Annotated in this window: 109 protein-coding genes and 2 pseudogenes (2 of these 111 running past the window's edge); 56 read left to right on the top strand and 55 right to left on the bottom strand. The window is 73.0% G+C overall.

Annotated elements, in window-relative coordinates; genetic code table 11:
• The 15 genes from egtD to ACQEVZ_RS57470 all read right to left on the bottom strand — a co-directional run.
• Nucleotides 1-86 carry the beginning of an L-histidine N(alpha)-methyltransferase gene (gene egtD, locus ACQEVZ_RS57540; RefSeq protein WP_433386206.1) on the bottom strand. 886 nt of this gene lie to the left of the window's left edge, so 86 of the gene's 972 nt are visible here — the first part of the coding sequence; the start codon lies at nt 84-86; the stop codon falls past the left edge of the window.
• A gap of 2 nt (nt 87-88) precedes the next feature.
• On the bottom strand, nt 89-829 hold the full coding sequence (gene egtC, locus ACQEVZ_RS57535; RefSeq protein ID WP_433384948.1) for an ergothioneine biosynthesis protein EgtC: 741 nt from the start codon (nt 827-829) through the stop codon (nt 89-91).
• Nucleotides 829-2,124, bottom strand: coding sequence for an ergothioneine biosynthesis protein EgtB (egtB, locus tag ACQEVZ_RS57530; RefSeq protein ID WP_433384945.1), 1,296 nt, complete (start codon nt 2,122-2,124; stop codon nt 829-831). The genes egtC and egtB overlap by 1 nt, the downstream gene beginning before the upstream one ends.
• Before the next feature lie 72 nt (nt 2,125-2,196).
• The gene (gene egtA / locus ACQEVZ_RS57525; RefSeq protein ID WP_354890971.1) at nt 2,197-3,399 is read right to left on the bottom strand and encodes an ergothioneine biosynthesis glutamate--cysteine ligase EgtA; all 1,203 of its coding nucleotides are present in this window, start codon (nt 3,397-3,399) and stop codon (nt 2,197-2,199) included.
• A 149-nt stretch (nt 3,400-3,548) separates the two neighbouring features.
• Nucleotides 3,549-4,232, bottom strand: a complete 684-nt coding sequence (locus ACQEVZ_RS57520) for a TetR/AcrR family transcriptional regulator (protein ID WP_354890972.1) — start codon at nt 4,230-4,232, stop codon at nt 3,549-3,551.
• Nucleotides 4,210-4,599: a thiol-disulfide oxidoreductase DCC family protein gene (locus ACQEVZ_RS57515; RefSeq protein WP_344504682.1), complete on the bottom strand. Its 390-nt coding sequence runs from the start codon at nt 4,597-4,599 to the stop codon at nt 4,210-4,212. Before ACQEVZ_RS57515 ends, ACQEVZ_RS57520 begins: the two co-directional genes overlap by 23 nt.
• Nucleotides 4,596-5,150: a hypothetical protein gene (locus ACQEVZ_RS57510; RefSeq protein WP_433384940.1), complete on the bottom strand. Its 555-nt coding sequence runs from the start codon at nt 5,148-5,150 to the stop codon at nt 4,596-4,598. The genes ACQEVZ_RS57515 and ACQEVZ_RS57510 overlap by 4 nt, the downstream gene beginning before the upstream one ends.
• A gap of 117 nt (nt 5,151-5,267) precedes the next feature.
• Nucleotides 5,268-6,428 (bottom strand): hypothetical protein, encoded by a 1,161-nt coding sequence (locus ACQEVZ_RS57505; protein ID WP_433384938.1) that lies wholly within the window; start codon nt 6,426-6,428, stop codon nt 5,268-5,270.
• Nucleotides 6,421-6,912, bottom strand: a complete 492-nt coding sequence (locus tag ACQEVZ_RS57500) for an RNA polymerase sigma factor (RefSeq protein ID WP_433384935.1) — start codon at nt 6,910-6,912, stop codon at nt 6,421-6,423. Before ACQEVZ_RS57500 ends, ACQEVZ_RS57505 begins: the two co-directional genes overlap by 8 nt.
• A gap of 42 nt (nt 6,913-6,954) precedes the next feature.
• Complete coding sequence (locus tag ACQEVZ_RS57495) at nt 6,955-7,392, bottom strand: DUF3307 domain-containing protein (RefSeq protein ID WP_433384932.1); 438 nt, start codon at nt 7,390-7,392, stop codon at nt 6,955-6,957.
• Between the two features lie 518 nt (nt 7,393-7,910).
• Complete coding sequence (locus ACQEVZ_RS57490; RefSeq protein WP_433386204.1) at nt 7,911-9,137, bottom strand: IS110 family transposase; 1,227 nt, start codon at nt 9,135-9,137, stop codon at nt 7,911-7,913.
• Between the two features lie 342 nt (nt 9,138-9,479).
• Complete coding sequence (locus ACQEVZ_RS57485) at nt 9,480-11,891, bottom strand: glycoside hydrolase family 3 N-terminal domain-containing protein (RefSeq protein ID WP_433384929.1); 2,412 nt, start codon at nt 11,889-11,891, stop codon at nt 9,480-9,482.
• Between the two features lie 192 nt (nt 11,892-12,083).
• A complete protein-coding gene (locus ACQEVZ_RS57480) occupies nt 12,084-13,409 on the bottom strand; it encodes a pectate lyase family protein (protein WP_433384926.1) in 1,326 nt (441 codons plus the stop codon).
• 98 nt (nt 13,410-13,507) lie between these two features.
• Nucleotides 13,508-14,614, bottom strand: coding sequence for an LCP family protein (locus tag ACQEVZ_RS57475; protein WP_433384923.1), 1,107 nt, complete (start codon nt 14,612-14,614; stop codon nt 13,508-13,510).
• A 31-nt stretch (nt 14,615-14,645) separates the two neighbouring features.
• Entirely contained in the window at nt 14,646-15,614 is a 969-nt protein-coding gene (locus ACQEVZ_RS57470) for a sulfotransferase (protein WP_433384920.1), read from the bottom strand.
• A 73-nt stretch (nt 15,615-15,687) separates the two neighbouring features.
• Here ACQEVZ_RS57470 and ACQEVZ_RS57465 point away from each other — a divergent pair, with 73 nt between their 5' ends.
• The 4 genes from ACQEVZ_RS57465 (at nt 15,688) to ACQEVZ_RS57450 (ending at nt 19,040) form a co-directional block, all read left to right on the top strand.
• Nucleotides 15,688-16,113 carry a hypothetical protein gene (locus tag ACQEVZ_RS57465; protein ID WP_433384917.1) on the top strand — a complete coding sequence of 142 codons (426 nt, stop codon included), beginning with the start codon at nt 15,688-15,690 and terminating at the stop codon, nt 16,111-16,113.
• Nucleotides 16,114-16,290: 177 nt separating this feature from the next.
• Entirely contained in the window at nt 16,291-17,727 is a 1,437-nt protein-coding gene (gene gndA / locus ACQEVZ_RS57460) for an NADP-dependent phosphogluconate dehydrogenase (RefSeq protein WP_433384914.1), read from the top strand.
• Between the two features lie 114 nt (nt 17,728-17,841).
• Complete coding sequence (locus ACQEVZ_RS57455) at nt 17,842-18,336, top strand: hypothetical protein (RefSeq protein ID WP_433384911.1); 495 nt, start codon at nt 17,842-17,844, stop codon at nt 18,334-18,336.
• A 35-nt stretch (nt 18,337-18,371) separates the two neighbouring features.
• The gene (locus ACQEVZ_RS57450; RefSeq protein ID WP_433384908.1) at nt 18,372-19,040 is read left to right on the top strand and encodes a hypothetical protein; all 669 of its coding nucleotides are present in this window, start codon (nt 18,372-18,374) and stop codon (nt 19,038-19,040) included.
• Nucleotides 19,041-19,046: 6 nt separating this feature from the next.
• Here ACQEVZ_RS57450 and ACQEVZ_RS57445 read toward each other — a convergent pair whose 3' ends face one another.
• Entirely contained in the window at nt 19,047-20,291 is a 1,245-nt protein-coding gene (locus ACQEVZ_RS57445) for a PQQ-binding-like beta-propeller repeat protein (protein ID WP_433384905.1), read from the bottom strand.
• 10 nt (nt 20,292-20,301) lie between these two features.
• Nucleotides 20,302-21,615 (bottom strand): MFS transporter, encoded by a 1,314-nt coding sequence (locus ACQEVZ_RS57440; RefSeq protein ID WP_433384902.1) that lies wholly within the window; start codon nt 21,613-21,615, stop codon nt 20,302-20,304.
• Between the two features lie 62 nt (nt 21,616-21,677).
• Here ACQEVZ_RS57440 and ACQEVZ_RS57435 point away from each other — a divergent pair, with 62 nt between their 5' ends.
• The 7 genes from ACQEVZ_RS57435 to ACQEVZ_RS57405 all read left to right on the top strand — a co-directional run bounded on the left by ACQEVZ_RS57435 (nt 21,678) and on the right by ACQEVZ_RS57405 (nt 28,824).
• Nucleotides 21,678-22,058 carry a MerR family transcriptional regulator gene (locus ACQEVZ_RS57435; RefSeq protein WP_354890983.1) on the top strand — a complete coding sequence of 127 codons (381 nt, stop codon included), beginning with the start codon at nt 21,678-21,680 and terminating at the stop codon, nt 22,056-22,058.
• Nucleotides 22,059-22,089: 31 nt separating this feature from the next.
• Nucleotides 22,090-22,590 (top strand): SigE family RNA polymerase sigma factor, encoded by a 501-nt coding sequence (locus ACQEVZ_RS57430; RefSeq protein WP_433384899.1) that lies wholly within the window; start codon nt 22,090-22,092, stop codon nt 22,588-22,590.
• The gene (locus ACQEVZ_RS57425) at nt 22,587-23,432 is read left to right on the top strand and encodes a hypothetical protein (protein ID WP_433384896.1); all 846 of its coding nucleotides are present in this window, start codon (nt 22,587-22,589) and stop codon (nt 23,430-23,432) included. Before ACQEVZ_RS57430 ends, ACQEVZ_RS57425 begins: the two co-directional genes overlap by 4 nt.
• Nucleotides 23,429-23,989 (top strand): GNAT family N-acetyltransferase, encoded by a 561-nt coding sequence (locus ACQEVZ_RS57420; RefSeq protein WP_433384893.1) that lies wholly within the window; start codon nt 23,429-23,431, stop codon nt 23,987-23,989. Before ACQEVZ_RS57425 ends, ACQEVZ_RS57420 begins: the two co-directional genes overlap by 4 nt.
• A gap of 291 nt (nt 23,990-24,280) precedes the next feature.
• Nucleotides 24,281-26,389 carry a discoidin domain-containing protein gene (locus tag ACQEVZ_RS57415; RefSeq protein WP_433384890.1) on the top strand — a complete coding sequence of 703 codons (2,109 nt, stop codon included), beginning with the start codon at nt 24,281-24,283 and terminating at the stop codon, nt 26,387-26,389.
• The gene (locus tag ACQEVZ_RS57410) at nt 26,386-27,687 is read left to right on the top strand and encodes a DUF1996 domain-containing protein (RefSeq protein WP_344504704.1); all 1,302 of its coding nucleotides are present in this window, start codon (nt 26,386-26,388) and stop codon (nt 27,685-27,687) included. The genes ACQEVZ_RS57415 and ACQEVZ_RS57410 overlap by 4 nt, the downstream gene beginning before the upstream one ends.
• A gap of 96 nt (nt 27,688-27,783) precedes the next feature.
• On the top strand, nt 27,784-28,824 hold the full coding sequence (locus tag ACQEVZ_RS57405; RefSeq protein WP_344504705.1) for a LacI family DNA-binding transcriptional regulator: 1,041 nt from the start codon (nt 27,784-27,786) through the stop codon (nt 28,822-28,824).
• Between the two features lie 13 nt (nt 28,825-28,837).
• On the opposite strand, the gene ACQEVZ_RS57400 is transcribed toward ACQEVZ_RS57405, so the two are convergent.
• The gene (locus ACQEVZ_RS57400; RefSeq protein ID WP_433384886.1) at nt 28,838-30,223 is read right to left on the bottom strand and encodes a PLP-dependent aminotransferase family protein; all 1,386 of its coding nucleotides are present in this window, start codon (nt 30,221-30,223) and stop codon (nt 28,838-28,840) included.
• Between the two features lie 46 nt (nt 30,224-30,269).
• Here ACQEVZ_RS57400 and ACQEVZ_RS57395 point away from each other — a divergent pair, with 46 nt between their 5' ends.
• Both ACQEVZ_RS57395 and ACQEVZ_RS57390 read left to right on the top strand, forming a co-directional pair.
• Nucleotides 30,270-31,562: an FAD-binding oxidoreductase gene (locus ACQEVZ_RS57395; RefSeq protein ID WP_433384883.1), complete on the top strand. Its 1,293-nt coding sequence runs from the start codon at nt 30,270-30,272 to the stop codon at nt 31,560-31,562.
• Nucleotides 31,563-31,570: 8 nt separating this feature from the next.
• Complete coding sequence (locus ACQEVZ_RS57390) at nt 31,571-33,850, top strand: HEAT repeat domain-containing protein (protein ID WP_433384880.1); 2,280 nt, start codon at nt 31,571-31,573, stop codon at nt 33,848-33,850.
• A gap of 172 nt (nt 33,851-34,022) precedes the next feature.
• On the opposite strand, the gene ACQEVZ_RS57385 is transcribed toward ACQEVZ_RS57390, so the two are convergent.
• Nucleotides 34,023-34,511, bottom strand: a complete 489-nt coding sequence (locus tag ACQEVZ_RS57385) for a GNAT family N-acetyltransferase (RefSeq protein ID WP_344504709.1) — start codon at nt 34,509-34,511, stop codon at nt 34,023-34,025.
• A 170-nt stretch (nt 34,512-34,681) separates the two neighbouring features.
• Here ACQEVZ_RS57385 and ACQEVZ_RS57380 point away from each other — a divergent pair, with 170 nt between their 5' ends.
• The 10 genes from ACQEVZ_RS57380 (at nt 34,682) to ACQEVZ_RS57335 (ending at nt 43,665) form a co-directional block, all read left to right on the top strand.
• The gene (locus tag ACQEVZ_RS57380) at nt 34,682-36,049 is read left to right on the top strand and encodes a TrpB-like pyridoxal phosphate-dependent enzyme (protein ID WP_433384876.1); all 1,368 of its coding nucleotides are present in this window, start codon (nt 34,682-34,684) and stop codon (nt 36,047-36,049) included.
• Nucleotides 36,046-37,047 carry a DMT family transporter gene (locus ACQEVZ_RS57375; protein ID WP_433384873.1) on the top strand — a complete coding sequence of 334 codons (1,002 nt, stop codon included), beginning with the start codon at nt 36,046-36,048 and terminating at the stop codon, nt 37,045-37,047. Before ACQEVZ_RS57380 ends, ACQEVZ_RS57375 begins: the two co-directional genes overlap by 4 nt.
• Nucleotides 37,044-38,513, top strand: coding sequence for an AMP-binding protein (locus tag ACQEVZ_RS57370; RefSeq protein WP_433384870.1), 1,470 nt, complete (start codon nt 37,044-37,046; stop codon nt 38,511-38,513). Before ACQEVZ_RS57375 ends, ACQEVZ_RS57370 begins: the two co-directional genes overlap by 4 nt.
• Nucleotides 38,510-38,791: a hypothetical protein gene (locus ACQEVZ_RS57365; protein ID WP_433384867.1), complete on the top strand. Its 282-nt coding sequence runs from the start codon at nt 38,510-38,512 to the stop codon at nt 38,789-38,791. The genes ACQEVZ_RS57370 and ACQEVZ_RS57365 overlap by 4 nt, the downstream gene beginning before the upstream one ends.
• 4 nt (nt 38,792-38,795) lie before the next feature.
• A complete protein-coding gene (locus ACQEVZ_RS57360) occupies nt 38,796-39,170 on the top strand; it encodes an ectoine synthase (protein WP_433384864.1) in 375 nt (124 codons plus the stop codon).
• Between the two features lies 1 nt (nt 39,171).
• Nucleotides 39,172-40,329, top strand: coding sequence for an acyl-CoA dehydrogenase family protein (locus ACQEVZ_RS57355; RefSeq protein WP_433384861.1), 1,158 nt, complete (start codon nt 39,172-39,174; stop codon nt 40,327-40,329).
• Complete coding sequence (locus ACQEVZ_RS57350) at nt 40,326-40,988, top strand: transglutaminase-like domain-containing protein (protein WP_433384857.1); 663 nt, start codon at nt 40,326-40,328, stop codon at nt 40,986-40,988. The genes ACQEVZ_RS57355 and ACQEVZ_RS57350 overlap by 4 nt, the downstream gene beginning before the upstream one ends.
• A 103-nt stretch (nt 40,989-41,091) precedes the next feature.
• Entirely contained in the window at nt 41,092-42,096 is a 1,005-nt protein-coding gene (locus ACQEVZ_RS57345; RefSeq protein WP_433384854.1) for an ABC transporter ATP-binding protein, read from the top strand.
• Nucleotides 42,093-42,878: an ABC transporter permease gene (locus ACQEVZ_RS57340; protein ID WP_433384851.1), complete on the top strand. Its 786-nt coding sequence runs from the start codon at nt 42,093-42,095 to the stop codon at nt 42,876-42,878. Before ACQEVZ_RS57345 ends, ACQEVZ_RS57340 begins: the two co-directional genes overlap by 4 nt.
• Before the next feature lies 1 nt (nt 42,879).
• Nucleotides 42,880-43,665 carry an ABC transporter permease gene (locus tag ACQEVZ_RS57335; RefSeq protein WP_344504720.1) on the top strand — a complete coding sequence of 262 codons (786 nt, stop codon included), beginning with the start codon at nt 42,880-42,882 and terminating at the stop codon, nt 43,663-43,665.
• On the opposite strand, the gene ACQEVZ_RS57330 is transcribed toward ACQEVZ_RS57335, so the two are convergent.
• Complete coding sequence (locus ACQEVZ_RS57330) at nt 43,644-44,324, bottom strand: NUDIX hydrolase (RefSeq protein WP_433384848.1); 681 nt, start codon at nt 44,322-44,324, stop codon at nt 43,644-43,646. The genes ACQEVZ_RS57335 and ACQEVZ_RS57330 overlap by 22 nt on opposite strands.
• A 79-nt stretch (nt 44,325-44,403) precedes the next feature.
• On the opposite strand from ACQEVZ_RS57330, the gene ACQEVZ_RS57325 reads away from it, so the two are divergent.
• From ACQEVZ_RS57325 to ACQEVZ_RS57315, 3 genes are all read left to right on the top strand, one after another.
• A complete protein-coding gene (locus ACQEVZ_RS57325) occupies nt 44,404-45,519 on the top strand; it encodes an SPFH domain-containing protein (RefSeq protein ID WP_344504722.1) in 1,116 nt (371 codons plus the stop codon).
• 169 nt (nt 45,520-45,688) lie between these two features.
• Nucleotides 45,689-46,594 (top strand): hypothetical protein, encoded by a 906-nt coding sequence (locus ACQEVZ_RS57320; RefSeq protein WP_433384844.1) that lies wholly within the window; start codon nt 45,689-45,691, stop codon nt 46,592-46,594.
• 26 nt (nt 46,595-46,620) lie between these two features.
• Nucleotides 46,621-47,682: a hypothetical protein gene (locus ACQEVZ_RS57315; RefSeq protein ID WP_433384841.1), complete on the top strand. Its 1,062-nt coding sequence runs from the start codon at nt 46,621-46,623 to the stop codon at nt 47,680-47,682.
• Between the two features lie 107 nt (nt 47,683-47,789).
• Here the strand turns inward: ACQEVZ_RS57315 and ACQEVZ_RS57310 are convergent, their stop codons facing one another.
• The 4 genes from ACQEVZ_RS57310 to ACQEVZ_RS57295 form a co-directional block, all read right to left on the bottom strand.
• Nucleotides 47,790-48,416: an FMN reductase gene (locus ACQEVZ_RS57310; RefSeq protein WP_344504725.1), complete on the bottom strand. Its 627-nt coding sequence runs from the start codon at nt 48,414-48,416 to the stop codon at nt 47,790-47,792.
• Nucleotides 48,413-49,501 (bottom strand): LLM class flavin-dependent oxidoreductase, encoded by a 1,089-nt coding sequence (locus ACQEVZ_RS57305; protein WP_344504726.1) that lies wholly within the window; start codon nt 49,499-49,501, stop codon nt 48,413-48,415. Before ACQEVZ_RS57305 ends, ACQEVZ_RS57310 begins: the two co-directional genes overlap by 4 nt.
• A gap of 375 nt (nt 49,502-49,876) precedes the next feature.
• Nucleotides 49,877-50,374, bottom strand: coding sequence for a shikimate kinase (locus ACQEVZ_RS57300; protein WP_433384836.1), 498 nt, complete (start codon nt 50,372-50,374; stop codon nt 49,877-49,879).
• 43 nt (nt 50,375-50,417) lie between these two features.
• Nucleotides 50,418-50,786: an Mth938-like domain-containing protein gene (locus ACQEVZ_RS57295; RefSeq protein ID WP_433384834.1), complete on the bottom strand. Its 369-nt coding sequence runs from the start codon at nt 50,784-50,786 to the stop codon at nt 50,418-50,420.
• 125 nt (nt 50,787-50,911) lie between these two features.
• Here ACQEVZ_RS57295 and ACQEVZ_RS57290 point away from each other — a divergent pair, with 125 nt between their 5' ends.
• From ACQEVZ_RS57290 to ACQEVZ_RS57280, 3 genes are all read left to right on the top strand, one after another.
• Entirely contained in the window at nt 50,912-54,643 is a 3,732-nt protein-coding gene (locus ACQEVZ_RS57290; RefSeq protein ID WP_433384831.1) for a BTAD domain-containing putative transcriptional regulator, read from the top strand.
• Between the two features lie 58 nt (nt 54,644-54,701).
• Nucleotides 54,702-56,048: an FAD-binding oxidoreductase gene (locus ACQEVZ_RS57285; RefSeq protein WP_433384828.1), complete on the top strand. Its 1,347-nt coding sequence runs from the start codon at nt 54,702-54,704 to the stop codon at nt 56,046-56,048.
• A 97-nt stretch (nt 56,049-56,145) separates the two neighbouring features.
• Nucleotides 56,146-57,042 carry an acyl-CoA desaturase gene (locus tag ACQEVZ_RS57280; protein ID WP_433386202.1) on the top strand — a complete coding sequence of 299 codons (897 nt, stop codon included), beginning with the start codon at nt 56,146-56,148 and terminating at the stop codon, nt 57,040-57,042.
• Nucleotides 57,043-57,089: 47 nt separating this feature from the next.
• Here the strand turns inward: ACQEVZ_RS57280 and ACQEVZ_RS57275 are convergent, their stop codons facing one another.
• On the bottom strand, nt 57,090-57,548 hold the full coding sequence (locus ACQEVZ_RS57275) for a hypothetical protein (protein ID WP_433384825.1): 459 nt from the start codon (nt 57,546-57,548) through the stop codon (nt 57,090-57,092).
• A 298-nt stretch (nt 57,549-57,846) separates the two neighbouring features.
• Here ACQEVZ_RS57275 and zwf point away from each other — a divergent pair, with 298 nt between their 5' ends.
• Nucleotides 57,847-59,367: a glucose-6-phosphate dehydrogenase gene (gene zwf, locus ACQEVZ_RS57270; protein WP_344504737.1), complete on the top strand. Its 1,521-nt coding sequence runs from the start codon at nt 57,847-57,849 to the stop codon at nt 59,365-59,367.
• A gap of 209 nt (nt 59,368-59,576) precedes the next feature.
• On the opposite strand, the gene ACQEVZ_RS57265 is transcribed toward zwf, so the two are convergent.
• The 3 genes from ACQEVZ_RS57265 to ACQEVZ_RS57255 all read right to left on the bottom strand — a co-directional run bounded on the left by ACQEVZ_RS57265 (nt 59,577) and on the right by ACQEVZ_RS57255 (nt 62,235).
• The gene (locus tag ACQEVZ_RS57265; RefSeq protein WP_433384822.1) at nt 59,577-60,908 is read right to left on the bottom strand and encodes an IS4 family transposase; all 1,332 of its coding nucleotides are present in this window, start codon (nt 60,906-60,908) and stop codon (nt 59,577-59,579) included.
• Nucleotides 60,909-61,122: 214 nt separating this feature from the next.
• Nucleotides 61,123-61,506, bottom strand: a complete 384-nt coding sequence (locus ACQEVZ_RS57260) for a VOC family protein (RefSeq protein WP_433384819.1) — start codon at nt 61,504-61,506, stop codon at nt 61,123-61,125.
• Between the two features lie 9 nt (nt 61,507-61,515).
• Complete coding sequence (locus ACQEVZ_RS57255) at nt 61,516-62,235, bottom strand: peptidylprolyl isomerase (RefSeq protein WP_354891003.1); 720 nt, start codon at nt 62,233-62,235, stop codon at nt 61,516-61,518.
• Nucleotides 62,236-62,457: 222 nt separating this feature from the next.
• Here ACQEVZ_RS57255 and ACQEVZ_RS57250 point away from each other — a divergent pair, with 222 nt between their 5' ends.
• The 11 genes from ACQEVZ_RS57250 to ACQEVZ_RS57200 all read left to right on the top strand — a co-directional run bounded on the left by ACQEVZ_RS57250 (nt 62,458) and on the right by ACQEVZ_RS57200 (nt 76,024).
• Nucleotides 62,458-63,009, top strand: coding sequence for a hypothetical protein (locus ACQEVZ_RS57250; RefSeq protein ID WP_433384815.1), 552 nt, complete (start codon nt 62,458-62,460; stop codon nt 63,007-63,009).
• Complete coding sequence (pstC, locus tag ACQEVZ_RS57245) at nt 63,006-64,028, top strand: phosphate ABC transporter permease subunit PstC (protein ID WP_344504742.1); 1,023 nt, start codon at nt 63,006-63,008, stop codon at nt 64,026-64,028. The genes ACQEVZ_RS57250 and pstC overlap by 4 nt, the downstream gene beginning before the upstream one ends.
• Entirely contained in the window at nt 64,025-65,548 is a 1,524-nt protein-coding gene (gene pstA, locus ACQEVZ_RS57240; protein ID WP_433384812.1) for a phosphate ABC transporter permease PstA, read from the top strand. Before pstC ends, pstA begins: the two co-directional genes overlap by 4 nt.
• Entirely contained in the window at nt 65,538-67,133 is a 1,596-nt protein-coding gene (gene pstS, locus ACQEVZ_RS57235) for a phosphate ABC transporter substrate-binding protein PstS (protein WP_433384809.1), read from the top strand. The genes pstA and pstS overlap by 11 nt, the downstream gene beginning before the upstream one ends.
• Complete coding sequence (locus ACQEVZ_RS57230) at nt 67,130-69,772, top strand: hypothetical protein (protein ID WP_433384806.1); 2,643 nt, start codon at nt 67,130-67,132, stop codon at nt 69,770-69,772. Before pstS ends, ACQEVZ_RS57230 begins: the two co-directional genes overlap by 4 nt.
• 104 nt (nt 69,773-69,876) lie before the next feature.
• Complete coding sequence (locus tag ACQEVZ_RS57225) at nt 69,877-70,971, top strand: hypothetical protein (RefSeq protein WP_433384803.1); 1,095 nt, start codon at nt 69,877-69,879, stop codon at nt 70,969-70,971.
• An 83-nt stretch (nt 70,972-71,054) separates the two neighbouring features.
• A complete protein-coding gene (locus ACQEVZ_RS57220) occupies nt 71,055-71,762 on the top strand; it encodes a hypothetical protein (protein ID WP_433384800.1) in 708 nt (235 codons plus the stop codon).
• Nucleotides 71,759-72,808, top strand: coding sequence for a sortase (locus ACQEVZ_RS57215; protein WP_433384797.1), 1,050 nt, complete (start codon nt 71,759-71,761; stop codon nt 72,806-72,808). Before ACQEVZ_RS57220 ends, ACQEVZ_RS57215 begins: the two co-directional genes overlap by 4 nt.
• A gap of 25 nt (nt 72,809-72,833) precedes the next feature.
• Nucleotides 72,834-73,652 carry a phosphate ABC transporter ATP-binding protein gene (locus tag ACQEVZ_RS57210; RefSeq protein ID WP_433384794.1) on the top strand — a complete coding sequence of 273 codons (819 nt, stop codon included), beginning with the start codon at nt 72,834-72,836 and terminating at the stop codon, nt 73,650-73,652.
• A 143-nt stretch (nt 73,653-73,795) separates the two neighbouring features.
• Nucleotides 73,796-75,004, top strand: coding sequence for an Ig-like domain repeat protein (locus ACQEVZ_RS57205; RefSeq protein ID WP_344504751.1), 1,209 nt, complete (start codon nt 73,796-73,798; stop codon nt 75,002-75,004).
• Between the two features lie 72 nt (nt 75,005-75,076).
• Nucleotides 75,077-76,024, top strand: coding sequence for a WxL protein peptidoglycan domain-containing protein (locus ACQEVZ_RS57200; RefSeq protein WP_433384790.1), 948 nt, complete (start codon nt 75,077-75,079; stop codon nt 76,022-76,024).
• 3 nt (nt 76,025-76,027) lie between these two features.
• On the opposite strand, the gene ACQEVZ_RS57195 is transcribed toward ACQEVZ_RS57200, so the two are convergent.
• Together ACQEVZ_RS57195 and ACQEVZ_RS57190 are read right to left on the bottom strand one after the other, a co-directional pair.
• On the bottom strand, nt 76,028-76,939 hold the full coding sequence (locus ACQEVZ_RS57195; RefSeq protein ID WP_433384787.1) for a fatty acid desaturase family protein: 912 nt from the start codon (nt 76,937-76,939) through the stop codon (nt 76,028-76,030).
• A gap of 28 nt (nt 76,940-76,967) precedes the next feature.
• Entirely contained in the window at nt 76,968-77,957 is a 990-nt protein-coding gene (locus ACQEVZ_RS57190; RefSeq protein ID WP_433384784.1) for a LacI family DNA-binding transcriptional regulator, read from the bottom strand.
• A 100-nt stretch (nt 77,958-78,057) separates the two neighbouring features.
• On the opposite strand from ACQEVZ_RS57190, the gene ACQEVZ_RS57185 reads away from it, so the two are divergent.
• Nucleotides 78,058-78,729: a copper homeostasis protein CutC gene (locus ACQEVZ_RS57185; protein WP_433384781.1), complete on the top strand. Its 672-nt coding sequence runs from the start codon at nt 78,058-78,060 to the stop codon at nt 78,727-78,729.
• 11 nt (nt 78,730-78,740) lie between these two features.
• Here the strand turns inward: ACQEVZ_RS57185 and ACQEVZ_RS57180 are convergent, their stop codons facing one another.
• The 7 genes from ACQEVZ_RS57180 to ACQEVZ_RS57150 are packed head-to-tail and all read right to left on the bottom strand — an operon-like array spanning nt 78,741 to nt 85,346.
• On the bottom strand, nt 78,741-79,766 hold the full coding sequence (locus ACQEVZ_RS57180; protein ID WP_433384778.1) for a CU044_5270 family protein: 1,026 nt from the start codon (nt 79,764-79,766) through the stop codon (nt 78,741-78,743).
• Nucleotides 79,763-80,275: an RNA polymerase sigma factor gene (locus tag ACQEVZ_RS57175; protein ID WP_433384775.1), complete on the bottom strand. Its 513-nt coding sequence runs from the start codon at nt 80,273-80,275 to the stop codon at nt 79,763-79,765. The genes ACQEVZ_RS57180 and ACQEVZ_RS57175 overlap by 4 nt, the downstream gene beginning before the upstream one ends.
• Nucleotides 80,276-80,306: 31 nt before the next feature.
• Nucleotides 80,307-81,143, bottom strand: a complete 837-nt coding sequence (locus tag ACQEVZ_RS57170; protein WP_433384772.1) for a sugar phosphate isomerase/epimerase family protein — start codon at nt 81,141-81,143, stop codon at nt 80,307-80,309.
• The gene (locus ACQEVZ_RS57165; RefSeq protein ID WP_433384769.1) at nt 81,140-82,252 is read right to left on the bottom strand and encodes a Gfo/Idh/MocA family protein; all 1,113 of its coding nucleotides are present in this window, start codon (nt 82,250-82,252) and stop codon (nt 81,140-81,142) included. The genes ACQEVZ_RS57170 and ACQEVZ_RS57165 overlap by 4 nt, the downstream gene beginning before the upstream one ends.
• Nucleotides 82,249-83,106: a carbohydrate ABC transporter permease gene (locus tag ACQEVZ_RS57160; RefSeq protein ID WP_433384766.1), complete on the bottom strand. Its 858-nt coding sequence runs from the start codon at nt 83,104-83,106 to the stop codon at nt 82,249-82,251. The genes ACQEVZ_RS57165 and ACQEVZ_RS57160 overlap by 4 nt, the downstream gene beginning before the upstream one ends.
• Nucleotides 83,096-84,019, bottom strand: coding sequence for a carbohydrate ABC transporter permease (locus ACQEVZ_RS57155; protein WP_433384763.1), 924 nt, complete (start codon nt 84,017-84,019; stop codon nt 83,096-83,098). Before ACQEVZ_RS57155 ends, ACQEVZ_RS57160 begins: the two co-directional genes overlap by 11 nt.
• Before the next feature lie 4 nt (nt 84,020-84,023).
• Nucleotides 84,024-85,346 carry an ABC transporter substrate-binding protein gene (locus tag ACQEVZ_RS57150; protein ID WP_344504764.1) on the bottom strand — a complete coding sequence of 441 codons (1,323 nt, stop codon included), beginning with the start codon at nt 85,344-85,346 and terminating at the stop codon, nt 84,024-84,026.
• A gap of 157 nt (nt 85,347-85,503) precedes the next feature.
• Between ACQEVZ_RS57150 and ACQEVZ_RS57145 the strand changes: the two genes are divergently transcribed.
• A complete protein-coding gene (locus ACQEVZ_RS57145) occupies nt 85,504-86,526 on the top strand; it encodes a LacI family DNA-binding transcriptional regulator (protein WP_354891015.1) in 1,023 nt (340 codons plus the stop codon).
• 777 nt (nt 86,527-87,303) lie between these two features.
• Here the strand turns inward: ACQEVZ_RS57145 and ACQEVZ_RS57140 are convergent.
• The gene (locus ACQEVZ_RS57140) at nt 87,304-87,627 is read right to left on the bottom strand and encodes a MazG nucleotide pyrophosphohydrolase domain-containing protein (protein ID WP_433384758.1); all 324 of its coding nucleotides are present in this window, start codon (nt 87,625-87,627) and stop codon (nt 87,304-87,306) included.
• Here ACQEVZ_RS57140 and ACQEVZ_RS57135 point away from each other — a divergent pair.
• A complete protein-coding gene (locus ACQEVZ_RS57135) occupies nt 87,621-88,214 on the top strand; it encodes a DUF4291 domain-containing protein (RefSeq protein WP_433386200.1) in 594 nt (197 codons plus the stop codon). The genes ACQEVZ_RS57140 and ACQEVZ_RS57135 overlap by 7 nt on opposite strands.
• On the opposite strand, the gene ACQEVZ_RS57130 is transcribed toward ACQEVZ_RS57135, so the two are convergent.
• Nucleotides 88,208-89,104 carry an ROK family protein gene (locus ACQEVZ_RS57130; RefSeq protein WP_360559132.1) on the bottom strand — a complete coding sequence of 299 codons (897 nt, stop codon included), beginning with the start codon at nt 89,102-89,104 and terminating at the stop codon, nt 88,208-88,210. The two genes, ACQEVZ_RS57135 and ACQEVZ_RS57130, sit on opposite strands and share 7 nt — an antisense overlap.
• 63 nt (nt 89,105-89,167) lie before the next feature.
• Between ACQEVZ_RS57130 and ACQEVZ_RS57125 the strand changes: the two genes are divergently transcribed.
• The gene (locus ACQEVZ_RS57125) at nt 89,168-90,460 is read left to right on the top strand and encodes an enolase C-terminal domain-like protein (RefSeq protein ID WP_433384754.1); all 1,293 of its coding nucleotides are present in this window, start codon (nt 89,168-89,170) and stop codon (nt 90,458-90,460) included.
• Between the two features lie 25 nt (nt 90,461-90,485).
• A pseudogene (locus ACQEVZ_RS57120) lies at nt 90,486-91,415 on the top strand (NAD-dependent epimerase/dehydratase family protein); the annotation flags it as partial.
• 63 nt (nt 91,416-91,478) lie between these two features.
• Here ACQEVZ_RS57120 and ACQEVZ_RS57115 read toward each other — a convergent pair.
• From ACQEVZ_RS57115 to ACQEVZ_RS57095, 5 genes are all read right to left on the bottom strand, one after another.
• Nucleotides 91,479-92,339: a serine/threonine protein phosphatase gene (locus ACQEVZ_RS57115; RefSeq protein WP_433384751.1), complete on the bottom strand. Its 861-nt coding sequence runs from the start codon at nt 92,337-92,339 to the stop codon at nt 91,479-91,481.
• Nucleotides 92,336-93,136 (bottom strand): alpha/beta hydrolase, encoded by an 801-nt coding sequence (locus tag ACQEVZ_RS57110; protein ID WP_433384748.1) that lies wholly within the window; start codon nt 93,134-93,136, stop codon nt 92,336-92,338. Before ACQEVZ_RS57110 ends, ACQEVZ_RS57115 begins: the two co-directional genes overlap by 4 nt.
• Complete coding sequence (locus tag ACQEVZ_RS57105; protein WP_433384745.1) at nt 93,136-93,804, bottom strand: VOC family protein; 669 nt, start codon at nt 93,802-93,804, stop codon at nt 93,136-93,138. Before ACQEVZ_RS57105 ends, ACQEVZ_RS57110 begins: the two co-directional genes overlap by 1 nt.
• 17 nt (nt 93,805-93,821) lie before the next feature.
• Nucleotides 93,822-94,013, bottom strand: coding sequence for a hypothetical protein (locus tag ACQEVZ_RS57100; RefSeq protein WP_433384742.1), 192 nt, complete (start codon nt 94,011-94,013; stop codon nt 93,822-93,824).
• Between the two features lie 95 nt (nt 94,014-94,108).
• Entirely contained in the window at nt 94,109-95,314 is a 1,206-nt protein-coding gene (locus tag ACQEVZ_RS57095) for an MFS transporter (protein WP_433384739.1), read from the bottom strand.
• Between the two features lie 93 nt (nt 95,315-95,407).
• Here ACQEVZ_RS57095 and ACQEVZ_RS57090 point away from each other — a divergent pair, with 93 nt between their 5' ends.
• From ACQEVZ_RS57090 to ACQEVZ_RS57075, 4 genes are all read left to right on the top strand, one after another.
• Entirely contained in the window at nt 95,408-95,953 is a 546-nt protein-coding gene (locus ACQEVZ_RS57090; RefSeq protein WP_433384736.1) for a TetR/AcrR family transcriptional regulator, read from the top strand.
• A gap of 21 nt (nt 95,954-95,974) precedes the next feature.
• Nucleotides 95,975-96,331 carry a DUF427 domain-containing protein gene (locus ACQEVZ_RS57085; RefSeq protein WP_433384733.1) on the top strand — a complete coding sequence of 119 codons (357 nt, stop codon included), beginning with the start codon at nt 95,975-95,977 and terminating at the stop codon, nt 96,329-96,331.
• Nucleotides 96,332-96,418: 87 nt separating this feature from the next.
• The gene (locus ACQEVZ_RS57080) at nt 96,419-97,645 is read left to right on the top strand and encodes an Ig-like domain-containing protein (protein WP_433384730.1); all 1,227 of its coding nucleotides are present in this window, start codon (nt 96,419-96,421) and stop codon (nt 97,643-97,645) included.
• Nucleotides 97,646-97,722: 77 nt separating this feature from the next.
• Complete coding sequence (locus ACQEVZ_RS57075; RefSeq protein WP_344504779.1) at nt 97,723-97,929, top strand: hypothetical protein; 207 nt, start codon at nt 97,723-97,725, stop codon at nt 97,927-97,929.
• Between the two features lie 67 nt (nt 97,930-97,996).
• Here the strand turns inward: ACQEVZ_RS57075 and ACQEVZ_RS57070 are convergent, their stop codons facing one another.
• The 3 genes from ACQEVZ_RS57070 to ACQEVZ_RS57060 are packed head-to-tail and all read right to left on the bottom strand — an operon-like array spanning nt 97,997 to nt 99,753.
• Entirely contained in the window at nt 97,997-98,791 is a 795-nt protein-coding gene (locus ACQEVZ_RS57070) for an SAM-dependent methyltransferase (protein ID WP_344504813.1), read from the bottom strand.
• A gap of 30 nt (nt 98,792-98,821) precedes the next feature.
• Entirely contained in the window at nt 98,822-99,157 is a 336-nt protein-coding gene (locus ACQEVZ_RS57065; protein WP_344504780.1) for a DUF1330 domain-containing protein, read from the bottom strand.
• Nucleotides 99,154-99,753 carry a TetR/AcrR family transcriptional regulator gene (locus ACQEVZ_RS57060; protein ID WP_433384726.1) on the bottom strand — a complete coding sequence of 200 codons (600 nt, stop codon included), beginning with the start codon at nt 99,751-99,753 and terminating at the stop codon, nt 99,154-99,156. The genes ACQEVZ_RS57065 and ACQEVZ_RS57060 overlap by 4 nt, the downstream gene beginning before the upstream one ends.
• Before the next feature lie 83 nt (nt 99,754-99,836).
• Between ACQEVZ_RS57060 and ACQEVZ_RS57055 the strand changes: the two genes are divergently transcribed.
• The 3 genes from ACQEVZ_RS57055 to ACQEVZ_RS57045 are packed head-to-tail and all read left to right on the top strand — an operon-like array spanning nt 99,837 to nt 102,208.
• Nucleotides 99,837-100,535: an SDR family oxidoreductase gene (locus ACQEVZ_RS57055; protein ID WP_344504782.1), complete on the top strand. Its 699-nt coding sequence runs from the start codon at nt 99,837-99,839 to the stop codon at nt 100,533-100,535.
• Between the two features lie 5 nt (nt 100,536-100,540).
• Entirely contained in the window at nt 100,541-101,467 is a 927-nt protein-coding gene (locus tag ACQEVZ_RS57050) for a glutathione S-transferase family protein (RefSeq protein WP_433384723.1), read from the top strand.
• A 9-nt stretch (nt 101,468-101,476) separates the two neighbouring features.
• The gene (locus ACQEVZ_RS57045) at nt 101,477-102,208 is read left to right on the top strand and encodes an SDR family oxidoreductase (RefSeq protein ID WP_354891025.1); all 732 of its coding nucleotides are present in this window, start codon (nt 101,477-101,479) and stop codon (nt 102,206-102,208) included.
• A 16-nt stretch (nt 102,209-102,224) separates the two neighbouring features.
• Here ACQEVZ_RS57045 and ACQEVZ_RS57040 read toward each other — a convergent pair whose 3' ends face one another.
• The 3 genes from ACQEVZ_RS57040 to ACQEVZ_RS57030 are packed head-to-tail and all read right to left on the bottom strand — an operon-like array spanning nt 102,225 to nt 104,385.
• The gene (locus tag ACQEVZ_RS57040; protein ID WP_433384720.1) at nt 102,225-103,352 is read right to left on the bottom strand and encodes a serine hydrolase domain-containing protein; all 1,128 of its coding nucleotides are present in this window, start codon (nt 103,350-103,352) and stop codon (nt 102,225-102,227) included.
• A 41-nt stretch (nt 103,353-103,393) separates the two neighbouring features.
• Complete coding sequence (locus ACQEVZ_RS57035) at nt 103,394-103,846, bottom strand: FAD-dependent oxidoreductase (RefSeq protein WP_433386198.1); 453 nt, start codon at nt 103,844-103,846, stop codon at nt 103,394-103,396.
• Between the two features lie 17 nt (nt 103,847-103,863).
• A complete protein-coding gene (locus ACQEVZ_RS57030; RefSeq protein ID WP_433384717.1) occupies nt 103,864-104,385 on the bottom strand; it encodes an FAD-dependent monooxygenase in 522 nt (173 codons plus the stop codon).
• A gap of 328 nt (nt 104,386-104,713) precedes the next feature.
• Here ACQEVZ_RS57030 and ACQEVZ_RS57025 point away from each other — a divergent pair, with 328 nt between their 5' ends.
• Entirely contained in the window at nt 104,714-105,667 is a 954-nt protein-coding gene (locus ACQEVZ_RS57025; RefSeq protein WP_433384715.1) for an EcsC family protein, read from the top strand.
• A gap of 1 nt (nt 105,668) precedes the next feature.
• Here the strand turns inward: ACQEVZ_RS57025 and ACQEVZ_RS57020 are convergent, their stop codons facing one another.
• From ACQEVZ_RS57020 to ACQEVZ_RS57005, 4 genes are all read right to left on the bottom strand, one after another.
• On the bottom strand, nt 105,669-105,893 hold the full coding sequence (locus tag ACQEVZ_RS57020) for a hypothetical protein (protein WP_433384713.1): 225 nt from the start codon (nt 105,891-105,893) through the stop codon (nt 105,669-105,671).
• 24 nt (nt 105,894-105,917) lie between these two features.
• Nucleotides 105,918-106,700, bottom strand: a complete 783-nt coding sequence (locus tag ACQEVZ_RS57015; RefSeq protein WP_433384711.1) for a class F sortase — start codon at nt 106,698-106,700, stop codon at nt 105,918-105,920.
• Nucleotides 106,701-106,900: 200 nt separating this feature from the next.
• Nucleotides 106,901-107,488 (bottom strand): hypothetical protein, encoded by a 588-nt coding sequence (locus tag ACQEVZ_RS57010; protein ID WP_433384708.1) that lies wholly within the window; start codon nt 107,486-107,488, stop codon nt 106,901-106,903.
• 278 nt (nt 107,489-107,766) lie between these two features.
• On the bottom strand, nt 107,767-108,018 hold the full coding sequence (locus ACQEVZ_RS57005) for a DUF6343 family protein (RefSeq protein WP_360559109.1): 252 nt from the start codon (nt 108,016-108,018) through the stop codon (nt 107,767-107,769).
• Between the two features lie 176 nt (nt 108,019-108,194).
• Between ACQEVZ_RS57005 and ACQEVZ_RS57000 the strand changes: the two genes are divergently transcribed.
• Together ACQEVZ_RS57000 and ACQEVZ_RS56995 are read left to right on the top strand one after the other, a co-directional pair.
• Nucleotides 108,195-108,995, top strand: coding sequence for a TIGR02452 family protein (locus tag ACQEVZ_RS57000; protein ID WP_433384705.1), 801 nt, complete (start codon nt 108,195-108,197; stop codon nt 108,993-108,995).
• A gap of 174 nt (nt 108,996-109,169) precedes the next feature.
• Entirely contained in the window at nt 109,170-110,246 is a 1,077-nt protein-coding gene (locus tag ACQEVZ_RS56995) for a lysylphosphatidylglycerol synthase transmembrane domain-containing protein (protein WP_433384702.1), read from the top strand.
• A gap of 420 nt (nt 110,247-110,666) precedes the next feature.
• On the opposite strand, the pseudogene ACQEVZ_RS56990 reads toward ACQEVZ_RS56995, so the two are convergent.
• A pseudogene (locus ACQEVZ_RS56990) lies at nt 110,667-110,788 on the bottom strand (phosphatase PAP2 family protein) (its annotated part continues 412 nt past the right edge of the window); the annotation flags it as partial.

The raw sequence follows: 110,788 nt of genomic DNA, 5'->3' as shown, positions 1-110,788 counted from the left end.
GCGGTGAGGCCCGCCCGGGCGTCGGCGCGCAGGGCGGCGGTGAGGTCGGCGTCGAGCAGGTACACGTCGAGGTCGGGATCGTGCAGTGTCACGAGAAGGCACCTTCCGTTATGTGTACCGCGGACAGGTCCGCGACGAGCAGGGAGAAGTCGGGGACGGCGCGCCAGCCGGGGTCGTCGTCCAGCGGTTCGGACGCGACGAGCACCCCGCCGTCGGGGGCAGCGCGGACGGACAGCGCGTGGCCGTACACGGAAGCGGCGATGGACCGGCCGTCGGTGAGCAGCAGGTTGAGCCGCGAACCGGGCGCCGCTACCGCCACCGAGGTGACGACCGAGGACACCGCGTCGCCGGGGGACGAGCCGGCCCGCAGGCGCGCCCGGACGAGGGCCCACAGCAGCGCGCTGTCGGTGGGGGCGTCCAGGGTGATCAGGTCGCGCACCGGCAGCTCGGACGCGAGCGCGGCGACGCTGTCGGGCCACCCGGCGACGCGCCCGTTGTGGCTGAACAACCAGGACCCGGAGGTGAACGGCGCGGCCGCGGACTCGGTGACGGGCATGCCGACCGTGGCGGAGCGCACCGCGGCCAGCACCGCGCCCGACGAGGTCGCCGAGGCCAGCGCGGGCAGTGACGGGTCGGTCCACAGTGGACGGGCCGACCGGTACACCACGGGACCGGGGAACCAGCCCAGCCCGAAGCCGTCGGCGTTGATGGTGCCGCCGCCCCGCATGTCGCGCGGCGCCCACGACTGGTGTGACAGGCCGTGCGGCGCGTCGAAGAGCAGTCGCGACAGCGGGATCGGCGGACCGAGGTACGCCAGGTGACGGCACACTAGGCGGGCCCCGAGGAGGAGGCCGTGCGGAAGCCGCTGAAGATCTGGCGGCGGATCGGGTGGTCCCAGTTGCGGAACGTGCCCCGGCACGCCGCCCGGTCGGTGCCGAACGACCCGCCGCGCAGCATCTTGTAGTCGCCGCCGAAGAACACCTCGGAGTACTCGCGGTACGGGAAGGCGCTGAACCCCGGATAGGGCAGGAAGCCGCTGTCGACCCACTCCCACACGTCGCCGATGAGCTGGTGGACGCCGAGCGGCGACGCACCGTCCGGGTAGGCGCCGACGGATGCCGGCCGCAGGTGCCGCTGGCCCAGGTTGGCGTGGCGCGGCGTCGGGTCGTCGTCGCCCCAGGGGTACCGCCGGGATCGGCCCGTCGCGGGGTCGAACCTGGCCGCCTTCTCCCACTCGGCCTCGGTCGGCAGCCGCCGGCCGGCCCAGGCGGCGTACGCCGCGGCCTCGTGGAAGCAGACGTGCACCACCGGCGCGTCCGGCACGATCGGCGCCGTGCGGCCGAAGGTGGTGGCGTGCCAGTCGCCGCCGTCCCGCGTCCAGTGCAGCGGCGCTTCCAGCCCGGCCGAAACACGGTGCTCCCAGCCGGCGGCGGACCAGAAGCGCGGCTGGTCGTAGCCGCCGGCGTCGATGAACGCCGCGTACTGGGCGTTCATGACGGGGGCGGCGTCGATCCAGAAGGCGGGCACGTCGACGCGGTGCGCGGGGCGTTCGTTGTCCAGGGCCCACGGCTCGGTCGACGTGCCCATGTCGAACGGTCCGGCCGGCACGTGCACCTCCCCGCCCACGGCGACGACCGCGGACGGTGGCGGGTCTGCCGCCAGTACCGGCGAACCCACCCGCAACTGGTGGGTGGCGAGCATCGTCTCGTCGTGCTGCTGCTCGTGCTGCACGATCATCCCGAACGCGAACCCGTCCCGCAGCAGCTGCCGCGCCGGGTCTGAGGGCAGGCGGTCGACGACGTCGAGCACCTTGTCGCGGACGGTCGAGACGTACGCGCGGGCCTCCGCCGGGCCGAGCAGCGGCAGCTGCGGCCGGTCCCGCCGGGCGTGCTTGAACGCGTCGTAGAGGTGGTCGATGTCCTGCCGGACGGGTTCGCGGCCGCCGACGTCACGGACGAGCCACAGCTCCTCCTGGTTGCCGATGTGCGCCAGGTCCCACACCAGCGGAGACATCAGCGGCGAGTGCTGCCGGACGAGGTCGGCGTCGTCGACGGCGTCGGTGAGGATCTCGGACCGCCGGCGGGTGCGTTCCAGCTCGGCGGCCACGCGCTCTCTCAGACTCATGCCGTCACCTCCGCGGCGCTCCGGCGAGCCGCGCTGCAGCGAGCCGCGCTCCGGCGACGGCCGGACCAGACGCTACGCTTCGAACCGTTCATGGCGGGTGCTCCCTTCGATGACGTCCAGCAGCAGGTCGTCGGGCAGGTCGAGCCGTGACAGGGCCAGGTCGCGGACCGCGGTCGCGGCCCGGGCCAGGGCCGGGTCGGCCATGCCGAGGCGGGCGGCCAGGGCCCACTCGCCGGCGACGGGCGCGCACAGCTCACGCACCCGGTCGACGGTCGGCTCGTCGGCGAGCAGCGCGGTGAGGATCGCGGCCGGCGCGAACCAGTCGGGGCCCCGCAGCGTGTCGAGGTAGCGCACCTCGAGGTAGCCGCGCGGGCGCACCGGCGGGAACAGCGTGCTCAGGTGGTAGTCCAGGTCCGCCCAGGTGGGCGGCTCGCCCAGCGCGCCGCGGATCCAGTCGGCGAACGTGACCCCCGCCGGCGCGGTCCACGGCCCGTCGGCGCGCCGGACGCAGAGCAGTTGCGCGTCCAAGGCGTAGCGGGCCCACTCGCCGGCGGGATCCTCAAGAAAGGGGACCGGACGGGTCCTGGACGGGTCGATCGCCAGCCACGTGCGCATCCGCGCCGACGCCCAGCCGGTGTCGTGCCCGGCGTGGCGCCGCGAGTTGGCGAACAGGGCGATGAGCGGCGGCCCGAGGTCGTGCACCGCGGCCCAGCGTGACGGCGGGCCCGCGTCGAGGCAGACCTGCAGGCCGGCGGTGCTGCACATCATGGTGCGCCCGGCGTCGTTGCGGCGCGCGAACGCCGACGCCATCGCGTCGTACCGGGGAGTGGAGAGCATCCGCCGCGGCCGGCGGTGCGGGTCGATGCCGGTGCCGCCGAGCTCCAGCCCGGCGCGGGCGAGTCGCCCGGTGAGCTCCGCGAGATCGGCGCTGACGGCCTCGTGGAGGTCCGTCAGGGAGCGTTGCGGGACGGTGGAGAGCTCCACCTGGCCACCCGGTTCGAGGGTGACGGCCGACCCGTGCCGCAACGGCAGGTGTGCCGTGCCGGCGTGCAGGGCGGGTGGTGCGTGGTCGCCGAGCGCCTGACACATTCGATCGGGATCGACGTATGTCGTTGGGTCAGCGCTGGCATGGACGGTGTACTCGAGCTCGACGCCGACCGTCTCCGGTGGTCCCGTCTTGAAGCAGATCGATGCAATGTAGCCCTCGGCCTGCTCAATGGCGCAGATCACCGCATCGGAGTCGGCGGCCGTGCGGTCGATACGCAAGGTCGCCATGCGAGCCGACGCTACCCGAGGATCCGGCCGTCGGCGAACGTTCACGTTGAACAAGTGGTTACCGATCCGTTACGTACACGCGTTCGAACTTGGCGAACACCTGCTGGTCGTGAACCGTAGATGTACCCGCCCGAGTGAACGCCGACACCTCAGCGCAGCAACCGGTACAGGCCGAGGATCTCCCGCGTGACGGGCTTGAACATCCGGAAGCGGGACATCGCGACCAGCCGGTCGATCAGCGGCGCGGACCGCTCGACCAGCAGCCGGGTCTTCTCCTGCCCGGGGGAGGTGTCGTGCACCCAGTACAGCGTGACACCCATCTGCGCGAGCCACAGCAGCTCCGGCAGCTCGGCCCGCAGCTCGGGGTCGATCTTCGTGGTGGCGCCGTCCACGACGGACCGGAACATCCGCACCGACCGCTCCCGCGCCGGCGCGGACTCGGCGCTGAACGGGCTCAGCGGTGAGCCGGGCTCGGCGGCCGTCTTGAAGAACGTGCCGGCGAAGCCGTGATAGGGCGCCATCGTCTCCACGCCGGCGAGCATCGCGGCGCGCAGCCGGTCGACGAACGTCCCCGGCGCGGCCAGGAGCTGCTCGCACGCCTCGGCGTGGGCGTCCTGGACCGTGGTGTAGAACGCCTGGACCAGGTGATCCTTGGACGGGAAGTAGTAGTACGCGTTGCCGACCGAGACGCCGGCGGCCGTCGCGATCGCGCGCATCGTGGTCTTGTCGTAGCCCTGCTCGCCGAAGAGCCGGACGGCGGTGTCCACGATCAGCCGCCGGGTCTGTTCGCCTTTCGCGGTCGGCTCGGTGTCAGACGTCGCAGGTTCCACCACAGTCCGCACCATATCCTTGTGGCGTCGTCCCCCGGCGTACGGCGGCCGCCGCGGCCACCATCCGCCGCGCCGTCGGACGCAGGTCTGGCCGGGCAAGGCGCGCCGCCAGCCCCCGATAACCTTCCAGCGCCCACAGGCAGATGATCCATGCCGCGTCGCCGGTGTAGATGCCGCCGTCGTCGGCGACCACCGTGATGTCGGCCAGGGTCTCTGCCGGATCGAGCGCCGGATACCGGCGGCGCGCCTCATCCGAACCCGCCGGAACGAACTCCAGCGGCACCAGTTGCGCCCGCGACGCGAGCCACGCCCGTGCCGTCCGGCACAGTCCGCAACCCGCGTCGTAGAGCACGGTGAGCTTCGTGATCATTGCGGTGGCAGCGGCTCGTCGGGCTGGGTCTCCGGCCGCGGCATCTGCTGCGGTACCGGCTGCGAGGTGGGCTTCGGGTAGCCGTGCGGGGCGGCCGGGCGCGGCGACATCCCGTACGGCGGCAGCGGCGGATACGGAGCCGGCATCATCCTGGTCGGCGGGACGGGCGGCGGCAGCTGGTCCAGCATCCGCCGCCGGCGGAACCGGCTCAGCACGAACAGGTTGAAGAAGTGCAGCCCGCCGAGCACGAGCAGCACCAGGCCCAGCTTCCACGCCAGGGCCTCCATCGCCGAGCTGCCGTCCGGCAGTCGCTGCCCGATCTTCAGCGCCACCGCCACGTAGCCGAGGTTGAGCAGGTAGAAGCCGACCACCAGCAGGTGGTTGACCGACTTGGCGAGCCGCTCGTCCGTGAGTGCGTCGTCGAGGAACACCTGGCCGTTCTTGAGCAGCGTCCGCGCCACCCAGACGGTGAGGACGATGCTCACCGCCAGATAGATGAGGTACGTGCCGAGCTTGAGGTCCATGACCGGCCCCTTCTTGAACGTGTTCAACTACGCTCACGGTAGACCCGTTCTTGAACGCGTTCAATTGTGGGTCCAGTCTCATTGCGCTCACGTGTACGTGAGCGCAATGAGACAGGGTCGCGCTCGCGCGTGCGTGCGTCGGGCTCACGTGTACGTGACCCATGTGCCACCGACCGTGCCCACCGTCGTCACCTTGCCGTCGTCGCCGCCCACGACCACCAAGCCGTCGCCGAGCACCTGCAGCGTCGGCTTGTTGATCGTGCTCAGCGGTATGGAGATCCACTCCTCGGTGCCGTCCGCGCCCCGCAGCCGCAGCCCGTCGAGGCCGTCCCGACCGTCCTGACGGGACAGCCACAGCAGGCGCCCGCCGCCGAGCGCGGCCACCTCGCGGGCGTCCGCCGGCAGCGGCGGCTGGTCGACCGCCCGGCCGTCCACCAGCCGGGCGACGATGCCGGTCTGGTCGCTGGAGTACCAGAGCTCGCGCCGGTCCGGCGACAGCAGCAGGCGGATCGCCTCCCGCACCTCCCGCACGTCCGTCCAGGTGGTGCCGTCGGCGGAGTGCACCAGCAGGGACGGGGCGTCCATCAGGTGCCGCTGCATCACGACCCACAGGCCGCCGTCGGCGGTGCGCACACCCGTGACCGGGATCCACCCGGCCCGGGTCGGCGCCGCGCCGACGTCCTCGGCGCCGCCCCGCAGCAGCCGGCCGGTGCAGCCGTCGGTCAGCGGCTGCGGGCAGGTCGTGGTCAGCACGTCCGGCGACCGCGTCCACGGGGCGTCGTCCCGCGGCTGCTCGATCCAGGTGCCGCCGCCGTCGGACGACGACCACGCGCCCTGCCCGTCGGTGAGCCAGACCCCCCGCTCGTGGGCGTGGTGCAGGACGCCCGCGGCCCCGAGGCGCGGCAGCTGCCGCGCCCGCCAGGTGAGGCCACCGTCGTCGGTGCTGCCCAGGAGCGGGTCGCACACGTCCGCGACGCACCGGTTGTAGAGCACCCAGCCGTGCCGGCGGTCGGCGAACATGAGCTGGCGCGGGCCGGTGGCGCCGTCGAGCACCACCGGCCGCTCGACCACCTGGAAACCGGAAGGCCTCGGTATGGGCCGGCCGGCGCCGGCCGCGCGCAGCGCCAGCCCACCGCCGATCGTGAGCGCGGCGACCAGGAGCCCCGCGAGCCAGCCGCGCAGGCGGTGGACCATCCACGCCGGCGTGACCCGGACCGGCAGGTCCTCCACCGGCAGCGGCCGGAACGTCCCGGCGAACTCCTCGGCGAACCGGGCGAACTCCTCCTCGACCTGTGTCTCACGCATGCCACACCTCCCGGTCGAGCTCGGCGGCCAGCGCCGACCGGCCGCGGCTCAGCCACGACCGCACGGTGCCCTCAGCGACGCCCTCCTGCTCGGCGATCTCCGCCGTCGTCAGCTGGGCCAGGTGCCGCAGGACCAGGGCCCGGCGCTGCGCCGCGGGCAGCTTCGCCAGGCTCTCCACCAGGACGACCCGGTCCGGCGACGGGCCCTGCACCGGGTCGGGGACGCGCTGGCGTTGCAGGAAGCGCACCGCGTGCTGCAACCTCCGGAGCCGGCTCGTCGCCAGGTTCCACGCGACGTGCCGCACCCACGCGGCCGGGTCGGTGTAACCGGACACCGCCGGCCAGCGCTCCAGGGCACGGCAGAACGCCTCCTGGGTCAGGTCCTGCGCCTCGGCATGGTCGCCCAGGTACGCGTAGAGCTGCACAGCGATCCCGGCGAACCGGGTCCCGTACAGCTCCGCGAAGTCCTCCGGAGGGCGTGGCATGCCGGTATCACGCCTGGACCCGCCGAAGTGTTGCACCCCGATTTACAAGCCGGCCACGAGCAGCGCCGAGATCAGCAGCGAGACCTGGTGCAGGGCCTGGTCGGCGACGTACATGCCGCAGACCGGGCTGGTCGTGTCGGCGAACCGCGGCGAGCCTGTCGCCCGCAGCACCGCCCGCACCGGCCAGCGCCGGTCGAGCAGGCCGTGGGTCAGGGCGGAGAACGCCACCCCGGCGCCGACCCCGGCCGGCGACAGCGGCAGGCGCAGCGCCGCGCAGGTCAGCAGCAGCGCCGCGGTGATCGTCACGTGGTACGTCAGCAGATGCCCAGCGAGGGCCCGCCAGCCGGCGGCGCCGCGGGTCGCCTTGTGCGTCGCCTGCCGGTCGGTCTGCGCCACGTGATCACCGAGCGAGTGCCCGACGAGCAGGACCACGAGCGTCACCACGAAAACGACGGACCGGCTCAGCGTCTCATAGGACATGATGGAGGGGCTCCTCACGGGGAGCAGCGGGACGGTTCGGTCTTGGAGGATGGGGCCGTCCCGCCGCATCGACATTGATGGAGCCGCCATCATCCGCCCGCTCCGCACCCGACTTCTACGTCGAACGTTGCAGAACACATGTGTCGTGAGTCGCGTGATCCACTCCCACGCAGAGGTTCCCCGGCGGGCATGAGCGGTGGCATGGTGGACCCGCGACCCTGGGGGCGTCAGTCCCGCTCCTCCTGCGTCACGCCGCGCCAGACGCCTGTCCGCGGATCGCCGACGAGCGCCGCGGCTGGTGCAGCTTCCCCTGAACCCACCGCCTCAGCCACACACGCCGGGGGCGAAGCGAGCGCTGCGTTGCCCGACCAAGCGCCGGCCGCCGCTGACAGCGGATGAGCCTGACGCCGACGTCCCGGGCCGCCGGTGCCGCGGTGAAACGCCGGACCGCCACGCCGGTGGGACTTGGTGGCGTGGCGGTCTGGAATGGGCGGTCAGACACCCCAGGAGCTGAGGTGTCAAGCAGCGGTGGCTTGTGTGCGGTGTGACCAGGCGGTTGTCTGGTTGTAGGGGCTGGTGGTTTTGAGGCATCCGTGGAGGATGCCGACGAGTCGGTTGCCGATCTGGCGGAGAGCGGCGTTGTGCCCGATCTCGCGGGCGCGGAGTTCGTCGTAGTAGGCGCGGACGGCGGGGTCGTGCAGGATCGCGGCGCCGGCCTGCATGTGCAGGGCGTCGATGAGGCGGTCGTTGTGCACGTACCGGGCGTGGACGGTTTGCGTCTTGCCGGACTGGCGGGTGATCGGGGCGGTCCCGGCGTAGTTCTTGCGGGCTTTGGCGTCGGCGTAGCGACCGGTGGCATCGCCGAACTCTGCGAGCACCCGGGCGCCGAGGACCGCGCCGATGCCGGGTTGGCTGAGGTAGACCTCAGCGTCCGGGTGCAGGCCAAAATGGGCCTCGACCTCACCGTCGAGGGTGCGGATCTCGGTGTTGAGGGTCTGCAGGACCGCGATTGTCGCCCGGACGGTGGCCGCGTAGGCGCCGGCGACGATGTCGGCCTGGCCGAGGTGCTCGGCGCGGAGTGCCTGCTGGATCGCGGCGGCCTTGGCGGGGATGTCCCGGCGGCGGGCCTTGCGCAGCGCCGCGCTGATCTGGGCGACGGTGAGTTTCGCCGCGGCGGCTGGTGTCGGGGCCTTGGCGAGCAGTTCGAGGGCGTCCCCACCGGTGAGGGTCAGCACCTGGTATGCCTGCACAGCGGCCGGGAAGTAGTCCCGCAACGCCGCCCGCAGCCGCAGCGTGTGCCTGGTGCGTTCCCAGATCAGCGTCTGATGCGCCCTCGCGACGACCTTGACCGCCTCGGCGATGTCTGAGTCCGCGGCGACCTGACGCAGCTGGTGGCGGCGGGTGCGGACCATGTCGGCCAGGGTGTGCGCGTCGGCCTTGTCGCTCTTGGCGCCCGACAACGACAGCAGTTCACGGTGCCGGGCGGCCTGCTTCGGGTTCACTCCGTAGACCTGGTAGCCGGCCGCGGTCAGCGCCCGGACCCACGGCCCCCGGTCGGTCTCGATGCAGACCAGGACATCCGCGGGTCGGGCGTCCACGGGCAGGAACCCGGCGACGAGGTCATGGAAACGGGCGATCCCGTCCACGCCCTCGGGCAGTCGGGCCGTGCGCACCGCCCGGCCGTGTTCGTCCTGCACCTCCACATCGTGATGATCTTCCGCCCAGTCGTCGCCGACGAACAACACTCCGGATCTCCGCTCTGCCACGGGTCAACACCAGCAGCCCGCGGAAGACATCGGCGTCCTAATGGACCAGTGCTCACGCCGCGTTCAGCGGGCACGACACCCCATCAGCCGTCCATCTCCCGACCACGGACGGGGGCACGTTCTGACCGTAGGACTCAACGTTCAGTCCAGGCGGTGGGAGTGCTCACCCCGTCCGCGGCTACCAGGCACCGAGTCTGCCAGCGGCTGACCCGGTAGCTCCCATTAGGCGGAGTGGTACTTCTTGTCGCCGGCCAGATCGGGAAGCGGCTGCGGGAGTGAGCGCGCCGCCGGGGGTGGAGGGCCCGGCGGCGCGGGCGGTGCTCAGCTGACGGTGCAGGCGGCTCCGTTCACGGTGAAGGCCGTCGGGCGGGGGTTTGTGCCGGTGTACGAGCCGTTGAAGCCGATCGACACGGTGCCGCCGGTGGGGAGGGCGCCGTTCCAGGACTCGTTGCGGGCGGTGACGGCGGCGCCGGTCTGGGACCAGGTCGCCGACCAGCCCTGGGTGACGCGCTGGTTGCCGGGGAACGTGAACGCCAGGGTCCATGCGGACAGCGCGGTGCCGCCGGTGTTGCGGATCGTCACCGCGCCGCCGAAGCCGCCGCCGCCCCACTCGCTCGCCGTGTACGTGACCGCGCAGGTCGCGGTCGGATCGGTGCCGCCCGGGGTGGTGACCGTCGCGGCCGCCGAGGCGGGACCCGTCCGGCCGGCGGCGTCGACGGCGACGACCGTGTACCGGGTCGTGGTGCCCGGCGTGAGGCCCGTGAGCTGGTACGACAGGCCGGTGACCGTGGCCAGCAGGGTGCTGTCGCGGTACACCCGGTAGCCGGTCGGGGTGCTGCCCGAGGCCGGCGCGGTCCAGGTCAGCGTCGCCGAGGTCGAGGTGACCGCCGACGCGACCGGGGTGCCGGGCTGGCCGGGCGACTCGACGGTGCCGGTGTAGCTCAGGCCGAACCCGAACGGGAACAGCGGTGTCTTGCCGTCGCCGTCGTTGATGGGCTCCTGGGACGCGGTCTGCATCCAGGTGACAGGCAGCTTGCCGGTCGGGTTGTGGTCGCCGAAGAGCACGTCGGCGACGCCGGCGCCCTCGGTGCCGGGCAGCCAGGCGGCGAGCAGGGCGCGCCAGTCGGGCAGCTGCGCGGCGATGTCGAGCGGGCGGCCGGAGACGAGGACGACCACGACCGGGACGCCCGACGCCTTGAGCGTGTTGAGTGCCTGCAGGTCGGTCGCGTCCAGGCCGAGGGAGCCGGGCCGGTCGCCCTGGCCCTCCGCGTAGGGGGTCTCGCCGATGACCGCGATCGCCGCCGTGTAGGAGCCGTCGATGCCGGCGCCGGTCGCGTTGTACTGCACCGTCGAGCCGGGCGCGGCGGCGCGGATGCCCTGCAGGATCGTGGTGCCCGTGGTGGTCTGGCCGCTCGCGCCCTGCCAGTTGATCGTCCAGCCGCCGCTCTGGTTGCCGATGTTGTCGGCGCTCTTGCCGGCCACGAAGTAGCGCCCGCCGTTCTTCGCGAGGGGCAGCACGTTGCCGGTGTTCTTCAGCAGCACCTGCGACTCGCGGACGGCCTGGCGGGCCACGGCGCGGTGGGCGGCGCTGCCGACGGTCGGGGTGAACGTGCGGTCGGCGAGGGGCTTCTCGAACAGCCCGTACTCGAACTTCTTCGTCAGGATCCGCCGGTTGGCGTCGTCGACGCGGGCCGTCGTCACCCGGCCGGCCTGCACCTCGGCCCGCAGCGTGGTGATGAACGACTTCCACTCGGTGGGCACCATGACCATGTCGATGCCGGCGTTGACCGCGCGGCGGACCTCGGAGGCGGTGAACCCGGTGCCGCCCTCGATCTGGTCGATGCCGTTCCAGTCGGACACGACGAAGCCCTTGAAGCCCAGCTCGCCCTTGAGGACGGTGGTGATGAGGTAGTCGTTGCCGTGCAGCTTCTGGCCGTTCCAGGAGGAGTACGACACCATCACCGACGCGACGTTGCGCCGCACGGCCTCGGTGAACGGCGGCAGGTGCACGGCGCGCAGCTCCGCCTCGGACAGCTGGGTGTCGCCCTGGTCGACTCCGCCGGTCGTGCCGCCGTCGCCGACGTAGTGCTTGGCCGTGGCCAGCACGCCCTTGCCCTGGTAGCCGTCGATGATCGTGGCCATCTGCACGGGCAGCTCGGGCTTCTCCCCGAACGACTCGTAGGTGCGGCCCCACCGGTCGTTGCGGGCCACGCACAGGCACGGCGAGAAGGTCCAGTCGACGCCGCTGCCCTGCACCTCCTCGGCGGTGGCCGCACCGACCTGCTGCACCAACGCCGGGTCGCGGGTCGCGCCGAGGCCGATGTTGTGCGGGAAGATCGTGGCGCCGGCGAGGTTGTTGTGCCCGTGCACCGCGTCGGAGCCGTAGATCAGCGGGATGCGCAGCGGGGTGGCCAGGGCGCCGTTCTGGAACCGGTCGACCATGTCGGCCCAGCCGGTCGCCGTGTTCGGCGAGGGCGCCGAGCCGCCGCCGGAGAGGATCGAGCCGATCTTGTACTGGGTGACCTCGGCCGGCGTGACCGACGCGCGCTCGGCCTGGGTCATCTGCCCGATCTTCTCGTCGAGCGTCATGCGTGACAGCAGGTCCTCGACCCGGGTGGCGACCGGCAGCGACGGGTCCTCGTACGGCACGGCGGCCAGCGCCGGCCGGGCGACGGTCAACGTCGCGGCGACGAGAGCGCAGGTGGCGGCGAAGGTGATGGCGGAGCGGCGCATCCGGGTGTTCCTCCTCGGCGGCAGGGGGCTCCGACGCTAAGCCGCGGCTGCCCCCGTACGCCGGTCGCCGCTCCCGCAAGAGCACGAAATCCCTGCTCACCGCGCCGCCAGGAATGAAAGCTACAAAGCCGCACCGGCCGACGGATTGCCGTCGGCCGGTGCGGTGGTGGGGTGTGTCGAACCAGCAAAGCGTCAGAAGCCGAGCTTGCCCGCGCCCGCCTTCGCGGACACCAGGGCCGGGACCGCCGTCGCGGGGTCCGGGGCCGCGGCCCGCAGGGTCGGCACCCAGGTGCCGGCCGTCAGGTCGGGCTCGTGGCCGGCGTTGTACTCGTCGACGAGGCTGACGGCCGAGACCGGGCCCGTGCCGATCCGGGTGGCGGTGCCGACCTCGGTGATGGTGCCGGGGGCGGTGCCGCGCCAGTCGTACACGACGGACGACAGCGGGATGTCGGCGCTGCGGAGCAGGAAGTTGTTCTCCGCGTAGAGCGAGGCGTAGACGCCGACGCCCCACGAGTAGCTGTAGCTGTCCTCGTCGGTGGCGTAGAAGTAGTTGGAGTAGACGTCGACCTGGCCGAAGCGGACCCGCGGCACGCGCTGGCCGACGTTGGCGAAGCGGTTGTGGTGGATGGTGACGCGGAGCTTGCCGACGTCGGCGCCGACGGTGTTCGAGGAGCCGATGAGCATCGTCTTGTCGTGGTCGAAGAAGTTGTTCCACGAGATGGTGACGAGGTCGGAGGCGCGGATCACGTCGAGGGCGCCGTCGTGGACCTGGTACGGGCGGCCGAAGTACAGCGGCTGCGTCTCGTCGGTGTTGTTGCCGTCGCTGAAGTTGTTGTGGTCGGCCCAGACGTGGGTGGAGCCGGTGACGGTCACCGTGTCGTAGAGGGAGTTCCAGTTGCCCAGGGCGCCGTCGGTGGGGTCCCACGAGGGGAAGCAGTCGTGGGCGTCCTCGAGGCGCAGGTTGCGCAGGATGACGTTGTCGACCTTCTCGACGAGCAGGTTGGCGCCGGTGATCTTCGAGCCGCCGAGGCCGACGATCGTGGTGTTGCCGCCGACCTTGATGTTGACCCGCGCGCCCTGGTTCTTCGCCGACCGCGCCCGGGCGTCCTCGAGCGGGCCGGTGGGCTTCGTGGCGCGGCCCCAGACGGCCGGGTCGTACGCGGCGAGGAACGCGTCCAGGCTGTACGCCGGGTCGGCGTAGTCGGCGCACGTGTGGCCGGCGTTGGCGTCGATCCCGCCGGACACGAAGACGATCTTCGGGGTGTCGCCGGCGACGGCCGCGGCCAGCTCGTCGCGGGTGCGGACGGTGAAGACGTGGTCGGCGTCGGCCAGCGCGCCGCCGGTGGTGCCGGTGGTGTCCGAGGCCCAGCCGTCGCCGGCGGGCAGGGCCTGACGGGCTGATGCGAGGGCGGCGGGGGGTGTGCCGGCGCCTGCGAAGGCGATCGGGGCGCTGACGGCCGCGCCCGCGAGCAGTGCCGCGCCGGCGACGGCGGCGGCCACGACGGTGGTCTTGCGCATGCAGACTCCAAAAGAGGCGAGGAAAGCGCATTCCTAGCGCCAACGTGCCACCCGGTACAGAGCGGAGTCAATGCTCTGCGTTTGCAGGATTGTTGCAGTCAGGACGGCTGGATGACCCAGTCCGGATGCTTCCGGGCGAACGCGTCCAAGGAATCCGAACAGGCCGCGGCGAACAGGTCGAGCGTCACGGGGTCCAGCTGCTCGAACGCCGTGCCGTTGCGGGTCGCGGCGTTGAACTGCCCGCCGTTGGTCCGCAGCATCGTCACCGCGTCGGGGCGCAGCCCGCGCAGCTGAAACATCCAGTCGGTGACGGACCGCCCGTTGCCGTCGAAGGTCAGCGACTCGCCGACCGCGGTCAGCGTCCGGTCGAGCGCGAGGGGGTTGCCCAGCACGCCGGCCGAGGTGACCCGGCGCCCGAGCGCGGTGAGCAGCTGCTGCTGGTGGCGCTGGCGGCCGTAGTCGCCGTCCGGCAGCAGCTCCCGCTGCCGCACGTAGTCGAGGGCCTCCCAGCCGGCGAAGTGGCGGCAGCCCACCTCGTACACCTGCGGCCTGACCCCGGGGATCCGCTCGGGGCGGAACGTCGGGGGGATCAGGCGGAACGGCGCGGTCTGCCGGCCCTGCGCGTCCCACCCGATGTGCACGGACACGGTCCGCACGTCGACGCACAGGTCGACGCCGCCGACCGCGTCCACGACCCGGCGCAGCCCGGCGAAATCGATGATCGCGCCGGCATCGAAGGCGAGGCCGGTGCGCTGCCGCACGGTCGTGGCGAGCAGCGCGAACCCGCCGGCCCGCCCGCCGCCGCCCTGCGACCCGGCCGCGAACGCGGCGTTGAGCTTGTCGGTGCCGTGCCCGGGGATCTCGACCCGGGTGTCCCGCGGCAGCGACACCAGCCAGGCCCGGTCGCCGCCCGCCGACACGTGCAGCACGATGATCGAGTCGGCGCGGGCGCCGGCCTGGTCCTCGCCGGGCCGCGCGTCGATCCCGACGAGGAGGATGTTGCGCCCCGGCTGCGCCGACGCCGGCGGCGGACTCCACCGGGGCGCCGACTCGATGGTGATCTGCCGAGGGGGCGGGCGGTCCCGCGCCGCCTCGCCGAGCAGGTCCACCTGGTCGACGGCGCCCTCGTAGTGCCGCCACGCCACGGTGCCCCCGCCGACCAGCGAGACCAGCGTGACGGCGGTGACGATCATCCCGCGCCACACACTGCAAGCATCGGCGGGCAGGGCGCGGATGTTAGGAGTCGCGGTACCCGTACCGGCGCCGCAACGGCACGGTGAAGGCCCCGGTCAACCGGCGGTGCCGCGGCGCCATCCCCCTCGTCCACTCGTCGTCGAGCCGCAGGTGGACCGCCCCGGAGCGGAACCGGACGGGGTTGCCGGAGACCTGGTGGGTGGGGCGCACGAACACCTCGCCGCGGTCGCCGACCGGCACCGCCGCGGCGGGGACGCCGCTGAGCCGGGTGACGGCCCGCAGCGTCGCGTCCGGCGCGGCGACCAGGTCCTCGTACCGGAACCGCAGGTACGGCAGGCCCGCCCGGCGGGTGATCCGCTCCGTCGCGAGGTTCCACGCCGACCAGTACAGCGCCGTGGACGCCGGGTGCATGCGGGGCATCAGCTCGCCGTTCGGCGCGTCCGGGTCCTTCTTGTGCCGCTGCCACGAATACGCGACGGCCCGCGGGTCGCGGACGATGTGCGCCACCCGCACGTCCAGGCCGGGCGCCTGCAGCAGCGCCGTCAGGTAGGACGGGAACTTCGAGGAGTCGACGACGACGTCGGCGCCGCTGACCTTCGCCACGGCCCGGTACAGGTCGGCGAGGGCCCGGTAGTACCAGCGCAGCTCGTCCGCGCCGGGCGGCCGGGTCGGGCGCAGCACCAGCCCCGGCAGGTGCCGGGTCCGGAAGCGGCGGGACGCCTCGTCGAGCTCGCGCAGCTCGTCGTCGTCCGGGATGCGGCCGAACGCCTCGTGCAGGACCTCCACCCAGAACTCGCACGAGCGCAGCGGCGTGCCGCAGCTGCACCGCCGGTTCTGCAGCAGGCCGCGCTCCCAGAGGAACTTGATCTCACCGACGCCGACGAGGCCGGGCACCTGGTCCAGCATTCCCTCCGCGAGGGTGCTGCCGCTGCGGCCCCACCCGGCGAGGTACAGCACGCGGGTGGTCGGCGGCTCGTCGGTGTGCACCTTCGTCCAACGTTGCGCCGCCATCGCGGGTTACGACCTGGTTGGACCGTTTTGCCGGGGCGTTTGACCCGCCATGGATCAGGGGTACCACGGCGTGATGCGACGCGGGTTGGTCATCGCCGCCGTGGTCCTGACCCTGGTCCTCGGCTGGGGCACGTTCGCCTCGACCCAGCCGCCGGGCCGGCACGAGTTCCGCGCGACGGCGGTCGAGGCCGCCCAGTCGGCGCACGACGCCCTCGAGTCCGCGTATGCCGCCGGCACCGAGCTGCGGCAAGGCCGGGTGACGACGCTCTACGTGACCGTCCTGCTCGACGGCGGCACCAGGCGCACCGCCACCCGGATCGACAAGCTCGCCCACCTGCCGCCGCCGGACGACGACATGCGCGCGCTGCGCGACGAACTCGCCCCGATGCTCACCGAGAGCATGCGGCGTCTCGGCGACACCGCCGCCGAACCCACCGAGGTCGGGGCGCTGCCGGCGCTCACCGAACGCCTGTCGGTGTTCCTGGAGCAGTACGGGTGAGGCGGTCCTTCCCTCATCACCCCGGCAGCGGCTCTCCTGGATCCTGGAACCCGCCGCCCGTGCCGTGCCGGGGCGCAACAGCAGGCGGGTAGCCTGGTCCGACGCGCGCTTCGAACCGAGATCCCGGGGTAGTGATCGCCGGTCGGGGCGAGATCGTCTTTGACTGGAGAGGTTCCGATGTCCGACCTTGCTCAGATCGGCGTGACCGGTCTCGCGGTGATGGGACGTAACCTGGCCCGCAACCTGGCCCGCAATGGTTACGCCGTCGCCGTGCACAACCGCTCCTACGAGCGGACCCGCCGCCTCGTGGACGAGTTCGGGCACGAGGGCACGTTCGTGCCGAGCGAGTCGATGGCCGACTTCGTCGCGTCCCTCGCACGCCCGCGGGCCGTCATCATCATGGTCAAGGCCGGCGGTCCCACCGACGCCGTCATCGACGAGCTGATCCCGCTCCTGGAGCCCGGCGACATGATCGTCGACGCGGGCAACGCCCACTTCGCCGACACCCGCCGCCGCGAGCAGGCGCTGCGCTCCGCCGGTCTGCATTTCGTCGGTACCGGCGTCTCCGGCGGCGAGGAGGGCGCGCTGCTCGGCCCCTCGATCATGCCCGGCGGCTCACCCGAGTCGTACCAGACCCTCGGCCCCATGTTCGAGAAGATCGCCGCGGTCGTCGACGGCACCCCGTGCTGCGTGCACGTCGGCCCCGACGGCGCCGGCCACTTCGTGAAGATGGTCCACAACGGCATCGAGTACGCCGACATGCAGCTCATCGCGGAGGCCTACGACCTGCTCCGCGCCGGCATCGGCGCCACCCCGGCCGAGATCGCCGACATCTTCCGCACCTGGAACACCGGCGACCTCGAGTCCTTCCTCATCGAGATCACCGCGGACGTCCTCGGCCACGTCGACGCCGAGACCGGCCAGGCCTTCGTGGACATCGTCCTGGACCAGGCCGAGCAGAAGGGCACCGGCCGCTGGACCGTGCAGAGCGCCCTCGACCTGGGCGTGCCGATCACCGGCATCGCCGAGGCCACCTTCGCCCGCTCCCTGTCCGGCCACGCCGACCAGCGCGCCGCGGCCCGTGCGGCCTTCCCCTCGACCTCGGGCGGGCTCCAGGTCGAGGACCGGGACCAGTTCATCGAGGACGTGCGCCTGGCCCTCTACGCCTCGAAGATCGTCGCGTACGCGCAGGGCTTCGACCACATCGAGGCCGGCTCCGCCGAGTTCGGCTGGGACATCGACCGCGGCGCCGTCTCCACCATCTGGCGCGGCGGCTGCATCATCCGCGCCCGCTTCCTCAACCGCATCCGCGAGGCCTACGACGAGAACCCGTCGCTGAAGAGCCTCATGGTCGCCCCGTACTTCGCCGACGCCGTGAACTCCGGCGTCCCCTCCTGGCGCCGCGTCGTGGTCGCCGCCGCCCAGGCCGGCATCCCCACCCCCGCGTTCTCGTCCTCGCTGGCCTACTTCGACGGCCTGCGCGCCGAGCGCCTGCCCGCCGCCCTGATCCAGGGCCTCCGCGACAACTTCGGCGCCCACACCTACCGCCGCACCGACCGCGACGGCTCCTTCCACACCCAGTGGGCCGGCGACAAGAAGGAACACACCGCCTGACCCACCCCCCTCCCCGGACCGCCACGCCACCTTGCTCCACCGGCGTGGCGGTCCGGCGTTTCACCCCCAGCCCGTCGCCGTTGGGGCGTGCGGCATGGCTGGCACAATTGCCAGATGGAGATCCTTCCCGGTGAAGGTGTGGCGCTGGCGAAGGTCGGCGAGCGCCGCGCGGACGTGGAGCGTCGCATCGGTGGCCCCGTTCACCCTGGTCGTTCCAGCAGGGCGGTGTACGACACGAGCCCATGCCTCGTCCTGACCTACACGCCGGACGAGACCGTCGAGGTGGTCGAGATCGCGTACTCCGGCGGCGGTGAGGAGGTCTTCTTCGACGGGGTGCAGCTGACCTTCCGCTTCCTCGACGACGTCGTGGCTGACCTGGCGGCGAAGGGCCACCGGTACGAGCCGATCGACATCGGGTACCGCTTCGAGCCGGGATTCGCGATCTTCTCGATGGCGTCGATGGACGCGTCGGACCTGGACCCTGCGGCCGACGAGGATGATCCTCGCCTTGTCTGCGAGGGCGTCTCGGTGGCGCCGTACGACTACTTCCGGCCGCCGACCGACGAGGAGATCGAGGAGTACATCCGCAGCCGCGGAGGGAGCGTCTGACCGGCCGGTGGTTGGCGGCGGCTTACGATGCGGGCGTGACGGTGTACGACGTTGCGGAGCGGTTGCCTGCGGTTGAGGTGGTGCGGCGGCGGTGCAAGGCGCTGGCGGTGCTTGACGCGATCGTCGGGGGTGACTACTACACCTACGACCGTGCGTGGGGCGGTGACGAGGCGGCGGCGATGCGTAACGGGAGCGGTGAGGAGTACGACATCGTCTTCACCGCCGGCGGGGGTGCCTTCGTCCGGGGTGTCTACCACGAGTCGTCGATGTTCAGGTACACGGACGGCGGGCTGTGGCCGGGGCTGCTCGACGGGCTTCCCCAGGAGTTCGAGGCCATGGCGGCCGAGCCCACCTTCAGCGGCCCGGGTGGCACGCTCGACGCCACCTTCGTCCTGTGGCGGCGCGCCGGTGACGAGCGGTGGCACGCGGGGGAGGACATCGACTTCTCGCCCGCGGACGACGACGAGGTGGACCCGGACGGCTCGTGGCTGCTGGACGTCCTCTTCGACGACATCGCCGAGCAGTACTGCACGTACGCCGAGGAGGTGCACGAGGTCGTCCTGCCCAGGGCCGCGGTCGGGCACGTCGCCGCGTTCCTGCCGCTGACCGGCGCGGTGATCCGGGCGATCAACCCGGCGGCCGCACCGGGTCACGTCCGCGTGGCGGCCGAGAAGTACGGGTACCCCCTCGAAGCGGACCGGTAGCCGGCGTCACAGCTGCCAGACCGACACCCGCTCGCGGTGGCAGGCCAGCAGCGTGGCGGTGGCCAGGCACTTCGGCGGGGCCGGCCAGTGCTCGGTGCGGCCCAGGACGGTCACCGCGCCGGTGGTGAGGTCGAGGCGGGCGACCAGCGAGCCGCCGGGGTTGCGGCCGGTCACCAGGGCGGCGTGGCCCGGGAGCGCGGCGACGACGTCCCACGGGCCGAAGCGGCGCACGACCCGGCCGGTGGTGGCGTCGAGCACGACGGCGCCGAGCGCCGGGTCGGCGGTGTCGGGGGTGGGTTCGGTCGCCCACATGAGGCCGTCGCCGAACGGGCCGAGGTCGGTCCAGCCGGTGATGCTCCACCGCGGGTCGCCGGTGTCGGGGTCCACCACGGTGGTCCGGCCGACGGTGCCGGTGCACAGCAGGGTCCCGCACCACCACAGGCCGCCGGCGGCCGCCATGGCGGTGCGCTGCCAGAGGCGGCGGCCGGTCGTCAGGTCGTACACGGCGCTGTCCAGCAGCGTGGTGCGCTCGAAGTGGTAGACGAGCAGCCGGTCGCCGGCGACGTCGAAGCCGTCGACCGCGCCGAGGCCGGGCAGCGCGACCGTGCGCACGACCGCGGCCGAGCCGGCGTCGCGGATGAGCAGCGTGCCGTCGGGGTCGAGGTCGGCGATCTCCCGCCGGCCGCCGGCCGCCGCCAGGACGCGGCGGACCGAGGGCGTGCCGAGCTGCCAGCGGACCTCGCCGGTGCGGACGTCGAGGCCGAGGAGGCGCCCGTCGATCACGTCGTCCGCGCGGGCGAGCAGCAGCCCCGGCGGGCCTTCACCGGACGGCGGCGACGGCACGGACCCGTCGCGCCGCCAGACCTCGGTGCCCGTCGCGGCGTCGAGGCCGACGAGGGCGGCCGTGCCGGTCGCCGGCTCCTCGACGGCGAGGACCACGCGGCCGTGCGAGGCGGCCAGCAGCCGCGCGCCGGGCTCGACCGGGACGCTCCAGCGGCGGGTGCCGCCCGGCATCCGGTACGCCGCCACGGCGGTCCGCATCAGCAGGACCAGCGTGTCGCCGTCGGCGCGCATGTCGCCGATCCCGTCGCCCTCCAGCACCACCGACGGGGCCGGCGGCCCCGACGCGGAGTCGGCCGTCATCGGACCGCTGCCGGGCAGGACCAGCACCATGACGAGCAGCCCCGGCAACCACCAGGGGCGGCGTGCCGGCGCCGCCCGCACCGGGCCGGGGGCATCGAGGTCGATCACCGCATCAGTGTCACTCGGCACGGACCGCGCGGATACCGCGCGGCCGAAAGCCGGGCACGGCGGCGACGGCGATCAGGGCTCCCGCCGCGGCCGCCCCGGCGGTCAGCCCGAAGGCCCAGGCGAACGAGCCGCTGGTCAGGACCAGGGTGAGCAGGGCGATCGTCACCGCGCCGGCCAGGTATTGGGACGTGGTCAGGACGGCGCCCGCCGAGGACTGGTGCGCCGCCGGGACGTCGCGGGCGCCGAGGACGAACATCGCGGTGTAGACCATGCCGTGGGCGAAACCGGTGACCAGCAGGCCCGGCAGGAGGCCGCCGGCGTAGGAGCCGCCGGCGAACGCCGCCAGCCAGGCCAGGCCCGCGGCGGCCAGGGTGAAGCCGGCGGACAGGACGGCAGGGGAGCCGAACCGGCGCACCGCCCGGCCGGTCACGGCGCTGCCCACCGTGACCAGGGCGGCCAGGGGCAGGAACGCCAGGCCGGCGCGGAGCGGGGAATAGCCGCGGGACGTCTGCAGGAGCAGGGTCACGACGTAGAACTCCGCGCCGACGCTGGCCATGTAGAGCGCGGTCGCCGCCACGCCCACCCGCAGGCTGCGGATCCGGCGCAGCGCCAGCGGGATGAGCGGGGTGCGCGAGGTGCGCTCGTGCAGCGCGAAGCCGGCGCCGAGCAGCACCGCCACCACGGCGGAGAGCAGCAGCGCGGAGCCCGGGAAGGTCAGCGCCAGCACCGCGGCGAGGGCCGCGCCGGTGCCGAGCAGCGCGCCCGGCAGCGGGATCCGGGCGCCGCCGCGCGGGGAGGGGCGCAGCAGCCACGCGAGGCCGCCGAGGGCGCACAGCAGGGTCACCGGGACGTTGACGAAGAAGGTCCAGCGCCAGGACAGGCGGGTGAGGGCGCCGCCCAGCACGACACCCGCGGCGAGACCCGAGGCGCCGACGGCACCCCAGACGGACAGCGCCCGGGCCCGCGCGACGAAGAGGGTGCCGAGCAGGCCGAGGACCGCCGGTTGCAGCAGCGCGGCGGCGACCCCCTGGGCGAAGCGGGCGGCCAGCAGGACCTCGCCGCTCCCGGCGAGACCACCGGCGACCGAGGCGGCGCCGAACAGGACCGTCGCCGCGACGAAGAGGCGGCCCGCCCCGACCCGGTCGGCGAGCCGGCCACCGAAGAGGAGGAAGCCGGCGAACGGCACCGCGTACGCGCTCACCACCCACTGCGCGGCCGTCAGCGACAGGTCCAGATCGGCGGCGATCGCGGGCAGCGCCACGTAGACGATCGAGTAGTCCAGGGCCAGGAGGAACTGCGCGAGGGACAGCAGGAGCAGTGGCATGCCCGCATCGTCGGAGGTTCACACTGATGTGAAGGTCAAGCGGAACGCGAGGGTGAGTGAGCATGCGCATAGGTGAGTTGTCCCGCCGGACGGGTATCCCGGCCCGCCTGCTGCGCTACTACGAGGAGCAGGGCCTGCTGACGCCGGAGCGGAAGGACAACGGGTACCGCGACTACGCCGAACACCTCGTCGACCGGGTGCAGCAGATCCGTGGGCTGCTCGACGCCGGCCTGCCGACCCGGGTCATCCGGGAGGTGCTGCCGTGCACCGACAACCCGTGCACGATCACGGTCTCCGACGCCAGCGACGAGCTGATCGCGCTGCTGGCGGCCGAGCGCGACAGGATGGACGCGCGGATCGCGTGCCTGGCGCGCAACCGCGACGCCATCGCCGCGTACCTCAAGAAGGTGGAGGACAACCTTTCGCCGGGACGGCGTCGTTGACCGCAGGGGACCGCCCCGGGGGAGGGGACCGTTGGACGACTTCGAGGCGTACGTGAGCGCGGCCTGGCCGCGGCTGCTGCGCTCGGCTTGGCTGCTGACGCACGACTGGCACCGGGCCGAGGATCTGGTGCAGACCGTCCTGGCCCGGGCGTACGGGCGCTGGCCGCGGATCCGCGACGGCGCGCCGGACGCGTACCTGCGGGCGATGCTCGCCAGCACATACCTGAGCTGGTGGCGCCGCAAGTGGCGCGGCGAGCTGCCGACGGAGCGGCTGCCGGAGCTGCCGGCGGGCGGGGGTGAGCTCGAGGAGGTGGAGCTGCGCCACCTGCTCGCCGGTGCCCTCGCCCGGCTGCCGAGGCAGCAGCGGGCCGTGCTGATGCTGCGCTTCCACGGCGACTTCACCGAGACCGACACGGCCCGCGCCCTCGGCCTGAAGCTCGGCACCGTCAAGTCGCACACGGCCCGGGCCCTGGCGGCGCTGCGCAACGATCCGCAACTGCTGGCACTGCTGAGCGAGGGGGTGCGCCGATGAGCGACGAGCAGGTCACCGACCTCTTGGAACGGGCGGTCGCCGAGGTGCCGCCGGCGCTGCTGCAGGCGCCGCACGCCGGGATCCGCCGCCGGATCCGCCGGCGTCGCATCGCCCGGTCGGGGGCCGTGGTGGCCGCCGCCCTCGCGGTGCTGGCGGGGTTCGCCGCCGCGCCCACCGGCGGGGCGCCCGACGTGCCCACCGGCGGACCGGCCGCGCCCACGGGCCGGGCGTGGGTGCCGCAGGTCCCGTGGGACGTGGCGCGGATCGACCGCTCCGGCACCCGGATCACCGTGTACGCGGCGCCGCTGCCCGGCAAGTGCGTCGAGCGGGACCCGGCGGACGACCGGGTCGAGTGGGCGGACAACCGGATCACGCTGCACCTCGCCGGCTCGTACGCCGGCTGCGGCGACGACAGTCAGCCGGCGTCGCGGACGTTCGAGCTGCCCCAGGCGGTCGGCGGCCGGGGCATCGTGGACGGCCGGGAGCCCCTGGAGCCGCGGGTCCTGGTCCGCGCCGCGGACCTGCCCGACCTGGCGGCCGGCGGCTGGACCGAGCTCCCGGCGGTCCGGCTCCACAGCGTGCTGGTGTGGCGCTTCACCCGGCTCGGCGGCCCGGACCTGGCGCTGCGTGCCTACCGCCTGAGCCCGGGCGTCACCCTCTCGGAACCCGACCACACGCTGCGGCTCGGCAGCCGGACGGCGGCCGTCTACGACCGTCCCGGCGACCGGTCGGCGGGCTGGTGGTCCGACGACCACCAGGTCTGGTACACGATCACGGTCGTCGATCCGGCGATCGGAAAATCCGGGTTCGACGCCGTGCTGCGTGGTATGACCTGGGCGTGACCACACCCCTGACCCAGCCCGTCATCGAGGTGGCGACCCCCGCGCACCGGGACGCGGTGGTCGCCACCGTCGTCGCCGCGTTCGCCGCCGACCCCGCGTTCCGCTTCTTCTACCCGGACGACGCCACCTTCGAAGGCGACGCGGCGGCGCTCGCCGGCGGGCTCTTCGACGCGCGGGTCGGCCACGGCACCGTCTGGGTCGCCGACGGGGGAGCGGCCGTCGCGATGTGGGACGGGCCGGACGCGCCGCCGTCGGGTCACGTGCCGACCGGGCGGTTCGCCGTGTACGAGCACGCCGTCGCCGCCGTGATGCCGACGCACCGGCGCTGGTACCTCGGGGTCCTCGCCTGCCACCCGGAGCACCGCGGCCGGCGCCTCGCCCGGGCCGCGATGGCACCGGCCCTGCGGCGGGCGGCGGAGGACGGGCTGCCCGCGCTGCTGGAGACCTCCAATCCCGTCAACGTCGAGGTGTACCGCCGCGCCGGATTCGACGTCGTCGAGCACCTGACCGTCGACGGCCGGCTGCCGGTCTGGATCATGCGCCGCCCGCAGGCCTGACCTGGGGAGAGCGCTCCCCGCGCCACGCATATCAGGGTTCGTCACTACTCCACGCAGCGTCGACGGCCCGTGAGCTGCTGGTAGTCGATGTTTGGAGAGCGCTCTCCCATTCGCGCCGAAGCATTGACACGACTCGACCAAGGGTCCACAGTGACCGGATGAGAGAGCGCTCTCTCATCACCCCGTAACACACTGGTCACCCGAGCGACACGAATGGAGCTCCCTATGCCTTGGTCGGCACCCGCCCCCGGCCATCGACGTCTCTCACGATCTACGACCGGCCGGCGCGCCATGCGCACCGGCGCCATCGCCACCGCGGTGGCCGCGATGCTGTGCACCTACATCGTGCTGGTCGTGACCCGCGCCGACGCCGCGGAGACCCTGCTGTCGCAGGGCAAGCCCACCACCGCCTCGTCGACGGAGAACGCCGGCTCCCCCGCCTCCAACGCGACTGACGGCAACACCGGCACCCGCTGGTCGAGCGCGTTCAGCGACCCGCAGTGGATCCAGGTCGACCTGGGCTCCACGCAGACCATCACCCGCGTGGCGCTCAACTGGGAAGCCGCCTACGCCACCGCGTACCAGATCCAGACCTCCGCCAACGGCACGACCTGGACGCAGATCTACGCCACCACGACCTCCACCGGCGGCAACCAGAGCCTCACCGTCAACGGCTCCGGCCGCTACGTGCGGGTCAACACCACCGCCCGGGCGACGCAGTACGGCGTGTCGCTGTGGGAGTTCCAGGTGTACGGCGGCAGCACGCCGTCCGGCTGCGGCACCGCCAACGTGGCGCAGGGCAAGACGGCCACCGCCTCCTCGACGGAGAACGCCGGCACGCCCGCCGCGTCCGCGTTCGACGGCAACAACGGCACCCGCTGGTCCAGCGCCGCGTCCGACCCGCAGTGGCTGCAGGTCGACCTCGGCACCACCCAGGCCATCTGCGGCGTGACCCTGAACTGGGAGGCGGCCTACGCGACCGCGTTCCAGATCCAGACGTCCACCAACGGCACCACCTGGACGCAGATCTACGGCACGACCACCGGCACCGGCGGCGTGCAGGACCTGACCGTCACCGGCTCCGGCCGGTACGTGCGCATCAACGGCACCGCGCGGGCCACGCAGTGGGGCTACTCGCTGTGGGAGGTCCAGGTCCGCGTGCAGGGCGCGCCGCCCACCACGAACGACACCCCGAGCAGCAGCCCGAGCCAGAGCCCGAGCCAGCCGCCCGGCAACACGGTCCTGCTGTCGTACAAGAAGCCGGGCTTCGCGTCGACCTCGCAGAACGACAGCAACTGCAACCCGTGCACGCCGGACAAGGCGTTCGACAACGACCCGGCGAGCCGCTGGGCGACGAACCCGACCGGTGGCTGGGTCGACCCGGGCTGGATCTACGTCGACCTCGGCGCGACCGCGCAGATCAAGCAGGTCGTGCTGCAGTGGGACCCGGCGTACGCCGTGTCGTACCAGATCCAGACCTCCAACGACGCCGCCAACTGGACGCCGATCTACAACACCACGACGGGCAAGGGCTTCAAGGAGACCCTGAACGTCACCGGCACCGGCCGCTACGTGCGCATGTACGGCACGCAGCGCTCCAACGGCTACGGCTACTCGCTGTGGGAGTTCAAGGTGTACGGCACCGGCGGCCAGCCGGTCCAGCCGCCGGCGAACCCCGCCGACCCGATCTTCCCGGCGACGAACCTGGTGTGGTCCGACGAGTTCAACACCGGCACCAACGTCGACACCTCCAAGTGGACGATCGACCCCGGCACCGGCCAGAACGGTGAGATCCAGTACTACACGAACCTGGAGAACACCAGCATCCAGGGCGGCTCGCTGGTCATCGAGGCCCGCAAGCAGACCCTCGGCGGCCGCGACTACACCTCGGGCCGGATCAACACCAGCAACAAGTTCTCCACCCAGTACGGCCGGGTCGAGGCCCGGATCAAGGTCCCGAAGGGCAACGGCCTCTGGCCCGCGTTCTGGATGATGGGCACCGACTTCCTGACCGGCCGCCCCTGGCCGTACAACGGCGAGATCGACATCATGGAGATCCTCGGCAAGAACACCAACGAGATCTACTCGACGCTGCACGCGCCGGCCTACAACGGCGGTGGCGGCTACGGCCAGAAGATCTCCACGGTCGACCTGTCGCTGGACTACCACGTCTACTCGACCGAGTGGGACAGCAAGCACATGACCTTCCGCGTCGACAACCAGGTCATCCTGGTCGCCGACAAGGACACGGTCGAGACGACCCGCGGCCCGTGGGTGTACGACCACCAGTTCTACCTGATCCTCAACCTCGCGGTCGGCGGTGACTTCCCGGGCCCGATCGACGCCACCACGCCGTTCCCGTCCCGGATGTACGTCGACTACGTGCGGGTCTACAAGTGAGCGCCCGGGTCCTGGGGAGGGGCCTGACCAGGAAGTTCCTGATCGGGCTGGCGCTCACCGCACTGGTTGGCACGTACGCTTCGGTCCGTGCGTTCTCCGCGGACGCCGCTGAGATCCCGATTTCCCAAGGGAAGCCGGTCACGGCGTCGTCCGTGGAGAACGGGGGCGCCGCCGCCGCGAACGCGGTGGACGGCAACGGGGGCACCCGGTGGTCGAGCGCGTTCAGCGACCCGCAGTGGCTGCAGGTCGACCTGGGCGCGCCCGCCACGATCACCAGCGTGGTAATCAACTGGGAGGCCGCGTACGCCCGCGACTTCACCATCCAGACGTCGGCCAACGGCACCTCGTGGACGACGATCAACACCACCGTCAACGGCACCGGCGGCGTGCAGACGCTGAACGTGTCCGGCTCCGGCCGGTACGTGAAGCTGAACACGACCCGGCGGGCCACGCAGTACGGCGTGTCGCTGTGGGAGTTCCAGGTGTTCGGGACCGGCGGCAGCACGCCGACGAACAACCCGACCACCATCCCGCCGGGCGCGGTCCGGGTCGCGGAGTTCCTCGCCGACTGCCCGTTCAGCCACCGGCTGCCGGACGACCCGATCGTCTTCCCCGGCCTGCCCGGCGCGTCGCACATGCACAGCTTCTTCGGCAGCACCGTCACCAACGGCAACTCGACGGTCAACGACCTCGCCAACGGCCCGAGCAACTGCAACCCGGCCGTCGACAAGTCCTCGTACTGGGTGCCCACCCTGTACCAGGACGGGGTCGCGAAGGAGCCGGTGATCACCACCTTCTACTACCTCGGTGAAGGCGTCAGCGACGCCGTGCGGGAGCAGACCCAGCCGCTGCCCTTCGGGCTGCGGATCGTCGCCGGCAACGCGAAGGCGACGGCACCCGACGCGACCACCATCTCCCGCTGGTCCTGCCTGCACCACAACGAGTCCGGCGCGGGGAAGGACTTCATCAACTGCCCGGCCGACTCGATGCTGGAGTCGTACCTCGACTTCCCGCAGTGCTGGAACGGCCGCGACCTCGACTCCGCCGACCACAAGAGCCACATGGCCTACCCCGTCAACGGCGCCTGCCCGTCCACCCACCCGGTGCCGGTGCCCAAGCTGCGGCAGGTCCTGCGGTACCCGGTGAACGGTGACCCGTCGAGGATCCGGCTCAGCTCGGGTGCCGGGTTCACGATGCACGGCGACTTCTTCAACGCCTGGCCGCAGGCCGAGATGGAGCGCCGGGTCGCGTACTGCATCCGCCTGAAAGTCAAGTGCGGCGCCAACGGCACCGCGTAAGTTTCTGAATCTGGCCGTGGATGGACGAGACGCAAGCGCCGTCCATCCACGGCTCCCTTTTCCCACCGCGCGGGGGCACGATCTACCGTGAGAACCATGACGGGCAGCGACACGCGACCACCGACGCTGGAACAGGTCGCCAACTACGCCGGGGTCTCCCGCGCCACGGTCTCCCGCGTGATCAACGGGGTGCAGACCGTCGACCCTGAGCTGCGGCGCACCGTCGAGCGGGCGATCGCCGCGACGGGCTACGTGCCCAACCTCGCCGCCCGCTCGCTCGTCACCCGCCGCACCGACTCGATCGCGCTCGTGGTGTCGGAGCCGGAGAACCGCGGCTACGAGACGCCGTTCCTCACCCGTACGTTCACCGACCCCTACCTGGGCCGGGTCACCGCGGGGGCGCAGGAGGTGCTCCGCCCGCTCGGCATCCACCTGGTCATCTTCCTGGCCGACCCGCCGGCCCGCGAGCACGTCATGCGGTATCTGCGGCAGGGGCACGTCGACGGCGCCCTGCTCATCTCCAGCCACGTCGACGACCCGCTCCCGAGCCAGCTCGTCGACCTCGGCGTGCCCTGTGTCCTGTCGTGCCGGCCCGGCCGGCCCGTCCACACCAGCTTCGTCGACGTCGACCAGCGTGCCGGCGTCCGGCTCGCCGTGGACCGCCTGGCCGCCCTGGGCCGCCGCTGCATCGCCACCATCACCGGCCCCCTCGACATGCCCGCCGCCCAGGACCGCCTCGCCGGCTTCCACGCCGCCGTCGCCGCCCACGGCCAGGCCGACGCCCCCCACGTGGAGGGCGACTTTACCCGCGGCGGCGGCGAGCGCGCCGCCCGTGCGTTGCTGGCCTCCCACCCCGACGTCGACGGCATCTTCGTCGCCAACGACCTGATGGCCGACGGTGCGCTCCGCGTCATCCAGGAGTCCGGCCGCACCGTCCCGGACGACGTCGCGGTCATCGGCTTCGACGACAGCACCGCCGCCCTCGAGTGCCACCCCCAGCTGAGCACCGTCCGCCAGCCCGTCGAGGAGATGGCCGGCGAGATGGCCCAGCTCCTGCTCACCCGGATCCGCGAACCCGGCCGCTCCCCGCGCTCGGTCATCTTCAACCCGGAGCTGATCCTCCGCGCCTCCGCCTGACCCGCGCGGGCCGTCAGGTCAGGTCGGACAGGGCGGCGGCGAGGATGGTGACGCCCTCCTCGATGGCGGGCTCGGAGAGGTGGCCGTAGCCGAACAGCAGGCCCGGCGGGCCGGGGGCCAGGCGGAAGCGGCCGACGCCGTACACGGTGAGCCCTCGCGCCAGCGCGGCGGCCTCCACCGCTTCCTCCGGCAGGCCGGGTGGGAGCCACGCGACGAGGTGCTGGCCGGCGGCGATCCCGACGGGGCGGAGCCGGGGCAGGTGCCTGGCGAGGGCGGTCAGCAGGGTGTCGCGGCGGCGCCGGTACAGGGGGCGCATCCGCCGCAGGTGCCGGTCGAACTCGCCGCCGACGAGGAAGTCCGCGAAGGTCAGCTGGTCGATCGCCGGGGAGCCGCGGTCGGCGAGCACCTTCGCCTCGACGACCGGGGCGACGAGGTGCGGCGGCAGGACCATCCAGCCGAGCCGCAGGCCGGGCGCGAGGGTCTTGCTGGCGGAGCCGACGTACGCGACGCGGTCCGGGGCGAGGCCCTGCATGGCGCCGACGGCGGCCCGGTCGTAGCGGTACTCGGCGTCGTAGTCGTCCTCGATGACCAGCGCGCCGGTGGCGGCCCACCGGATGACGGCGGCGCGGGCGGCGGCGGGCAGGACGCCGCCGGTCGGCCACTGGTGCGACGGGGTCAGCACGAGCGCGTCGGCGGCCACCCCCGCGAGGGCCGTGACGTCGACACCGTCGGGGCCGACGGGGACGCCGGTCACGGTCATGCCGGAGGCCAGCGCCAGGGCGCGGGCGTCGTCGTCGGAGGACGGGTCCTCGACGGCGAGGCGGGTGGCGCCGGCCGCGCGGAGCACCTGGATCAGCAGGTTCGCCGCCTGGGCGTAGCCGCCGCAGATGACGATCGTCTCGGGGCGGGCGTCGGTGCCACGGACCCGGTTGAGGTAGTCGGCGAGGGCGGCCCGCAGCTCGGGGGTGCCCTGGCCGCTGGTGTAGCCGAGCCGGTCGGTGGGCGCGGTCGTCAGCACCCGCCGGACGGAGCGCAGCCACGCGGCGCGGGGGAAGCGCGACACGTCGGTGCGCCCGTAGCCGAAGCTGATCCGGGCCGGCGGCTCGACCTGGCGTGGCGGCGCGGCCGTGGGAGCCGGTCCGGTGGCGATCGTGGTGTACCCGCCGGACCGGCTGGTCAGGTACCCCTCGGCGGTCAGCTGCTCGTACGCCGTGACGACGACCCCACGGGAGACACCGAGCGACGCGGCGAGCGCCCGGCTGGACGGCAGCGCGCTGCCCACGGCGAGCCGGCCGCCGCGGATGCCCGTCCTGATCGCCGTCTCCAGCTGGCGGTGCAGCGGCCCGCCGGCGGGGTCGAGCGCGACGAGCAGCTCCGGATTGGTCCTCTCACGAGCCACAAGAACGGACCTTACCGCGGGGTCCAATCGGCGGGAAGCTCGACGCATGACGACAGGGACAGCAGAGGTGCTCCGGCCCGGCGACCCCGGTTACGACGACGCCCGGCAGGTGTGGAACGCGATGTTCGACCGCCGGCCCGCGATGATCGTGCGGTGCCGGACGGTCCAGGACGTGGCCGGCGCGGTCCGGGTCGCCCGCGAGCGGGACCTGGAGATCTCGGTACGGTGCGGCGGGCACAGCGCGGCCGGGTTCGGCGTCACCGACGGCGGCCTGATGATCGACCTGACGCCGATGGGGCGGGCGAGCGTCGACCCGGCCCGGCGCCGCGCGTACGTGCAGGGCGGGGCGCTGCTGGGCGCCCTCGACGACGCGGCGCAGCGCTACGGCCTGGCCACCACGGCGGGCAACGTGTCGCACACCGGCGTCGGCGGCCTCACGCTCGGCGGCGGCATGGGCTGGCTCGCCCGGCAGCACGGGCTCGCCTGCGACAACGTCGTCTCCTACGAGCTCGTCACGGCGGACGGAACCGTCGAGCGGGTCACCGACGGGGAGCTGTTCTGGGGGCTGAAGGGCGGCGGCGGCAACTTCGGGATCGTCACCGGGTTCGAGTTCGCGCTGCACGACACGGGCACCGAGGCGCTCGTCGTGGAGGCGACGTTCACCGGCGCCGCCCGGCACGCGGCGATGCGCCGCTGGCGCGACGAGCATCTCACCGCGCCGCGGCAGGCGACGTTCACCGCGTGGAGCGCCCCCGGCACCCTGACCCTCGGCTATGTCTGGGTGGGTCCGGGTTCCTTCTCCCCGGCGTTCCTCCAGGGTGGCGCCGTGACGCGGCAGCCCATGTCGTACCTGCAACTGCAGCGCCGCGAGGACAGCTCGGGCCGGCACGCGCTGCGCCGGTACGGGCGCTCGCACTACCTCAAGTCGATGCCCGACGCGGCGGTCGACGCCTTCATCGCCGCCGGCGAGCACTGCGGCACGGGCATGCAGGGGTACGGCGGCGCCATCGCCGACGTCGCCGAGGACGCCACCGCGTTCGGCCACCGCGACACCATGTTCGAGTTCGGCGCCGGCTCCTCGTGGACCGACCCCGCTCAGGACGGCGCCCGCCGGGCCGCGGCACGGGCCGCGGCGGCGCTGCTCGAGCCCTTCGCCGGCGGCGTCTACGTCAACTCGCTGGGGGATGAGGGCGCGGCGGGGGTGCGCCGGGCGTACCCGCCGGCGAAGCTGGCCCGGCTGACCGCGCTGAAGGACCGCTACGACCCGGACAACGTCTTCCACCTGAACCAGAACATCCCGCCGTCTGCCGCCCGTTTTTGTCGTACCCCGCCGGCATGATGACCGGCATGACACCCGACGTGCGGGAAGCGATGACCGCGCTGCTCGCCCTTCCCTCCCCGACGCCCGACGACGTCGACTGGGCCGGGTTCGAGCACTTCTATGGCAGGGCCGATGATGTGCCGGCGCTGCTGCGGGGCCTGCTGGACCCCGATCCGGAGACGGCTGAGCGCAGCCTCGCCACGCTGGGGAACAGGGTGTGCCATCAGGGTGGCAGCAGCGCGCCGGCGGCGCTGGCGGTGCCGTTCCTGATCCGTGCGGCGGCCGGTCCGGGCGTCCACGGCCGGGAGGGTCTGCTGCTGCTGGCGGCTCAGGCCGTCCGCTCCGACCGGTCGGGGCAGGCCTTGCGTTCCGACCTGCTCCGGGCCGCCGACGACGGCGACAGTTTCGGCGACCTGTCACCCGAGGCGGCCCGCGCCGCCGTGCTCGCCGGCGTGCCTTCGCTGCTGCCGTTGCTCGACGACGCCGGTCCCGGCAACCGGTCGGCGGCGGCGTTTGCGCTGGCCACGGTGCCACCGGCCGGCTCGCCCGAGGTGGCGGCGGCACTGCGCGGGCGGCTGGCGGTGGAGGCCGACCCGGTGGTGCGGATCTGCCTGGTGCTGGCCGTCGCGCAGCTGGCCCTCGACCACGGCGACGCTGCGGAGGTCGTCGCCTGGGCCGGGGACCTGTGGGGCGGCGAGGTCCATCCGCTCGACGTGCGGTTCGCGGCCGGGCTCGCCTGGCTGTCAGCGGCTCCGGCGGCGCCGCCGGAGCCGCTGCTGCGGCTGCTGCTGGCCGGGGCCGGCGCCGCGGAGGCCTGGATGCGGCGGGTGCCATGGGTGAGCCAGCAGCTGGACCACGGCATGGGCACGTGGCTCGTGGCGTTGCTCGGTGACACGCACGAGTTCCCGCTGCGGCCGGATCCGGTGGGCCGGCCGGCGGCGGAGGGGCGCGAGGCGGCCGGACGGTTCACGGCGGCGCTGACGACGCACGAGGATCCGGCGGTCGTGGTGTCGGCGTGCGAGGCGGCGGCACGGCAGGTCAGGATGTGGCGGGACGGGACGGGGGCGATGCTCGAGCTGCTCGCGGAGTGTCTCCACCACCCGAGCCGCGCGGTGCGGTCGGCGGCCGGCTCGCGCCTCGCGCGGTGCGGCGCCGTCCCGGACCGGGTCGCCGACCGGGTCGCGACCGTGCTCGACCACGACGACGACCCGGAGCTGCGGGGATGGGCCGCGCTCACCCTCGCCCACCGCGGCGACGCCCGCGCGGTCGCGCCGCTGATCGACCTGCTCACCGCCGGCACCTGCGCGCTGCCGGAAGGGTGGATCTGGATGGACAGGACGCCACAGCGGCTGCTGGACCTGATGCGGCCGCACGCGGCCGCGCTGCTGCCCGCGGTCGTGCACCGGCTCACCGCCGGCGACACCGACGGCTGGCGGCACGTCCGGCAGGACCTCGTCGCCGGGCTGTCCAGCTGGCGGGAGGACGCCGCGGGCGCCGCCGAAGCGCTCGCCCGCCTGCTCGGCGACGCGGAGTTCGACCGGACGGCCGGCCATGCGTCCGGGCACAAGGCCGTGGCCACGGCGCTCGGCAGGATCGGGCCGGCGGCCGGCGTCGCGGTGCCCGCGTTGGATCGGCTTGCCGCCGGCATCGCGGTGCCTGCGCCGGATCGGCTTGCCGCCGGCGTCGTGGTGCCTGCACTGGATCGGCTTGCTGCCGGCGTCGTGGTGCTTGCGTTGGATCGGCTCGCCGCCGGAGCGGCGCCGGACTCCCTCGGCACCCTGCTCTGGGCGCGGTGGCGGATCACCGGTGAGGAGACCAGCGCGACCGCGGCGGCCCTCGCCCGGCTCGCCGCCGTCCCACTGGCCGACGTGACGGCGCTGTCGCTGCTCGCGGACATGGGTCCCGCCGCCGCGGGGCACGAGGCGGTGATCCGCGGCAGACTCACCGACTCCTTCGAGTGGGCCCGGGCCGAGGCAGCGAACGCCCTCTGGCGGTGCACCGCGGACGCGTCCGGCGCGCTGCCGGTCCTGACCGAGCTTGTTGACGGGGTTCCGTGGGCGCCGCTGTTCGGGGCCGGCCACGGGACGGTCGTCGGGTGTCTGGCCGACATCGGTCCGGCGGCGGCGCCGGCGGTCCCGGCGATGGTCGCGTTCCTTGACCGGGACCGCAGGCCGGGCACCGACGGGCCGCGGCACGACCCGGTCAGCTGGGACCAGCATGCGGTCGCCACCGTCAGGTCCGCCGTCCACCGCATCCATGGCGGGCCGGCGCCGCGCGAGGTGCTCACGGCTGCCGACGGCGGTTGACGTGGTGGACGGCAGCGGTCGGTAGCAGGGCGTGGCAGGCGCCGGACACGACGGGCCACCGGCCGTGCCGGTGGCCACGCGGCGGAGGTTGCGTAAGGGCAGGTCCCCGGAGCCCCGTCCAGGTTGTGGACGGCCTCGGTCTCTTGGCGACGGTCTGCGTTGATGGGCGGGGTCAGGCCTGCCTGGCGAGGTCGGCGAGCGGCGCGCCGGTGAGCCGGTAGATGGCGATGTCCTCGCCGAGCACGGAGGGGATCTCGGCGCCGATCGAGCGGTAGTAGGCGTCGACCGGGTCGTTGGTGGGCCGGCCCCACCACTGCATGTGGCGGTAGCCGCGTTCGGCGCAGACCGCGGCCACGGTGCTCAGCAGGGCGGTGTCGACGCCGGTGCCGACGGCGTCCTCGCGGATGTAGATGTCGTCGACGTGGATCGCGGTGCCGCGCCAGGTGCTGTAGACCAGCGCCCACAGGGTGTACCCGACGACGTCGCCGGTCTTGTCGTCGATCGCGAGGTGGGCCCAGGCGACGGGTGCGGGGCCGAACAGGGCGCGGCCGAGCTCGGCCTCGTCCGTGCTGATCTGGTCGGTCGCCTCCTCGCTGGCGGCCATGTCCAGCACCAGCGAGTGGAGCAGGCCGAGGTCGTCGGCGGTGACTTCACGAATCATGGCGGTCACGGTCGCACGTGTCCGGCCGGGGGGGCACTGGGGCTTCCCCTAAACATCGGCCGCAATCCCTACCTTCGCGGGGGGTTCGGTGCTGACCATGGGTCATCGGCGGCGACTTCGGGGGCGTGGCCACCGCAACTCAGTGTCCACTGTGCGGAGAGGCGGCCTCGATGGAGGCGGTACGTTTCGATCTCAGCCCCTCGGAGATACCCGAGACCTGGTACAACATGGCCGCCGACCTCGACTACGTGGCGCCGGCGCTGAGCCCGGCGACGGGCGAGCCGGTGACCCGTGACGACATGCTGCGGACGATGCCGGAGGCGCTGGTCGACCAGGAGCTCAGCCGGGAGCCGGAGTTCGAGATCCCGGGTGAGGTGCGGCAGTTCTACGCGCAGTGGCGGCCCACGCCGCTGATCCGGGCCCGCAATCTGGAGAAGGCGCTGGACACGCCGGCGCGGATCTACTTCAAGTACGAGGGCGTGGGCCCGACCGGCAGTTTCAAGCCGAACTCGGCGATCCCGCAGGCGTACTACAACAAGCGGGCCGGCAAGTCGGGTCTGATCGCCGAGACCGGGGCCGGGCAGTGGGGCAGCGCGATCTCGTTCGCGGCGTCGCTGTTCGGCATGTCGGCCAAGGTCTTCATGGTGCGGGTGAGCTTCCAGCAGAAGCCGCACCACCGCTCGCTGATGCAGATGTTCGGGGCGAGCTGCACGCCGAGCCCGAGCACGGAGACCGAGGCCGGGCGCGCGGTGCTCGACGAGAACCCCGACTTCCCGGGCAGCCTGAGCGTCGCGAAGTCGGAGGCGTTGCAGGTCGCGTTCGCCGACCCGCGGTGGGGCTACACGCGCGGCAGCGCGCTGAACCACGTGTGCGCGCATCAGACCGTCATCGGCCAGGAAGCCATCGTGCAGATGGAGCGGGCCGGCGACTACCCGGACATCGTGGTGGCGTGCGCGGGCGGCGGCAGCAACCTCGCCGGCCTGGCGTTCCCGTTCCTGCGCGCGCGGCTGCACGGTGGGCCGGACGTACGGCTGATCGCGGCGGAGCCGGCGGCGTGCCCGTCGCTGACGCAGGGCCGGATCGCCTACGACTACTCCGACACCGCCGGGCTCACCTCGCTGACCCGCACGCACACGCTGGGTCACCGGTTCGTGCCGCCGCCCGTGCACGCGGGTGGCCTGCGGGCGCACAACATCGCGCCGCTGGTCAGCCGGGTCGTGGAGGAGGGCCTGATGGAGGCGGTCGCGCTGCGCCAGCGGGACTGCTTCGAGGCGGGGGTGCTGTTCACCCGGACCGAGGGCATCGTGCCGGCCCCCGAGTCGACGCACGCGATCCGCGCCGCGGTCGACGAGGCACTGCGCGCCCGCGAGGAGGGCGTGACCAGGACGATCCTGTTCGGGCTCTCGGGGCACGGCAACTTCGACCTCAGCGCGTACGAGCGGTACCTCGGCGGCACGCTCGCCGACGACAGCATCGACCCGCAGGCCCTGGAGATCGGGCGCAACAGCATCCCGGTGCTGGCCGGAGCGGCGTCGTGAAGGGGCTCAGCGCGCTGCAGTTCGTCGCCCTGGGGGTCATCTGGGGCTCCAGCTACCCGCTGATCAAGCTTGCCGGCGAGGAGCTGAGCCCGGGCCAGCAGGTGCTGGGCCGCCTGGTCCTCGGATCGGCGGTCCTGGTGCTCATCGCCGCGGTCACCCGGTCCCGGCTGCCACGGTTCGGGTTCGTGTGGGTGCACATCACCGTGACCACCGTGCTCGGCATGGTCGCCCCGTTCCTGCTGCTGGCCTGGGGCGAGCAGCGCACCAGCGCCTCGATGGCCGGCGTGCTCACCGCGGCCACCCCGCTGCTGACCCTCGCACTGGCCACCGTGCAGCTGCGCAGCGAGCGGGCGACGGTGCGGCGCACGGCCGGGGTGGTCCTCGGGTTCGCCGGGATCGTGCTGGTGATGGCGCCGTGGTCCGAGCTGGGCGGCACGATCGGCGGCCAGCTGGCCTGCCTGGCCGTCGCCGGGATCTACGCCGCGCACGCCGTGTTCGTCCGCAAGTTCCTGTCCGACCGGGGCATCCCGCCGATCTCGTCGGCGACGGCCCAGACCCTCGTCGCGACGGTGCTGCTCGCCGTGCTGCAGCCGTTCCTCGGCTGGCACACCCCGTCGTCGGTCGGCTGGCACGTGGTGCTGAGCATCGTGTCGCTCGGCGTGTTCGGCACCGGCCTGGCGTACGTCCTCTACAACCGGCTGATCGCCGACATCGGCGCGACCGGCGCCTCCGCGGTGAACTACCTGGTCCCGTTCATCAGCCTGATCCTCAGCGCGGTGTTCCTCGGCGAGGCGATCACCTGGAACGTGCTGGTCGGCGGCGTGGTGATCGTGGCGAGCATCCTGCTCGGCGAGGACCAGCTGCGGCCCGGCGCCTGGCGGACCCAGTCCGGTCACGCGGAGGTCGCCGGTGATGCGAAGCCCTCCGGTGGCGGGGAGCCCTCCCGCGGCGGGGAGCCGGTCGCGGAAGCCGCACCCGCCGGCCGGGAGAGCTCATGACCGGGCGGGCGCTGGCCGACGCCGTGTACGCCGCGGCCCGGCTCGCTCCGGAGCGCACCGCCGTGTCGTACCGCGGCGGCGGGACCACATTCGCCGAGCTCATCGCCGCGAGTGAGGCCGCCGTGGTGGCGCTGGACAAGCTGGACCTGCCGGCGGGGCAGCCGATCGCGGTCCACGCGGCGAAGTCGCCGCAGACCATCGCCCTGATCCTGGCCTGCTTCGCCGCCGACCGTCCGGTGCTGCTGCTCTCCGTCGACCTCGGCGCGCAGGTGGCCGGCAGCCTGGTCCAGCGGGCCGGGTGCGCGGGCGTCGCCGAAGCGACCGGCGACGGCGCCTTCGACTGGTCCCCAGCGCCGGTCCCGGGCGATGCGCCGGCCCTGCCGCCGGACACGTGCCTGATGCTGACCACGTCCGGCTCGACCGGCGTACCGAAGATCGTCCCGCTGGGCGGGCCGGCGCTGGGCCGCTTCACCGGCTGGGCCGCCGGTACGTTCGAGCTGGGCGCCGGCACCCGGGTGCTCAGCTACGCACCGCTGAACTTCGACCTGAGCCTGCTCGACGTGTGGGCCACCCTCGGGCACGGCGGCACCGTCGTGCTCGTCGACCCCGACCGGGCGGCCAACCCTGCGTACCTGCTGGACCTCGTCACCACCGCCCGGCCGCACGTGGTGCAGGCGGTGCCGATGTTCTACCGGCTGCTCCTGGACGCCGCAGCCGCAGCCGCCGCAGCCGCCGCCGCGGACGGCGGGGTCGCGGTGCCGGACGTGCGGCACGTCGTGCTGACCGGCGACCACACGCCGCCCGCGCTGCGCGCCGCCCTGCCGGACCTGTTCCCCGCGGCGGTCCTGCACAACGTGTACGGCTGCACCGAGACCAACGACAGCTTCATCCACACGTTCGGCGCGGACGAGGCCCGGGACGGCGAGCCGCTGCCGCTCGGGGCGCCGCTCCCCGGCGTGCACGCTCACCTGGCCGGCGACGACGGGGAGCCCTTCGACGGGCCCGGCACCGGCGAGCTGGTGGTGTCGACGCCGTTCCAGGCCGCCGGGTACCTGGCCGGCGACCGTTTCCCGGTCCGGGACGGCCACGCCTGGTACCGCACCGGCGACCTGGTCACCCGCGACGACCGCGGCCGGCTCGTGCTCGTCGGGCGCACCGACTTCCAGGTCAAGGTCCGCGGCGTGCGGATCAGCCTGGAGGAGGTCGAGCAGGTCCTGCTCGCCCACCCCGACGTCGCCGAGGCGGCCGTGGTCGCGCTGCCCGACGCCGCGGCCGGGGCCAGGATCACCGCCGTCGTGCGCCCCCGCTCCTCCGGGCTGACCGGCCTGCAGGTGCGCACCTGGTGCGCGCAACGCCTCACCCGCGCCGCCATCCCCGCGGTCTTCGACCTGCGCAGCGTCGCGCTGCCGGTCGGCGTCACCGGCAAGGTCGACCGCGCCCGCCTGAAGAAGGAACTGACCGTATGAGCAGCCATCAGCGCGAGATCAGCGAGTACCTCGTCACGCGGTACCTGCCCGGGACCCCGGCCACGGAGCTGCCGGGCGACTACGACCTGCTCGACAACGGAGTCGTCGACAGCCTCAGCCTGCTGGAGCTGGTCGGCTGGGTCAGCGAGCGGTACGCCGTCGCCCTCGACCAGATCGACCTGAACCCGGACGACTTCCGTTCGGTGGCGGCGGTCGACCGCTTCATCGCCCGCAACACCCGGATCCGCGACGCCGCCTTAGCGGCAGAGAAGGAGTGACTCCATGATCGTCCGGGACCAGAGCCAAGCCAAGACGGTCGACTGGGGCAACGGCCTGAGCCGCCGGTACCTGCTGGAGGCCGACAAGATGGGCTTCACCGTCTGCCACACGACGGTACGCCCGGGCACCAAGTCGCGGCTGCAGTACCGCCGGCACCTGGAGGCGTGCCTGTGCATCCGCGGCACGGGGCGGGTGGTCACCGCGGACGGGCAGGAGTTCGAGATCACCCCCGGCGTCATGTACGCCCTCGACGCGCACGACGCGCACTTCCTGATCGCCGACCCCGACAGCGAGCTCGAACTGATCAGCGTCTTCAACCCGCCGCTGATCGGCGACGAGGTCCACTCGCTGGACTCCGACGAGCACTCCCAGTACTGAGATGGCCTGGTCCCGGGAGCAACAGGAGCTGCACGACGCCGTGCTCGCGGTCGCCGCGACGCTGGGCACCGACCACGTCGAACGCGACGCGGCGGGCACCTTCGACACCGAAGGCTGGAAGAAGCTCGCCGAGCTGGGACTGTTCGGGCTGCCGTTCGCCGAGCAGTACGGGGGACTGGCCCAGGACCTGCCGACCACGATGTACGCGCTGGAGGCCCTCGGCACGGCGTGCCGCGACGGGGGCCTGAGCTTCTCGGTGGTGACCCACCTGGTCAGCACCGGGGTGGCCCTGCACCGGTTCGGCTCGGCCGAGCTCAAGCGGCGGTACCTGCCGGACGTCTGCGCCGGCAGCGTCATCGGGGCGCACGCCGTCACCGAGCCGGCGGGCGGCTCGGACATCACCCCGATGCGCACCACGGCGGTGCCCGACGGCGACGGCTTCGTCCTCAACGGCAGCAAGGCGTTCGTCAGCAACGGCCCGATCGCCGACGTCATCCTCGTCTACGCCCGCACCGGCAAGCTCGGCAACCCGGCCGCGATCAGCACGTTCCTGGTGCCGCGCGGCACCCCCGGGCTCAGCGTCGGCCAGCCGGTGGACAAGATGGGGCTGCGCACCTCGCCGCTGGCCGAGCTGTTCCTCGACGACGTCCGGGTGCCCCGCGCGAACCTGGTCGGCTCGCCGGGCGCTGGCCTGCTGATCCTCGACGCGGTGATGAAGTGGGAGATCCTCTGCGGCTTCGTCGTCAACCTCGGCGAGATGCAGCACCGGCTCGACCGCTGCGTGCAGTACGCCCGCACCCGGCGGCAGTTCGGCCAGCACATCGGCCACTACCAGTCGATCTCGCACCGGATCGTCGACATGGGCACCGACGTGGAGACCGCTCGCATGTGGCTCTACGGGACCGCCCGCAAGCTGGCCGCGGGCGGCAACGTGACCACCGACGTCGCCCGCACCAAGCTGATCGTCAGCGAGAGCAACGTGCGCTCCGCCCTCGCGGCCGTGCAGATCTTCGGCGGCTACGGGTACACGACGGAGTACGGGCTGGAGAAGGAGCTGCGCAACTCGGTGTCCGGCACGATCTACTCCGGCACGTCGGAGATCCAGCGGGAGCGGCTCGCCGCCCTGATGGGCCTGCACCGTCCCTTGGAAGTGTCATGACAGCGAACCCGACGGCACCTACGTTCTTCCTGGACCACGACCACCCCGCCGTCGCCGCCTTCGTCGGCAATGCCCTGGCCGGCCTGGACGAGGGCGCCACCGACGTCGACAAGGCGGTCCGGCTCTACTACGCCGTGCGCGACGGCATCCTGTACGACGTCTATCACGCCGACCTGAGCCGCGCCGGCCTGACCGCCAGCGCCGTCATCGGCCGCGGCCGCGGCTTCTGCCTGCACAAGTCCATCGTGTACGCGGCCGCGGTGCGCGCGGCCGGCATCCCCAGCCGCATCACCTACGGCGACGTGCGCAACCACCTCGCCTCGCCCCGGCTGCGCGACCTCGTCGGCGGTGACGTGTTCTTCCACAGCCTGACCACGGTGCACCTGGACGGGCGGTGGGTCAGAGCCACGCCGGTGTTCAACAAGCTGCTGTGCAAGCTCTACGGGATGGCGCCGCTGGAGTTCGACGGCCGCGCCGACAGCCTCTACCACCCGTTCGACGGCGACGGCAACCGGCACATGGAGTTCCTCAAGTTCTACGGCGACTTCGACGACGTGCCGTACGACCTGGTCATCTCGACCATGCGCAGCAAGCACCCCAGGTTCCTGTCGAGCGCGTCCACGACCCCGTCCGGTTCGCTGGTCGCCGAGGCGCCGTAGGGACCATCCACGGCCGGCACCAGGGGGAAACAGCGACGGGCGCCACGGTCCGCCGGCGGAAAACGGGTTAATCCGGATCGCGAAGAATTACTAGGCTCCGGCGATGGCACTTGTGGAGGCTCGAGAACTGACCAAGGTCTTCCGCAGGCCGGACAAGGATCCGGGGCTGCGGGGGGCCGTCAAACATCTCTTCGTGCGGCGGTTCGTGGACAAGACCGCCGTCGATCACGTCGACCTGACGATCGAGGCCGGTGAGGCCGTCGCGTACGTGGGGCCGAACGGCGCCGGGAAGTCGACGACCGTGAAGCTGCTCAGCGGGATCCTGATGCCGACCTCGGGTGAGGTCCGCATCGACGGGTTGTCGCCGCAGAAGGACCGGATCGCGATGTCGCACCGGATCGGCGTGCTGTTCGGGCAGCGGACGCAGCTCTGGTGGGACCTGCCGGTGTCGGAGTCCCTGGCGGTGCTGCGCGACGTGTACGGCATCGACCACGGCACGTTCCGCAAGCGCATGGCCAGGTTCGAGGACGTCCTGGAGCTCGGCGAGGTGCTGCCGGTCCTGGGCCGGAAGCTGTCGCTCGGGCAGCGGATGCGGGCCGACCTCGCCGCGGCGCTGCTGCACGACCCGCCGGTCGTGTACCTGGACGAGCCGACGATCGGGCTGGACCTCGCCGTGAAGGACCGGGTCCGGGAGTTCTTCCGGACGGTCCGCGACGAGGGCACCACGGTCATGCTGACCAGCCACGACCTCGGCGACATCGAAGGGTTCTGCCGGCGGCTCGTCATCATCGACGGGGGCAGGATCATCTTCGACGGGGACCTGGAGGCGGTGAAGGACGCGTTCGCCCGCGAGCGGATCCTCAACGTGCAGACGGAGACGGCGGTGCCGCTGGACGACGTCCGCGCCGCGCTGCCGGGCGCGACGATCGAGCCGGGCGAGACGCCGCCGCAGTTCGCGGTGCGGTTCGACCGGTTCGCGATGACCGCGGGACAGGTCGTCACGGCGCTCGCGCCGCTGGCGAACCTCGTCGACTTCGGTGTCGACGAGCCGTCCATCGAGGATGTCATCCGGCGGGTGTACAGCGGGGAACTGGTGCTCCAGTCATGAAGCCCTATCTCGCCCACGCCCGGGCGACGGCGTTGAGCGCGCTGGCGTACCGCGCCAACTTCCTGCTGTCGCTCGGTGGCGTCGCGTTCCAGCTCATTGCGTTGCTCGCCGTCTGGCGGGTGCTGCTCGCCGACGGCCCGGTCGGCGGGTTCGCGTGGCCGCAGATGCGCGCGTACCTGGTGGTCGCGTTCGCCTCCGGCGCCCTCGTCGGCGCGTTCGTCGACTTCCGCATGTCGCACCGGATCCGGTCCGGGCTCGTCGCGCTGGACCTGGTGAAGCCGGTGGACTACCAGCGGGCCAGGTTCGCCGAGACGGTCGGCGGCGTGTGGATCGAGGTCGTGGCGGTGGTGGTGGTCGTCGCGGTGACCGTCGCGGTCGGCGGGGCGCTCGACACGCCGCCGGGGCCGATGCTGGCGCTGTTCGCGGCCAGCATGGTGCTGATCGTGCCGCTGAAGTTCGCCGTGTCGTACCTGAGCACGCTCGCCTGCTTCTGGACGGAGAACTTCGTCGGCGTGATGTGGGCCAGGCAGGCGCTGACCGGGCTGCTGTCCGGTGCGCTGGTGCCGCTGGTGTACTTCCCGGGCTGGCTGGCCACGGCGGCGCAGTGGTCGCCGTTCGCCGGACTCACCTCCACGCCGGCGCTGATCTTCATCGGGAAGGCGTCCGGGTCGCACGCGGTCCTGCTGGTCGCCACCCAGCTCGGCTGGGTCCTCGTGATGTGGTTCGGCGCCCGGCTGCTGTTCCGGCGGGGGCTGCGCCGGCTGACCGTGAACGGGGGTTGAGATGCGCACGGTCCGGCTCTACGTAAGGCTGCTCGGCGCGCACCTGCGCTCGCTGCTGGAGTACGAGAGCGACTTCTGGATCATGATGGCCGGCACGGTCGTCATGCAGGTCGTCAACGTCGCGTTCCTGGCGGCGATCTTCGCCAAGGTGCCGCACATCAACGGCTGGTCGTTCTGGGCGGTCGTGGCGATGTTCGCGATGGTGGCGATCGCCGAGGGCGTCGGCTCGCTGTTCTTCGAGGGCATGTGGAACCTCGCCTGGCAGATCAACCAGGGCGACCTCGATTACATGATGGTCCGCCCGTACCCGATCGTCCTGCAGGTCAGCAGCATGCAGATCGGGATCAACGGGCTGTCCAACATCGTCACCGGCGGGCTGATGCTCGGCGGGGCGCTGACCCACCTGGACATCGACTGGACCGCAGGCCGGGTCGCGGTCGCCGTCGTGGTGCTGGTGTCCGCCATCGCCATCAAGGTCGCCATCAACCTCGCGACCAACGCGGTGTCGTTCTGGATGCAGAGCCCCAGCCCGCTGTTCGCGTTCGCCGTGCACCAGGTCGGCGACCTCGCCCGCTTCCCCCTGTCCATCTATCCGCTGGCGCTGAAGGCGGCGCTGGGCTTCGCCCTGCCGTTCGCGTTCGTCAGCTTCTTCCCGGTCAGCCTCCTGCTCGGCGGTAGCTCCGCGTGGGTGGGCCTGCTGACGCCGCTCGTCGCCGCCTACTGCCTGACGGTGGCGTGGTTCGTCTTCTCGCGCGGCCTGCGCCGCTACGAGAGCGCCGGCAACTGACCCTTCCGCAGCAGCGGAGGGTGGAGCACCGGGGCCGTCCCGCGCGTGAACAGCTGCGCGGGGCGGCCCCGCTCGCCGGCCGTGCTGCGACCCGTCGCCTCGACGAACCCCTCGGTCGACGTGACCTTGCGGTGGAAGTTGCGCGGGTCCAGCCTGGTGGCCCACACCGCCTCGTACACCTGCCGCAGCTCGGCGATGGTGAACTCGGGCGGGCAGAAGGCGGCCGCGAGGGGCGTGTACTCGAGCTTGGCCCTGGCCCGCTCGACCCCGTCGGCCAGGATGCGGTCGTGGTCGAAGGCCAGGTCCGCCAGCCCTTCGAGGGGCACCCAGTCCGCGGCGGCGGCGTCGCTGCCGGCCCGGGGCGCCGGCGCGTCGGGCAGCAGCGCCAGGTAGGCGACGGTGACGACCCGCCCGCGCGGGTCCCGGCCGGGCGCGCCGTAGCTGCCGAGCTGCTCGAGGTGCCCCGCACCGCGCAGGCCCGTCTCCTCGACCAGCTCCCGCTCGGCGGCCTCGCCGAGGTCCTCGTCCGGCAGCACGAAGCCGCCGGGCAGCGCGTGCCCGCCCTGGAACGGGGGGATCGCCCGGCGGATGAGCAGCACGCTGAGCGCGCCGTCGCGGATCGTCAGCATCACCAGATCGACGGTCACGGCGAACGTCATGTATTAATCACCACATTGACGAGAAATGGCGACGACGATTATCGTCAAGACGACGATAACTCATCCTGGGAGTGCCGACATGGCCGACGTGACCACCCGCTTCTTCCTGCGCCACCTGCGTGGCGCGCCGACCTCGTGGGTCCGCCACCACGTCAAGGGCAAGGTGCGGCACGAGGGCATCGGCCAGTCGTTCTACTACCGGCCGCTGACCGCCGTGCTGTCCGAGGTCCCCGTCGACGACCGCGAGCTGCCGCTGCTGTTCCACGCCCGCACCGCCGACTTCGCCGACGTCACGGTGCAGGCGACGGTCACCTACCGGATCAGCGCCCCCGACGTCGCCGCCGCCCGCCTCGACTTCTCCGTCGACCCGCGGTCCGGCGCGTGGCGCGGGCAGCCGCTCGACCAGGTGGCCACGCTGCTGGCCGAGCTCGCCCAGCAGCCGGCCCTGGACCTGCTGGCCCGGCTGCCGCTCACCGACGCCCTGACCGCCGGGATCGCGCCCGTCCGCGAGGCCGTCAGCCAGGCACTCGGCGGCGACCCGCGCCTCACCGACACCGGCGTCAGCGTCGTCAGCGCCCGCGTCGTGGCGATCCGCCCCGAGCCCGACCTGGAGCGGGCCCTGCAGACGCCGACCCGCGAGGCCGTGCAGCAGGAGGCGGACCGCGCCACGTACGCCCGCCGCGCCCGCGCCGTCGAGCAGGAGCGCGCGATCGCCGAGAACGAGCTGCAGAACAAGATCGAGCTGGCCCGCCGCGAGCAGGCGCTCGTCGAGCAGCACGGCGCCAACGCCCGCCGCAAGGCCGAGGTCGACGCCGCCGCGGCGCTCGTCGCGGCCCAGGCCGTCGCCGAGCGCGAGCAGGTCGCGGCCACCGCGGCGGCCGAGCGCTCGAAGATCACGGCCCTCGCCGACGCCGAGCGCCTGAAGGTCACGGCGGCCGCGGACGCGGACGCCGACCGGGCTCGCACCGAGGCCCGGGCCGAGGGCGTCCGCGCCGTCGGGCTCGCCGAGGCCGAGGCGGAGGCCGCGCGCCTGGCCGCCTACCGGGACCTCGCACCCGGCGTCCTGCAGGCCCTGGCGCTGCGCGAGCTCGCCGGCAACCTGCCCGAGATCGGCCAGCTCACCGTCACCCCCGACGTGCTGACCGGCCTCGTCGACCGCCTCGGCGGCGGCCGCTCCCTCGGCGGCCCGGCGTGACCGCCGTGTCGAGCCGGACGGTGATGGCCCGCCGCTGGTCCGCGTCGCACCGGATCCTGCGGCCCCGCCACCGCCGCCTCGTCCGCCGCCGCATCGTCGCATCGGGCACCGGCTGAGCCGCCGGCCCCGCACCGCTTGCCAGCATTGGAGAGGGGCTCGTCATGAGCGCATGGGCAGGGCCGTCGTGAGCACGCTCGCGCCACGGGTGGTGCTGGTGTCGCGGCGCAGCGAGCTCGACGAGCTGCTCGCCCGGCACGGCACCCGCGCCGCCGCCGCGTACTTCCTGCGGCAGCGGGGCAGGGACCTCGACGAGGTCGCGGCCCGGCACGCGGCGCAGCAGGCGGCGCTCACCGTCGCCGGCGCGGCCGTCCCCGCGGACTGGCGGCGGGGGCACCTCGACCGGGGCGACCTGTCGCGGTTCCTGTTCTCGCCCGAGGACGTCGTCGTCGCCGTCGGGCAGGACGGTCTCGTCGCCAACGTCGCGAAGTACCTCGACGGGCAGCCCGTCATCGGGGTCGACCCGGCGCCGGACAGGAACCCGGGCGTGCTCGTGCGCCACCAGCCGCAGGCACTGAAGCGGCTGCTGCGGGACCTGCCCGGCCTGCCGGCGCAGGAGCGCACCATGGTGTCCGCGGCGCTCGACGACGGCCAGGAGCTCCTCGGCCTCAACGAGGTCTACTTCGGGCACGTCACCCACCAGTCGGCGCGCTACACACTGTCCACATCGGACGGAGCGCGGGAGCGGCACTCCTCGTCCGGCGTCGTCGTCGGAACGGGTACCGGCGCCACCGGATGGTGCTCCTCGATCGCCCGGCAGCGGGCGGACGCGCCGGCGAGCCCGGCCCCCGGCGAGGCGGCCCTGACCTGGTTCGTGCGCGAGGCGTGGCCGTCGCCGGCGACCGGTGTCACATTGACCAGTGGCCGCCTCGACGGTGCCGAGACTCTGGAGCTGGCGAGCGAGGGCGAGGGTCTCGTGGTGTTCGCCGACGGCCTGGAGGCCGACCGCCTGGAGCTGTCGTGGGGGCAGCGGGTCACGATCGGCGTCGCCGCCAGAAAACTGCGTCTCGTCATGTGACCTGTGGTGTGACACCATCTGCGGGCATGATCCGTGAACGGCTCCACGACCACGCGGTCCTGTTGCACCGCCAGGGCAAGGACGACCCGCTGCCCGCAGGCGGCGAGCCGTTCCCCGACGACCAGCGCCCCCGCACCGGCATCGGCCGCGACGCGCGGCGGGTCGGCGCGGACGTCGCCGCGATCCTCGACGCGCACTTCGCCTCGCCGGCCGCGGCGCCCAGGGCGCTCGTCGGGGCGTTCGACGAGGTGTACGTCCCGACCGCCGACAACGAACACGTCGCCGCCGCGGCGCTGCGGGCCGGGCGCAAGCGCGTCCGCCGGACCGGCCGGTGGCTGGTGCGCTTCGGCGTCGACCGGCGCGAGGTGGCCGTCGGCCTGGCGCTGCTCGGCACCGAGGCGACCACCTCGGACAAGGACATCGAGCTGATCCGCACGATCGGGCTGCTGTCCGCGGAGTTCGGCGAGCTCGCCGCCGAGTCGCTGCGCCACCGCGGCCCCGCCGGCATCGAGGCGCTGCTGTGGCTGGCCGCCCGCACCTCGGGCTGGGGCCGGGTCCACGCCGTCGAGGCCCTGTGCACCGTCGCCGTCCTGCCCGAGGTGCGCGACTGGCTGCTGCGCCACGCGTGCGCCGGCGACGACCTCGACGCGGTGACGGCCGGCGCCGTCGCGACCGCCGCGCACCTGCACGCCGCGATCATCGCCGACGAGGTGGACGACGCCCTGCTCGACCACGCCGGCGCGCTGCTGCGGGCGATGGCCGACGGGTCCGGCCAGGGCATGACGCTCGCCGACTACCCGCCGGCGCGGTTCGTGCTGGCCGCCTACGCCCGCCACCTCGCCCGGCGCAAGCCCACCTGGACCCGTTACGCCACCGCCGCCGTCATCGCCGACCGGATCGCCCACCTCGAGCCGGAGGACCTCGGCTGCACGAAGAAGGAGCGCGAGCGGCTCGTCGAGCGGTTCGAGAAGATCCTCCGCCAGCGCCGCTGGCAGGCCACCGTCCCGCGGCGCAAGGCGAAGAAGGCCAAGCCGGCCGCCGCCGCCCGGCGCCGGACCGCCCGGCGCCGGGGCAAGGCCAAGGGCTAGCGCCGCAGACCGTCGACCGCGCGGTCCTGGCCCTGGCCCTTGCACCCGCCCGGGCGGGTCTCGGTGACCGCGCGGGCCCTGGCCTTGGCCTTCGCCCGGGGCCGGGGTCAGCGCCGCAGGTCGTCGGTGACCGCGCGGCCCTGGCCCGACAGCAGCGCGTCGAACGAGGTGGTCAGGGCGAACGGGTCGGCGACCACCGGCGACTCGCGCCGGCCGGCGAGCTCGGCCAGCTCGCGGCCGGCCCGGTCGATGCGCCGGTGCAGCGTCGCGTCGCCGCCGCCGGCCCAGTCCTCCGTCGCGGCGAAGACCGAGGTCGGCGCCACGACCGCGTGCAGGTAGGTGAACATGGGGCGCAGCGCGTGCTCCAGGGCGAGCGAGTGCCGGGCGGTGCCGCCGGTCGCGCCGAGCAGGACCGGCTTGTCGGCGAGCACGTCGTCACCGAGCACGTCGAAGAACGACTTGAACAGGCCGCTGTACGAGGCGTTGAAGATCGGCGACACGGCGATCACGCCGTCGGCGGCCGCGACCGCGTCGAGGACGTCCTTGAGCGCGGGCGCCGGGAAGCCGGTCAGCAGGTGGTCGGTGATCGCGTGCGCGTGGTCGCGCAGCTCCACCACCCGCACGTCGGTGTCCACCCCCAGCTCGCGGACGGTCGCGGCGGCGAGCCGGTCCGCGAGCAGGCGGGTCGACGACGGCTGGCTCAGCCCGGCGGAGATCACCACGAGGCGCTTCACGCGTCCACCTTCTCGGTCTGCCGCGCCTTCAGGGCGGCGTGGGTCGGGGCGTCCGGCACGTGCGCGGGCCGGCCGACCGCGAACTCCTTGCGCAGCACCGGCACGACCTCCTCGCCGAGGATGTCGAGCTGCTCCAGGACGGTCTTCAGCGGCAGGCCCGCGTGGTCCAGGAGGAACAGCTGGCGCTGGTAGTCGCCCACGTACTCGCGGAACGACAGCGTCCGGTCGATGACCTCCTGCGGGCTGCCCACGGTCAGCGGGGTCTGCGCGGTGAAGTCCTCCATCGACGGCCCGTGCCCGTAGACGGGGGCGTTGTCGAAGTACGGCCGGAACTCCCGCTTGGCGTCCTGCGAGTTCTTCCGCATGAACACCTGCCCGCCGAGGCCGACGATGGCCTGGTCGGCGGAGCCGTGCCCGTAGTGCTCGAAGCGCTGCCGGTACAACCCCACCATGCGAGCGGTGTGCTCCTTGGGCCAGAAGATGTGGTTGGCGAAGAAGCCGTCGCCGTAGTACGCGGCCTGCTCGGCGATCTCGGGGCTGCGGATCGACCCGTGCCACACGAAGGGCGGCACGCCGTCGAGCGGGCGCGGGGTCGCCGTGAAGCCCTGCAGCGGGGTGCGGAACTTGCCCTCCCAGTCCACCACGTCCTCGCGCCACAGCCGGCGCAGCAGCGCGTAGTTCTCCACCGCGAGGGCGATCCCGTTGCGGATGTCCTGCCCGAACCACGGGTACACCGGCCCGGTGTTGCCGCGCCCCATCATGAGGTCCACCCGGCCGTCCGCCAGGTGCTGCAGCATCGCGTAGTCCTCGGCGATCTTGACCGGGTCGTTGGTCGTGATCAGCGTGGTCGCGGTCGACAGCTGCAGCGTGCTGGTCTTCGCCGCGATCCACCCCAGCATCGTGGTCGGCGACGACGGCACGAACGGCGGGTTGTGGTGCTCGCCGAGCGCGAACACGTCCAGCCCGACCTCCTCCGCCTTGAGCGCGATCGTCACCATCGCCTTGACCCGCTCCGCGTCCGTCGGCACCCGGCCGGTCGTCGGGTCCTGGGTGACGTCACCGACGGTGAACACTCCGAACTGCATCTCGCACGCTCCAAGCTCCTGGGTCTGACGCGCAGTAGAACATAGCTGCCGAGTCAAACATTCCGCCGGTGAACTATCGCACGCCCCGCCGCCCCGCGATGTAACGCACGCCTCACCGTCCCGTACGCCACCGCAGCAGCACCCCGTCGGCGATCCCCGCCAGCTCCCCGGTGCCCGGTGCAGGCAGGTCGGCGCGAACCCGGCGATCGTGGCCGTGCGGTGGCCGGTGACCGGGTCCCACACGTGCGTCGCGCCGCCCTGCGCCGAGTACGGCCGCCGCCCGTCGGACGGCAACGTACTGGCCGGCCCGGCGAACGCGGTCAGCTGCGTCCCGGACGCCAGCACCGTACCGGCGACCCCCTGAGCTGGCGGGGCCTAGGCCAGGAGGTGGGCGGCGTCCTGGTGGGCGGCGATGCGGATGAAGACGAGGTCCCTGCGTTCGGTGGCGGCCCGGGTGTAGCGGTCGCGGTAGACGTGGTGGCGGGTCCAGCACCAGCGCAGGAGGGATTTCTGGGGGTCGAGGCGGAAGAGGTTGCCGAGGTGCTCGCGGTTGCCGTTCCAGAGCACCTGGCGGGTGACGCCGCGGCGGAGGGTGCGCCACAGGACCTGGCGCATCACGGTGCGGCGGGGCAGGTCGAACCAGATGACGGTGTCGGCGCGGGCCCAGACGAGGTCGCGGACGGCGCTGTAGTTGCCGTCGATGACCCAGCCGTCGCCGTCGGCGAGCTCGCCGACCCGCTTGCGGAACGCGGTGACGTCGATCGGCTGCCAGCCGGGGAGGTGGTGGATCGCGTCGAGCTCGACGAACGGCACCCCGAGGCGCGTCGCGAGCGCCTTGCCGAGCGTCGACTTGCCCGATCCGGAGTTGCCCACCACCGACACCCGCCGCACCCGCTGCCCCCGATTCGCTCCCGGCTCAACACGTGCTGTGGAACAACCCGCCGACCGCCGCCGACCCCACCAGACTGTTATACACGTCGATGGCTTCCCGGGTCTCCGCCACATGTACCTCGATGCCGCGCGCCTCGAGGGCGTCGACCGTCGCGTCGGGGACGCCGAGCTGCTCGTCCATGCCGAGCGACAGCACGACCACCGTCGCGCCGTGCTCCAGGAGCTCCTCGACGTCGGCGACCTGGACGCCGGGGGAGTGCCGGGTGCCCGTCTCGCCCCAGTCCCAGGCCCGGCCGCCACCCGGCCAGACCTTGAGGTCCTTCACCACGCCGACCTCCTCCGCCTTGATCCTGCCCCAGCTCACATCCACGATCCGCGGCGAACGTGCCTGCATGACGGAAACCTCCCGATCCAGTGCTGCAACGACCAGCCTCGAAAGCACGCCAGACGGCTGAGGATGTGTCCGGGCGGAGCGCGGTACGTTGATCGCTCGGCTCGGGTGCGGGCAGGGGAGGGTCGGTGCAGGTCACGCCGCTGTCCGGCAGGCTGTGGGTCAGTGTGCTCGGAGACATGACCGCGACGGTCGACGGGGAGGTCGTGGACCTCGGGGGGCGGCGGCAGCGGGCGGTGCTCGCGGTGCTGGTGGTCAACCGGGGCGACATCGTGCCCACCGACCGGCTCATCGACTGCGTCTGGAGCGGGCAGCCGCCGGCGAACGCGGCCGGGGCGCTGCAGGCGTACGTGTCGCACCTGCGCCGTCGGCTGGAGCCCGGTGCGACGGCCCGGGCGCGCGGGAACGTGATCGTGTCGCGGCCGCCCGGCTATGCGCTGACCCTGGACGCCGGGGCGGTCGACGCGTGGCGCTTCGACCGGGGTGTCACCGAGGCACTCGGCACCGCGGACCCGGCCGCGCAGCGGGACCTGCTCGAGGCGGCACTGCGGCTGTGGCACGGGCCGGCCTACGCGGAGTACGCGGACGAGACCTGGGCGCAGGCGGAAGCGGCGCGGCTGCGCCAGCTGCGCGAGGTGGCGCGGGAGCAGCTGCTCGCGGCGCGGCTGGCGCTGGGCGACAGCGCGCTGCTGGTGCCCGAGCTGGAGGCGCTCGTCGCGGAGGAGCCGCTGCGGGAGCAGCGCTGGCGGTTGCTGGTCCTCGCGCTGTACCGCGCGCACCGGCAGGGCGATGCGCTCGCCGCGCTCCGCAGGGCCAGGCAGACCCTGTCGGAGCAGCTCGGCGTCGACCCCGGGCCGGCGCTGCGCGCGCTGGAGGCCGAGGTGCTCGCCCAGTCGGAGTCCCTCGACGCCCCGGCCGCGCCGACCAGGCCGGCAAGCCGGAGCGCTCCGGCAAGCCAGGGCACGCCGGTGGAACGAGGCGCGCCGGCAGGGGCGGGCGCCGCGAGCGATCCCGTGGCAGGGGAAACGGCGGGCGAGGGCGCGCCGGCGCATCGGTCCGATGTGCACGCGGCGGCCACCGGTCCGGCCGGCGGAGCGCCGAAGGTCGACCCGGTGGCGGTACAGACGCGGAAAACGCCGGACGAGCACCTTGTCGACCGGGACGCGGAGGTGGCCGAGCTGCGGATGGCGGCGGCCGACGCTTTCGGTGGGGTGCCGCGGCTGGCGATGATCGAGGGCCCGGCCGGGATCGGCAAGAGCCGGCTGCTCACGGAGGCGCGCAGGATCGCCGACGGGCACGGGGCGCTCACGCTGACGGCGCGCGGCAGCCAGCTGGAGAAGGAGTTCGGCTTCGGCGTCGTGCGGCAGCTGTTCGAGGCGCTGCTCACCGACCCGGCCGAGCGGGAACGGCTCCTGGCGGGCGCCGCCGCGAGCGCCGCGTCCGTCTTCGACCTCGCGGTGGACGGCGAGCGCGGCGACCACACGTTCGCGGCGCTGCACGGGCTCTACTGGCTGACCGCGAACGTCGCCGCGACCAGGCCCGTCACCATCGTCGTCGACGACCTGCAGTGGTGCGACACCGGTTCGCTGCGGTTCCTCGCGTACCTGGTGCGCCGCCTCGACGGGCTGCCCGTGCTGCTCGTCGCGACGCTGCGGACCGGGGAACAGTACGACGACGAGGCGCTGCTCGCCGAGCTGCAGCTGGACCCGGCGGCCGCGCCGGTGCGGCCCGGCCCGCTGAGCGCCGCCGGCGTCGCGGACCTCGTGCGGCAGCGGCTGGGCGACGGCGCCGAGCCGCGGTTCGTCGACGCGTGCCACCGCACCACGTCCGGCAACCCGCTGCTGCTGCGCCAGCTGCTGCGGGCCCTGGAGGCCAACGGCGTGCGCCCCACCGACGCGCACGCCGGCACGGTGACGGCCATCGGCTCGCGGGCGGTGTCCAGCATGGTGCTCATCCGGCTGCGGCGGATGCCGGCGGCGAGCACCGCCGTCGCCCGGGCCATCGCGGTCCTCGGCGACGGGGCGGGCCTGCCCACGATCGCCGCGCTCGCGGGCGTCGACGAGCCCACCGCCGCGGCCGCCGTCGCGGCGCTCGCGCGGGCCGAGGTGGTGCGGCACGAGTACCCGGTCGGGTTCGTGCACCCGCTCGTCCGCGACGCCGTCTACCAGGACCTGCCGCCCGGTGAGCGGCAGCTGCACCACGAGCGGGCCGCCCGCGTGCTCAGCGGGCTGTCCGCGGCGCCGGAGCAGGTCGCCGCGCACCTGCTGCAGATCCCGGAGCGCGCCGACCAGTGGGTCGTCGACGTGCTGCGGGCCGCGGCCGACACGGCGCTGCACCGGGGCGCGCCGGAGGGCGCCGCGACCTACCTGCGGCGGGCCCTGGCCGAGCCGCCCGCGCCGCCGCAGCGGCCGGCGGTGCTGCTCGCCCTCGGGCAGGTGGAGACCCTCAACGACGGTCCGGCGGCGATCGCGCACCTGCGGGCCGCGTACGACGACCCGATCACCGACCCGGTCACGTTCGCCGCGGTGGCACGGATGCTCATCCACACGCTGATCTTCGCCGGGCCCGAGGGGAACGCGCCGGAGTTCGCGCGGCGGGCGTCGGCGCGCCTCGCGGCCGGGTTCGTCGACGAGCGGCAGGGGATGCAGGCCCTGGAACGCATCGCCGCATACATGTACAGCGGTGCCCCGGACTCGTTCCCCGCCGAGGTGCCGGTGATCTCCGGCGACGGGCTCGGGGCGCGGATGCTCGCCGCGTGCCGCGCCTGGGAGCTGATGGCCCGCGGGGTGGACCTGGACGAGGCGGTGCGGCTGGCCCGGTTCGCGCTCGCCGACGGCATCCTCATGCGCGGCGACCCGGGGCTCTTCTGGGTCATCGCGGGTGTCGTGCTGGAAGGCGCCGACCAGGATCCCGGCACCCTCTGGGACGACGCGCTGACGCTCGGGCACACCCGCGGGTCGCTGTTCACCGTGCTGGCCGCGCACCTGTGGCGCGGGTGGCGGGAGTGGCTGCGCGGCGACCTGCCCGAGGCCTGCACCTCGCTGATCGCGGCCAACGAGCAGAGCCTGCGCTGGGGCGGCGCGCCCGCGCTCGGCATCTCCTACGGCGAGGCGTGCCTGGTCCGGGCCCTCGTCGACCGGGGTGAGCTGGCCGAGGCCCGCGCGTTCGTCGACGGGCACCGCGGCCGGCCGCGGGTCGGCGACGGGATCCGGCTGTTCCGGCAGGCCGAGGCGGCCCTGCTGATCGCCGAGGGGGCGTTCGAGCCGGCGCTCGCGCTGCTCGACGTGGGGGCGGCCGGCAACCCGCTGTGGTACGAGGAGCGGTCGCTGCGGGCCACCGCGCTGGCCGCGCTCGGGCGCTCGTCCGAGGCGCTTTCGCTGGTGTCGGCGGATCTGGCGGGCATGCGGCGGTGGGGGGCGCCGCAGGGCGTCGGGCGGTCGCTGCGGGCCGTCGGGGCACTGCGGGGCGACCGGGCGGAGCTCGTGGCCGCCGTCGAGCTGCTCGCCGGCACGCACGCGCGCCTCGAGCACGCGCGGGCGCTGTTCGCGCTCGGCGAGCTCGACCGCGACCCGGCGACGCTGCGCGCGGCGCTCGGCCTCGCCGAGGAGTGCGGCGCCGCCCCGCTGCGCGCCGTCGTCGCCGCCGCGCTCACCGGCCTCGGCGAGACCGTGCCCGCGGAGCCGTCCGTGACGCTGACGACCGGCGAGCGGCGCATCGCGTCCCTCGCCGTCGGCGGCGCCGACGACCGTGACATCGCGCAGGCGCTGTTCCTGACCCCGCACACCGTCAGCGACACGCTCGCCGCGATCCGCCGCAAGCTGGGCGTCACGACCCTCGCGGAGCTGCGCGCGCACGTCTGACGCAGGTCTCAGGTCTGCCGCAAGTTCGCTCCAAGGGCGCGGCCGCAGGGTGTACGCCATGACCACTGTTGCGAACTCACTGCGCGGCCTGTGCGGCGGCGCGGTGCACCTCCCGGGCGACCCGGGGTACGACACGGCGCGGACCCCGTGGAACGTCACGGTCGACCAGCGGCCCGCCGCCGTCGCGTTCCCGGCCGACGCCGACGAGGTCGCCTCGGTGGTCCGCGCCTCGGCCGCCGCCGGGCTGCGGGTCGCGGTGCAGAGCACCGGCCACAGCGCGGCGGCCCTCGGCCCGCTCGACGACGTGGTCCTGCTGCGCACGTCCGCGATGACGGGCGTCACCATCACCGGCCGCACCGCCCGGGCCGAGGCCGGCGCGCTGTGGATCGACGTGGTCGAGCAGGCCGCGCCGCACGGGCTCGCCGCGCTGCACGGCTCGTCGCCCGACGTGGGTGTCGCCGGCTACACCCTCGGCGGCGGCCTCGGCTGGTACGCCCGCGCGCTCGGCCTGCAGGCGAACGCGGTCACCGCCGCCGAGCTGGTCACGGCCGACGGCACCCTGGTGCGGGCCGACGCCACCACCGAGGTGGACCTGTTCTGGGCGCTGCGCGGCGGCGGCGGCAACTTCGGCGCGGTCACCGCCGTCGAGTTCGACCTGTTCCCGGTCCGGACCGCGTACGCGGGGCTGCTCGCCTGGGACTGGCGCGAGGCCGCGCGGGTGCTGCCGGCGTGGCTCGACTGGGCCGCGACCGCGCCCGACGAGGCGACGACGGCGCTGCGGCTGCTGCGGGTCCCGCCGATGCCGCAGCTCCCGCCGGCCCTGCGGGGCCGCCAGCTGATCGTGATCGACGGGGCCGTGCTCGGCGCCGCCGGCCCTTCCACGGTCGCCCCGCTGCGGGCGTTGCGGCCGTTCCTGGACACGTTCGACGACGCGCCGGCCGCGTCGCTGATCCGGCTGCACCTGGACCCGGAGGGCCCGACACCGACGGTGTCGAGGTCGGCGCTGCTCGGCGACCTGCCGCCCGCCGCCGCCGACGCGCTGCTGGCGGTCGCCGGCCCGGACTCCGGCACGTCCCTGCTCGTCGCCGCCGAGCTGCGCCACCTCGGCGGCGCGCTGGGGCGGCCCGCCCCGGGCGCCGGCGCGCTGCAGTCGCTGGACGGGTCGTTCGCGCTGTACACGGCCGGGATCGCGGCCACGCCGGCGATCGGCGCGGCGGCCGTGCGGGACGCCGCACGGGTCGTGTCGGCGATGGCGCCGTGGTCGACCGGCGCGCAGCTGCTGAACTTCGTCGAGGGGCCGACCTCGGTCGCATCCGCCTACCCACCGGCCGCGTGGGACCGACTGCGGTCGATCAGGGCGGCCGTGGACCCGTCCGGGCTGTTCGTCGCCAACCACGCCATCTGACCGTCGCCGACCGGCATTCTGGCGGTCGTCGATTGGCATCCTTCGCGCGGCGTGCCCGTCACCGTGGCCGCCTAGCGTGGCGGGCGTGGCACTTCCGATGCTGGCCGCAAGGCGCCCGCTGCCCGCGCAGGTGGCGGTGTACGCGTTCGTGACGGTGCCGTTCCTGGCGCTCGTCGCCGCCGTCCCGTTCGCCTGGGGCTGGGGGCTCACCTGGCTCGACGTCGCGCTCGCGGTGACCTTCTACACCGTGACGTGCCTCGGGGCGACGGTCGGGTTCCACCGGTACTTCACCCACGGCGCGTTCAAGGCCCGCCGGTGGCTGCGGATCACCCTGGCCGTCACCGGCAGCATGGCGGTGCAGGGGCCGATCCTGCACTGGGTCGCCGACCACCGCCGGCACCACGCGTTCGCGGACAAGGAAGGCGACCCGCACTCGCCGTGGCTCTTCGGCACCGGGCCGGCGGCGCTCGTGCGCGGCTTCTGGCACGCGCACCTCGGCTGGGTCCTCGACCGCGGCCTCACCAACCAGCAGCGCTTCGCGCCCGACCTGCTCGCCGACCGCGACATCCGGCTCGTGCACCGGCTCTTCGGCCCGCTGACGATCCTCACGCTGATCCTGCCGGCGGTCATCGGCGGCCTGGCCACCTGGACCTGGTGGGGCGCGGCGACCGCGTTCTTCTGGGCGGGCCTGGTGCGCGTCACGGCGCTGCACCACGTCACCTGGTCGGTGAACTCGGTCTGCCACATGATCGGCGAGCGGCCGTTCGCGGCGCGGGACCGGTCGGCGAACTTCTGGCCGCTCGCGATCCTCAGCATGGGCGAGTCGTGGCACAACCTGCACCACGCCGACCCGACCAGCGCGCAGCACGGCGTGCTGCCCGGTCAGATCGACGTGTCGGCGGCGCTGATCCGGCTCTTCGAGCGGGCCGGATGGGCGTGGGACGTGCGCTGGCCCTCCGTGGAGCGCCTGGCCCGCCTCGCCGTCACCAGGTAGCCGCCGGCTACCTGGTCACAGTTGGGCGTCTGTACAGGTGGACGTCTCTAGAGGTAGACGTCGACCCGGCCGTTGAACATGCCGTTGGTCTGGGTCGTCAGGCGCTGCGAGGCGTCGTTGGTCCGCTCGAACTGCAGCCGGGCGTCCTCCGCCCGCTGCCGCAGCTGGTCCTCCAGCCGCAGCTGGTCCTGGATCCGCTGCTGGTCCTCGAGCCGGCGGTCGTCCTGCAGCCGCTGCTGCTCGATCCGGTACTGGTCGTCGCGGGCCTGCTGGAGGTCGTCGGCGCGGCGCTGGTCCTGGCGCACCAGATCCTGGCGCACCGCCTGCTGGTCGTCGATCCTGCGCTGGTCCTCCAGGTGCTGGTCCTGCAGCCGCTGCTCCTGCGCCCGGTCCTGGGTCCGCTGGTCGTCCAGGCGCTGTTGGTCGACCAGATCGATCTGGCGGTTCTGTTGCACCTGGGTCGCGGTGAGACCGGTGGTGGTGGCTGCTACCGGTGTGATCGACATCGCGCATCCCCGTCCTGCGACACGATTACTCTCCGAATGCTCTTGACTACCTAAAGGTACCCGCCGGAGCGGCCCGTAACCAGCCGACCGCCTGGGTGGTGCCCAGTGTTGTTCCTGTGTTCGATGAGGGTCCTGCGTCCCGGTGGATGGGACGCCCGGCAGCGATCGAGGGTCATGCAAACGCTTGTAGGGCCGTAGGGTGGGATTCGCGAGACGCCGGTCACGTTCTGGAATCGTTGCTGTGCGCGGCGGTTGACTCGTAATGTCACGGCGGCAGTCCGAGGAGAGGCGCGCATCCATGCTGAGCGACAGTGAGCACGTCACCATCCCGCAGGAGTCCGACGACCGGCACGCCCCACCGGCGACCGTCGTCATCTTCGGCGCCTCGGGTGACCTCACCCGGCGCAAGCTGATCCCCGCGATCGAGAGCCTCGCCAGGCACAACCGGCTCACCGAGCAGTTCGCCGTGGTCGGCGTCGCCCGGACGCCGATGGACGACGACCAGTTCATCCACGCCGTCCTCGGCGACCGCGGCCTGTCCGGCATGCCGCAGCTCAACGGCGCCGTGCGGTACATCGCCGGCGGCTACGACGACCCGGAGACCTACAAGCGGCTCGCCACCGTGCTCGACGACCTCGACCGCGACCGGGGCACCGCCGGCAACCGGATCTTCTACCTGTCGACGCCCGCCGAGGCGTTCCCGCTCGTCATCAACGGCCTCGCCGGCGCCGGCCTGCACCGCGCCCGCGAAGGGTCGTTCGCCCGGCTGGTCATCGAGAAGCCGTACGGGCACAACGAGGCCAGCGCGAAGCAGCTCGACACCACGGTGCACGCCGCGTTCGACGAGTCGCAGGTCTTCCGCATCGACCACTACCTGGGCAAGGACACCGTCCAGAACGTGCTCGCGCTGCGCTTCGCCAACGCCATCTTCCAGCCGATCTGGGACCGCACCTGGGTCGACCACGTGCAGATCACCGTCGCGGAGACGCTCGGCGTCGGCACCCGCGGCAGCTTCTACGAGCACGCCGGCGCGATGCGCGACATCGTGCAGAACCACGTGCTGCAGGTCCTCGCGCTCGCGCTGATGGAGCCGCCCGCGTCGTTCAGCGCCGAGGCGGTCCGCAACGAGAAGGTGAAGCTCCTGCAGGCCATCCGCCTGCCCAGCGGGCGGGCCATCGACGACATCGCGGTCCGCGGCCAGTACACGCGCGGCGGCTCCCGCGAGGAGCTGATGGCCGGCTACCGTGAGGAGCCCGGCGTCGACCCGCTGTCGCGCACCGAGACCTTCGCCGCGCTGCGCCTCGACGTCGACAACTGGCGCTGGGCCGGCGTGCCGTTCTACGTCCGCACCGGCAAGCGCCTGCCGAGCCGGGTCACCGAGGTCGCCCTGCAGTTCCAGCGCCCGCCGCACCTGCCGATCCCCAACCGGCAGCTGACCGAGCTCCAGCCCGACGCCCTCATCCTGCGCATCCAGCCCGACGAGGGCATCGCCCTGCGCTTCGGCGCGAAGGTCCCGGGCCACTCGTTCCGCGTCCGCTCGGCGAGCATGGACTTCTCCTACGACAAGACCTTCCGCGAGGAGTCCCCGGAGGCCTACGAGCGGCTCCTGCTCGACGCCCTCATCGGCGACACGACTCTCTTCATCCGCTCCGACGAGGTCGAGCAGTGCTGGCGCATCGTCGACCCGATCCTGGAGCGCTGGGCCGAGGACACCGGCCCGATCCCGACGTACGAGGCCGCCTCCTGGGGCCCCACCGAAGCCAACCGCCTCATCGAACGCAGCGGGCGCGCCTGGCGCAACACTGTCTCCCGCCCTTAGCCTTCGGCTATAGCTCGCCTCCCCACCGCTGCCGCGGCGGGGCCCGCCGGGGGATTCTCACCCCGGACCCCCAATGCTCGCTGTGCTCGCACAGCCAGCGCTTCGCGCGGCCGGATTGCGCATCCGCGCCCATCCGGTGGTTGCCCTCCGCGGTGGGGGTTTCTCATGATCCGGAAGACTTTGTGTCGCTATGGCACAATGCCGCGTAGTTAAGCGGTTTCCTGGGTGGCTGGTGGCAGGGTTTCGATGGTGTAGGTGGCGTGTGTGCTGGTGACGCCGGGTTTCTTGCTTGGGTATGGCTTGGTGGGTCGTTTGACCACTCTGGGGCTGCTGCGGGTGCGTCGGGTTGGGATCTGTTCGGTGAGGAGGTGGTCTTCGAGTTCGAGGAGGGCTTCGGTCATGGGTTGCCCGGCGACGATCGCCAGGTTGGTGATCTTCAGTTGGATGATGCGGAGGCAGGTGAGGAACGACAACGTGTCCGGGTCGAGGTGTTGGCTGGTGGCGATGTCGGTGATCAGGTGTCGCAGTGTTTGGTAGACGATCAGGTGTGCCCACAGTTCTTGGCGCACGTCCTGTGGCTGGCGGGAGCGCAGGATGACGTCCGGGCCGCGGAGCCAGGTCTTGAGGTCGGCGTAGCCGGTTTCCTGTTCCCATCGTTCGTGGTAGCAGGCGGCCAGGTCGGCTGCTGATGCCAGGTCCGGATCGAGCAGGCTGGTCATCAGCCGGACGTGTTCGCGGCGGCTGGTGCGCCCGTGTGGGCCGGTTGTGGTGATGGTGATGGCGTACCGCACCACCCGGACCGTGATCGCGGTGGCGCCTGCGGCTCGTTCGGCTCTGGACGGGTTGATCCGTGACAGCCATGATCCGTCGGGGAGTACGTGGTGCACGGGTAGCAGCCGGTCGGCTTTGACCCGCCACAGCAGATGCGCGCCCCGGGCGCGGGCTTGCTGCCACAGCTGGTAGCTGCAGAAGTTGCGGTCGGCGAGCAGCAGCATGTCGGGGCCGAGGCCGCCGAGCAGGTGTCCGGCCAGCGCGACCTCACCGCCATGACCGAAGGCGGCAGCGACGACCGCGCGGGTGCCGCACTCGATCAGCACGTTGAGCCACAGCCGGGGATAACCACCGACGTTGCCGCCCCCGCCACGAGACCGGCCGAACGCCTCGGCGTTGCCCGGGCTGTCGGGCACGGTGATCGTGGTCCCGTCCCAGGCGACCTTACGCAACCCGAACGCGAACACCCCGGGCGTGTGCGCTTGTCCGCACGCCCCCCGCAGGCGGGTGAACAGCCACGCCAGCGGCGCCTCGCCGAGCCGCCGCCGCGCCTGCGTGAACGCCGAACGAGTCGGTGCCAGCCGGGCCAGCCCCGGCCATCCGGACACCATCTGCCGCCACACATGGGTGTATCCGTTACCCGAGAACACCACCATCGCCAGGACGAACAACACCACCAGCCGAGCCGGCAGCAACCGCACCCGCCGCTGCCCGACCCCGGTCGCCGCGACCGCCTCGTCGATCAACGAGCCCGGGACAACCTGCGACAACACACCCAGCCCAAGCTGTCGCCACGCCGGTTCGGCCGTCATGGAAGAATCCACGCTCAACGGAGCCCCTGTATCAAGTTGGATCTTGGTCGACCAACCTTCTACAGGGGCTTCGCCATACCCGCAAACCCGCAGCCCAACAACCAGGAAACCGCTTAACTACGCGGCATTGCGCTATGGCAGCACAAAGTCTTCCGGATCATGGAAAACGGGGTCAGGGCCATTCGGTGGCGTTGGTGGCGTTGAGGGTGCCTGGGGGGTCGACGACGACGCAGAAGGTGATGCCGGCGGGGTCGCGCATGGTCCACCAGCGGTCGTGGCGGTCGAGGCGGGTCGCGCCCAGTGACTCCAGGCGGGCGACCTCGGCCTCCAGGTCGTCGGTGTGGAAGTCCAGGTGGACCCGCGGCGCGCCGTCGCCGAGGCGCTGGGTCAGCAGGACCAGGTCGTGGCCCGGGATGCGGGCGCCGTGGAAGTCCGGGTACTTGCCGACGCGCTCCAGCGGGGCGCCGAGCGCGCCCCGCCAGAACGTGACGGTCGTGTCCTCGTCGGTCGCGGGCACGTCCAGGACGATGGTGTACAGCCTGCTGTAGTGAGCCACAGCGGGAATCTACGCCGCCAGGAGGATCGAGGTACGAAGGGCCGGGGCGCCGTCGACCGGGGCCGGGTCCTCGTCGGTGGGGGCGACGCCGCCCGCGGCGATCCGGTCCAGGGTGTGCAGGCCGAGCGGACGGACGCTGCCGAAGATCGTGTAGTTGGGGCGCAGCGCCGAGTCGGCGAACACGAGGAAGAACTGGCTGCCGTTGGTGTCGGGGCCGGCGTTGGCCATGGCGAGCACGCCGCGGGCGTACACCTTGCGGGCGCCGGTCGGGTCGGTCGGGGCCGGCGGCAGGTCGGTCGGCAGCTCGTCCTTGTACTTGTAGCCCGGGCCGCCCTCGCCGGTGCCGGACGGGTCGCCGCACTGCAGGACCTTCAGCGTCGGGTACGTCGTCAGCCGGTGGCAGATCGTGCGGTTGTAGAAGCCGTGCCGGGTCAGGTGCAGGAAGCTCTGCACCGTGCACGGCGCCTGCGCCCGGTCCAGGGTCAGCGGGATCAGGCCCAGGTTGGTGAAGAGCGTGACGGTCACCGTGCCGCGCGACGGCGTGTGCCGCGGGTCGCGGGGCAGTGGCACCGGCCGGACCGCCGGGTCGTCGGGTGTCGGGGTGTACGCGCACGGCCCGGTCGTCGGTCCGCCGGGAGCGGCGGCCGAGGCGGGTGTGGGTGCGACGGCGAACGCCGCCACCGCGAGCATGACCACGACGGCACGGATCCGGACCACGTTGTCCTCCATCGAAGATTGGGAATCTTTTAGAGGTCTAACGGATGTCGATGTACCGCGTCAAGGCCGATGCCCGTTTGGGCACGGATCGGCGGCATAGCAGCGGCGGTGCCCCTTCCCGTTGTTCACCTCTTGCATGTCCGGCGTGCGCACACGGCCGCGCCTGTTGGACATGCGCTGTCCCGAGCGTGTGTCCCAGAGGGTGGGCGTGCCGGGTGGACGAAGGGGTAGCTGGTGCAACAATCGAGGTTCGTCTTCTTAGCGTTGGCCGCGGCGGCCGCCGATGACGGCACGGTAGCCGAGGCCACGACCTGGATGCTGGTCTCGCCGAACAACCGGCCGCTGGGCAGAGCGGCAAGGCTGTTCGAGACCTACGGAGCCTGCCGCGACGCGGTGCTGCACCTGCGGGCCGGGTTCGCCGGCGCGAGCAGCGCGGTCGCCGCGGTGGAGTCCAGCGGGCAGTGGGTCTGGCGGGTGGAGCTGGACGGCAGCACCGTCGGAATGTCCAGTCGTTCCTATCTGCGCGCAAGGGAATGCCACTACAACCTCGAGCGCTTCCTGGAAGCCGTGCCGGCGGCGGTCGTGGTGGCCGGCACCCGCAGTGTCCGAGGCGGTCATCCCCTGGTGCTCGGCGCCGGCGGTGACACGGCGGTCCTCTCGCCGCGCCCGGCGCCGCGGGGCGCCCGGGGTCCGTACGCCGACCGCCCCCGTCTCGGGGAGCGCGACGTGCGGGCCCAGGGCGCCCGCCTGATGTACCGGGCGACCCCCGGCAACCCGCCGGCATGACGGTCGTCGAAGCGCCCTCCGAGGCCACCGGCGCCGGGGAGGCCGACGCGCCGCGCCCGCTGAAGTGGCGCCCGTCCCCGGCGGACCGCGTGTTCCGCGGCGTCGCCCGGGGTGCGGGCGCGATGGTGCTGCTGGTGGCGCTGCTCGTGGGGTCGTTCCTGGCGTACCGGGCGGTCACCGCGCTCAAGGTGGTGCGCTGGAGCTTCTTCACGACCAAGGGGTGGGAGCCCGACCCGCTGGAGGGGAGCTTCGGCATCGCCGCCGTCGTGCCGGGCACGGTCATCATCGCCGGGATCGCGATCGTCCTGGCGGTGCCGGTCGCGGTCGGCACGGCGCTGTACATCTGCGAGTACGCGCCGCGGCGGATGCGCCGGATGCTGGTGACGCTGGTCGACATGATGGCGGCCGTGCCGAGCGTCGTCTACGGCCTGTTCGGCGTGTTCCTGCTGCAGCCCAACATCATCCACCTGTCGCGGTGGATCGCCACGTACCTCGGCTGGATCCCGATCTTCGAGGTCGCCGACTACGACACGGCCAACCCGCTGTCGAGCATCACCGTGTTCACCGCGTCGAGCTTCGTCGCGGGGACGGTCGTGGCGATGATGGTCACCCCGATCATCTGCTCGATCTCGCGCGAGGTCTTCTCGCAGGCGCCGATCGGGGAGCGGGAGGGTGCCTACGCCCTCGGAGGCACCCGCTGGGGCATGATCCGCACCGTCGTCCTGCCGTACGGCCGCGGCGGCGTCATCGGCGGCTCGATGCTCGGCCTGGGCCGGGCGCTCGGCGAGACCATCGCCGTCTACATGATCATCTCGCCGGTGTTCGACATCCAGTGGCACGTGCTGCAGACCGGCGCGATCTCGGTGTCGTCGCTGATCGCGCTGCGCTACGGCGACTCGGCCGACTTCGCCGTCTCCGCGCTGATGGCCGCGGGCCTCGCGCTGTTCCTGATGACCCTGCTGGTCAACTTCGCCGCGTCGATCGTCATCGGCCGCACCCGCTCCGGAGCCGGCACATGACCTCCACCGACACCGCCCGGACGGCCGGACAGCCGGACACGGCCCCGGGGACCGGGCAGACGCACCACCACGCCGTCGCGGCGGCTGATCAGGCGCAGGACCAGGGCCACGCCACCGCGACCGCCGGGCACGCGCAGGACCAGGGGCACGCTGCCGCGGCGATCGAGCGGACCCGCGTCGACCTGACGAAGCCCGACGGGACCCGGAGCGAGCCGGACACCGCGACCCGGGCAGCCGGTCCGGTGAAGGCGGCCGATGGGGGGCCGCGGCACGCGCGCCCCGACACGGCCCTCACGTTCGTGCGGCGCCCGCTGCCCGAGGCGGCCCCGGGGGAGGAGCGGCGCCGCGAGCTGCGCGCCGGCCGGCGCCTCGACCGGCTCAACGTGACCGGCGCGCTGCTGGCCGCGCTCGCGTTCACCGCCCTGTTGTTCGGCCAGATCGCCCCGTTCGACGGCGTGCTCGGCTTCATCGTCGTGACGTTCCTGGCGTTCCTGGCGTTCCTCGGGCTGCTGACGTCCCTCACCGAGGACGGGCCGGCGATCCGCGACCGGATCGCCGCGGCGGTCATGACCGGCGTCGGCATGTTGCTGTTGCTGCTGCTCGTGGTCGTCGTCGGCTTCACCTTCTGGCGGGCCTGGCCGGCGCTGGTGCACGTCAACTTCTGGATCGAGGACATGAGCGTCGTGCAGCCGACGAGCCCGCTGAACGTCGGCGGGGCGCTGCACGCGATCGTCGGCACGCTCGAGCAGATGGGCATCGCGCTGACGCTGTCGGTGCCGCTCGGCATCACCTGCGCGGTGTTCCTGGGCGAGATTCCGGGCCGCTTCAGCCGGTTCGTGCGCACGCTCGTCGAGGCGATGACGGCGCTGCCGTCGATCGTCGCCGGCCTGTTCGTCTACGCCGGCCTCATCCTGGCGCTCGACCAGCAGAAGTCGGGCCTGGCGGCCGGGATCGCGCTGTCGGTGATGACGCTGCCGATCATCATCCGCGCCTCCGACGTGGTGCTGCGGCTCGTGCCCGGGACGCTGAAGGAGGCGTCGTTCGCGCTGGGCGCCTCCCAGTGGCGCACCGTCTGGCACGTGGTCCTGCCGACGGCCCGGTCCGGCCTGACGACCGCCGTCATCCTCGGCACCGCGCGCGGCATCGGGGAGACCTCGCCGGTGCTCATCACCGCCGGTTTCACCCAGTTCATGGCCCTCAACCCGGCGGCCGGCCCGCAGGTGTCGCTGCCCCTGCTGGTGTTCAACAGCGTGCGCTTCCCGCAGGAAGAGATGATCATCCGCGGCTTCGGCGCCGGCGCGGTGCTCATGCTGCTCGTCCTGGTGCTCTTCGTGGCGGCCCGGATCATCGGCGGCCGCGGGCCCGGCGAGCTGTCCTCCGGGCAGCTCAGGCGCCGGGCCGTCGCATCCGCCCTCGACGTCAAGCGGTTCCAGCGCCGCGAGCAGGCCGACCTCGACGGTGCACCGTCCCAGAGCCGCCCGCAGGCGGATCCCGACAAGGAGATGTCCGATGTTCCGTAGCGTCGCCAAGACCGCCGCCGGGGTCGTCCTCGGGCTTCTGGCCATCGCGGCGCAGCCGAACCCCGCGTACGCCGCACCCATCAAGGTGCAGATCGCCGGCGCCGGCTCCACCTGGAGCCAGCCGGCCCTGCGCGCGTGGATCGGCAACGTCACCCAGTTCGGCCTGAAGGTGTCCTACGCCGACACCGGCTCGACCGACGGCCGCAAGCAGTTCGCCAACGGCAAGGTCGACTTCGGCATCTCCGAGATCCCGTACGGCATGCCCGACAGCGCCACCCGCGACATCGACTCGCCGCCGACCGGCCGGGGCTACGCCTACATGCCGATCGTCGCCGGCGGCACCTCGTTCATGTACAACCTGACCATCGGCGGCAAGCGGGTCACCAACCTGCGCCTGGCCGGCGACACGATCGCGAAGATCTTCACGAACAAGATCACGTTCTGGGACGACCCGCAGATCAAGCGGGACAACCCGAAGCTGCCCCTGCCCAACCGGAAGATCATCCCGGTGGTGCGCTCGGACGGCTCCGGCACCAGCGCCCAGTTCACGCTCTGGCTCAGCAAGCAGCACCAGGACGTCTGGGGCGAGTTCTGCCGGTCGGTCGGGCGCAACCAGAGCCCGTGCGGCCTGACCTCCTACTTCCCCGTGATCAGCGGCAAGAACATCGGGCAGAGCGGGTCCAACGGCGTCTCCGGCTACGTCGCGCAGCCGCGGTACGAGGGCGCGATCACCTACGTCGAGTACTCCTACGCCAAGACCGCCAAGTTCCCGGTGGTGAAGGTGCTCAACAAGAAGGGGTACTTCGTCGAGCCGACGGACACGGCGGTGGCGGTGGCGATGACCCACGCGACGATCAACGCCGACCTGACCCAGAACCTCGACAACGTCTACACCAACGAAGACAAGCGCACCTACCCGCTGTCGTCCTACTCGTACATGGTGCTGCCGACCGACCTGCGGATGCAGATGAACGAGAACAAAGGCTTCACCCTCGCGGAGTTCGCGCACTACTTCCTGTGCAAGGGGCAGGCCCAGGTGGACGACCTCGGGTACTCGCCGCTGCCGAGGAACCTCGTGGACGCCGCCGCGGCGCAGGTCGCGCGGATCCCGGGCAGCGCCGCGTCGCCGTGGGACGTGACGAAGTGCCAGAACCCGACGTTCGGCCCCAACGGCGAGAACGCGCTGGCGACGACGGCGCCGTACCCGCCGGAGTGCGACAACGTCCAGAGCGGCGACCAGTGCACCACGGGCACCGGCGGCGCCGGCCCCACGACCGTCGGCGGCGGGAGCGGTAGCGGCGGTGGCGGGACCGGTGGTACGGCGACCGCGGGCCCGTCGGCCTCGGCGTCGGCCTCGGCCGCCGTCGTCGACCCGGACACCGGCGAGACCCTCGACGCGGCGCGAGCCGCCGGCGGCAACGACGTGGCCGGCGTGCCGGTGTCGCTGGACCAGGCCGGCACCTGGGGGCTGCGCCGGGCGCTGATGATCGTCGCCGGCGCGCTGCTGATCGGGCTGATCTTCGGCCCGCCGATGCTGTCCCGGTCCCTCGGCGGCCGGCGCGACCGTGACGGCGGCCGGCGATGAGCGCCACGGTCGCCACGGGAACCACCGGGCAACAGCCGGCACCGGACGACCTGCCGCCGCCACGCGGTGCGGCGCGGGCGGTGTGGAAGCGCCGGCTGGCCGGCGCCGGCGTCGTCGGCGTGCTGTTGCTCGCCACGCTCGTGCGGGGCGCCACCGCGACCGCCGGCGACACGTTCGTCCCGCCGCTCGGCGTCGACGTGCCGACGTCGTCGGCGAAGACGATCACGGTGAAGCCGGGCGAGGCCGGCGGCGACTTCGACGGCACCGAGATCACCGTGTCGCAGACCCGCGACCTCGGCAACCAGGGCATCACCATCTCCTGGAAGAACGCCCCGCCGACCCCCGACGCCACGATCGGCCAGAACGTGTTCGCGTTCATGCAGTGCTGGGGCGACCCCGACGCGCCGGACCCGTTCCACGAGGGGGCCGCGAAGGACCCGTTGTGGGGGCGGGAGACGTGCCAGTTCGGCGCGCTGCTGGACACGCCCGTGTGGGGCGGGGACAAGGCACCCGGCGGCGGGACGATCCGCACCGTGGGCATCAACGGCCTGCCCGACCCGGCCGAGACGCTGCCCCCGGACGCGGTCATCGCGCCGTTCCGCTCGGTCAAGGGCACGCGGATCGGCCACGGCGGCAGGAGTGACCCCTACCCGGGGAACCTCGACCCGCAGACGACCGGCTCGGACGTCATCATGTCCGAGTACTTCGACAAGAACAAAACCAACGAGATCCCCTACGGCTACACCGCCGGCGACGGCACCGGCCGGGTCGTGTTCGAGGCGCAGACCGACATGGAGGCGCCGCACCTCGGCTGCGGACTGCCGGACTCCGGCGGCGTCATCCAGCCGTGCTGGCTGGTGATCGTGCCGCGCGGGCACCACGACCCGCTGACCGGCGACAAGCTCGACGGCACCGACGTCCCCGTCAACGGCTCGCCGCTGGCCGCCACCCACTGGAAGCACCGCATCGCGGTCCGGCTGGACTTCCGGTCGGTCCAGACGCCGTGCCCGATCGACCAGGCCGAGCGTGCGACGGTCGGTTCGGAGATGGCCGCACCGGCGATGCAGGCGTGGCAGCCGGCGCTGTGCGGCAGGACCGGCAACGTGTACGGCTACACGCCGACGTCGGAGGACGAGACGTCCAGCGCGGTCCTCGGCACCGGCGACAACTCGCCCGGGCTCGGGTTCACCTCGAGCCCGGTGGTCGGCGTGCCGGGCGGCCCGCCGCCGGTGCACGCGCCGGTGGCCCTGTCGTCGGTCGTCGTCGCGTTCACCATCGACAACCAGGTGAACCCCGGGTCGACGAACCCGGAGGAGGAGCTGCTGCGGGCCAGGCAGGTCAACGGGATGCGGCTCACCCCGAAGCTGGTGGCGAAGCTGCTGACCTCGTCCTACCAGCGCGACATCCCCGACGGGTCGAAGGCCGAGCACCTCAAGGACAACTACCGGACGATCCTCGCCGACCCCGAGTTCATCACGATCAACCCCGACTTCCGGTTCTCCCGGGCCAACCGCGACATCCAGCCGGTGATGGTGCCGCTGGGCGGCTCCGCGGCGAACCGGGCGGTGTGGGCCTGGATCCTCGCCGACAAGGCCGCCCGCGACTTCCTGTCCGGCGTCCCGGACCCGGAGCACAAAGACCCGGTCACCGGCGTCACGTACCACATGAAGGTCAACTCGTACTACCAGGACTTCGGCCTCGACGGCGTGGTGCCGGACCGGTTCCCGAAGTCGGACCCCACCTGCAGCGATCCGCGACCGGACCTCAAGCTGGACCTGAGGGTGTGCATCTTCAACAAGCAGCCCTACACGTCGTCGATGACCGACGGGGCGCAGCAGACGCTGAAGGCTGACACCCACTCCGAGGTCGAGTTCGACGAGGCGAAGTACCAGAGCAGTGACCACCAGATCGTCACGCTCAAGCGGGCGGCGCCGCAGACGAAGGGCAACCGGTGGGTCATGGCGATCACCGACTCGGCGTCGGCGGCCCGCTTCGGCCTGTACTCGGCGAGCCTGCTCAACGGCAGCGACCCCACCGACCTGAACGCCTACGTCACGCCGACGAAGCAGAGCCTGCAGGCGGCGGTCGCGGCGATGGGACCGACGGCCAACCCCGACGTCCTGGCGCTGGACCCGGCGCTGAAGAAGCCGGGCGCGTACCCGCTGACGATGCTCACCTACGCCGCCGTCGACCCGAGCCGCGGGCAGGCGCTGCGGGAGGCGTACGCGAAGCTCATCGAGTTCGTCGCGGGAGACGGGCAGAACGAGGGCGTCTCCGTCGGGAACCTGCCACCCGGGTACGTGCCGCTGCCGGACTCGCTGAAGGCCAAGGCCCGCAGCGCCGCCGAGATGGTCAGGCGCGGCTGGACGGCGCCGCCGACACCTGCGGCGACCACGACCACCGCGGCGCCGGTCACGGGGGGCACCCTGCCCGCCCGCGGGTCCGTGCCGTCGGCCGCGCCGACCAGTGCCCGGCCGAGCCTGTCGGCCGCGCCGGTGCCGGCGGCCCGGGCCACGGATCCGGAGCCCGTCGAGTGGGCGCAGCGGTACCTGCTGTCGATGATCCTCGGCGCGGGGCTGCTCGCGGCCGCCGCGGGCCCCGTGCTGACCGGGCTGGCCCGCCGACGCGAACGCCGGTGAGCCTGTTCATCCGGCCTACATGTTGGCGACCGGCCCCGCACGAACCGCCTGCGAATGATGACCACGCTCGACCCTCGCAAACCCTGAAGCAGAAGGGGAAACGCATGAAGGTGCTGACCTTCGGACGGGCTGTCAGCCTCGGCCTCGCGGTCGCCGCTGTCACCCTCACGGTCACCGCGGCACCCGCCGCCGCCAACCCGCCGGCCGGCGAGTACCGCCAGCTGGCCGGCGTCGGCTCCGACACGACCCAGGACGTGCTGAACGGTCTCGGCGAGACCGTCACCAGCGGCGGCTCGAAGGTGATCGCGTCCTACGACGCCCGCCCGGCCGGCCTGATCAAGACCAAGACCACCGGCTGCGAGTTCAACCGTCCCGACGGCTCCGGCGCCGGCCGGACCGCCCTCAAGGCGTCCGAGAACGACGGTGGCAACGTCTACCAGGGCGTCAACGTCACCGGCTGCATCGACTTCGCCCGCTCCTCCAGCTACGGCGGTGGCTCCTCGCCGCAGACCACGGGCAACTACACGTACATCCCGTTCGGGGTGGACGCGGTGTCGTTCGCGGTCAACACCGACAGCGACCTGCCGACCAGCCTGACCTTCGTGCAGCTGCAGCGCATCTACCGCTGCCTGACCACGGTCGTCAGCGGTGTGCCGGTCAAGCCGCTGCTGGTCCAGTCCGGCTCGGGCACCCGGTCCTTCTGGCTCAGCAAGATGGGCATCGCCGAGGCCGACATCGCCAACGGTGACTACCCGTGCATCGTGCAGACGGTGAACGGCGCGCCGATCCAGGAGCACGACGCCCGGGTCCTCGCCGGCCACAACGACTACATCATGCCGTTCTCGGTCGGCCAGTTCATCGCGCAGGGCAACGCCGCCACCATCGCGACCCAGACCGGCGTCGTGGTCGAGGACCGGCGCGGCACCTCCCGCATCGGCCGCGTCAACGGCCTCCAGCCGATCGTCAACGGCAAGCTCAACATCAACTTCCGTCCCCAGCTGATCCGTGACGTCTACAACGTGGTCCCGACCCGCCGCCTGGCGGAGCCGGTCATCGCGCAGACGTTCGTCGGCGCCACGTCCGCGGTCTGCGTCAACCAGTCGGTCATCGAGCTCTTCGGGTTCGGTTTCCGCACCACGGCCGGCGCCACCCTGTTCGAGGGTGTCTGCGGCTCGACCTCGCTGAAGGCCGCGTCCTGAGCACCGCGGCCCCCCTGTAAGGCCAACCGGCCGGGCGTCCACTGTGGACGCCCGGCCATCCCTGTCGAGACGAGGATCTCCCCATGCGCCTGCGCCGAACCGCCGCGGTGGCCGCCGCCGTCACCGTGACCGCCGTGACCCTGCCCGGGCCCCTGACGGCCCCGGCCCACGCCGCGCCGCTCGGCTCGATCACCGTGACGCCGGCGACCGGCAGCGTGGACACCGACCCGATGTTCGCCACGGCGACCGCGTCGGCGGCCTGCCCGGCGAACTACGGCACCAACGCCGGCCTGCGCATCGCGCGGGCGGGCACGTCGCAGTTCGCGAACCTGACCCGGGTCGGCGACGACGGCAACTACGACGCCGTGCCGCCCACGCTGCGGCCGAACCGGTCGATGCGCGCCGCCTTCGGCACGACGCCGATCACCGACGGCGACTACACGCTCGTCATCGTCTGCACCGGCGAGAGCGCCGGCGACCACCCCGACGTCTTCAGCACCACGATCCGGGTCGCCGGCACCACCTGGACCGCGGGCGGTGGCGGCCCCGGCCCCACGACCGGCCCGACCACCGGGCCCACCGGCGGGCCCGGCAGCAGCAGCAACAAGCAGACCCTCAACATGCAGGTCGACCCCGCGGCGACGAGCGCCTCGCCGTCGCCGACCGGCACGCCCGGCGGCGGCCTGCCGCGCACCGGCTCGGCGGTCGCCCGCACCGCGGCCATCGGCCTCGGGCTGGTGGCCGCCGGTGTCCTGATCGTCCGCCTCGTCCGCCGGCGGAGGCTGGCATGAGCGAGCCGGAGCGCGGCGCAGGCGGCGGCGCGACCGACGGCGAGCCGCAGTACACGACCTGGGTGGGCGGCGCCTCCGCGGTCACCGTGATGATCCCGCCGGCGGAGCCGGCGATCGACGTGACGTTCGAGGAGCCCGACCGGACCGACAGGATCGAGAAACCGGACAGGGCGGTCCCGCCACCGGACCAGCCGGCGTCGGGGCTGCGGATCGCGGGCACCGGGCTGAGCATCCTCGCGGTGCTGCTCGTCGGCTTCACGCTGCACGTGACGCTGCTGTCGCAGCTCGGGTACGGCCGGGTGCAGCAGACCGCGTACGCCGACTTCCGCGGCGCACTCGCCGAGGCGACCGCACCCGTCGGCCAGATCGGCCCCGACGGCAAGCTGCTGCCCCTCGGCACGCCCGTCGCCGTGCTGCGCATCCCCGCGCTCGGCGTCCAGCAGGTCGTGTTCGAGGGCACCACCGGCGGCGTCATGCAGTCCGGCCCCGGCCACCGCCGCGACACGCCGCTGCCCGGCCAGGCCGGCACGAGCGTCATCATGGGCCGTAACGCCGCCTACGGCGCCCCGTTCGCGGGGCTGTTCCGGCTCAACTCCGGCGACCGGGTCGAGGTCGTCACCGGCCAGGGCGAGTTCACGTTCGTGGTGCTCGGCGTGCGGCACGCCGGCGACCTGACCCCGGCGCCGGTCGCGCCCGGGCGCAGCCGGGTCACGCTGATGACCGCCGCCGGGACGATGTTCTTCCCGTCCGACGTCGTGCGGGTCGACGCCGACCTCGACAACGGCACCGAGACGGTTCCGGCGCCGCCGCGGCAGCTCGGGTACGCACAGCTGCCGGCGTCGGAGAAGGTGCTCGCCGGCGACGACTCGGCCTGGATGCCGCTGGTCCTGTGGGGGCAGCTGCTGCTCGCCGCGGGCCTTGGCGTCACCTGGGCGCGGCGGCGCTGGGGCGGCGTGCAGGCGTGGGTCGTCGGCGTCCCCGTCCTCGCCGTGATCGGCACCGCCACGTCCGACGTCGCCGTCCGGCTGCTGCCGAACGTCCTGTGACCACACCGATTGCGAGGGCCCTGCCGTGACGAGCACGACGCTCGACCCGTCCACCGTCGACTCCCCGACGACCGCCGAGCTGGACGCGCGGAACATCTCCGCGTGGTTCGGCGGTCACAAGGTCCTCGACCGCGTCTCGCTGCGGATGCCGGCGGGGCAGGTCACGGCGCTCATCGGCCCGTCCGGCTGCGGCAAGTCGACGTTCCTGCGCATCCTCAACCGGATGCACGAGCTGGTGCCCGGCGCCGAGCTCGCCGGGGAGGTGCTGCTGGACGGCGAGGACCTCTACGACCCGTCGCGGCGCATCACCGACGCCCGGCGGCACGTCGGCATGGTGTTCCAGAAGCCCAACCCGTTCCCGGCGATGTCCATCTACGACAACGTCCTGGCCGGGCTGAAGCTCACCGCCGTGCGGGCGTCCCGCCGCACCAAGGACGACCTGGTCGAGGAGTGCCTGCGCAAGGCCGGGCTGTGGCACGAGGTCCAGACGCGGCTGCGCTCGCCCGGGGGCGCCCTGTCCGGCGGCCAGCAGCAGCGGCTGTGCATCGCCCGGTCCCTCGCGGTGCGGCCGCGGGTGCTGCTGATGGACGAGCCGTGCTCCGCGCTGGACCCGACCTCGACCCGGCGGATCGAGGAGACGATCGGCGAGCTGTCCACCGAGGTCACCATCGTCATCGTCACCCACAACATGCAGCAGGCGCAGCGGGTGTCGCAGCACTGCGCGTTCTTCCTCGCCGAGCAGGGCACCCCCGGCGTCATCGTCGAGCACGGCCTGACCAAGGCGATGTTCGACACCCCGCAGGACCGCCGCACCGCCGACTACGTGCACGGCCGCTTCGGATAAAAGCGCCGTTTCGGAACGGGCGACACCTCGAATTCGCTTTGCGCATGTCCGGCGTATGAGTTGGCCTGCCCGCCGGGAAACGCCGCGCCGAAAACCTGATCGAGCAACGCAAGAGCGCCTCTTTCGAGTAGAGGAAGTGATTCATGAAGGGTCCGAAGTCCCTGCTGGTCCGGGCGGTCGTCGTGGCCGCCGCGGCCTCCGTGGCGGTCGTCGGCCTCGCCGCGGCCCCGGCCAACGCCGCTGACCTGGGCACGCTCACGCTCACGCCCACCCAGGGCCTGACCACCACCAACCCGGCGCTGTCGGCGCTGACGTCGGCGGCCTGCCCCGCGAACTACGGCACCAACGCGGGTCTGAAGATCGGCAAGGTCGGCAGCGGCGACTACCGCAACCTCGCCCGCGTCGGCGACGCCGCCAACTACGACCAGGCCGCGTTCACGCTCGACGCGAACCGGTCCATGGTTTCGGCGTACGGCGGCACCGCGCTCAGCAACGGCGACTACGAGATCGCCGTGCTGTGCACCGGCGAGTCGACCGGTGACCACCCGGACCTGTTCCGCACGGTCATCACGGTCACGGGTGAGAACTGGAAGGTGAAGGGCGGCGCCGAGCCGGCCGTGCCGACCACCACCACCCTCGCGGCCGCCCCGGCGAGCCCGCAGGTCGCCGGCACCCCGGTGACCCTGACCGCGACCGTGGCCCCGGCCGCGGCGACCGGCTCGGTCACGTTCAACCGCGGCGCGACCGCGATCGGCACCGCGCCGGTCGTCAACGGCACCGCGACCCTCTCGGTCAACAACCTGCCGGTGGGCGCGTTCTCGCTCTCGGCGACGTACACGCCCGACTCGGCGGCGTACCTTGCCTCCACGTCGGCGAACCTGGCCTACACGATCACCGCGCCGGCCGGCTCCATCACCAAGGAGCAGACCATCACCGGTGACATCGCGCCGGGCCAGTTCTCGCTCAACGTTGCCGGCACCACCGTCGCGCTGACCGGCGGCTCCGTCGGCGGCCAGGCGACCGGCAACCTGAACAAGGCCACCGTCGTGGACCTGCGCGGCACCAACGCCGGGTGGAACCTCGTCGGCCAGGTCAGCGACTTCACCGGTGCCACCAGCACCATCCCGGGCACGAACCTCGGCTGGACCCCGTCGTCGGTCAAGGTCAGCGGCTCCGGCGCGGTGGTCACCGGCACGAACGCGACGGGGCTCGGCAGCCCGTCGACCCTGTGCAAGTCGAACGTCGGCAGCAGCGCCGGCACGTTCGAGTGCGGCGCCGGCCTGACCCTGGTCATCCCGGACAACGTCGCGCCCGGTGCGTACAGCGCCACCCTGACGCTGACGCTCGCCTGATCGGTTCATCCAAGCAGGGTGCGGTCCTCACGGGCCGCACCCTTGCGTCGTAGGAGGTCTCCCGTGCGTCGAATGCTTCTCGTCTTGGCGGTTGCCGCGTCGGTACTGGTAGCGCCCGCTCCCGCGGAGGCGCGCGAGGGCGACGGCCTGCGCTGGGCGGTGACCCCGTCGGGTCCGGAGGGCCCGAACGGCCGCGCCGCCTACGACTTCGAGGCGAAGCCCGGTGACGTCATCACCGACATGGTCGGCGTCAGCAATCTCAGCGACGCCCCGATCACCTTCACCGTCTACTCCACGGACGCGTTCACCGCGCCCGACGGTGCCTTCGCGCTGCTGACCGGGACGACCCAGCCGAACGACATCGGCTCGTGGACGGACCTGACCCCGAAGTCCTACACGGTGCAGCCGAAGAAGCGCGCCGACATCGCCTTCACGCTCCGCGTGCCCACCAACGCCACACCCGGCGACCACGCCGGCGGGATCGTCGCCTCGGTCATCGAGCGCCAGACGAACCCGCAGGGCCAGCAGGTCAACGTCGACCGCCGCATCGCCGCCCGGATGTACCTGCGGGTCGCCGGCCCGGTCCAGCCGCTCGTGCAGGTGTCCTCGCTCAACGTCGTCTACGGCTCGCCCGCGCTGCCGTTCGGCACCGGCGACCTGGTCGTCACGTACCGGCTGAAGAACGCCGGCAACGTCCGCGTGCACGGCACCGCCAAGGTCCGCGCCAGCGGCCTGCTCGGCGTCTCCCTCGGCGAGAGCGAGGAGATCACGGTGCCGGAGATGCTGCCGGGCGCGGAGCTGAGCGTCCAGAAGCGCATCCCGGGCGTCATGTCGCTGGGGCGCCTGACGGCCGCCGTGACGGTCAACGCGGAGGCGAAGGAGGGCCGGCTGCCGATCGCCAGCCGCAGCGCCGCCGTGTGGGCGTCGCCGTGGGGGCTCGTCGGCCTGCTGGTCCTGGTGCTGGGCGCGGTCGCGCTGGTCGTCCGCTGGCGGCTGCGCCGCCGCCTGCTGCGGGCCTGACCGTCACCGCCGGCGCAGGGCCGACTCGGGGATCGGCCCGCGAAACTGCCGCACGACGGCGGTGCCCCAGCCGAGATGCCACTCGTCGGCCTCGGCGTGGAAGGCGCCGCGCAGCTCGTGCCAGTGCAGCCCCGGGTGCCGGTGGTGCACGCTGTGCAGGTTGAACGCCAGCACGAACAGCTCCAGGGGCCGGGGCAGCCGCAGGTTCATCGCCTCCAGCGGGCGCTCCAGCTCCGTGCGGTAGTGGTAGGCGTTGTCGGCGAGCGACACCAGCAGCGCCCGCCCGCCGACGGCGACCGCGAGCATCCACGCGTGCCGCCCGTAGCCCACGGCCGAGCCGGCGTAGGTGACGACCACCGCCAGGGACTCGACGCGGAAGCGGCGCAGCGTGTCCCGCTTCGAGACCCGCTCGAAGAGCAGCCCGGTGACGGAGTCGAGGGAGTCGGTGCGGCGCACCAGCCACCGCCACCCGGCGGCGGGCACGGCGGCGAGGACCACCGACGCGGCCTCCAGCACGTAGAGGCCGCCGAGCAGGCGCGGATAGTAGCCGCGGGCGGCGGCGAGCCAGGTGGTGACCGCGGGGTCGTAGACCTCGGTCCGTTCGCGGCGGGTGCGGCTGTACCGGTGGTGCAGCAGATGCCCGGCCTTCAGCAGCGAGAACGGGGCGCCGTAGCCGGTCGCGAGGACCCTGGCGAGGCGGTCGTTCCAGGTCCGGTCGCGCAGGAGGGTGCCGTGGATCCCCTCGTGGATGAGCGACCACAGCGGCACGGTGGTGAGCGCGAGGGGGACGAGCAGCCAGCCCCAGCGCGGGTCGGCGGGCAGCAGCCACACCGGCAGGATCAGCAGTTGCAGCACGAGCGTGCCGGCGGCGGCGGTGGTCAGTACCCCCGAGATCAATGTCTGACGGGCAGCCATGCCCGAAAGGTAGCGCCGGTAGGAGAACTCAGCCTGAACTGTCGCGGACGGTCAGTGTGGTGGGGAACGTGCCGTGCCAGCCGGGCCCGGTCTCCCCGCCGAGCAGCGCCCGGGTGGCGGCGGCCGCCATCTCCTCGACCGGCTGGCGGACCGAGGTCAGCGGCGGCGTCGTACACGTGGCGATGAGACTGTCGTCGAAGCCGATGACCGCCACGTCCTCGGGGACCCGCAGGCCCACCGCGGCGAGCGCCTGCAGCGCCCCGGAGGCCATCAGGTCGCACGCGACGAACAGCGCGTCGATGTCCGGGTGCTCGGCCAGGAGCCGCCGGGTGATCTCCGCGCCCGACGTCCGGTTGAACTCGCCGGCCTCGCCGGTGATCGGCTCGAGCCCCGCGTCGCGGACCGCGGCGAGGTAGCCCGCGCGGCGGTCGACGGCGTCGGCGATGTGCTCCGGCCCGGGCACGGCCGCGATGCGCTTGCGGCCGTTGCGGTGCAGCAGCTGGACCGCCGCGTACGCGCCCGTCGTGTTGTCCGGCACGATCGACGGCACGGGCGCCGCGGTGCGCCCCATCGACACCACGCGCGGGCAGACCGCGTGGAAGGCGGCGGCGAGCGGGGCGGGCACGTTGACGAGGATCGCGCCGGCGCTCACGGTGTGCGCGACGCGGTCGAGCAGCCGCGGCGCGTCGGCCTGCCCGACGACGTGCACGCGCATCTGCGCCTCGGACCGCCGCAGCCCGTCGATGATCCCGGCGACGACCCGCCCGTAGTAGGGGTTGGTGCCGAAGCACGTCGGCTCGTCGTCGATGACGATGAGCTCGACGACGTCACCGTGCCCGCGGGCGAGCGCCCGGGCGACCGGGTCGGGCCGGTAGCCGAGCCGCTCGACGGCCCGGTCCACCAGCTCGCGGACGTCCGCCGCGACGCGCGGGTTGCCGTTGATGACCCGCGAGACGGTGGCCCGGGACACCCCGGCGGCCTGCGCGACGTCGTCCAGGGTGGGGCGCTTGTGCTGCACCGCACCAACCCTAGCGCTCTGCCACCGCCCGGGTGTGCCGCCGGACACCTCGGCGGCCCGGCACGGGCAGGTCCGGGGGCGGCGCTGGCACGATTGGTTCATGATCAGGCCGTTGCTGGAGGTCATCGCCCTCGACGCCGTGGACGCGCGGCTGGCGCTGGAGGGCGGGGCGGACCGGGTGGAGCTGGTCAGCGACATGGCGGCCGACGGTCTCAGCCCGGCGCCGGCGACCGTGGCGGCGGTCCGGGACGCCGCCGGCCTGCCGGTCCGGGTGATGGTGCGCACCGCCGCGGGCTTCGCCGCCGGCGATCTCCGGTCCCTGCGGCGCACCGCGAAGGATCTCCGGGCGGCCGGCGCCGCCGAGTTCGTCCTGGGCTTCCTCACCCCGGACGGCGCGGTGGACCTGCCCGCGGTCCTGGAGGTCCTGGAGGTTCTGGACGGCGCGCCGTGGACCTTCCACCGGGCGATCGACCACACGGCCGACCGGCCCGCCGCCTGGGCCGCGATCACCGGTCTGCCCGGCCTGGACGCCGTGCTGACCTCGGGCGCCCCGACCGGCCTGCCGGACGGCCTCGCCACGCTCCTCGCGGAGGCCCCCACCCGGCCGCAGGTCCTCGCCGGCGGCGGCCTGCGGCACGAGCACGTCGCCCCGCTGCGGGCGGCCGGCGTGACCGCGTTCCACTCCGGCAGCGCGGTCCGCGAGGGCGGCACCTGGACGACCCCCGTCGACCCCGTCCTGGTGCGCGACCTGCGCCGCACCCTGGACGGCTGACCCGGCCGCCCCTACCGGGTGGTGGCGGGCCACGTGTCCATGAACCCACGCTCCTGGTAGACGTCCTGCCAGGTGACCCCGCCGGTGTCCGTAGTGCCGGCGGCGAGGATCTCACCGGTGGCCGGGTCCACGACGAGCACCTGGGCGGGGTGGTCGCCGGGGCTGGGCAGGGGGCCGGCGCCCTGGGGCGCGGTCACCGCGACGCCGGTGCGGCCGATCGGGTCGGTCATCGTGCCGGCGCAGGTGACCCCGTCGGTGCGGGCGAGGAACCGCAGCAGCGCGGCCCGGTGCTCAGCGTCCAGGACGCGGGCGCGGACGAGGTCGCCGGCGCCGACGAGCGCCTGCGACGGGCCGTTCTCCCGCGGCTGGTACAGGGCGGCGGCCATGGCGAGCGGGTCGGCGGCGGGGACGGAGGCGCGGCTGACCTGGTCGGCGGGGACGTCCTCGGCCCTGGACACCGCCTTCGGGAGCTGGCCGGGGTTGGCGCGGAAGTAGGCCTCGGACGTCTCGTCGGGGAACGCCAGCTGCACGACCATGGCCGTGCGGCGCTGCGAGCCGTCGCCGGCGGTCCACGTGGACGTCTCGACCCGGTAGGACGCGCGCGCGAACCCGCCGTCCTTCATCTGCACCGTGCGGCCGCTGAGCGACGACGTCCGCAGGTACTCGTAGGCGCCCTTCGCGGTGTCGTGCGGCGCGGCCCCCATGTCGCCGGCGATCTGGTCGAGGCAGCCGGCGGAGGCCGCGCTCGGCGTCGCCGGGACCGTCGTAGCCGGGGCCTTCGTCGCCGGGGCCGGTGGCGCCGCGGGGTCGGCCGCGGGCCGGGTGAGGACGGCGACGGCCGCGCTGGCGACCGCGGCCACCGCGACGCCCACCGCGACCGCGACGAGGGCCCGCCGGCGGCGGTCGGGGACGCGCACCTCGTAGGTGGTGACGTCGTGGGCGGCGCGCCGCAGCAGCGCCTCCACGTCGCCGGGGGGGACGGGCACGTCGCGGGCCGGGTCGGCGGCGGCGAGGAGGTCCAGGGTCCGGTCGTTCATCGGGCACCTCCGAGGCGGGCCGGTGTCGGGGCTTCGGCGAGGAGGTCGGTGAGGCGCCGGCGGGCGCGGTGCAGGCGCACCTTCGCCGCGGTGACGCCGCAGCCGAGCACGAGCGCGGCCTCGCCGACGGCGAGCTGCTCCCACGCTACGAGCCGCAGGATCTCCTGGTCGTCGTCGGAGAGGCGGGCGAGCGCGGCCCGCACGTCGAGCAGCGCGGTGACCCCGTCGTGCCGGTCGGCGGCGGGGTGCTCTGCGAGCTCGACGGTCGGCGGGGCGGACCGCTGCGCCCGCCGCTGGTTGGCGAGCAGGCGGCGGGCCACCCCGTACAGCCACGGCAGCGCTTGCGGGGGCACGTCCCAGCGGCGGCGCCAGGCGACCAGGAACACCTCCTGGGCCAGCTCCTCCGCGGCCGCGGTGCCGTCCAGCCGGCGCAGGCAGTAGCGCACGACGTCGGCGTAGTTCCGGGCGTACACGGCCCGGAACCAGCCGGTGTCACGATCGTCGTCCATACCCCGTTCTATGTCGCCGCAGGGGGAGTGGTTACAGCAGGCTCCGCAGATATCCGAGATTGTCCGCGGTCCGCTCCGCCAGGGGCACCTCGGTGGAGAAGTCCTCGACGGTGACCCAGCCGTCGTAGCCGTGCGCGGCGAGCGCCCGCAGGTAGCGGCCGACGTGGGCCTGCCCGGTCCGCAGCGGCGCCCAGTCGTGCGCCCAGGTGACGGTGCCGTCGGCGGCGGTGTCCACGGGCCGCCACGCGACGTTCTTCACGTGGACGTGCTGCAGGTAGGGGCCGAGCAGCTCGAACGCGGCGCGGTGGTCCTCGTGCCCCTCGATGACGAGGTTGCCGAGGTCGTGGATGACCCCGACGTGCCGCGGGTCGAGCCCGTCGACGAGGCGCATCGCGGCGGACGCCGACGACACGATCGTCTCGTGGTGCAGCTCGATGAGGATCGTGACGCCGTGCCGCTCGGCGAGCCCGGTCGCCCACTCGAGGTCCTTGCGGGTGGCGTCGAACAGGTCCGGGTAGCGGCCGGTCGACAGCAGCGGCATGGTGACCCGGACCCGGCCCGCGCCGAGGATCGCGGTGGCGGCGAGGAGCCGGGCGACGTCGTCGTGCTCGAAGCTGCGCGCGTAGCCGCCGACACCGGAGAACTCGAGGCCGGCGCCGCGGGTGAGGGCGGCGATCTCCGGCAGCGCAGCCTCCAGGCCGGTCAGCGGCCAGGTGGCCCGGTTGCCCTTCCAGAAGCCGGGCTGGTCGGCGTCATCCTGGTCGACGACGCGCCACTCGACGCCGTCCCAGCCCTGCGCGGCGAGGTGCCGCACGACCTCGTCGGGCGCCCAGTCGGGCGTCGATGCGGTGAAGACCGAGAACCTCACGCCTGAACCTCCTGTGTCGAAACCACCGGCTGCACGTCGTCGTGGACGCCGTCGAGGACCTGGTCGAACAGCACCGGCCGGTCGAGCGTGGCCGCCACGTACACGGCCCGCACCGTGGCGAGGGCCAGGAGGCCGTCCGCGACCCGTACCCCGGGAAGCCGCCGCTCGTCGATGGCGTCGACGAGGTCCTGGTACTGGCGCAGGTGCCCGACGACGAAGCCGTCCGCCGGTTTGGGCGCGCCGTACAGGTCCTCGGCGGCGACGAGGTCGGCGGCCGTCTCCCCGGTGTCGGCGCTGTGGAAGTACTCCAGCTGGTCGTCGTGCAGCACGGCGGAGCCGCGGGTGCCGTGCAGCTGCAGCCGCACCGGCAGGCCGGGGTGGGCGCTGGTGCTGGCGTGCAGCACGGCGAGCGCGCCGCCGGCGAAGCGGAGCGTGGCGACGGCGAGGTCCTCGACCTCGATCCGCTCGTGCGCGATCCGGGTCGTGCGGGCGGTGACCTCGACCGGCGGGCCGAGCAGCGCCAGCATCTGGTCGACGAGGTGGATGCCCTGGTTGGCGACGGCGCCGCCGCCGTCGAACTCCCACGTGCCGCGCCAGTCGGCGGAGTCGTAGTAGGCCTGGTCCCGCCACCACGGCATGGACACGACCGCGGACGTGAGCCGGCCGAGCCGGCCCTCGCGCGCGGCCCGCCGCACGGCGACCATCGCCGGGTCGAACCGGTGCTGGCTGACGACGGCGCAGACGAGCCCGCGCTGCTCGGCCTCCGCGGCGACCTTCGCGAACGCGCGGGCCTTCGGCAGCGACACGTCCAGGGGCTTCTCGACGAGCAGGTGCGCGCCGGACCGCAGGGTCTCCTCGGCGGCCTCGACGTGCAGGCCGCTGGGCGTGCAGATCGCGACGAGGTCCACCCGCTCCGCGGCGAGCGCGGCACCCAGGGTGCGGTGGCAGGACGGCGGCGGGTCGATCCGGGCGGCCAGGGCCGCGTTCGCGGCGTCGACCGCGTCGATCAGGGCCACGATCCGTAGCCGGGGATGGCGCAGGATCGCGTCGGCGTGGTTGCCGCCGATGATGCCGCTGCCGACGATCGCCACGTTGATCAGGTCTGTCATTTCACTCCCCCGGCGGTCAGGCCGCCGACCAGGAACCGTTGGAACACCAGGTACAGCACTACCACCGGCAGCGCGCAGATCAGCGCGGAGGCCATCAGCTGCCCGTAGATCGGGATGGCGCCGCCCTCCTGCGTGGCGCCGAACACCTGCAGGGCCACCGCGACGGTGCGGCTGTCGGGGTTGGTCATCACGGAGGCGAACAGCACGTCGTTCCACCCGAGGAGGAACGCGAAGATGCTCGCCACGACGAGGCCGGGCCAGCTGAGCGGGATGACGATCGAGCGGAGGATCCGCCACGAGGACGCGCCGTCGAGGCGGGCGGCCTCGTCGAGCTCCGCGGGCAGCCCCCGCAGGTACGTCACCATCACCCAGGTCGAGAACGGCAGCGCGAACGTCAGGTACGTGACGAACAGCGCCCACCTGGTGCCGATGACCTGCACGCCGAGGACCGCGGACAGGTTCGCGAACAGCACGAACACCGGCAGCAGCATCAGCGTGCCGGGGATCGACTGCAGCGCCAGGAGGCCGCGCAGGATCAGGCCGCGGCCGAGGAACTGGAACCGCACGAGGACGTACGCGGTGGCGACGGCGACGAGCGCGGACACCACGGCGACGCTGCCGGCGACGACCACGCTGTTGCCGAGCCCGGCGCCGAGGTCGACGGTCGACCAGATCTTGCTGTAGTTGTCCAGGTGCAGGCTCGTCGGCCAGAACGCGCCGCGGGCGACGGCGAGGTCGTCGTTGACGGACGCGAACAGCATGTACAGCACCGGCGTCAGCACGAACACCAGCAGGACCGCGATGACCACCGCCTGCACGCTTCTCGGCAGGAGCCGCTGTACGTCAGTCCTCATGCTGGTTCAGCCTCACCGCGCGCAGGTACACCGACAGAGGGATCGCCACCAGGATCAGCGACAGCACGGCCATGGCGGCGCTGAGCCCGAACCGGAAGTTCTGGAAGCTCTCGACGTAGGTCAGCACGGGCAGCACCTCGACGTCGTGCGGGGCGGGCACCCCGAACAGCACGTACGGCAGCGTGAAGCTGTTGAGGTTGTGCAGGAACGCGATGATGAGCGCCAGGGCGAGGACGCCGCGCAGGTGCGGGAAGACCACGTGGCGCAGCTTCGCCCACCAGCCGGCGCCGTCGAGCGCGGCCGCCTCGTGCACCTCCTCGGCGATGCTCTGCAGGCCCGACGCCGCCAGCAGGTACAGCAGCGGCCACGACGTCCAGAGCTGCACGACGACGAGCGTCCAGTAGCTGTCGGGGCCGTTGAGCCACAGGCGCTGGTCGCCGAGCAGCGAGTTCGCCGGGCCGGACGGCATGAGGATCGTGCGCCACACCGTGCCGACGACGAACGCCGGCAGCACGTACGGGATGAGGAACGCCGACCGGACCAGCGCGCGGCCCTTGAAGCGCTGCTGGGTGGCGAGCGCGGCGGCGAGGCCGATCGGCAGGGTGGCGACGGTGACCAGGGCCGAGTAGCCGACGGAGACCCAGATGGCGTGCGGCAGGGCGGTGTCGGTGACCGCCTCGACGTAGTTGTCCAGCGCGATGAACGGCGCGCCGGTCCATTCACGCAGCGTGTACTGGTCGAGGTCGAGCAGGGACACGGTGAGCGCGACGCCGAGCGGCACCAGGATCACCAGGACGAGCAGGACGCCGCCCGGCGTCAGCATCCACAGTGGACGGTGCTTGGGGTGGCGGCGGGCCGGCGGCCCGGGCGTGGTGCCCCGGGCCGCCGGCGGTGCGGCAGTTTCGATCGCCATGAATCTATTTGCTCTTGTCCAGCGCGTCCTGCGCGGCCTTCTGGCCGTCGGCGATCAGCTGCTTGAGCTTCGCCTCGTCCAGCTTGCCGTCCTTCAGCGCCGGGATCGACTGCACGACGACGTTGACGAGGGCCAGCTGCACCTGGCTCCACGCGCCGTTGAACGGGGTGCCGCTCGCCTTCGACGCCGAGTCGATGATCGGCGCGAGCGCCGGGTCGGCCTGCAGCTTCTTCGCCGCGGTCGCGTTGGTGGGCAGCTCGCCGAAGGTCTTGTAGTACGACTCCTGCTGCTCGGGGCTGGTCAGCAGCTTCACCAGCGCGAGGGCGAGGTCCTTGTTCTTCGTGTACTTCGCCACGACGAGGTTGTCACCGGACAGGATGCTGGTCGCGCCGACGCCTGGTGTACTGGTCTGCCCCGGCGGGACGGTCGGCATGATCGCGTAGGCGTACTTGCCGGCGACCGACGACTTGTCGAGCGTGACCTTCGACGTGGCGGACACCATCGGCAGGAACGCGGCCTTGCCGGCGCCGAAGTCGGCGATCGCCTGGGCGTTCTTCCACCCGACGGCGGCCGGGTTGACGACCTTGTCGGTGGCGAGCCAGCCGAGGTAGGTCTGGTACGCCTTCAGGGTCACCGGGTCGTTCAGCGACGCCTTCTTGTCCTTGACCAGGGGGTTGCCCGCCTGGACGCTCATCGCCCAGATGAACTTCCACGGGTCGAAGCCGTCGGCGTAGGCGACCGCGAGCCCGTAGGTGTCGCCCTTCGTCAGCTGTTTCGCCTGGACGAGCAGCTCGTCCCAGCTCGTCGCCGGCTTGTCGATGCCGGCGGCCTTGAGCAGCTCCGTGTTGTAGGCCATGACGAACGGCCGGCTGGTGAACGGGATGCCGACCTGGTGCTCGGCGTCGGGCCCGGAGATGCCGAGGGTCGAGGGCAGGAACGCGTCCTTGCCGCCGAGCTTCTTCCAGTCGTCGTCCTTGAGCTCCAGGAACGCCCCGGTCGCGTAGGCCGTCGGGGTGAACGTGGTGCCGAGGGAGTAGATGTCGGGGCCCTGACCGGACAGCACCGACGTCTGGATCTTCGTCAGCTCGTCGTTGGGCGAGGCGAACGTCTCGAACTTCACCTCGGCACCGGTCTGCGCCTTGAACTTGTCGTTGATCTCCGTGAACCAGGCGCGCTGCTGGTCGGGGTAGATCGTGTTGGCCTGGACGAGCACGTTGAGCGTCTTGCCGGCGCCGTTGAGGCCCGTTTCGCCCGGTTTGTCGTCGCCGCCGCCTCCGCAGGCGGCTAAGAGCAGAAGGCTCGCGGCGATGATGGAAACGCGTTTCATAGGGGTGTCCACTCCTCGTTCACTGGGGGTGTGACGGAGCGCATCGTTGCTGCTGGCGGGCATCTTTCATTGCTGCTTGGGGGCGGACGCTATCAGCGCCGTCTTTGTGGTGGCAACCGCTTGCCATCGTTTGCCATCATCTGCTTTTCTCATCCCCATGCCCCGTGCGCATCAGTTCGGCTCCGGTGACCGGCCCGTCACCATCAACGACATCGCCGCGGCCACGGGGGTCGCCGCGTCGACGGTGTCGCGCGCCCTGAACAACCCCGGCCGGGTCAACCCGGCGACCCGGGAGCGGATCGAGGCCGCGGCCCGCGAGCTGCGCTACGTGCCGAACTCACAGGCGCGGGCGCTGAGCTCGGGCCGTACCGGAGCGATCGCCGTCCTCGTCTCCGACGTGACGAACCCGTTCTACTTCGGCGTGCTGCGCGGCACCCAGATGCAGCTCAAGGCCGCCGGCTACGCGCAGCTGCTGATCGACACCGAGGACTCCGGCGACCTGGAGGTGGAGCTGCTGCACAAGATGCGCCGCTCCCTGGACGGGGCGATCCTCGCCGCGTCCCGGCTGCCGGACCGGGCACTGGCGGCGCTCGCCCAGGACATCCCCCTGGTCACCATCAACCGCAACGTCCGCGGCGTGCCGAGCGCGATCATCGACACCCCCGCCGGCATGGGTCAGGCGGCCGAGCACCTGATCTCCCTCGGCCACCGCGACATCGCCTACGTGTCGGGCCCCGAACGCTCCTGGCCGAACGAGGCCCGCTGGCACGCCGTCCGGGCGGTCGCGGCCCGGCACCGGCTGACCTTCACGCGCGTCGGCCCCTTCCCCTCCGGCCGCCGCTCCGGCTCCGCCGCCGCCGACGCGGTCCTCAACACCGGCGCGACCGCCTGCATCGTCTTCAACGACCTGCTCGCCATCGGCATCCTGCAGCGGCTGCGGGAGCGGGAGGTCCGGGTGCCGGAGGACCTGAGCGTGGTCGGCTGCGACGACATCTTCGGCGCCGACTTCTGCCACCCGCCGCTGACCACCCTCACCGCACCGATCGAGCAGGCGGGCCGGGTCGCCGTGTCGATGCTCCTGTCCCGCCTCGACCCGTCCGCCCCGGCAATGCGCCAGTCGGTGATGCTGCCCGTCCACCTCACCGTCCGCGGCTCCACCGGAGCTGTCTCCCGCCAGTAGCCTTCGGCTATAGCTCGCCTCCCCACCGCTGCCGCGGCGGGGCCCGCCGGGGGATTCTCACCCCGGACCCCCAATGCTCGCCGCGCTCGCACAGCCAGCGCTCCGCGCGGCCGGATTGCGCATCCGCGCCCATCCGGTGGTTGCCCTCCGCGGTGGCTGGGGTGGGGGTTCCTCATGATCCGGAAGACTTTATGTCGCTATAGCAGCACAAAGTCTTCCGGATCACGGAAACGGAGGTCGGGGTGGCCCGGCGTGTGAGCTGGCGTCGGGCCTTCCCATGATCCCGAATCGTTCTGGTAGCCGGGGTCACCGAAAGCCTTCGGGATCATTCCGCGGGCGCCTGGTTCTCGTGATCCGGAAGACTTTGTGTCGTTGCAGCGGCACAAGTCCTCCGGATCAACAGGGTCCGTGCCCGGCCGCCGATCTCGCCTCGCCTGCTGTTGATCGAATGACGAATCTGGCTGTGATGACGGCCAGAACTGCATTTCGATCACCGGGGAGCAAGCGAAGATCGGCGACCGGCTGTCTTCCGGATCATGGGAACGCCGTGCGTGGTGGCCTGATTCTTCTCGTGATCCGGAAGACTTTGTGTCGCTATGGCAGCACGAAGTCTTCCGGATCACGGAAAGGCGCTGCTTCGGATGGTCGAGGGGTGCTCTGGCCGTGATCCCGAATGGTTTTGGTGGTTCTGGGGCTGGTCGCGCTGTGTCGATGGCGCAAAAGGCGCAGTTTGGGGCATTGACCAATGTCTGTCGCGTGCGTGGCGGAGGGTCGGGGCTAGGCGTTGGTGGGGTCTTTCCAGCCTCGGGAGTAGATGACGGCGAGCTTCTTCTCCAAGGCCTGGCGGAGGTCTATGCCCATGGTGTGGGCGGTGACGAAGGCGGTCAGCACGACGTCGGCGAGCTCCTCCTCGACGTCGCTGAAGGGGCCTGGGCGGCGGGCCATTCCCGCGTGCCGGCGGACCGCGCCGACGAACTCGCCGACCTCCTCGGCGAGGGCCAGGGTCTGCCGCAGCTGCGGTGACTCCGTGAAGCCGGCCGCGTCCAGGTGGGCGGCGACGTCGGCGGCGGTGGAGGGCAGGTCGTTCAATGCGAATGACACACCGCACCCTAACCTTCTACGGTCTCCAGGTGCCCGACCGTCATGCCGTCCGCGCCGTCTTCGACGCTGACACGATCACCGTCTACCAGGCCTACAGCCCTGCGATCGCGCTGCCGGCCCTGGAAGCGCAGCGGTTCGTGCCGCCGTTCAAGCGCGACAGGATGACCTGGGTCAAGCCGTCGTTCCTGTGGATGATGTACCGCAGCGGCTGGGCCACCAAGGAAGGCCAGGAGCGCGTGCTGGCGGTCCGGCTGCGCCGCGACGGGTTCGACGCGGCCGTCGCGGAGGCGTGCCTGAGCCACTACGTGCCGGACCTTCACGAGAGCCGCGAGGCCTGGTCGCGGGCCCTGCGCACGAGCCCCGTCCGGGTCCAGTGGGACCCGGAGCGCGACCTGCACCTGCGCCCCCTGGAGCACCGTTCGCTGCAGCTCGGCCTGAGCGGGGCAGCCGTCCACCGGTACGTGGACGAGTGGACCGTCGGGATCCGCGACGTCACGCCCCTGGTGCACGAGATCCACGCCCTGGTCGAGGCCCGCGCGCTGGAGGAGGCCGCGGCCCTGCTGCCGCCCGAGCGGCCCTATCAGTAGGCGGCGGCGTCCGGGTGGGCGGCGGCCCAGGCGGCGCCGATCAGGGCGGCGTGCTCCGTGTCCGACACCGGGCGGGCCGGGAGGTTGAGGGCGAGCGCCGGCTCGATCAGGTCCCAGGCGCCGGTCATCGAGCCGCCGAAGACGACCACCTCGGCGTCGAAGCGGGTGAGCCACTCCGTCAGCAGCAGGCCGAGGGCGCCGAACGCGGTGTCGATCACGGTCTGGGCGGCGGCGTCCAGCTCGCGGGCGCGGGCGGCCAGGCCCCGCATGCCGTCCACGTCCACGCCGGTGGCTTCGCGGTACGCGCGGATGAGCGCACGGTCGGAGACGACGTCCTCCAGCTCGACCCCGTCGATGGTGCAGAAGTGCACCTCGCCGTCGGGTGGGACGGTCGGGCCGGTGGTGACGACGCTGCCGTCGGCGAGCCACGCGGAGCCGATCCCGGTGCCGAGGGTGATGGCGACGCAGCGGGACGCGCCCTTGGCGGCGCCGTCGACCCACTCGCCGAGCAGGAAGGCGTCGGCGTCGTTGACGAAGGTGAACGCGTCGGGTGTGGTCGGGATGGCGAGCGCGAGCGCGGCGCGCAGGTCCAGGCCGTGCAGGCTGTCGAACTTGCCGACGCCCTCGTGCAGGGACACGCCGGTGCGGTAGTCGAACGGGCCCGGCATCGCGATCGCCCAGCGGTCGCCGCCCTGCGGGTCGAGGAGCTTCGCGGCGCCGGCGAGGGCGTCGACGATGCCGTCGGCGGACAGGGTGGGGTCGAGCGGGTGGCGCTGCCGCTGGATCACCTGCCGGTCGTCCAGCAGCACGCCGGCGGCGGTGACGTGGCTGCCCCCGACCTCGAGGACCCAGATCGGCCGGGTGTCGGCGTCGGAAGAGGGCAAGTGCACGGCGTAACGTTAGCGCACCCATGATCGACGGATCATGAGCTACCACCGCCGAAGGGGGAAGCCGTGGAACACGACCCGAACCGGTTGCTCGGTCCGGACGGTGGGCTGCCCGAGTCCGTGCCGCCGTGGCCGGCCCGCGACGCCCTGCGGATCACCAGGGTCCGGCCGATCGTCACGGCGCCGGAGGGCCTGCCGCTGGTCGTCGTCAAGGTCGAGACGACGGAGCCGGAGCTGTACGGGCTGGGCTGCGCGACATTCACCCAGCGCTACGCGGCGGTGGCGGCGGCCGTCAGCGAGTACGTCGGCCCCCTCGCCGTGGGGCGGCACCCGGCCGACATCGAGGACATCACCCGCACGGTGCACCTCTCGTCGTACTGGCGCAACGGGCCGGTCCTCAACAACGCCCTGTCGGGCCTGGACCAGGCGCTGTGGGACATCGCCGGGAAGCGGGCCGGGCTGCCGGTGCACGAGCTGCTCGGCGGGCGGGTCCGCGGCGGCGTCGAGGTCTACACGCACGCGTCCGGCGCCGACACCGGCGAGGTGCTCGACGAGGCGGAGCGGCTCATCGCCCTCGGGTACCGCTGCATCCGCCTCCAGCGGGCGGAGCCCGGCCTCGGCAGCTACGGCCACGCGGGGACGGGCGGGCACTACCCGGACTCGCCGAACCCGGACGGCTGGGACCCGGAACGCTACCTGCGGGGCACCCCGTCGCTGTTCGAGGCGGCCCGCGAGCGGCTCGGCACGGGCGTCAACCTCATGCACGACGTCCACAGCCGCCTCTCCCCGAAGCAGGCGGTCGTCCTGGCGCGGGCCCTGGAGCCCTACGGGCTGTCGTTCCTGGAGGACCCGATCCCGTCGGAGCTCTACGACCGGCTGCCGGAGATCCGCGCCGCGTCGCCGGTGCCCCTCGCGGTCGGGGAGCAGGTGAGCTCGGTCGCCGACGCGGCCCGGCTGATCCGCGACGGCGGCGTCGACCTCATCCGCCTGCACACGTCCGCGGTCGGCGGGCTCACCCCGACGCGGAAGCTGGCGGCGCTCGCCGAGCTGTGCGGGGTGCGGACCGCGTTCCACTCCCCGGCGGACGTGTCGCCGGTCGGCGTCGCGGCGAACCTCGCGGTCGACATCTCCAGCCACGCGTTCGGGTTCCAGGAATCGCACGAGTACAACGAGGCCACCCACGACGTGTTCCCCGGCTGCCCCGACGTGACCAAGGGCTACATGTACCCGTCGGACCGGCCCGGCTGGGGCGTGGACGTCGACGAGGCCGAGGCGGCGAAGTACCCGCCGACGAAGTTCCTCTTCGACCGGTGGGCCGCCGTCGTCCGCCGCCCGGACGGCTCGCTGGAGGCGCCGTGAGGATCGTCGTCCGGGCGCCGGGGGCAACATCGGCCGGGCCACGGTCGCCCGCCTGCGCGCCGCCGGTGCCGACGTCGTCGCCCTGTCCCTGGAGCCCGTCACCTTCCCTGATGTCGTTTCCGGCGTCGGTACCGCCGATGCCCCGGACGCACGTACCGGGGTCGACGGCGGCGGCCGCTCCGGCGCCGGGACGGCCGGCGCCCCAGAGGCGCGCAACAGGGCCGGTGGCCGCGTCGACGTGGTCATCGGATCGGCCGGGGACCCGGACGTCGTCGCGGCGGCCTTCGACGCGCCGGTCGACGCCGTCATCCACCTGGCCGCGATCCCCGCGCCGACCCTCGGCACCGGCCTGGAGGTGTTCGGCGGCAACACCCGGGCCACGTTCGTGGTGCTCGACGAGGCCGCCCGCCGCGGCGTCCGCCGGGCCGTCCTGGCCAGCAGCTACGCGCTGCTCGGGATGCCGTTCTCGCCGCACGACCTGCACCCGCCGTACTACCCGCTCGACGAGGCCGCCCCGCCGCAGATCGAGGACCCGTACGCGCTGTCGAAGCTCGTCGACGAGCTGACCGGCGAGATGTTCCACCGCCGCGACGGCATGGACGTCGTCGCGCTGCGGTTCCCGTTCACCGGCGACACGGACCGGCTCGCGAAGGCGGCCGCCGACCTGCGCGCCGACCCGGCGAAGGGCGCCCGGAACTCGTGGGCGTACCTGCACGTCGCCGACGCCGCCGAGGCCGCTTGGCTGGCCGCGACCGTGCCGCTGACCGGGTTCCACCGGTGCTTCGTCGCCGCGCCGGAGACGTTCTGCGACACGCCGACCGAGGAGCTGATCGCCACCTACCACCCGGGCGTGCCGGTCCGGTCGCCGATCCCGGGCCGGCGGGTCCCGATCGACACCGGCGCCGCGTCGCGGCTGCTCGGGTTCACGCCATCACGGGGTACGGCGCCGTCTTAGCCCCGGTGACCAGCTCCTGGAAGAACGCGGTCGTGACGAGGGCCCGGTCCGCGTACCGGCGCATCACCGAAGCGGCGGCGGCCGGGCCCAGGAACGGCGCCTCGCCGCGGAGCACGGCGGCGCGGTCCGCGTCGCCGCGGAACTCCTCCGCCAGCCAGTGGCCAGGTGCCCGGTGGTGTACCGCAGGTCGTAGTCGGCGTGCTCGCGCAGCCAGGCGCGCTCCGGGGCGGTCAGGTCGAAGCCCTCGTGCAGGGCCAGGCCGTAGTCCGCGAGGTACACCTGCCGGCCGTCGGTCAGGATGTTGTTGAAGTGCCCGTCGAAGTGCCACAGCCCGGCGCCGTTCATGAACGCGATCGCGTCCCGCAGCTGGACGTCGACGTCGGGCGCCGCCTCCGGCCGGTCCTTGAGGTGCTCGTGCACGGTCCGGGGGAGGTGCTCGAGGAAGAGCACCAGCCGCGCCGGCGCGTCCTGGAGCTGCGTCAGCCGGAGTCGTACGGACGGCGCGTCACCCCAGTAGGCGACCCGCTCCTCGATGTCGACGCGCTCCCACGCGAAGCCCGCCGGCAGGACCCGCCAGTGGTGCAGCAGCGGGAACGCCGGGTGCCGCCCGGCGAGCACCCACCCGGTCGTGACGCGGTGCGTGGCCAGCTCCCGCCACACGCCGAAGCCGGTCGAGCCGACCCCGTACTGGCAGTACATCGGCAGCCCGAACAGGTTCGCGGTGGAGTGCGGGTGCGCCAGGTCCAGCTCGGTGACCGGCACCTGCTTGACGAACACCGGCACCCCGCCGACGTCGAGCGTCGCCGTGTGGCCGCCGATGCCGACCGCGTCCGGCCGCGCGTCGTCGAGCATCGCCGCGACCGTGGCGTCACTGAGCAGTGCCAGCCGCGAGGACACCCGCTCGTGCCGCTCGGCCCGGCTCATCGCAGGATCCCGGCCGCGTCGCGCAGCCAGCGGGCGTCGGCATCGGCGCAGGCGGGGGACTGGTGCACCGACTGGGCGAAGTTGTGCTCGAGTCCGGGCTCCGTCCGGTGTACGACCGGCACCCCGGCCTCCCGGAGGCGCCGCGCGTACTGGTCGCCGCCGTCGCGGAGCGGGTCGTGCTCGCAGGTGACGACGAGCGCCGGGGGCAGGCCGGTGAGGTCCTCGGAGAGGGGGTCCGGGGCCGCCCCGGGCGCCCACCAGCCGATCCACTCCCGCAGCTGCGCGACGTCGAGGCCGAAGCCGGCGCCCTTCTCGGCCACGCTGCGGCTGGTGGCGGGGAGCGCGACCTCCGCGACCGGGCACACGAGCAGCTGCCCGTCGACCCGTCCCCGCCTGGCCAGGGCCGCCAGGATCGCGAGGAACCCGCCGGCGGAGTCCCCGGCGAGCGCCACCCTGCCGTCCGGCCGGGTCTTGAGCACGGCGTCCAGCACCGTGAGCACGTCGTCGAACGCGGCGGGGAACGGGTGCTCCGGGGCCCGCCGGTAGTCCACGGCGACGACCGTCCGTCCGGTGGCCTCGGCGATCCGCCGCGCGAAGGCGTCGTGGGTCTCGAGGTCGCCGAGGACGAAGCCGCCGCCGTGGGCGAAGACGACCGTGTCGGGGCCGCGCTGCTCGTACCTGCGGATCCCGACCCCGTCGACGGTGCCGTCCTCCACCGGCATCGGCGGCCCGGCCGGGCGCAGGGCGGCCCGTTCGCGACCGCCCCGGCGCAGCTCGGCGATGGCGTCCTCACGCATCAGTCGCGGCCCTGCCAGGTGGTGACGCAGACCTCGTTGCCCTCGACGTCGGCGAGGATCCAGTACGCGGGGGCGGCCGCCTCGGACACGAGGACGCCGCCGGCGGCGAGGGCGGCGGCGATACGGTCCGCCGCCGCGTCGTGCGGGACGCTGATGTCGAGGTGGATCCGGTTGCGCTCGACGCGCGGCTTGTCCATCTGCTGGAACCAGACGGCGGGGCCGAGGCGGTGCGGGTCGACGACGGGCGCGCCGGTGTCGCCCTCGCCGCCGGCCTCGTCCTCGTAGCCGAGCACGGCCTTCCAGAACGGGCGGACCGCCGGGATGTCCATCGCGTCGACGGCGACCTCGATGAGCTGGGCGGCCCGGCCGGTCGCGGGCACGGTGCTCAGGCCGATCTCCCGCAGCGACCCGGTGAGCGCCCGGGCCAGCTCGATGTCACGGGGCGTCACCGCGGCCTCGCCGAGGCTCTGGAGGGTGAGCAGGACGTGGTCGGCCCGCAGGTCGAGCCACAGGTGCCGGTCGGCGTCGTCGCCGGCGGCGGCGGTGCACCTGGCCGCGACCTCGGCGGCCTGGCCGACCGATCCGACGGGCACCATGGTCATGATCGTGCCGAGGATGTACCGCCATCCGACGTCGACGACGGCGTCGCTGATCTCCTGCCGCTTCATCCGACCGAATCTAGTCCCTACAGGTAGACGTCGACGCCCTTGCCGTCGGAGAGGCCGGCCGCGACCGCCGTGTTGTGCCTGGTGCCCATGAGCGCGCTGAGCGTGTCGGCCTGCGCGTTGACCTGTGCCTGGGCGGTGGCGGGGTCGACCCCGCGGCCGGCGGCCGGGACGCTCCAGGTGATGGACGATGCGATCGAGCCGACGTCCATGCCGTGTCTCCTCTGCTCGCCGGGCTGGTCGTGTCCACATCGGCACCGCCGTCCCGCTCTGAAGAGCTTCCGCGCGGGACCGGTCACCCGACGGGTCACACGGGGCGGGTGAGCCGCCACTGGGTGAACAGGCCGGCCGCCGCGGCGGCGAGGATCGCGGCGCCGTACAGCAGGACCGTGGTGAGCAGTCCGAGCGGGGCGACGAGCTGCCCGGCGACGATCGCCGGCACGCCGAAGGACAGGTAGGCGACGATGAACACGGCCGCGAACAGGCCGGCCCGCTGGTGTGTCTCGGCGAGCGGCCCGACGGCCCGCAGCGCCCCGGAGAACGTGGCGCCGAACCCGGCGCCACCCACGATCCCGCCGATCCAGACGAGCGGCAGCGCGACGGCGACGATGCCGGTGAGCACGACCGTGGCGCCGAGCAGGACGGCGGTGCCGCCGAGCAGGATCGTGCGGCGCGGGTGCTGCCGGCCGAGGGCGTAGCCGGCAACGGCGGCGGCCGCGGGCGGCAGGAACGCGGTCGCGCCGTTGAGCAGGCCGCTGTCGAGGTGGAAGATGTCGCGGACGATCGTCGGGGCGAGGCCCATGAACAGCCCGGCGAACATCCAGCTGGCCAGGTGCACGGGGATCGCGGCGCCGAACTCGCGGCGGGCCGCCCGGGGCACCGTCACCCGCGGCCTGAGCGAGCCGAGCGCGCCGGCGCGGCGGGTCACGGTCTCGCCGGACAGCGCGGCGGTGAGCGTGCCGAGCACCATGATGACGGCGAGCGTGCCGAAGACGATGAGGTTCGCCGAGCCGGTGAACTGCACGGCCGTGCCGGTCAGCAGCGCCCCGAGGCCGAGCCCGCCGGCGGGTGCCGCGCCGGCGACGACCGTGCCGAGGCGCTTGCGGTGCGGCGGCGCCAGCTCGACGAGCGCGGCGGTGAACGCGCTGCTGGCCGCGCCGGTCGCGACGCCCTGCACGACGCGGGCGGCGATCACCCAGCCGATGCCCGGCGCGAACACGAACATGAGCATCGCGACGACCTCGACGCTGAGCGCACCGACCAGCACGGGGCGGCGGCCGACGTGGTCGGACAGCGAGCCGGCGACGAGCAGCGCCGCGAGCAGCCCCAGCGCGTAGGCGGCGAACGCGACGGTGAGCACCCACGGCGCGAAGCCCCACTCCCGCTCGAACAGCACGAGCAGCGGCGTCGGCGCGCCGGCCGCCAGGTAGAGCGACGCGAACGCGAGACCCGTGCCGGCGAACGCGACCCCGGCGGGCAGCGTGAACGGTCTGGCCAGAGCGGTGGTGGTCATGGCGTACCCCCTAAAGCAAAAATCTCTGCGTTAGGCTGAAGCTACGCGCTCCGGCGCCGCTTAAAGCAATTATCGTTGCGTTAGGAGCGTCACATGCCCGAGAAGCGCACCGGCGGTCGCAGCGCCGCGGTGCTCGCGCAGATCAGGACCGCGGTCGAGGACCTCGTGCGGGAGCGCGGCGCCGAGCGGGTCACCATCCCGATGGTCGCCGAGCGGGCCGGCGTCAACTCGACCTCGATCTACCGGCGGTGGGGCGACCTGCCGACGATGCTCAACGACATCGCCACCTACCGGCTCGACCCCACCCGCCCGCTGCCCGACACCGGCGAGCTGCGGGCCGACCTCGTCGCCTGGGCCGGCGAGATCGTCGAGCACTACGCCAAGCCCGTCAACGCCGCCCTGCTGCGCGGCGGGGCCGCCTCCGCCGGCGAGACCGAGTCCGACTGCCTGCGCAACCGCCGGGCCGAGGCCGTCGTCCTCGCCTCGCGGTCCGGCGCGCCGTTCGCCGCCGACGACATCGTCGACCTGGTCGTCGCCCCGATCATCTACCGCGTGATCTTCCTGCCCTGGACGCTCACCGACCCGGGCCTCGCCGAGCGGTGCGTCGACCGGCTGCTCGCGACGGGCCGGGCCGCCTGACCGCGAGCTAGGGTCGGGACCATGAAGATCCCCGATGCGAGCCACCCGATCACCGTCACGCCGACCGGCCGGCGCGTGACGGTCCGCGTCGGCGGCGTCACCGTCGCCGACACCACCGACGCGCTCACCCTGCAGGAGTCGACCTACCCGCCGGTGTACTACCTGCCGCTGGGCGACGTGGACCAGTCGCTGCTGCGGCGCACCGAGCATCAGACCCACTGCCCGTTCAAGGGCGACGCGTCGTACTACAGCGTCGTCACCCCCGACCGTGAGCTGACCAACGTCATCTGGACCTACGAGACGCCCTATCCGGCCGTCGAGCCGATCGCGAAGCGGGTCGCCTTCTACCCGAACCAGGTCGAGCTGACCGTGGAATAGCCGAATTCCTCACTGTCGTGTGCAACGCGAAGGGTTTTGCGAGACGTCTTCGTGTGGGTAGCGTTCGCGGGCGGGGAGGGACGAGACATGCTGAGTCGTCGTAGGGTGCTGGTCACGGGTGCGGGAGTCGCGACCGCCGCGGTGCTGGCGGGGTGCTCCGACACGCCGAAGAAGACCGGCGCCGGCTCGACCGGCGGCGCGGGTGGCGGGGGCGGTGGCGCCGCCCAGCCGGCCAAGGTCACCATCACGCCCGCCGCCGACAGCAAGGACGTCGCGCCGTCGAGCCCGGTCACCGTCGCGATCGAGAACGGCACGCTCGACACCGTCACGGTCGCCGCGGGCGGCAAGAACCTGGCCGGCACGCTCGCCGAGGACAAGCACGGCTGGCAGTCGACGGGCGCCCTCGCCTACGGGCAGACCTACACCGTCACGGTCACCGGTGTCGACGCGGCCGGCGCCGCCGTCAACCAGACCGCGACCTTCACCACGCTGAAGCCCGCGAGCACGGTGTCCATCACGTTCCAGGCCAACCCGATGCTCGCGCTGAAGAACGGCAACACGTATGGCGTCGGCCAGCCCGTCATCGTCTTCTTCAACAAGGCCGTCACCAACAAGGACGCCGTCGAGCAGGCCATGAAGGTGACGACCTCGCCCGAGGTCGAGGGCAAGTGGCACTGGGTGAGCGCGCAGAGCGCCCACTGGCGCCCCGAGAAGTACTGGACCCCCGGCACCACCGTGAAGGTCAGCGCCAACCTCCTCGGCGTCGACATCGGCAACGGCGTCTACGGCGGCACCAACGCCTCCGCCAACTTCTCCATCGGCAAGTCGCGCATCGCCATCGCCGACTCCAACACCAAGCAGATGGAGTGCTACATCGACGGCCAGATGGTCCGCAGGATCCCCTGCAGCATGGGCAAGGGCGGCAAGGGCACCGTCGGCTCCAAGGGCGAGAAGATCGACTACCTGACCGCCAGCGGCGTCCACGTCCTCATGACCAAGGAACCCCTGGTCACCATGAGCTCCGCCAGCTACGGCGTCACCAACAAGAACGACCCGAACTACTACGAGGAGAAGATCCGGCTGGCGTGCCGCATCTCGCTCTCGGGGGAGTACGTCCACCTCGCCGACTGGAACATCCCCAAGCACGGCAAGGAGAACACCTCCCACGGCTGCATCAACGTGGCCCCCGACCACGCCAAGTGGTTCTACGACACCTTCGACGTCGGCGACGTCGTCGAGGTCCGCAACACCCCCAAGAACCTGCAGCTCACCGACGGTCTCGGCGACTGGAACGTCCCCTACGCCCAGTGGTGACCCGCCGCTTCGTCCGGCAAATCCGATTTTTGCGATTTGGGCGGCGAATCGGGTCCTAGCGGCACCAGAATCATGCGGTGCGGGGGATGCGGGTGCTGGTCACCGACGACGGGCGGTGGCGGCTGGAGGTGCGGGCGCGCGGCGTCGACGTGTACGACCGCGGGGCGCAGTCGGCCCGCAAGACGCGGGTCGGGGCGCTGGTGCTCCGGCAGGCCGACCTCGACCGGGCCGTACGGTTCCTGCTCGACCACGGCGCCGACGTGGACACCCTGCACGAACGCTGACCACGCTCACGCCGTGGCGAGGGCCGGCGGGGCTCGACCGCCTTCTCGACGGGATCGGGAAGAAGGGCTACAGCCTGCCGACGGCCCCGTAGACGGACACGTCCGCGGGCGTCAGTGCCGGGTCCGGCGCGGTGTCGGGGCGCCACTCGTGCACCGCGACGACGCCCGGGTCGACCAGCGTCAGCCCGTCGAACAGGGCGCCGAACTCGGCCTCGGTCCGCGGCCAGATGTCGGTCTGCCCGGCGGCGAGCATCCGGTCGTACACCTGCGAGATCTGCGGCGGGAGGAAGTCCTTCGTCGCGTTGCTGGCGACGAGGTAGCTGCCCTCGGGCAGGGCGGCGAGCAGCTCCCGCACGATCGGCGCGCCGGCGCCCTCGCCGTGGATGAAGTGCAGGACCGCGACGAGCATCAGGCCGATCGGCCGGGTGAAGTCCAGCGTCGCCCGCAGGTCGGGGTGGGCGAGGATGCGGCCCGGGTCGCGCAGGTCCGCCTCCAGGTAGGCGGTCCTGCCCTCGGGGGCGCTGGTCAGCAGTGCCCTGGCGTGGACCATGACCATGGGGTCGTTGTCGACGTAGACCACCCGGGCCGACGGGTCGATCGCCTGGGCGACCTCGTGCGTGTTGCCGGCGGTCGGCAGGCCGGTGCCGATGTCCAGGAACTGGCGGATGCCCGCCTCGCCGGCCAGGAACCGCACCGCGCGGCCGAGGAAGCGCCGGTTCTCCCGGGCCGCGATCGGCGCGCTCGGCCAGGCCGCGGCGATCGCGTCGGCGGAGGCACGGTCGGCGGCGAAGTTGTCCTTGCCGCCGAGCCAGTAGTTGTACCGCCGCGCGGGGTGGGCGACGCTGGTGTCGATCCGGTCCATGGACACGCGCCAAACTGTATACGCCCTTCGTCAGGAGGCCCGGATCGCGGCGGCCATCTTCGCGGGGTCGTGACCCGGGCGGACCCCGTCGAACAGGATCGCGGAGCCGGCGATGTGGTCCGTGCGCAGCGGCAGGATCTCCTGGTAGGCGGGGGAGTCGTACCAGGAGCGGGCGGCGGAAAGCGTTGGGAAGGCGATGACCACGACCGTGCCGGGCCAGTCGCCCTCACGGACCTCCACGTCGGGGCCGTGGGCGATGAACGTGCCGCCGAACGGGTCCAGCGTCGCCTGGATGCGCTCCAGGTAGACCAGGACGTCCTCGTTGATCGTCGGGGTGTGCAGGTGCGCGAGCGCGTATGCCGTCATGCCCCCGATCCTCGCCCGCCGGAGGTAGCCGGGTCGATTACCCCGGAGGTCATGTCCAGCAGCATCGCCGCGGTACGGCTGGCGACATCACCGATCGCCGCGCCGCGCATGACGGCGCGGACGGAGGCGCCGTCGAAGAGCATCAGCAGCTGCGTGCCGAGCTGCTCCGGGTCCGGAGCGCCGAGCAGGGCGGCCTGGCGCTGGAAGTACCCCTCCAGCTGCTCCTTGAACTCCAGCGCGACGCGGCTGGCCTGGTGCGACGCGTCGTGCAGCTCGATCGTCGTGTTGGCGAACGGGCACCCGTGGAAGCCTGGTGAGCCCGCCTGCTCCTCCAGCGTCGTGAACACGTGCAGGATCCGCTCGCGCGGCGACGGAGCCGTGTCCTCGGGGGCGAAGTAGCGCGCGACGGTGGCGGGTCCGTGCACCCGCAGGGCCTCGGCGACCAGGTCGTCCTTGGTGGCGAACAGCTGGTACATCGACCGCTTCGACACGCCCGCGGTCTGGCACAGGCGCTCGACGCCCACCGCGCCGACACCCTCCGCATAGAACAGGTCGGCGGCGGCACGCAAGAGGCGGTCCCGTGTCGGAGAGGTCACACCCCAATCGTAAACCGATCGGTTTATGGTTGCCATCGGGAGCGGAAACCGATCGGTTTCCGCCACGGCCGGAGGGAGCGGACATGGATCTCAAGCAGGCAGTGGTGCTGGTGACGGGCGGCAACCGGGGCATCGGCAAGGCCCTCGTGGCGCAGGCGCAGGCGCGGGGCGTCCGGAAGGTGTACGCCGCGGCCCGCGACCCGCGCACGGTGACCGCGCCGGGGGTCGAGGCCGTCGCGCTCGACGTGACCGACCCCGAGTCGGTGCGGCGGGCGGCCGAGCGCACCGGCGACGTCACCGTCCTGGTCAACAACGCCGGCATCTACGTCGGCGCCAGCTACGTCACCGGCGACCTGGTGGACATCCGGCGCGAGTTCGAGACGAACTTCTACGGCCCGCTCAACGTCACCCGAGCGTTCGTGCCGCAGCTGCTCGCCAACGGCGGCGGCCGGATCGTCAACGTGCACTCGGCGCTGTCGTGGGTGGCGCTCGGCGGGTCGTACAGCGCGACCAAGGCCGCCCTGTGGTCCGCCAGCGACGCGCTGCGCCTGGAGCTCGCGCCGCGCGGCATCGGGGTCACGGGCCTGCACGTCGGCTACGTCGACACCGACATGGCCGCGTCGGTCGACGCCCCGAAGATCAGCCCGGACGCGGTGGCGGTCCAGGTCTTCGACGCGATCGAGCAGGACCGCGACGAGGTCCTCGCCGACGACACGTCCCGCGGTGCGAAGCGGTCGCTGACCGCGGAGCCGGGCGAGCGGTACGCGCGGGTGGCAGCATAGGACGCATGGGTGCATACCGGTCGACGGGCGAGTTCAAGCGGGACCAGAACTACATCACCACCCGCATCACCGCCGACGGACGGGACGGCTACCCGGTCGAGCCCGGCCGCTACCGGCTGGTGGTGAGCCGGGCCTGTCCGTGGGCGAGCCGGGCGATCATCGTGCGGGAGCTGCTCGGGCTGCAGGACGTCCTCTCGATGGGCGTCTGCGGCCCGACGCACGATCCGTGCAGCTGGACCTTCGACCTCGACCCGGGCGGGCGCGACCCGGTGCTCGGCATCGAGCGCATCCAGGACGCGTACTTCGCCCGCTTCCCCGGCTACGAGCGCGGCATCACCGTGCCGTGCGTCGTCGACGTCACCACCGGCCAGGTCGTCACCAACGACTACGCGCAGATCACCCTGGACCTCTCCACGGAGTGGGCGGAGTTTCACCGGCCCGGTTCGCCGCAGCTGTACCCGCCGGCCCTGCGCGAGGAGATCGACGAGGTCAACGCGCTGGTCTTCAAGGACGTCAACAACGGCGTGTACCGGGCCGGGTTCGCCGGCACGCAGGAGGCGTACGAGGCCGCCTACGAGCGGCTGTTCGCCCGGCTGGACTGGCTGTCGGAGCGGCTGTCGACCCGGCGGTACCTCGTCGGCGGCCAGATCACCGAGGCCGACATCCGCCTGTTCACCACGCTGGTCAGGTTCGACGCGGTCTACCACGGGCACTTCAAGTGCAACCGGCAGAAGCTCACCGAGCTGCCGGTCCTGTGGGACTACGCCCGCGACCTGTTCCAGACCCCGGGCTTCGGCGACACGGTGGACTTCGAGCACATCAAGCGCCACTACTACGAGGTCCACCGCGACATCAACCCGTCGGGCGTCGTGCCCCTCGGCCCCGACCTGTTCGGCTGGCGGCTGCCCCACACCCGGGCCTCGCTCGCCTAAGCTGCCGTGGTGGAGAAGATCACCATCATCACGGGCGGCAGCAGGGGCATCGGCGCCGCCACCGCCGTCCGGCTCGCCGCGGACGGGCACCGGATCGCCGTCGGGTACCAGCAGTCCGCCGCCTCGGCCGCCTCCGTGGTCTCCGCCGTGGCGGCCGCCGGCGGCCACGCGGTCGCCGTGCAGGTCGACACGTCGGTGGAGGAGGACGTGGCCCGGCTCTTCGCGACCGCGGCCGCCGAGCTCGGCCCGGTCACCGGCCTGGTGAACAACGCCGCCGTCACGTCCCCGATGGGCCCGTTCGCCGACCTGCGCACCGCCGACCTGCGCCGCGTCGTCGACGTCAACTTCGTCGGCGCCTTCCTGTGCGCCCGCGAGGCCGCCCGCGTCCTGCCCCGCGGCGGCGCGATCGTCAACGTCTCCTCGGGCGCCGCCACGCTGGGCAGCCCCGGCGAGTACATCCACTACGCCGCCACCAAGGCCGCCGTCGACACGCTGACCGTCGGCCTGGCGAAGGAGCTCGGCCCGGCCGGTATCCGCGTCAACGGCGTCGCCCCCGGCATCATCCGCACCGAGATGCACGCCGTCTCGGGCGACCCGGACCGCGCGGAGAAGGCCGGCCCGAACCTCCCGCTCGGCCGCCCCGGCGAGCCCGCCGAGATCGCCGAGGCGATCGCCTGGCTGCTCAGCGACGCCGCGTCGTACGCCACCGGCACCACGATCCGCGTCGCCGGCGGCCGCTGACGCCCCTTCGCGGGGGCTACCCGCGGAGGATGGCCTCGAGGGTGTCGTACATGGTGTCGCCGCGGCCGTGGTCGCCGAGGCGGCGGGTGACGTACGCGAGGCTGTAGCCCAGCGACTCGTCGTGCCCGGCGGAGGAGCCGCCGATGCCGCCCATGCCGAACCAGGAGCCGTCGCGGCGCCAGCCGAGGGTCCAGGTCGCGTCCTCCTCCAGGAGCCGGTCGACGCCGACCGCCTGGGGGGCGAGCGCCTCGGTGAGCAGCGGTGCGGGCAGCAGGCGGGGCAGGGCCTCGTAGAAGGCGGCGAGGCCGCGGGCGGTCGCGTGGCAGTTGACGGCGGGCAGCTCGCCGGTGCGCCAGCGCTCGCCGTTGACGACGTCGGTGGCGAGCAGCTCGACCGGGCCGAGCGCGCGGGACCAGAGCTCGCCGTGGCCGGACAGCTGGCGCTCGGGCCAGTCGGGGGTGGCGTGCTCGACCTCGGCGCAGCGGGCGCCGTCCGCGGTGGACAGTCCGAAGTGGACGTCGAAGCCGAACGTGCGCACGACCTCGCCGACCGTCTCGCCGGTGGCGCCGAGGAGGATCTCGCCGAGGATGGTGCCGTACGTGAGGGCGTGCTCCCCGAACGCCGTCCCCGGCTCCCACTCCAGCGGCGTGGCCGCGATCGCCGCCGCGAACCGGGAGCTGTCGAGAATTTCGGAAATGTCGGGAAGGGGGAAGGCGGCGGAACTGGGGTGCGGGTCGCCGCCGGCCGGCGGTAGGGGAGCGGCCGCGGTGGCGGCCGAGCGGGCCGCGGGCAGGCCCGCCTGGTGGGACAGGGCGTGGCGGACGGTGGCGGACGGGTGGGGGAACGCCTTCCAGTACGTCGCGATCGGCGCGCCCAGGTCGATCCTGCCGTCGGCGATCCTGCGCAGCACGGCCATCGCGGCGACCGGCTTGCCGGCGGAGAACACGGTCGACAGCGTGCCGGGCTCCCACGGGCGGGTCCTCGCCGCGTCGGCCCAGCCGCCCCACAGGTCGACGACGAGTGCGCCGCCCACGTGGGCCGCGACCGACGCGCCGGTCTCCGCGCCCGAGCTGAACAGGTCCTCGAACGCCGACCGGACCGCCTCGAACCCGGGTGCGACGCTGCCCCGCACGATGTCTGTCACGCGCCGCACCCTACCGGCGCCCCGACGGCACGCGCCCGGAATTACTCCCTGTCGCCGCCGCGGGTGGTGTACAGCGAAGCCTCGAACCTCCGTTTCAGCGCCGGGACCCGGTCGGTGGTCCGCAGGAACGCCCGCTGGCCGGCCAGGGCCAGTCGCCCGATCACCGGCCGGTGGACCAGCTGGTCGCCGCCGGTGCGGGCCTTCGAGGCGGCCACGGCGGCGAAGCCGTAGTCGAGCATCTGCCGCTCGTACACCCGCGGCGAACGACTCCCGGAGGTCAGTGCCCGCACGAGGTTGTGGGCGTCGCGCAGCGCGGTGTTGGCGCCGACACCCTGGCCGGGGGTCATGGTGTGGATGGCGTCGCCGAGCAGCGTGACGCGGTCGGTCGGCCACGCCGGCACCGGCACCGACGTGCGGATGTTGATCGGGAAGCAGGTGGCGGGGTCGATGAGCGTGAAGAGCCGCCGCAGCGCCGGGCTCCACCGCGGGGTCATGGCGAGGGTCTGCGCGATCAGCCGCGGGCCGTCGAGGCCGGTGACGTCCGCGGGGAAGCGGTCGCGGTGCGCGAAGACGCCCCAGTTGATGTGGTCGACCGTCGGGTCGCCGGGCACGGGCGAGCCGCCGCCGGGGCCCACGGGAACTCCATGACGTGCAGGACGCAGGCCATGCCCCGCGGGGCGAGGACCAGGCCGATGCCGGGGAACACGCCCTCGGGCAGCAGCGCCCGCGTCTCGCCGGTGAGCGGCACCTTCCCGCCGATCGCCACGACGCCGGAGTCCTCGACGCGGGCGTGCGGCAGCTTCTGGGCGCGCACCCGCGAGTTGGTCCCGTCGGCGCCGACGAGCAGGTCGCCGGTGACCGAGCTGCCGTCAGCGAAATATGCCGTTATTTCGGTTTCGTTCTGTTCATAGTGGGTGAAGTCGCTGCCGAAGCGGACGACGTCGGTCATGCCCGTGTAGAGGACCTGCCGCAGCGTCATCCGGCTGACGGACTTCTCGTCGTTGACGTCGTCGGTGGGTGTCCGCAGCGGCACGGTGAGCGTGCGGCGCAGCCGCTCGTCCAGGAACGCGAACGTCTCCGGCGGCCGGGCGCAGGTGCGGGGTCACCGTCCGCCCGACGCCGCACGCGCACCGGGTCGTCGCGGAGATCTACGGCCCGATCGTCGCCGAGGGGCAGGAGCACCTCGCCCGGTACGACGACGCGACGCTGCGCCACATGGTCGAGTTCATGTCGTTCGCCACCGAACAACAGCACCGGCACGCGGCCCGGCTCGCGGAGTGACCCGCGGACGCTGGTAGCGGCGCGGGTGCGGTCGGATATCGGTCCGCGCGCTGTTTGCGTGGATCTCCTACAGTCTTCGTGTGACCGACGTGCCGCCGCAGATCCCCGACCACGCCGACGGCGCCTCGCAAGCCGTTCCCCCTGCCCCGATCTGGGCGTCCAACGCCGCGCCTTCCGCGCCTTTCGTGGCTTCCGCGCCTTTCGCGGCTTCTGCTGGTGGCGCAGCGGGGATCGATGACGACGGCGGGCCGCCGCGGGCGCCGATGGTCGACCCGGGTCCGCCGTGGGTGCCCGGCGACGAGGGGCCCGGGCCGCAGCCCTCGCAGCCATCGCCCGACGGTGTCGACGACGGGCCGCCACCGGGGCTGTGGCAGAAGATGCGGGCCGACCCCGAGTACGCGCCGGAGCACCTCGCGCTCGAGGCCGTCACCAGGATCGGGCCGAAGATGGTCCTCGAACTGCAGAAGCTGCGCGCCCAGAACCCGGGCGCCCCGCCGGAGGCCATCGCGAGCATGGTGGCATACCGGTACACCAACCACGCCCGGCTCTCCGGGGCGGTCTCCGGCGCCGTGGGGCTGGCCGGGGCGGTGCTCGACGTCGGCGTGCTCGCCTGGACGCAGGCGAAGATGGTGCTGCTCATCGCCGTCGCGTACGGGCACGACCCGGCCGACCCCGAACGGGCCACCGAGCTGCTCGTCCTGCAGGGCGTCCACAAGTACACGCAGACGGCCCGCACCGCGCTGCAGGTCGCGCGCGGCCGGGAGGGCATCGGGGCGCTGCTGCCGGACAAGCGCCGGCCGATCAACCAGATGCTGCTGACCCTCGGCCTCAAGCTCGCCCAGATGGCCGGCGTCAAGGCCGCGAAGCGCATCTTCGCGAAGATCGTCCCCGGCGCCGCCATCATCCTCGGCAGCTTCGCCAACGCGGGCGCGACGAAGGCCCTCGCGAAGAAGGCGATCGAGCTCTACGGCCGCCCGGCGCTGCCGATGCAACGCCCGCCGATGCAGCTGCCGCCCGCCCCGAAGCGCATCTGACTCACTCCGGCACCCTGATCAGGTGCCCCGCCTGCCGCGCGACGGACTCCATCGTCGCGCGGTACTCGGCCCTGGTCATCGTGCCGTCCAGCAGTTCCCGGGCCGCCGCGGCCTCAACGTCGTGCTTTTGCCCACCGCGCTCCGCTTCGGCCACCATCAGGTGCCGGGCGATCAGGACGCAGTAGACCACCGCGACGAGCGCGGCCACGAACATCGTCGCGAACATCCTGCAGACCCTACGGTCACGCCCTCACCCGGCCCGGCGCAGCGTCGCAAAGACGACGACGTTGCCACGGTACGACCGCCGCAGCCGATCGAACGTCCCACCGCACGTGATGAGCCGCAGCACCGGCCGGTCGACCGCGCCGTAGACCTCGTCGGACGGGAACTGCGCCTTCGCGTACTCCTCGACCCGGTCCACCCCGAACACCGCCGTGCGCCCGTCGGCCCTGCGCACGCTGACCTCGTCGCCCGGCCGCAGGTCCCGCAACCGGTAGAACACCGCCGGCCCGTCACTCCTCGTGTCGACGTGCCCGAGGACCACCGCCGGCCCGACCTCCCCGGGCGCGGCGAGCTGCCGGTACCACCCCGCCGGCGCCTTGGCCCGCAGCGGCGGCACCTCGATCGTCCCGTCAGGGTTGAGCCCGAGCCCCATGAGCGCCGTGCTGACCCCGATCGCCGGGATCTCGAGGTGTACGGGCACCGAGAACCCCATCCCCACCGCCGCGCCGCCCCCGCCGACCCCTGTCCCGGCGCCTGACGAGGAGCCAGACGCGGGGCCGGTGGTGGGGTCGGAGGCCGCGGCCGTCGCTCGGACGGACACGCGGGGGCCGGGCGGCCCGAGCACCTCCTGATCGGCTGCCGCGGCGGCCTGCTCGGTGCGACGCTGCGGCTCCTCCGCCGGCGCCGCCCCGACGATCACGAGCGCGAGCCCGGCCACGGCACAGACAGCGGTCACGACGTCGAGGGCCCGCCTCCGCCGCCGGTCCTCCATCGCCGCCCACCGCTCCCGCCCCCGCCCGACAACCCGCACTACAGCGCCCTCCGCTGCGGTGCCGTCCTTCGCGCTGTCCTGGGTGGCGGGGCTCTCTTCCTTCCCGTTCTGCGCGGCGGATGCCTTCTCCGTCTTCCCTCCCCGGACAAATCCGAAATGTCGGATAAGTCCGGCGCTCGCGCCCGGACTTATCCGGGGTGGGGCGGTGGCATCCGTCGGGGTGGGTGGTTCGGGGTGCATCAGCGCCAGCCGGAAGCCGGGCGGAGGCGGAAGACGGTCAGGGCCGCGGCGATGAGGAGCAGGGCTATGCCTGTGCCGGCGAGAAGAGGGTTGCGCATGCCGAGGCCTCCGCCGCCGCCCGTTCCGGGGGCGCCGCTGGGGGTTGCGGGGGCGCCTGTCGAGCTGGCGCCGGTGGGGGTGGCAGTCGAGTTGCCTGTCACGCCCGCCGAGCTGCCGGCCGCGCCACCCGTCGCGCCACCCGTCGCACCGCCCGTCGCGCCGCCCGTTGGGTTGCCGGCCGCGCCACCCGTTGCGCCGCCCGTTGCGTTGCCGGGGGCCTTGGAGCTGCCGCCCGCGGTCGTCGAGGTGCTGCCTGCGCCGCTCGTGCCTGTCGGGGAACCGGTTCGGGTGGGGGCGGGCGGGGAGGCGGTGTGGGACGCGGTCGGGGTGGTGCCCGGGGCGGCGCCGTTGCGGTTGGTGCGGTTCGCCACGCAGTACGACAGCAGCAGCACCAACAGGACCAGCAGTGCGACCGCGAGGACCGCGGCCACCATGCGGCGCTCGGCGAGGGGGCGCCGGGCGTGTGATCGCCTCACGGGTGTGGACATCGAGCCATCCCTCCGTGCGGCGTCGCCGGGCGTGTGGTGGGTGGTACCCAACCGTCAGCGTGGCATAACCGCCGGTCGATAGCACCTGTCGCCCGAAGGTGGGCGAGCCGCGCCCGAGGTCAGCCGGTTGCGGTGGGGGAGCGGCGCGCGGCCGCGGCGCGGCGGTCCCACAGCACCAGGAGCCCGATCCCGGCGCGCAGCGACACGGCACCCACCAGCACCCACACGATCCATGGCATGGCTCACCTATGCCCGCGGCGTCGATGAATCAACCGGGGCTATTCGAAGAGCGAGTGGTGGCCGCCGCGGGCCCGGCGGCGGCGCTGCACGACGACGAGGTCGACAGCGGCGACGGCGGCGAGGACCACGAACGCCCACGCGGGCAGTGGCAGGTGGGCGCGGAAGAGCAGCACCGCGAAGGCGATCGAGGTGACGAGGCCGAACGTGGCCAGCACCAGGCGCAGGTTCAGCGGGCTGTAGGGGTGCCCGACGGTCCCCCTCCGCCGCGGCGGTTGCGCGTCGAGAGGCATACCGGTCACGTACCCGTCCCGGGAGCGGCCCAACCGGTTGAAGCCGGCCGGTACCGTGACCAGGTGCCAACACATGGTCGAAGGCCCGCGGCGTGAGCGGGCCGGAGCGGAGGGCTGCGAACCATGGGGGCAGTGGTTGGCTCGCGGCGGCGCCGGAGCGAAGCGGAGGTGACGGCGTGAGCGGGAGGCTGCGGGAGATCGCCCGGCAGACCGTCGCGATCGCCGAGGCGGGGGAGTACCGCACCGAGGCCGGCGGCGTCGTGGACATCGGCCCGGCGGTGCGGGCCGCCGTAGCCGGGACGAGGCTGCACCTGCCGGACGAGACCCTGCCGCCGCCGCAGGGCGGGCCCACGAAGGCGAGCATCGCGGTCACGGGCGAGTCGACGCTGGCCGCCGCCAGAAGGTTGGGCGACGAGGTGGCGTGCCTGGTGTTCGCGTCGGCGAAGAACCCGGGCGGCGGCTTCCTCGGCGGCGCGGTCGCGCAGGAGGAGAGCCTGGCCCGCGCCTCGGCGCTGTACCCGTGCCTGCGGGCGGCGCCCGAGTTCTACGCGTTCCACCGTGAGCAGCGGGACCTGCGCTACAGCGACCGGGTCATCCACTCGCCGAGCGTGCCGGTGTTCCGCGACGACAAGGGCCGGCTGCTCGACGTGCCGCACCGCGCCGCGTTCCTGACCTCCGCCGCGCCGAACCTGGGCGCGATCCTGCGCAACCAGCCGGGCGACGCCTGCGACGTCCCGGCGATCCTGCACCGCCGGGCCCGTCGCGTCCTCGCGGTCGCGGCCGCGCACGGTCACCGCAGGCTGATCCTCGGCGGCTGGGGCTGCGGGGTGTTCCGCAACGAGCCGGCCGACGTGGCCGGGGCGTTCGCCGCCGCGCTCGGTGAGGTCGACCGGTTCGACGAGGTGGTCTTCGCCGTGTACGACCGGGTCAGCGGCTCCCCGGTCCGCGCGGCCTTCGCGGCCGTCTTCGGCGGGTAGCAGGGGAGTTGCCATGCGTTCACCAGGCCGGTGCGGGTCGGTTCGCGACCGTGGGCGGCAACGGGCCATCTGTAGAATTGGCGCCCGGATCAGGCGCAATGCAGGAATTGGGCCGATTCACGCCCAGGGGCCCGTCAGGTATGTTCCGTCGGTCGCACGAGCGGTAGGAGCGGAATGAGCGTGAACCAGGCAGCCTGCGAGGACGCCGCCCCGGACACCGTGGCGGCCGTGGCGGCCGAGGCGATCGAGGAGACCGGCAGGAGCGCTGTGCTGGGCTCCTCGCTGCCCCGGATGCTGCTCGCGATCGCCGTCGCGGTCACCGTGGTGGTGCTCGGCATCACGCACTGGTCGACCGTCAGCGCGGGCGTCGCCGGGCTCGCCCGGGCCAACAGCGCCTGGCTGGTCGTCGCCGCCCTCGGCACCGCGTCGATCTGGGTGGCCGGCACGGTGACGCAGATCGGCTCCATGTCGCTGCGGCCGCCGGTCGGCCGGCTGCTGGCGGTACAGGTGGCGGCATCGTTCGCCAATCACGTGCTGCCGGCCGGTTCGGGCGGGATGGGCATCAACATCCGGTTCCTGCGCAAGCACGGTCTCGGCCCGGGCGCCGCGGTCGGATCCGTCGGGCTCAACACGCTCGTCGGCGCGGTCACGCACACGCTGCTGCTCGTGGTGGCCGTCGCGATCAGCCCGTCGCTCGCCCGCGGCATCCACGTGCCCGGGTCGTGGCGCGACTCCGTGGCACGGGCCGCCGGGCCGGCCGGTTGGACCCTGCTCGCCATCTGCGGCCTGGCGCTCGCGGCGGGCCTCGCGGCCGCCGTGCGCCCGGCGTGGCGCCGCCGGATGGCGGAGCGGACGGTCGCGGCGGGTCGCCGGGTCGGCGAGGAGCTGCGCCGCCTCTGGGGCGTGCTGCGCGATCCCTACCGGGCCGCCGCCCTCTGGCTCGGGTCGTTCTCCACGCCCCTGCTGCACGCGATCATCCTGTACGCGGTGCTGCGCAGCCTGGGCGTGGCGGTGACGATCGGCACGGCCGTCGTGCTCTACCTGGTGGTGTCGACGCTGTCGGCGTTCGTGCCGTCACCCGGCGGCATCGGCGCGCTCGACGTCGCCATGCTGGCCGGCCTGACCGCGATCGGCGTCTCCTCCGCGGTCGCGCTCGGTGCGGTGGTGGGGTACCGCCTGATCACGGTGTGGGTGCCGCTGCTGCCCAGCGCCTTCGTCCTGGCGGTCCTGCTGCGCCGCCGCATCATCTGACACCGGGACCGACCGCGCCGCTGCCCGGTCGTGCGCCGCGGAGTCCGACGGTTCGTGCCGCCACGGTGTCCGCCCCGGTGCCGCGGAGTCTGACGACGCGTCCCGCCGCGACGGCGTCCGGTCGGGCGCTGCGTGCCGCGATGTCCGGTCATGCGCCGCGTCCGACGGTTCGTGCCGCCATGGTGCCCGCTCCGGCGCCGCGGAGTCCGGCGACGCGCCACGCCACGACGGCGCCCGGTCCGGCGCACCGGACGTCGACCCGCCGCGCAACGACGTGGAGTCCGGTGTGCCGGACGGCGACCCGGCGCGCAAGGACGGCGTGCCGGACGGCGAACCGCCGCGCCACGACCGCCAGACGCGCGACGGCCAGGTGGTGAGCCGGTCCGGCAACGGCGGCAGCGCCGGGGCGAGCGCGACCGCGGCCAGCCCGACGGCGACCCCGGCGACGACGTCAAGGACCCAGTGGTTGGCGGTGACGACCACGACGACGCCGGTGGTCGTGGGGTACAGGTAGCACAGCGCCCGCCACCTGTGCAGCCCGC

The organism is Dactylosporangium sp. CA-152071, assembly GCF_050936335.1.
GTDB lineage: Bacteria > Actinomycetota > Actinomycetes > Mycobacteriales > Micromonosporaceae > Dactylosporangium > Dactylosporangium maewongense.
Note: the sequence above shows the minus strand (reverse complement) of the source record. Positions and strands in the feature narration are given on the sequence as shown.

Excerpts from the sequence above, each read along its gene's own strand:
- egtB (WP_433384945.1), bottom strand. The coding sequence starts at position 2,124 with ATGAGTCTGAGAGAGCGCGTGGCCGCCGAGCTGGAACGCACCCGCCGG.
- egtA (WP_354890971.1), bottom strand. The coding sequence starts at position 3,399 with ATGGCGACCTTGCGTATCGACCGCACGGCCGCCGACTCCGATGCGGTG.
- ACQEVZ_RS57515 (WP_344504682.1), bottom strand. The coding sequence starts at position 4,599 with ATGATCACGAAGCTCACCGTGCTCTACGACGCGGGTTGCGGACTGTGC.
- ACQEVZ_RS57505 (WP_433384938.1), bottom strand. The coding sequence starts at position 6,428 with ATGCGTGAGACACAGGTCGAGGAGGAGTTCGCCCGGTTCGCCGAGGAG.
- ACQEVZ_RS57500 (WP_433384935.1), bottom strand. The coding sequence starts at position 6,912 with ATGCCACGCCCTCCGGAGGACTTCGCGGAGCTGTACGGGACCCGGTTC.
- ACQEVZ_RS57495 (WP_433384932.1), bottom strand. The coding sequence starts at position 7,392 with ATGTCCTATGAGACGCTGAGCCGGTCCGTCGTTTTCGTGGTGACGCTC.
- ACQEVZ_RS57485 (WP_433384929.1), bottom strand. The coding sequence starts at position 11,891 with ATGCGCCGCTCCGCCATCACCTTCGCCGCCACCTGCGCTCTCGTCGCC.
- ACQEVZ_RS57480 (WP_433384926.1), bottom strand. The coding sequence starts at position 13,409 with ATGCGCAAGACCACCGTCGTGGCCGCCGCCGTCGCCGGCGCGGCACTG.
- ACQEVZ_RS57470 (WP_433384920.1), bottom strand. The coding sequence starts at position 15,614 with ATGGCGGCGCAACGTTGGACGAAGGTGCACACCGACGAGCCGCCGACC.
- ACQEVZ_RS57465 (WP_433384917.1), top strand. The coding sequence starts at position 15,688 with ATGCGACGCGGGTTGGTCATCGCCGCCGTGGTCCTGACCCTGGTCCTC.
- gndA (WP_433384914.1), top strand. The coding sequence starts at position 16,291 with ATGTCCGACCTTGCTCAGATCGGCGTGACCGGTCTCGCGGTGATGGGA.
- ACQEVZ_RS57455 (WP_433384911.1), top strand. The coding sequence starts at position 17,842 with ATGGAGATCCTTCCCGGTGAAGGTGTGGCGCTGGCGAAGGTCGGCGAG.
- ACQEVZ_RS57440 (WP_433384902.1), bottom strand. The coding sequence starts at position 21,615 with ATGCCACTGCTCCTGCTGTCCCTCGCGCAGTTCCTCCTGGCCCTGGAC.
- ACQEVZ_RS57435 (WP_354890983.1), top strand. The coding sequence starts at position 21,678 with ATGCGCATAGGTGAGTTGTCCCGCCGGACGGGTATCCCGGCCCGCCTG.
- ACQEVZ_RS57425 (WP_433384896.1), top strand. The coding sequence starts at position 22,587 with ATGAGCGACGAGCAGGTCACCGACCTCTTGGAACGGGCGGTCGCCGAG.
- ACQEVZ_RS57415 (WP_433384890.1), top strand. The coding sequence starts at position 24,281 with ATGCGCACCGGCGCCATCGCCACCGCGGTGGCCGCGATGCTGTGCACC.
- ACQEVZ_RS57405 (WP_344504705.1), top strand. The coding sequence starts at position 27,784 with ATGACGGGCAGCGACACGCGACCACCGACGCTGGAACAGGTCGCCAAC.
- ACQEVZ_RS57395 (WP_433384883.1), top strand. The coding sequence starts at position 30,270 with ATGACGACAGGGACAGCAGAGGTGCTCCGGCCCGGCGACCCCGGTTAC.
- ACQEVZ_RS57390 (WP_433384880.1), top strand. The coding sequence starts at position 31,571 with ATGACACCCGACGTGCGGGAAGCGATGACCGCGCTGCTCGCCCTTCCC.
- ACQEVZ_RS57385 (WP_344504709.1), bottom strand. The coding sequence starts at position 34,511 with ATGATTCGTGAAGTCACCGCCGACGACCTCGGCCTGCTCCACTCGCTG.
- ACQEVZ_RS57380 (WP_433384876.1), top strand. The coding sequence starts at position 34,682 with ATGGAGGCGGTACGTTTCGATCTCAGCCCCTCGGAGATACCCGAGACC.
- ACQEVZ_RS57370 (WP_433384870.1), top strand. The coding sequence starts at position 37,044 with ATGACCGGGCGGGCGCTGGCCGACGCCGTGTACGCCGCGGCCCGGCTC.
- ACQEVZ_RS57365 (WP_433384867.1), top strand. The coding sequence starts at position 38,510 with ATGAGCAGCCATCAGCGCGAGATCAGCGAGTACCTCGTCACGCGGTAC.
- ACQEVZ_RS57360 (WP_433384864.1), top strand. The coding sequence starts at position 38,796 with ATGATCGTCCGGGACCAGAGCCAAGCCAAGACGGTCGACTGGGGCAAC.
- ACQEVZ_RS57355 (WP_433384861.1), top strand. The coding sequence starts at position 39,172 with ATGGCCTGGTCCCGGGAGCAACAGGAGCTGCACGACGCCGTGCTCGCG.
- ACQEVZ_RS57350 (WP_433384857.1), top strand. The coding sequence starts at position 40,326 with ATGACAGCGAACCCGACGGCACCTACGTTCTTCCTGGACCACGACCAC.
- ACQEVZ_RS57345 (WP_433384854.1), top strand. The coding sequence starts at position 41,092 with ATGGCACTTGTGGAGGCTCGAGAACTGACCAAGGTCTTCCGCAGGCCG.
- ACQEVZ_RS57340 (WP_433384851.1), top strand. The coding sequence starts at position 42,093 with ATGAAGCCCTATCTCGCCCACGCCCGGGCGACGGCGTTGAGCGCGCTG.
- ACQEVZ_RS57335 (WP_344504720.1), top strand. The coding sequence starts at position 42,880 with ATGCGCACGGTCCGGCTCTACGTAAGGCTGCTCGGCGCGCACCTGCGC.
- ACQEVZ_RS57330 (WP_433384848.1), bottom strand. The coding sequence starts at position 44,324 with ATGACGTTCGCCGTGACCGTCGATCTGGTGATGCTGACGATCCGCGAC.
- ACQEVZ_RS57325 (WP_344504722.1), top strand. The coding sequence starts at position 44,404 with ATGGCCGACGTGACCACCCGCTTCTTCCTGCGCCACCTGCGTGGCGCG.
- ACQEVZ_RS57320 (WP_433384844.1), top strand. The coding sequence starts at position 45,689 with ATGGGCAGGGCCGTCGTGAGCACGCTCGCGCCACGGGTGGTGCTGGTG.
- ACQEVZ_RS57315 (WP_433384841.1), top strand. The coding sequence starts at position 46,621 with ATGATCCGTGAACGGCTCCACGACCACGCGGTCCTGTTGCACCGCCAG.
- ACQEVZ_RS57305 (WP_344504726.1), bottom strand. The coding sequence starts at position 49,501 with ATGCAGTTCGGAGTGTTCACCGTCGGTGACGTCACCCAGGACCCGACG.
- ACQEVZ_RS57295 (WP_433384834.1), bottom strand. The coding sequence starts at position 50,786 with ATGCAGGCACGTTCGCCGCGGATCGTGGATGTGAGCTGGGGCAGGATC.
- ACQEVZ_RS57285 (WP_433384828.1), top strand. The coding sequence starts at position 54,702 with ATGACCACTGTTGCGAACTCACTGCGCGGCCTGTGCGGCGGCGCGGTG.
- ACQEVZ_RS57280 (WP_433386202.1), top strand. The coding sequence starts at position 56,146 with ATGCTGGCCGCAAGGCGCCCGCTGCCCGCGCAGGTGGCGGTGTACGCG.
- ACQEVZ_RS57275 (WP_433384825.1), bottom strand. The coding sequence starts at position 57,548 with ATGTCGATCACACCGGTAGCAGCCACCACCACCGGTCTCACCGCGACC.
- zwf (WP_344504737.1), top strand. The coding sequence starts at position 57,847 with ATGCTGAGCGACAGTGAGCACGTCACCATCCCGCAGGAGTCCGACGAC.
- ACQEVZ_RS57255 (WP_354891003.1), bottom strand. The coding sequence starts at position 62,235 with ATGGAGGACAACGTGGTCCGGATCCGTGCCGTCGTGGTCATGCTCGCG.
- pstC (WP_344504742.1), top strand. The coding sequence starts at position 63,006 with ATGACGGTCGTCGAAGCGCCCTCCGAGGCCACCGGCGCCGGGGAGGCC.
- pstA (WP_433384812.1), top strand. The coding sequence starts at position 64,025 with ATGACCTCCACCGACACCGCCCGGACGGCCGGACAGCCGGACACGGCC.
- pstS (WP_433384809.1), top strand. The coding sequence starts at position 65,538 with ATGTTCCGTAGCGTCGCCAAGACCGCCGCCGGGGTCGTCCTCGGGCTT.
- ACQEVZ_RS57230 (WP_433384806.1), top strand. The coding sequence starts at position 67,130 with ATGAGCGCCACGGTCGCCACGGGAACCACCGGGCAACAGCCGGCACCG.
- ACQEVZ_RS57225 (WP_433384803.1), top strand. The coding sequence starts at position 69,877 with ATGAAGGTGCTGACCTTCGGACGGGCTGTCAGCCTCGGCCTCGCGGTC.
- ACQEVZ_RS57220 (WP_433384800.1), top strand. The coding sequence starts at position 71,055 with ATGCGCCTGCGCCGAACCGCCGCGGTGGCCGCCGCCGTCACCGTGACC.
- ACQEVZ_RS57215 (WP_433384797.1), top strand. The coding sequence starts at position 71,759 with ATGAGCGAGCCGGAGCGCGGCGCAGGCGGCGGCGCGACCGACGGCGAG.
- ACQEVZ_RS57205 (WP_344504751.1), top strand. The coding sequence starts at position 73,796 with ATGAAGGGTCCGAAGTCCCTGCTGGTCCGGGCGGTCGTCGTGGCCGCC.
- ACQEVZ_RS57200 (WP_433384790.1), top strand. The coding sequence starts at position 75,077 with ATGCTTCTCGTCTTGGCGGTTGCCGCGTCGGTACTGGTAGCGCCCGCT.
- ACQEVZ_RS57195 (WP_433384787.1), bottom strand. The coding sequence starts at position 76,939 with ATGGCTGCCCGTCAGACATTGATCTCGGGGGTACTGACCACCGCCGCC.
- ACQEVZ_RS57185 (WP_433384781.1), top strand. The coding sequence starts at position 78,058 with ATGATCAGGCCGTTGCTGGAGGTCATCGCCCTCGACGCCGTGGACGCG.
- ACQEVZ_RS57180 (WP_433384778.1), bottom strand. The coding sequence starts at position 79,766 with ATGAACGACCGGACCCTGGACCTCCTCGCCGCCGCCGACCCGGCCCGC.
- ACQEVZ_RS57175 (WP_433384775.1), bottom strand. The coding sequence starts at position 80,275 with ATGGACGACGATCGTGACACCGGCTGGTTCCGGGCCGTGTACGCCCGG.
- ACQEVZ_RS57165 (WP_433384769.1), bottom strand. The coding sequence starts at position 82,252 with ATGACAGACCTGATCAACGTGGCGATCGTCGGCAGCGGCATCATCGGC.
- ACQEVZ_RS57160 (WP_433384766.1), bottom strand. The coding sequence starts at position 83,106 with ATGAGGACTGACGTACAGCGGCTCCTGCCGAGAAGCGTGCAGGCGGTG.
- ACQEVZ_RS57155 (WP_433384763.1), bottom strand. The coding sequence starts at position 84,019 with ATGGCGATCGAAACTGCCGCACCGCCGGCGGCCCGGGGCACCACGCCC.
- ACQEVZ_RS57150 (WP_344504764.1), bottom strand. The coding sequence starts at position 85,346 with ATGAAACGCGTTTCCATCATCGCCGCGAGCCTTCTGCTCTTAGCCGCC.
- ACQEVZ_RS57145 (WP_354891015.1), top strand. The coding sequence starts at position 85,504 with ATGCCCCGTGCGCATCAGTTCGGCTCCGGTGACCGGCCCGTCACCATC.
- ACQEVZ_RS57135 (WP_433386200.1), top strand. The coding sequence starts at position 87,621 with ATGACACACCGCACCCTAACCTTCTACGGTCTCCAGGTGCCCGACCGT.
- ACQEVZ_RS57115 (WP_433384751.1), bottom strand. The coding sequence starts at position 92,339 with ATGAGCCGGGCCGAGCGGCACGAGCGGGTGTCCTCGCGGCTGGCACTG.
- ACQEVZ_RS57110 (WP_433384748.1), bottom strand. The coding sequence starts at position 93,136 with ATGCGTGAGGACGCCATCGCCGAGCTGCGCCGGGGCGGTCGCGAACGG.
- ACQEVZ_RS57105 (WP_433384745.1), bottom strand. The coding sequence starts at position 93,804 with ATGAAGCGGCAGGAGATCAGCGACGCCGTCGTCGACGTCGGATGGCGG.
- ACQEVZ_RS57100 (WP_433384742.1), bottom strand. The coding sequence starts at position 94,013 with ATGGACGTCGGCTCGATCGCATCGTCCATCACCTGGAGCGTCCCGGCC.
- ACQEVZ_RS57095 (WP_433384739.1), bottom strand. The coding sequence starts at position 95,314 with ATGACCACCACCGCTCTGGCCAGACCGTTCACGCTGCCCGCCGGGGTC.
- ACQEVZ_RS57090 (WP_433384736.1), top strand. The coding sequence starts at position 95,408 with ATGCCCGAGAAGCGCACCGGCGGTCGCAGCGCCGCGGTGCTCGCGCAG.
- ACQEVZ_RS57085 (WP_433384733.1), top strand. The coding sequence starts at position 95,975 with ATGAAGATCCCCGATGCGAGCCACCCGATCACCGTCACGCCGACCGGC.
- ACQEVZ_RS57080 (WP_433384730.1), top strand. The coding sequence starts at position 96,419 with ATGCTGAGTCGTCGTAGGGTGCTGGTCACGGGTGCGGGAGTCGCGACC.
- ACQEVZ_RS57070 (WP_344504813.1), bottom strand. The coding sequence starts at position 98,791 with ATGGACCGGATCGACACCAGCGTCGCCCACCCCGCGCGGCGGTACAAC.
- ACQEVZ_RS57065 (WP_344504780.1), bottom strand. The coding sequence starts at position 99,157 with ATGACGGCATACGCGCTCGCGCACCTGCACACCCCGACGATCAACGAG.
- ACQEVZ_RS57055 (WP_344504782.1), top strand. The coding sequence starts at position 99,837 with ATGGATCTCAAGCAGGCAGTGGTGCTGGTGACGGGCGGCAACCGGGGC.
- ACQEVZ_RS57050 (WP_433384723.1), top strand. The coding sequence starts at position 100,541 with ATGGGTGCATACCGGTCGACGGGCGAGTTCAAGCGGGACCAGAACTAC.
- ACQEVZ_RS57035 (WP_433386198.1), bottom strand. The coding sequence starts at position 103,846 with ATGACCCCGCGGTGGAGCCCGGCGCTGCGGCGGCTCTTCACGCTCATC.
- ACQEVZ_RS57020 (WP_433384713.1), bottom strand. The coding sequence starts at position 105,893 with ATGTTCGCGACGATGTTCGTGGCCGCGCTCGTCGCGGTGGTCTACTGC.
- ACQEVZ_RS57010 (WP_433384708.1), bottom strand. The coding sequence starts at position 107,488 with ATGTCCACACCCGTGAGGCGATCACACGCCCGGCGCCCCCTCGCCGAG.
- ACQEVZ_RS57005 (WP_360559109.1), bottom strand. The coding sequence starts at position 108,018 with ATGCCTCTCGACGCGCAACCGCCGCGGCGGAGGGGGACCGTCGGGCAC.
- ACQEVZ_RS56995 (WP_433384702.1), top strand. The coding sequence starts at position 109,170 with ATGAGCGTGAACCAGGCAGCCTGCGAGGACGCCGCCCCGGACACCGTG.